Raw genomic sequence first — 88,899 nt, 5'->3', positions numbered from 1 at the left:
TCGCCAATTTATATTGCGCTGGCGACTTCTGGGCGCACACATTTTCCAGAAATGGTTTCTGTTGAAGGCGGACCATAAGGACCCTGGAGTCAGGAAGCTCGAGAAATTCCATAAAACAGTTCATTGCGCGGATCCTCAAATTTACGGTGTTGGGCTTGTACCTGTCGATGAGATAGCATTTATAGAGCATCAGATTGTCATGTGTGATTTCGGGGTACAGGGAAAGAAAATGCCTGGCAGTATAGAGATAGGAACGGATCGTCTGGTAAGATTTTCCATTCCGGAGCAGCCACGCTTCGAACCTGGAGAGTTTTTGACGGGCCGTTTCAGAAAGACGGTCTGTGGGAAGAGCAGTTTTTCTCATAGTATTATCATACCTTTCTGTTTTTGAAAGTATTTTATCGCAGGAAACAAAAAGAGCAAGAGAAAACTGGAGAAGACGTTGTTGATGGGGAAAGGAAGGAGGAAAAGCAAAAAATCCGTCGGAGACATAGGATATCTCCGACGGACGTTTATATAAGCTGTATATGATTGGAAATGAACAGACAATGCTTTTGGGAAATGTTCGGTGGCATTGCGCTGCCCGGAAGGAAATTGGGTTGCTTAGTTCTGGAAATCTACAATCGCGTTTCCCTTTTTATCATATCGAACAGCATCCTTATCAAGTGTCAGCGCATCAATGGCGTCAAGGTACGCCTTGATGGACGGATACTGCGGCTTGTAGTTGGCGATGATCTCTTTCGCGGTCACGGCATTGTTGGAGAGCAGGGCATCTACGAGGAAAAGCTGAACCTTTGCCGCGTTCACGCACATACGGTTCGGATCGGTGATCTGGAAGTCGATGCCATGGAGAGTGCCGACAGCGCCGCCTGCGTTGATCTGCACGCCCGGCATTACGCAGGTGACATCGCCGAAATCGGAGGAACCGGTGCTCCAGCCGTTGTAGTCGAAGACAACTTTCTTTCTTCCGCAAAGTGCCACGCAGCAGTCCTCAGCCAGCTTCATGAATGTCGGATCATGATACTCCGGAGCGTAACCAGGGCGGTCGCTCAGCTCAACGCCTGCGCCCATAGACAGTGCGGCACCGGTCAGCGCACGGTTTACCTTGATATTCTCGCGTTTGATCGCCTCTAAGGATTTTCCACGGACATAACTCTCGATCTTCATCTCATCCGGGATAATGTTTACGGCGCAGTTTGCGCCCATGAGGATCGGATGGAAGCGGATCGTATCTTTCTCCTGGAATGTCTCACGGAGGTCGTTGCATGCCTGGAGACCCAGCATAGCGGCATACTCCGCGTTGACTCCCATATGAGGAGCTCCGCCTGCATGGGCAGATTTTCCTTTGTAGCGGATATTTTTCGCTATACATCCGTTCATTCCGAGCAGTGCCTGAAAGTCAAGGTCGGTATCTCCGTCCTCGTTAACGCTGGATCCCTTTGTCATGCCGTGAACCATCATGGCCATGTCGACGCCGTCTAAGAGACCACGGTACATGAATTCGGTCTTACCGCCGTTGTACTTGATGATGCCTTTCTGGCGGAGTTCCTCACGGAATGCAAGCTGGATCATCTCCTCGGCCGGAACGACAACGAGGCGGATGGATCCGCAGAGACCGTCGAGGGCGTGGGGCTGTTTCAATGCGGCTGCGATTCCTAAAAGTGCAGCGGACTGGGCGTTATGTCCGCAGCAGTGGGTCATTCCATTTACGGATTCCGGATGGTTCGCGATATCGAGGGCATCCAGTTCACCGAAGATCGCTACCTTTGGTCCCGGTTTTCCTGTCTCAACATCGGTGTAAAAGCCCGGAATGTTTCCGGCTTTGACGAGTGTGTATCCAAGTGCCTCGTATTTCTCTGCGAGATAGTCGTGGGCCTGCCACTCGGTGTAACCGGTCTGCGGATGAGCCCAGATCCAGCGCTCTGCGTCGAGGATGAGCTGTTTTACGGTATCTACGTTGTTTACGATCAGCTGTTGTCTGTCTGTCATGGAAATACCTCCTGAAATATGTAATATTGGACGGAACCAGGCGCTGTACGGGAGCATCAGGTCAAGCCCGGTTCATCTTTAAAAGCTCGATCAGCGCGTCAGTGTGTTCCTTCGTTGTCGCCCAGCTTGTGGCGATCCGGATCACGGTATGGGAGTCATCATATTTTTCCCAGAAGCTGAATTCCGCCTGCTCTTCCAGACGGTGCAGGACTTCGTCCTCCAGAATAATAAAGATCTGGTTTGTCGGAGTCTCAAGGAAGAACTGGTAACCGTTTTCCTTTAACGCGGATTTTATCGCGGCTGCGCAGTCGAGGGCGGATTCCCCGATATGAAGGTACAGATCATCTGTGAACAGGGTATCGAACTGGATCCCCAGGATGCGGCCTTTCGCGAAGAGCGCTCCGTGCTGCTTTATGATCGTGAAAAAGTGCGGGATCAGCGCCGGATCCGGGATTACGACCGCCTCGCCGAAGAGCGCTCCGCATTTCGTTCCGCCGATGTAGAAGACATCGCAGAGTTTCGCAAGATCCTTTAATGTTACGTCATTTTCCGGGGAAGCGAGAGCGTAGGCAAGTCTGGCGCCGTCCGCATAGAGCGGGAGATGGTACTTACGGCATGTCTCGCTGAGGGCGGTCAGTTCTTCCAGGGAATACAGGGTTCCGTATTCCGTCGGCTGGGAGATATAGACCATGCCCGGCATGACCATGTGCTCATGGTTATCATCAGATAAAAAGGTGTCCATATAAGAGGTGACCTGGGCAGCTGTGATCTTTCCATATGTATGGGGCAGCGGGAGCACTTTATGTCCGCCGAATTCGATGGCACCGGCCTCATGGACTGCGATGTGACCGGTCTCCGCACAGAGAACGCCCTGATAGGAGCGGAGAAGTGCGTCGATGACGGTAGCGTTTGTCTGGGTTCCGCCCACGAGGAGATAGACTCCCGCATTTGGAGCACCGCAGGCTTTGCGGATCTTATCCCGGGCAGATTCAGAGAACTCGTCGAGACCGTACCCGGAAGTCTGCATCATATTTGTGGAGAGCAGCTCATTCATGATAGCCGGATGGGCGCCTTCCATGTAATCGCAGACGAATTTCAGTTTTTCATTTGCCATGTTAAAAACCTGACCTTTCGTGTTGTCTGACTCTATTATACAGATGGCATATTGATGTGTCAATGCAGGAAAGTGTATGAAAAAAATCTGAAAACACTGAGGGAAATATAGGGATTCAGCTGATGATGGCGATAAGAGCGGAAGCCAGAATCCAGAACTTTTTTGGATTGAACGGAGACAGGAAAATCCGCACATAAACGGGTCCCCCATGAAATAGAGTATTATGAAGAGCGGATTTTCGGGGAAACAGAGCATGAAGCAGAAAGTGATAGAGCCGGTTCTCGGCATATGCCTGCTCGCCATGGTGGTCATGGCGGTGAAATATGGGAGTATTCGTGTGACGGGGAGCGGTGACGCCTACATAAAAGAGACACCGGTGGTGGTGGTCGATGCCGGACACGGCGGAACAGATCCCGGCAAGGTTGGAGTCGACGGGAGCCTGGAGAAAGATATCAACCTGGCTGTGGCGGAGCGGTTGAAAACGTACCTGGAACAGGATGATGTGAAGGTCATTATGACGCGGGAGACGGACACGGGACTTTATTCCGAAACGGACAGCCGGAAAAAGATGGCGGACATGAAGAAACGGTGTGAGATCATTGAGGAGAGCGGCGCGGACCTTGTGGTCAGCATCCACCAGAACAGCTATCACGAGGAATCCGTCTCTGGCGGACAGGTATTCTATTACCGGGATTCGTCAAAGGGAAAGGCGCTGGCGAAGATCCTGCAGGACCGATTTGACTATGTCCTGGGGGACCAGAACCGGAGACTTCCGAAGGCGAATGCCAATTACTACCTCCTTCTGCATGTGAAATGTCCCATCGTGATCGTGGAGTGCGGATTCTTAAGCAACCGGAAGGAAGCAGCGCTTTTAAACAGCGGGGAGTACCAGGATAAGCTGGCATATACGATTCATATGGGGATCATGGAGTACCTGAATAAGAAGCAATGAGATAGGAAAAATGTACAAATGAAGAGAAATAAGATTGTTATATTATACAAAAAAGGTCCACCTGTTTTTAACGATCCGATATGGCATTTAAAAGTTCAATATGCTATGATTCTTTTACCAATTGGGACGGAAAAACTGCTTTTCCAGGTGGCAGAAGGAAAAAAGAAACGTTCCACACGGTCATCTGGACTGGAAGGATAAAAAATCCACCGGAAACACGAATATTTCCGGCGGATTTTATTATCAGAATTACTCAAGTACAAGCGTACCGTCGCCCTCAGCACGGATCGCGGATTTGAAGAACTCCTCAAATGCTTTCTCCAGGTAGGCCATATCCTTGGAGCCTGCAGTCTCATACGGGGAATGCATAGCTAACTGCGGAAGTCCGACGTCTACAGTGTTTAAGGAAACCTGCGCGTTGGAGATATTTCCGAGAGTGGAGCCGCCGAGGATATCGGAACGGTTTAAGAACTCCTGGTACGGAACACCTGCGCGCTCGCAGAGGCAGCGCATAACAGCTGCGGAAACAGCGTCTGTTGTGTACTTCTGGTTTGCGCTGTGCTTGATTACGAGACCGCCGTTTAAGTAGGTGCGGTTTGTCGGGTCGGTCTTGTCAGCGTAGTTCGGATGTACGGCATGTCCGTTATCCGCGGATACCATGAAGCTGGAAGCGAGGGACGTGAGGTACTCTTCCTCTGTTCTTCCAAGGCTGCGGTTGATGCGGCGGAGAATGTCGTAAAGGAATGTGGAGCCGGCGCCCTGTTTTGTGCCGCTTCCTACTTCCTCGTTGTCAAATACGGCAACGACCGGGATGCAGCGGTCGCTCTCACTGTTTAAGAGAGCCATTGTGGACGTGAATGCGCACTGGAGATCATCAAGACGCGGAGCGGAGATAAACTCGCCGTCGCAGCCCCATACAGTACCTTCCATACGGTTGTAAAGGAAGAGGTCCATTCCTTTGATCTGGTCAACGGAAACGCCTGCCTCCTCAGCGATCATCTCTTTGAATGCCTTTCCGGAATTGCTCATGCGGTATAACGGAAGCATATCTTTCTGGATGTTGTACTTGTAACCGTCGTTTACTTCACGGTTCATGTGGATTGCGAGGTTCGGGATCATGAGAAGATCACGGTCAACGTTGATCAGTTTTGTTGTGAGACGGTTGCCGTCTTTTACGATGATGCGTCCTGCAACGGAGAGAGGTCTGTCGAACCACGGTGCGCAGAGCATTCCGCCGTACTTCTCAACATTTAATTTTACATACTGGTTCTCGATGTTCATCTCAGAAGACTCTTTGATCTTTAAGGTCGGGGAGTCGCTGTGGCTTGCCGCGATATGGAAGCCGGAATAATCCTTGCGGGATACCTTGAATGCGATGATCGCGGACTGGTTGCGGGTTACGAAATACTTTCCGCCCTCAGCGAGATTCCAGGTATTGCCCTCAGCGAGACGCTCGAAGCCTGCCTCGGTCAGGTAGTTTGCCAGTTCATGAACAGCATGGAAACCGGTCGGACTCTTTTTGATAAAAGAAAATAATTCCTCATTCAGATTCTGAATCATGTTTTTGTTACTCCTTTCGATAAATAACCCCTGTAAGTCATACTACATTATATAAAAAAAATGCAGATCAGGCAAGCTCGCGCTATGATGTGCGCAAGTGTTAAAATATGATTTCTGTTATAATTCTGACGTTTTTCTGAAATTTACGAAAAAGGTCTGGAAGAGGTACCTTTATTCTCAGTTTCATGTTAAAATATGGGCATGAGTAGCTGCGAAGGTATGGAACAGTTACAAATACGATCAATATGGTGAGAAGATCACTGGGAAAAGAGGGGAACTTATGGATTGGAAGAAGATCAGACAGGCAGTCCGCACGGTGCTGGCGGCTGTATTGATCTGCGCTGCATCGGTGGGAATCACCGGTGATCCGGCATATGCGGCGGATATGGGCGCAGTTTACGGAATTTATGAGCATGGAACCGGTTGGAGTGGGTATCATGGTGACAGCAAAACAGCGCGTGCTGGAACCGGAAGCTATGTGACGGCGATCCGCGCCAGCCTTCAGGGACAACCTGAGGGAATGAGCGGCACGCTTTCTTACCAGGTGAACTTAAGCGGAAGCGGATGGCTTTCCTGGCAGGAAAATATGACTCCGAATGGAAGCACCGAGACAGATATGCCGTTAGAAGCGGTCCGCATGGCATTTATCGGACAGCTTGCGGAGAATTATGATGTTTATTACTCTGTATATCAGAATGGCTCCTGGACAACTCCGGTGAAGAACGGGGAGACTGCGGGAACCGAAGGACAGGGACTCCGTGTGGATGGTCTCTGGGTAACGGTGACGGGAAAAGGTGCGGAGGTACCGGAAGGCCCGAATGGAAAGAGCGTTGACCCGACAAGACCGATGGTTGCCCTGACCTTTGATGACGGTCCGTCGAAGTATACGCCCCGGATCCTGGATTCCCTGGAAGCGAACGGCGGAAGAGCCACATTCTTCATGGTGGGCAACCGAGTTGCGTCCTATGCGTCTACCGTAAAGCGCATGGCAGATCTCGGATGCGAGACAGACAGCCATACCTGGGCACATACATATCTGACAGGAATGTCTGAGGGAGAGATATTACAGAGCTTAAATCAGACACGCGATGCCATTGTGGCAGCAGGCGGAAACGCGCCGAAAGGTGTCCGCCCGCCGGGAGGAAAGATCAATGATGCCAGTAAGGCGGTTCTCGCAAAGGCTGGAATGCCGTCCATCATCTGGTCCGTGGATACCCTGGACTGGAAGACGAGAAACGCGCAGCACACCATCGACACAGTTCTCAGACAGGTGCAGGATGGAGATATCATCCTGATGCATGACCTCTATGAGCAGAGCGTCATTGCGGCAGAGACGCTGATTCCTGAACTCACGAGAAGAGGTTACCAGCTCGTGACAGTCAGCGAGATGGCAGAGCTCCGCGGTGGTATGGCGGCAGGACAGTCTTATGGACATTTCCGCTAAGAATAAAAAATATTGCAGTATGAAGCAAAATGTGATATTCTGTTAACGAACAAATAAATATCGTTCTTCGGGGCGGGGTGCGATTCCCCACCGGCGGTATAGTCCGCGACCTGCGAAAGCAGCTGATTTGGTGAGATTCCAAAACCGACAGTATAGTCTGGATGAGAGAAGAAATTGTATGACAGGAGTAGTTCATTCAAGCCCCGGACTTTTTCAATGGTCCGGGGTCTTTTTATTTACATGGACAGGGAATCATCCCCCGAGTCCGTGTGAGCCGGCAATCCTGCACAGCAATTCCTTGTAACAGAAGAACAACAAGTACAAGGAGGAACATTATGAACCAGAACAAAGTATTAAGTGTCAGAAATCTCGTGCTGATCGCCATGTTCAGCGCACTCGCAGCCGTATTGGAGACGATCCAGGTGGCGGTTCCGTTTGCACCGCCGTTTTACAAGCTGGACTTCGCGGAGCTCCCGGTACTGATCGGCGGCTTTGCCATGGGACCGGCCCAGGCAGCTCTGATCGCGATCGTTAAGAACCTCTTAAAGCTGCTCTTAAACGGAACAAGCACTTACTATGTCGGCGAGCTCGGAAACATCATTGGAAGCTGCATGTTCTCCGTACCGGCTGCCCTGATCTACCGCAGACATAAAACGAAAAAGACCGCTATGGTCGCTCTCGCTGCCGGTGTCATCTGTGCTATCGTCGGCGCTGTATTCGTAAACTGCGCGATCACACTTCCGTTCTACGCAAAAGTTGCTTTCGGCGGAATCGAGAACATCATCGCAATGGGAACAAAGATCAACCCGGCAGTTACAAACCTGTATACATTCGCGATCTTCATGATCGTTCCGTTCAACCTTGTAAAATGCGGACTGAACGCGATCGTAACAGCACTTGTATATAAGCATGTCAGCGTGATCATCCATGCAGGGGTTCACAGAGAAAAGAAAACTGAAAATACGGCGGCATAACATCTGAAATGGGAGATTCCCCCGGGATAGAGACGGCGAAAGCCGTGTCTGCCTCGGGGGACTTACAATTTATGTGAGAAGTGAGCAAAAGCCTGCGCAGGCACAAAAGTGAGCGCTGGCAGGTGGCAGAAGTACTTGACGGATAACGACCGAAATGAGATAGTGAAGCGGCAATGACTTAAGAAACGGAGAAAATAAAATGGTAAGATATTATAATGAACTGACAAGACTGGAAATGGAACAGGTCGACAAGGACGAGACGGTGGTCATGATCCCGGTGGGAGCGTTGGAACAGCACGGAAACCAGTGTCCGCTGGGTACAGACGAGATCATCGCGGAGGGAACGGCGAGACGGATCAAAGAGGCCTTAGACCGGGAGATCCCGGACTATCCGATGCTGATCTTTCCGCTGATCCCGGTGGGACTCAGCACGGAACATGTGAACTTCTGCGGTTCTGTCACCTTAAAGCCGGATACCTTTTATCATGTTCTCTACGACATCTGCAAAGGCCTGGCGCATCACGGATTCAGGAAGATCGCAATCTTGAACTGCCACGGCGGAAACTCCCCGATCATCCAGGTCTTAAGCAGGGAGGTAAGAAGTGAGCTCGGAATCGCCGTATTTATCATCAACTGTGGCGCATTCTTCGGAAACCAGGCGGTAAAAGACACTGTGACACCTGGAAATATCTGGGATTTCCACGGCGGTGAGATGGAGACATCCATGGTTCTCGCGGAGCGCCCGGAGACAGTAAAGCTGGAGACCTCCGAGGCGGGAATCCCGAGAAAGTTCATGGGAAACAAGACATTCACCGTATATGGCCCGATCACTCTTGGCTGGGTTTCAGAAGAGTGGGAGACCGAGGACGGAAAGCCCATCGGAATCGGCGGCGATCCAAGCGGGGCGACGGCGGAGAAGGGCAGCCAGATCTATGACAGCTTTGTGGAGTCGATCCTTTCAGGGCTGAAAGAGATCAGAAAGTGGAAAGACTAAGGCACTGTTTCAGAAAATAGTGAAAAAGTGCTGAGAAACCGGTGGACAGATCATTATTACAGCAATATTAAGAAGAACAGAAAAATTGAAATGAATGGAAACGATGCCGGAAAAGCCTGTAAATCCGCCGGAAATCTGTTGCAACCATAACTTTCATGTGCTAAACTGAATACGCAATTGAACAAAGTAAGGTGCTGCGGTTTTATGCAGCACCTTTATCATTACGCGGCAGGCCACAGCGATACCGCCGCATGAGCGTAAAAATGGGAAACCGTATAGAAGAAACACAGGTTTTCTGGACATTTGAGTAATAGAATCGAGAGTGCAGAACATGAATACAAAAGTAGTTCGTATCAAAGAGGAAGAGAAGACAAGAGAGACGCTGGAAAAGAATCCAGGGCTTTTAGAGGCGGCTGAGATCTTGAAAAACGGCGGTCTCGTGGCGTTCCCGACGGAGACCGTTTACGGCCTTGGTGCCAACGCGTTGAATGAGGAAGCGGCAAAGAAGATCTACGCGGCAAAAGGACGTCCGTCCGACAACCCGCTGATCGCCCATATTTCCTGTATGGAAGAACTTCCGGCGATCGTGAAGGAGATCCCGGAGGCGGGCCGGAAACTGGCTGAAAAGTACTGGCCGGGTCCGCTGACCATGATCTTCCCGAAAAAGGACATCGTACCTTACGGAACCACCGGCGGTCTTGATACCGTTGCGGTCCGTATGCCGGTGGATCCGGTGGCAAATTGCCTGATCCATCTCGCAGGTGTTCCGATCGCGGCACCGAGTGCCAACACTTCCGGAAGACCGAGCCCGACAAAGGCGGAACATGTCATCGAGGACATGGACGGAAAGATCGAGATGATCATCGACGGCGGCGCTGTGGGAATCGGCGTGGAATCCACTATCGTGGATGTATCCGGCGAGATCCCGACACTTCTCCGCCCGGGCGCGATCACCATTGAGATGCTGCGTGAGACGTTGGGCCAGGTGGATATCGATCCAGTGATCTTAGGACCAGTCAGCGGCGATATCAAGCCGAAGGCGCCGGGAATGAAGTACCGCCATTATGCCCCGAAGGCGGACATGACACTGGTGGAAGGCGACATGGACAAGGTCGTTGCCTACATCAATGAGCAGACAAAGAAAGCGGAAGCAGAGGGAAAGAAAGTCGGCATCATCTGCACCGAGGAGAGTCAGGACATGTACCAGGGCGGAAACCTCGAGGTGATCGGAAGCCGGGAACACGAGGAGACGGTGGCCCACAACTTGTTTGCAGTTCTGCGTGATTTCGATGCCAGAAAGGTTGACTGCATTTTCTCCGAGAGCTTTTCCAAAGACCAGCTCGGCCAGGCGATCATGAACCGCCTGTGCAAGGCAGCCGGATATCATATTGTGAACATATAAAATTGCAGGAAGGCCTGCGCTTGCTGCGGTGGCTGCAGTAAAGGCAAAAGTACGATCAATTAAAATGAGAAATGGATTTTACCCGTAACTGTGAGAGCGTTGGGCAGTTACATATATGAAATGGAGGACGATCTATGTCAGAAAAGAGAAACGGATACATTACCTGGGACGAGTATTTCATGGGAGTTGCAAAGCTTTCTGCCATGCGCTCCAAGGATCCGAACACACAGGTCGGCGCGTGCATCGTGAGCGAGGACAACAAGATCCTGTCCATGGGCTATAACGGATTCCCGAAGGGCTGTTCCGACGACGAGTTCCCGTGGGATAAGATAGACGAGGATCCGTATAATAGAAAATATTTCTATGTGACACATAGTGAGCTGAACGCGATCTTAAACTACCGCGGCGGCAGCCTGGAAGGCAGTAAACTCTATGTAACACTGTTCCCGTGCAACGAGTGCGCGAAGGCGATCATCCAGGCGGGCATCCAGACCATCGTTTACGAGAGCGATAAGTACGCGAACGACGCGTCCACACGGGCATCCAAGAGAATGCTGAATGCGGCGGGTGTGCGCTATTACCAGTACAACCCGACAGGCCGCAAGATCGAGTACCGGGTATAACGGAGGAACGGATGAAATTTTTGCTGGCGGCGATCAACGCCAAATATATCCACTCGAATCCGGGTGTCTACAGCTTGCGCGCCTTTGCACGGACGAAGATTCCGGGGGCGGATATCGAGATCGGAGAATATACCATTAATCACCAGATGGACTTAATTTTACAGGATATCTACAGGAGAAAGCCGGATTTTATCGGCTTTTCCTGTTATATATGGAATATTTCCTACATCATGGAGATCGTCCGTGATGTGAAGAAGGTGCTGCCGGAGGTCGAGATCTGGCTCGGCGGACCGGAAGTATCCTATGACGCGAAAAAGGTGCTGACCAGAGAACCGGATGTCTGCGGCGTTATGCGCGGGGAAGGTGAACTGACATTTACGGAACTCGTGCGGGCGTATCTGAAGAGAGAAGAATTGTGCGCAGCAGCAGGGGATATTGATAGCGGATCAGAGATGCAGCGTCAGGAAAAGACGCTGGTCAGTGATGAAAACACTTGGCAGCCGAAGGCTGTAAAAGCTGAGACTGGCGATCGCAGAGGTTTAGACCTAGATAACATTCCGGGAATTACCTACCGCGCTGAGAGCGGCGAGGTCGTGGAACGTGGTCCCCAGCGCCTTCTGAGCCTGGATGAGATCCCGTTCTACTATGACGATATGGCTGGATTCGAGAACAGGATCGTCTACTACGAGAGCAGCCGCGGCTGCCCGTTCTCCTGCAGCTACTGCCTGTCTTCCATTGATAAAACCGTGCGTTTTCGGAGTCTGGACCTGGTACTCCCGGAACTGCAGTTTTTCCTGGACCACAAGGTTCCACAGGTCAAGTTTGTGGACAGAACCTTCAACTGTAAGCGGGATCACACGTTAGGAATCTGGCGTTATCTCGTGGAACATGACAATGGGATCACAAACTTCCATTTCGAGGTCTCCGCGGATATCTTCGATGAGGAGGAACTGGAACTTATCGGAAAGATGCGCCCGGGGCTGATTCAGCTTGAGATCGGTGTCCAGTCCACAAACCCGGATACGATCAAGGAAATCCACAGACACATGGACCTTGTGAAACTAAAACAGGCGGTGGACCGGGTCTACGATTACCGGAACACCCATCAGCACCTGGATCTGATCGCGGGACTTCCCTATGAGAATTATGAGTCTTTCATGCGCTCCTTCGACGATGTCTACCGGATGCGTCCGGACCAGCTTCAGATGGGATTCTTAAAAGTATTGAAGGGCTCTTACATGGAAGAGCAGGTCGCGGCATATGATCTGAAATACCGGGGAATTCCGCCATACGAAGTCCTTTCCACGAAGTGGCTGCCCTACAGCGATGTGATCCGGCTGAAGGGCGTGGAGGGCATGGTGGAGGTCTACTACAACAGCGGACAGTTCCCGGCAACCATGAAACTGCTGGAAAAGAAATTTGCGCGGCCGTCGGAAATTTTTACGAGTCTGGCGGAATATTATGAGAAGAACGGACTGACAGGGATCAGTCACAGCAGGCTGGCGCGGTATGAGATCCTTTATGGATTTTTAGAGGGAAAAGAAGCTAAAGTGGAACAGAGCACGCCTGCAGCAGAAAACCTGGCAGGAACGGAGCAGAAGATCGGCGTGAAAGCTGCAGAAACAGCAGTAAAACCGACACTAGCTGACTTCCGCGACAGCCTGATGTACGACCTCTATGTCCGCGAAAACATCAAGAGCCGCCCGTCCTTTTCCAGTGACCAGTCCCCATACAAGAAAGAAGTGCGGGAATTCTTCATGGCGGAGGAAGAGAGTCCTCAGTGGCTTACGGACTATGCGGGATTTGATTCGAAGCAGATGGCGAAAATGGCTCATCTGGAACATATGGAAGATGGAACGTTTGTATTGTTTGATTATAAAAATCGGGATCCGTTGTCAGGAAACGCCAGAGCAGTCCGCTTCCGGTATGACCGGAAGGGAAGCCGGATGGTGCCAGCAAAACCAGCACGGATATGAAGAAAATTGTGCAGATATGTGATGATGCAGTGAAAGTAAAGATGGAGAACAGACATGGCAGATGAAATGATAAATTCTTATGTCGCCCTGGATCTTGAGACGACGGGCATCGGTGCCCGTCACGAAAAGATCACGGAGATCGGCATGGTGAAGGTGATCGACGGTGAGACGACGGACACTTACCACACTATGGTAAATCCGCACCGGGAGATCCCGAAGCGGATCGTGGAGCTGACGGGGATCACTGATGATATGGTGAAGGATGCACCGGGAATCGAGGAGATCCTGGATGAGGTCCTGGCCTTCACCGAAGACCTCCCGCTTCTCGGCCACCAGATCATTTTTGACTACGGCTTCCTCGTACAGGCCGCAGTGAACCAGAAACGGAAATTCGAGAAATACGGGGTCGATACACTGAAACTCTGCCGGTATCTGATGCCGGGGGAGGAAAAGAAGAACCTGAGTGCCGCGTGCGCGTACTTTGCGGTTACCCAGGATACGGCACACCGGGCACTTTCCGATGCCTATGCCGCCCACAATCTATACCAGGAACTGAAAAAAAGGTTTGGCAAAGAACGCCCGGAACTCTTCACTGCCAAAATGCTACAATATAAGGCAAAAAAGGAACGGACGGCGTCGAAAAGGCAAAAAGAACACTTGCAGGATTTACTAAAATATCATAGAATAGACATAACTGTCGAGATCGATCACATGTCCGGAAATGAGATATCCCGGATGATCGACAAGATTATTTTCCAGTATGGAAGAATCCCGGAAAATGCGAAAAAACAGGGATAGTTTTCCGGAACCCTGAGAAAATGAATATTAGTGAATATAGTTCGGAATGAGTTACAGCATATGGCAGCCAGGACTTTTTGATCTGGAATGCGGAACATCGGTAAAATCTGATGCAGTTTGCTCAGGGCATGGGCTGTAACCGGAATGGAAAGCAAGAAGAGGTGAATGTTGTGTTTAACATGAATAATAAAAAGACAAGAAAGATTTTCTCTACCATCGTAATCGTATTAGTTGTACTCGCAATGGTAGTGCCGATGGTCCTCGGCTCCCTTCTTTCTATTTTTTAATCGTGACGGGCTGAAGCCCCAAAATCTATCAGGCATCAGGAAGATATCAGTGAGGAGAAAAGAATGAAGAAAAATGTGTGGATCGCAGGCATGACGGCGATTTTAAGCGCCGGACTTGTTTGGCTTGCCCCGGTTTTCACACTGGCAGATGAACGGATCCCGGACGGGGTCTCTGTTGGAGCCGTCAGTCTTTCCGGACTTACGGAAGAGGAAGCCGAAAAGCAGATTGAGAGTTATGTAAATGAAAAATTAAATCAGGATATCACGCTTGTGGTAAACGGCACGGAGGCGAAGTCCGACGCGCAGACCCTTGGCGTCGCCTGGGATAACCAGGATGAGGTAGCTGAGGCCATTCAGGGGACGGAGCTCAAGGGAAACCTTGTAAAGCGGTATATGAAAAAGAAAGACCTGGAGGTAAATCCGGTGAAGATCGAGCTGGATCTCTCCGTGGACCAGGATAAGGTATCTTCCTTTGTATCCGAGAAATGCGGTTCCGCGGTGGCGGGTGCCGTTGACGCGACGATCACAAGAAAAGACGGAAAATTTGAGATCACTCCTTCAAAAGAAGGTCTGGCTGTTGATATGGATGCGACAAAAGCGGCTCTCAACGAGGCGTTAAACAGCGAAAATACGGATGCGATCCGGGTGGAGGCGTCTGTGACCGTTAAAAAGCCGAAGGTGACAGAGGAAGATCTCGCGACGATCAAGGATGTTCTCGGAACATTCTCCACCAGCTTTGCGACAAGCGGTGCGTCCCGTTCCACAAACCTTGCGGTGGGTGCAGGAAAGATCAACGGACATGTGCTGATGCCGGGCGAAGTGCTCTCCGGATATGAGTGCATGCATCCGTTTACACTGGAAAATGGATACAAGACGGCAACTGCTTACGAAAATGGCAAGTCCGTTGACAGCATTGGAGGCGGTGTCTGCCAGATCTCAACGACACTCTACAACGCGTCCTTATACGCGGAGCTTGAGATCGTCCAGAGACAGAACCACTCCATGTCCGTCAGCTATGTAAAGCCGTCCATGGACGCGGCGATCGCCGGAACTTATAAAGACCTTAAGGTAAAGAACCCATATGATACTCCGATCTACGTCGAGGGCTATACCAAGGGAAAGACCCTGACCTTTACGATCTACGGAAAAGAGACGAGACCGTCGAACAGGACTCTGGCATTTGAGTCTGAGACGCTTTCCACGACACCGTCCCCTACCCAGGAGATCCAGGACCCGAGTCTCCCGGCAGGAAAACGCGTGAAAGTGGAGTCAGGACATACGGGATTAAAATCGAAATTGTATAAGTGTGTCTATGTAGGTGGACAGTTACAGGAACGCACTTTATTGAATTCTGACACATACAACGCGTCAAAGACTGTTTACCGCGTAGGTACAGGAGTCGCGGCTCCGGCAGAGACAACACCTGTGGCCCCGGCAGCACCTGCGGAAACGGAAGCTGCGGCCCCGGCAGAGACAGCAGCGCCGGAGACACAGGCGCCTGAAACCGCGGCCCCGGAGACAGCCGGACCGCAGCCGGGCGAGAACTACGGCCCGGGAATGAGTGCCCAGGCGGGAGAGAACGCGGCTTAGGCCGCATAGAAAAGAGACCGGAATCATGAGAAAAATTGAGCGCGAACCCAACGGAGCTGGGATCTTTAAGCCGGGACAGGATCTGGTAGTTGCAGGAACTGTCGGAAAAAACGGTGTGAAGGCGGCTCTGTCGGCAAAAGAAAAAGAGATATCAGCCCGATTCCCGGAGTGGTTTGTCAAACGGATCCGGGAGCAGGCAGATAAAAAATCAGAGCTGACTCCGGAGATGCTGAACGCCTGCGGTGCAGGAGAATGGGAAGAGATTTCGGAGGGCGGCATACTGGCCGCCCTTTGGGCCATATCGGGAGCTTACGAGCAGGGGATTTCCTTTGAACTGAGGAAGATCCCGGTGGCTCAGGAGACGATCGAGATCTGTGAACTCTTTGACCTGAATCCGTACAGACTTTCATCGGGGGAATGTCTCCTGATGGCAGTGGAAAACGGCGGGGATGCCGTGAAGCTCCTGAGTGAAGCCGGAATCCCGTCTGCAGTGATCGGCAAAGTCGAAAAAGGGATCGCCAGAAAAATGGTCGGGATCGGAACGACCGGATTTCTGGAACGACCGGCACCAGATGAGATCCGGAAGCTTACGGATGCAGCTTCTGGAAAAGAATGATAGATGCAATGAGGAGGAACAATTATGCGTGAAAAAATTTTGGCGATCATTGAAAAGAACAGCCGAATTGATTTAAAGGATCTGGCCGCCCTTCTGGGTGAGAGTGAAGCAGCCGTCGCGAATGAGATCGCGGAGATGGAAAAGGAGAACATTATCTGCGGTTATCACACGATGATCAACTGGGATAACACAGGTGATGAGAAAGTGATCGCTCTGATCGAGGTGAAGGTAACCCCGCAGAGAGGAATGGGCTTTGATAAGATCGCGGAGCGCATCTACCAGTACAGTGAGGTGACTTCTGTATATCTGATGTCCGGCGCCTTTGATTTTACCGTGATCATTGAGGGCAAAACGATGAGAGAGGTCGCGCAGTTCGTATCGGAGAAGCTGTCACCGATGGATTCGGTCCTCAGCACAGCGACACACTTTGTCCTCAAGAAGTATAAAGATCATGGAACAGTTATGTGCGGTAAGGCAGAAGATGAAAGGATGATGATTACACCGTGAGAAACCCATTATCAGATAAAATCGTATCGATCCAGCCATCCGGAATCCGTAAATTTTTCGACATTGTGAGCGAGATGAAGGACGCGATCTCCCTTGGTGTCGGTGAGCCGGATTTTGATACTCCGTGGCACATCCGTGACGAGGGAATCTACTCTCTGGAAAAGGGACGGACTTTTTATACCTCAAATGCAGGTTTAAAGGAATTAAAGATCGAGATCTGTAATTATTTAAAGAGACGTTTTGATGTAGAGTATGATTATAATAAGGAAGTTATGGTCACGGTCGGCGGCAGTGAAGCCATTGATATTGCTCTCCGTGCCATGTTAAATCCGGGGGATGAGGTTCTGATCCCTCAGCCGAGCTATGTTTCCTACACTCCGTGTACGGTTCTGGCTGACGGTGTGCCGGTTACGATCCAGCTCGAAGAAAAAGATAAATTCCGTCTTACAAAGGAAAAACTACTCGAGAAGATCACACCGAAAACGAAGGTTCTGATCCTTCCGTTCCCCAATAACCCAACCGGATCCATCATGGAGCCGGAGGATCTGGCGGAGATCGCGAAGATCTGTATCGAAAAAGACCTGTTTGTTATCTCCGACGAGATCTATTCAGAGCTTACTTATAAGGGACAGCACTGTACGATCGCCGCATTCCCGGGAATGAAGGAGCGCACCGTTCTGATCAACGGCTTTTCAAAATCCTACGCGATGACCGGATGGCGTCTTGGATATGCGTGTGCGCCGGAGCTGATCCTGAAGCAGATGTTAAAGATCCACCAGTTTGCGATCATGTGTGCACCGACGACAAGCCAGTATGCTGCGGTCGAGGCATTAAAAAACGGAGACAAAGATGTAGCTGAGATGCGGAGCGCATACGACCAGAGAAGACGTTATCTCGTGAAGGCACTTCGTGATATGGGCTTTGACTGTTATGAACCGCAGGGCGCATTCTATGTGTTCCCGAGCATCAAGAAGTTCGGAATGACCTCTGATGAGTTTGCGTTAAAGCTGCTGGAGGAGGAGAAGGTTGCCGTTGTTCCGGGTACCGCATTCGGTGACTGCGGCGAGGGATATTTAAGAATTTCCTACGCGTATTCCCTGAATGATCTGAAACGTGCTCTTGAGAGGATGGAGCGGTTCGTGAAGAGACATCTGAATGATGCGAAATAAATGGATGCTGTGATTGTGCGCTGAGCGGACGGTCATGTAAAATACAGTTCCCCGGCTTGATCATGAAGGTGGTCGGGCCGGGGTTTTATATGTCTGCACCTCATATTTCGTGAGAAAATCCGGATTGCTGACATTAGTTCTGAGTGATCGTGGAAAGCGGAAAGCGGCAGACATGACAGGAGAAGATCAACAATGAATATCGTATTATACGAGCCGGAAATGCCGGCCAATACAGGAAATATCGGGCGCACCTGTGTGGCGACGAACACGAAGCTGCACCTGATCGAGCCGCTGGGATTTAAGCTCAGCGAGAAGCATTTGGTCCGGGCAGGGCTGGATTACTGGGATAAGCTGGACGTAACGGTTTACAGCGATTACCAGGATTTCTTAAAGAAGAATCCGGGGGAGAAGATATACATGGCGACCACAAAGGGTGAGCATGTATACACGGATATTCCCTATGACCCGGATGCCTACATCATGTTCGGGCCGGAGAGCCGTGGGATCCCGGAGGAGATCCTGGTGGAAAACCGTGAAAACTGTATCCGGATCCCGATGTGGGGCGATATCCGGTCACTGAATCTCTCGAATTCAGTTGCGATCGTGCTCTATGAGGCGTTACGGCAGAACGGATTTGAGAAGATGACGATGGAAGGACATCTGCATCATTTACACTGGAAAGAATAATTGAAAAATGATAGAGCGCTTATTGTATACAAGATACGAAGCAGTTCCGCCATGGATTTCCGGCATGTTTTGGAGACAGCTGGGGAAGAGATAAGCGTTTTATAAAAAGGGGAAAGCGAGAATACAATTATGATGAATGAAAAATGGGAAGAACAGTTCCGTGAACAGATCCATGGATTTGTCGAAACAATCGAGAAGTTCGATAAGGGAGAGATCGACCGCAAGGCATACAAGGGAATCTCCGGTGGATTCGGAAGCTATGCACAGCATGATCCGTCAAAGCACATGCTGCGTCTCAGAATGGCAGGCGGGAACCTGACGGAAAAACGTCTGGAGTTTCTTACCGAGGCAGTGAAAGATTACGGTGTGGAGCTTATGAAGCTCACTACATGTGAGACCGTGCAGCTCCACAACCTGAAAGCAGAGCAGGTTCCGGTTCTCATGGAGAAAGCCATCGCGAGTGAAATTTACAGCAGAGGCGGCGGTGGAGACAATCCGAGAAACATCATGATGAGTCCTCTCTCCGGCGTGCAGAAAGGTGAGGCATTCGATGTAAAACCGTATGCGGAGGCAGCGGCAGAGTATCTGCTCTCTATTGCTGGCGAGATCCACATGCCGAGAAAGTTAAAAGTAGCCTTCAGCAACGGTGCGGATGATTCCGTACACAGCGCCTTCCGTGATATGGGATTTATGGCAAACCCGGATGGAACCTTTACACTTCGCATCGCGGGCGGACTCGGCGGCGGCTATAAGCTGGGAATCCTTGTGGATGAACATGTCGCGGCGACGGAGATCCTTTACTATATCCGTGCCATGATCGAGACATTCTGCCAGCATGGAAATTATGAAAACCGCGCGAAGGCCCGTACCCGCTTTATGCAGGAGACTCTGGGCACTGATGGTTTAAAGGAAGCGTTCCTTGAGAATGTGGCAAAGGTAAAAGAAAAAGGCGGTCTTGACCTTCATGTGGAAGCAAAGCCGGTAACAAAGAAAGGCAGCGGCGAGATTTCCGGAAAGCGTGTAGTCGCACAGAAACAGCCGGGACTCTATGCGGTGGCATACCACCCGATTGGTGGATGTCTTCCGGCAGGAAAACCTGCGGAGCTTCTTACTCTTGTAAGAGAGATCCCGGACGCAGAGTGCCGGATCGCTCCGTATGAGACGATCTACATCATCAACCTCACTGCTGACGAGGCGGAGAAAGTCCTTGAAGCGACAAACGACGGCGCTCAGAGCACTTTTGAGAACAGTGTAGCCTGTATCGGTGCTGCAATCTGCCAGCAGGGTGTAAGAGACAGTCAGGCGGCGCTCAGAGCGGCTGTGGAGGCAGTCCGTGAGGCCGGGATCCCGGACGGAGCGCTTCCGAGGATCTGTATTTCCGGATGCCCGTCCAGCTGTTCCGGACACCAGGCGGCAGCCATCGGTTTCCAGGGAGCGGCAAAGTCTGTTGACGGAAAGCCGGAGTCCGCGTTTAAGATGTTTGTAGGCGGAAGCGATAAGCTGGGTGCCGCAAAGTTCGGCGAGGCCGGAGCTGTGATCTTAGAGCGCGATCTGCCGAAATTCTTCGTGGACCTTGGAAAAGCCGTTGCCAGCCGGAACATGAACTGGGAGACATGGATCGTGGGGCATGAGGATGAATTTAAGGCGATTGTGGAAAAGTACGCTTAAGAGGAAATCATACGTGGAAAAGTGGGAAAATCCGAGAATGAAAGTAAGCAGCAGAGGCAGCGAAAGCTTTCGTTCAGAGCCCGAATTCATATAAGTAAAAGAGGGCTTTTTAAGAAAGTACGTAACTATTCAGTACCTTCATAGTTACGTGCAAAAATCCATTCCAGATCAGCTTCGCTGATGGGATTTTTGCTTTCCAGCCTATGTTTTCTTACGGTCAGCGCAGCAAGTGCGCAGACCTACTGAACAGTTACGAAAGTACTTCATATTTGAATAACAACATAAAAACGGTCGACAGCGAAAAAACTGTCGGCCGTTTTTTTACATCTCAATCAACTGAAACTCCACCTGTCTGGCCCGCAGCATCTGTGCTTCCCGGCGATGGCATGTGAAAATAATGATCTGGCCGCCATAGGCGGAGGCGAGCCATTCCAGTGCCGTCTTCAGGCGCTCATCATCATACTGTGTAAAGCTGTCATCGAAGATCAGCGGGAAGCCGGAGCCGGATCCCTGGAGAAGCTTTGCGGCGGCGAGACGCAGGGCGAGATAGACCTGGTCCATGGTTCCGCTGCTGACGTTCTCGAGGGGAACCAGCTTTGTCTTCGTGTTTAAGAAGACATTCAGATTCTCGTCGATGCTCATGCTGTCATAGATCCCGCCGGTGATTCCGGTAATGTACTGGGACGCTTCTTTATTCAGGTAGAGTCCGAAGGAATCTCGGATTGAGGAGGAGAGATCTGCCATAGTCTCCTGGGCAAGATCGATGGCGACGATCTCATCGTGGATCCTGTCGTTTTCCGCCAGTGTCCGCTTCAATGCCTTCGCCTTATTTTTACAGTTGCTCAAATGCTCTAATTTCTTCTCAAGCTCCCACTGGGTCCGCTGCTGTTTCTCGATCATCTCGCTGCAGCCGGCCTGTTTCGTCTGGAGATTGCTTAAATCTTCTAAGAACTTCCTGATCTCCGTCTCAGACTGGGCAACCATATCGCAGAGTTTTGAGAACTCGCCCATTCTTGCCCGGAATGCGTTCATGGCGTCCTCAGACACCGCGGAATCGCCGAGATGTCTCGCGAGAAGCGCGCCAAGTTCGGAGGAGGTATTGTCAAACATTCTGTGGTACTCTTTATCTTTCTGGCGGATGACCAGGGAGATGATAAAAAAGATTACAGCCGCCGCGGCTGCCGCACCGCAGACCGGAAGATAGGCAGTGAGGTTGAAATATCCAAGTGCTGCCGCAGCCCCCAGTCCTGCGATTCCGAGAACCGCTGTGAGGCCGGAAAGAACCTTCCTGAACTTCTTGTTACACTCCCCATTCAGAGTATTATATTCGCTGTAAAGTCTCTCCGCGTCGGAAGACACGGCATCCACGGACGTCCGGTCTGTAAAGCCGTTGTCAGACAGCACCTTTTTTCCATTCGCCAGCTTCTCGTCCAGATCCTTTTTCTGCGCCTGGGTATTGTCGATCAGGCCCTTGACCTGGGTCCGCATATTCTGGTAGGCGGCGAGCTGGTTTTCGTATTCCGGCCCGGCGATCTCCGCCTCCACATTCCGGATCTCCGCGAGAAGAGCAGTAAACTCCCGGCTCGCCTCCGGGATCAGACCCGCCTCGAGGGAACGTTTCTGGTTTCTCAAAAACGCAGTCGCTTTTGTGATATTTAAGGAAATATTGCCGGTGGTGTTCATGTTGGCAATATAATTCTTTAATTCCGTCACCATCCCGTCCTCGGTGGCACTCTTTAACTGACCAATACTGATGGTGTTGTTGTACATGGTTTCGGTGAGACCGTCAAGCAGGCTGGAGACAAATGCAGGTGTCGCCTCTTCCTCCAGTCCTTTCGTCTCATTGATGATCTTTAAAGACTTATTTTCCTTCCGGAACCGGCGCTCGATGCGGTAGATGGTTCCGTCCTTTTCCAGTCTCAGCCATCCCTCATATGTTCCGCTGTTCTCCCAGGGCTCGTACTTTGTATACAGATCATTCTTTGCCGCCCGTCCGCGCCCGCGCTCGATGCCGAAGAGCATGCCGCGGATGAAGGTGTGAAGCGTGGATTTTCCGGCTTCGTTCTTTCCGTAGATAATGTTGATCCCGTCGTTGAAGGAGATGGTCCGGTCATGAAATTTTCCGAAACCGTCGATATGTAATTCGAGTAATCTCATGGCTGGCTCCTTTCATCTTTTGTCATAAGCAGGGCATGAATTCCATAGTACAGGGCTTTCTTCTCCACCGGACTCATATCATCCTTCATGAGTGCCTGGATATAAAAGCCGATCATGTCGCTTGGATGTTCCGCGAACAGTGCGTGGAAATCATACTGTGGCTCCGACTCGTCCAGGATCTCGATAATATTCCACTGACCGGAGAGAAAATCCAGGTCAAAGCTGATATCCGGGTCCCGCATACCGCGGATCCGGAAGCGGTAGATATTGTTGGCACCGCGCTTGCGGATCTCGTCGGCGATGATCTGGGAAAGCTCGGTGTTTGTCGTCTGGGGCGTCACATTGACCACGAGCGGGATATACTGGGCCTGGCAGACTTCCTTAAACTGCAGGGAGGTCACATGTCCGCTGGTGGTGTCGATCTCGCCGATAAAATATCCGTGAGGTCCGGTCTCCGTCATGTCAAGCGGTTCCGGGGAACCGGCGTACGCCATGCGGTTTTCCAGAAGAATCTCCGGTTTGTGGATATGTCCCAGGGCGATGTAGGAGAACGGGGATGCTGCCAGCGCATTCCGATCAAATGGGACATGTTTCGCGTCACCGCCGTGGAGCATGAGAATTCTGGTGCGTCTCGAGGCCGGCAGGGAAATATTGTCGGCTTTCGCCTCGGTGATCTCGGCCGTGTGGTAGCTGAAGCCGTAGACCTCCGTGTTCAGTTCCTCGAAATAGACGGAAGAGAGGTTCTCGTCCATCAGAAATGTGACGTTCGGCGCCCAGGTGAAGCTCAAGAGGGCGGAACTCTTCCGGATCCGGTCATGGTTCCCGGCGATGATGACAACGCGGGTTCCCGGAATCGTGGAGAACAGGTAGTTGACCTCTTTCAGATCCCGCGCTAAGGGCTGGCGGTGGAATAAGTCACCGGAGATCAGAAGAAGGTCCGCGCGGGAGTCCCTGGCGTCCTCGATGATCCCCTGGAACGTCAGACGGATCGCCTGTTCCCGCTTTTTGCCCCAGGGCTTATCGCTGTCCGGGATCATGCCCCAGTGGATATCGGCGGTGTGAATAAATTTCATACATTCCTCCATGGTGTATGGATTGCAGATACACTGCGATCCAGTATCAAGGTAGTGGACTATGAAAGTCCGCAAAAACGTGTTTCTCAGGTTACCGCGGCAGTTCGGTCACCAGGGGATCGCCGCCGCGTAAAAGTGAAAAGGAGCGCAACAGATCTCTGTGCGCTCCCTTGCGGCTGCCTTGCATCGAAAGGACGCGGCGGGCTGCTGTTTTCATTATAATTCGCAGTTATTAACGGTACGCGGGAATGGAACTACGTCGCGGATATTGCCCATTCCTGTAAGGTACATTACGCAGCGCTCGAAGCCGAGACCGAAACCGGAGTGGCGGACACTGCCGTATTTTCTCAGATCGAGGTAGAAATCGTAGTCTTCCGGCTTTAATCCGAGCTCGTTCATGCGGGCAAGGAGCTTCTCGTAATCGTCCTCACGCTGGCTTCCGCCGATGATCTCGCCGATACCCGGAACGAGACAGTCCACAGCGGCAACGGTCTTTCCGTCCGGATTTAATTTCATGTAGAACGCCTTGATCTCCTTCGGGTAGTCGGTAACAAATACCGGTCTCTTGAAGATCTTTTCTGTCAGATAGCGCTCATGTTCTGTCTGGAGATCGCAGCCCCAGAATACCTTGTAATCGAACTCATCGTTGTGCTCTTCAAGGAGCTTTACAGCCTCTGTGTAGGTAACGTGGCCGAATTCGGAATTTAATACGTTGTTTAAGCGGTCGAGAAGTCCCTTGTCGACGAACTGGTTGAAGAAGTTCATCTCGGATGGAGCGTTCTCGAGAACGTAACGGATGACATACTTTAACATGCCTTCAGCGACAGCCATATTGTCATCGAGATCTGCGAATGCCATCTCCGGCTCGATCATCCAGAACTCGGCAGCATGACGGGTCGTGTTGGAATTCTCAGCACGGAAGGTCGGTCCGAAGGTATAAACATTGCGGAATGCCATTGCGTAGGTCTCAGCGTTTAACTGTCCGCTTACGGTAAGGCTTGTATGCTTTCCGAAAAAGTCCTCGCTGTAATCAACTGCGCCGTCCTCAGTCTTCGGAATGTTATCGAGATCGAGAGTTGTTACCTGGAACATCTCACCGGCACCCTCACAGTCACTGGAGGTGATTAACGGAGTGTGGACATAGACGAAGCCCTGCTCCTGGAAGTACTGATGGATCGCGTAAGCGATCAGGGAACGCACGCGGAATACAGCCTGGAAGGTATTGGTACGCGCGCGGAGGTGCGGGATCGTACGAAGATATTCGAAGGTGTGGCGTTTTTTCTGGAGCGGGTAGTCTGCGCTGGAAGCACCCTCAACGGTAACTTCTGTTGCCTGGATCTCAAACGGCTGCTTTGCCTCCGGTGTTGCCACAAGAGTACCTTTAACGATGATGGAAGCGCCGACGTTTAATTTGGAGACCTCAGCGAAGTTTGCCATTGTGTCATGGTAAACGATCTGTAAGGTGTCGAAGCTTGTACCGTCGTTTAATACGATAAAGCCGAATGCCTTGGAGTCACGAATGCTGCGGATCCATCCGCCGACAGTGATCTCCTTATCTAAATATTTCTCACGCTCTTTAAAGAGCTCTTTGACTGTTGTCAACTGCATGATTCTTCCTTCTCCTTATATCTCTCTTCTTAGCTTAGATAAATGTGCAATCTGGTATTAGTATAGCGTATTTTTTATGGGGATTCAAGGTGAAATGGGCATAACACGGGGGTTTTCGGGAGTTTTTTAAAGGCTTCCCGAGCAGAAATTACAGAGTCCATCAAGATTTGTAAGTAAAATAGAAATAGAAAAATAAGTTTTTATAGAAAAATCCCGAAATATCGACTATAATAATAATAAAATAGCACACGGGAGGGCAAACGAATGAATATTTACGATCGGATCAAGACCATGAGCGATGAGATGGCAGGTGACCTTACAGCGCAGAGACGTGACTTTCATAAGTACGCGGAGCCGGGCTGGTTTGAGATGAGGACATCGTCCATTATTGCGCGGAAACTGACAGAGCTCGGATATGAAGTGCTTGTCGGAGATCAGGTCTGCAAAAAGGATTCCAGAATGGGCGTTCCGTCTGAGGAAAAGTTAGAGGAACAGTATGAGCGTGCCGTTGCCCAGGGAGCGGATCCGGAGTTTGTTAAGTACACAAAGGGAGGAATGACCGGTGTGATCGGAATCCTGCGCTGCGGCGAGGGCCCGACGGTTGCCATGCGGTTTGATATCGATGCCCTCGGCGTATTCGAGGAACATGATCCGAGCCACAGACCGGCGAAGGAGGGATTTAACTCCGTAAATGAAGGCTTCATGCATGCCTGCGGACATGATGGACATGCCACCATCGGTCTCGGTGTGGCGAAAGTTCTGATGTCTATAAAGGACCAGCTTCACGGAACAGTAAAGCTGATCTTCCAGCCGGCGGAAGAGGGCGTCCGCGGCGCGAAATCCATCGTTGATAACGGACACCTTGACGGTGTGGATTACATGATCGGCTCTCATGTGACAAATAAGAAAGAGGACGATCCGGCAGTGGTAATTCCGGGAAGCTATGGCTCTCTCGCAACGACAAAATATGATGTGATCTTCCACGGAAAATCTGCCCATGCGGGCGGATCACCGGAGGTTGGACGGAATGTCATGCTGGCAGTCGGAACGGCGATCTTAAACCTTTATGCGATCCCGCGTCACTCCGGCGGTGTGTCCAGAGTAAATGTGGGAACCGTTGTCGCCGGAAGCGGACGGAATGTTATCGCGGACGAGGCGAAGATGGAGATCGAGGTCCGCGGTGAGACCACCGAGATCAACGAGTACATGAAAAATTACGCAGTGAACATTATCGAGAGCGCGGCAAAAATGCACGGATGCACCTGTGAGATGAAGCTTATGGGCGCGGCAAACTCTCTGGCGAGCAGTGAGGCGCTGATGGAGCGGGTGAAGAGAGTCTGCGAGGAAGATCTCCATCTGCCGGTTGCGAAGGAAATGAGCAGCAAAAACGGCGGCAGCGAGGATGTCTCCTATATGATGAACCGCGTCCAGGAACAGGGCGGACAGGCGACCTTCATGCGCGTCCTCACCCACGAAGCCGGCCCGGGTCACAGCCGTATCTTCGATATCGACGAGCAGGTTCTTCCGAATGCGGTGAAGATCTTCTGCGGTGTGGTTTATGACATTATGCACTAATGGGTGAGAAGTGCATGCGATAAAAAGTGACAGATAAAAAGAGCTCCGGCCAATTTGCCGGAGCTCTTTTCATAAATGCGAGAAGGCACTTTTATGCCATGATCTTACGGAACAGGTCTTTCAGGTCCTCTACGCTGGCATCCTTCGGGTTGCCCGGCGCGCAGGCATCTGCATATGCGGACTCTGCAAGGAACGGAAGGTCTTCCTCTTTGATCGCCTCAAGGACAGACGGAATTCCGACATCCGCGGAAAGCTTCTTGACAGCGTCAACAGCAGCTTTCCGGTATTCGTCCTGAGACATGGAATCAACATTTGCAACGCCCATTGCACGCGCGATCTCACGATATTTTTCGCCGGTGCATTCCTGATTATATTCCATAACGATCGGAAGCATCATTGCGCAGGCAACACCGTGCGGGGTATCATAGACAGCACCGAGTGTGTGTGCCATGGAGTGGGCGATGCCAAGACCAACGTTGGAGAAGCCCATACCGGCAATGTACTGACCGAGAGCCATTCCCTCGCGGCCTTCCTTTGTGTTTGCCACAGCACCGCGCAGGGATTTTGAGATGATCTCGATGGCTTTCAGATGGAACATATCGGTCATTTCCCAGGCAGCTTTTGTTGTGTAGCCTTCGATGGCATGGGTCAGGGCATCCATACCGGTGGAAGCGGTAAGTCCCTTTGGCATGGAGGACATCATATCCGGGTCAACAACAGCAATGATCGGCATGTCATGCGGGTCAACGCATACAAATTTACGCTTTCTTTCGATATCGGTGATAACATAGTTGATCGTAACCTCGGCAGCAGTACCGGCTGTTGTCGGAACGGCGATGATCGGAACACACGGTTTTTTCGTCGGTGCAACACCCTCAAGACTTCTTACATCCTCAAATTCCGGGTTTGCGATGATGATGCCGATCGCTTTGGAGGTATCCATGGAGGAGCCGCCGCCGATGGCGATCAGGTAGTCAGCGCCGGATGCCTTAAATGCTTCAACACCGTGCTGGACATTCTGGATCGTCGGGTTTGCTTTAATATCGGAGTAGAGCTCGTAGTCAAGACCGTTTGCGGTCAGAATGTCGGTTACTTTGGCGGTAACCTTGAATTTTACGAGATCCGGGTCGGAACATACGAACGCCTTTTTAAAGCCGTGGGCTTTCGCCTCGTTCGCGATCTCCTGAATCGCGCCTGCTCCGTGATAAGATGTCTGATTTAACATAATACGATTTGCCATGATAAAAAACTCCTTCCATGAATACTTGAACTCAAAAGCTTTCTGTGCCTTTGTTATTATATTAACAAATTCGAAGGGCAAAAAGAAAGTTACAGAAAAGGCCAAGTGTAACACTTCAAGGAAAATCGACATATTGCAAAAGAAACGCACGAAAAAATTGTGCAAAATAACAATAGATCAGGACAGCAGATGAAGCTCAAGAAACAGATCCCGCAATGCTGCCGGCATCGCGCGGACGAGAAGACCGGCAAACTGGGACGGGGTCAGGTCCATGCCACCGAGAACCCACTTTACGGTCATGGTGATCGAGCCCTGACAGTACATTTCCAGAAGAAAATGGATCTCAGGGCTGGCCGGTCTGCCGCTTTTTTCCCGGATCAGATTTTCATAAAAGGCGAGGATCAGCTTAAAATCATGCTCCCGCAGGGAATTCTGCCTGTCATAGCGGAAGGCGGCGGCAAAAAACGTCTTTTCCTCCTGAATATATGTAAATTTTTTCTCCAGACTGTCAAGGACCGTCGTCCCACGGCCCATATGTTCAAAGGAGCGGGCGAGGAGCTTGTCGAAATACCAGTTGATCAGGTCATATTTATCAAGAAAATTCCGGTAAAAGGTCTGGCGGGTGACGCCGCAGCGCTCTGTGATCTGGCGGACAGTGATCGCATCGACCGGAGTTGTCTTCATGCATTCCTTCATGGCTGCGGCGAGACGGTATTTTGTTTTTTCCCCCTTCATGGCAGGCGTGCTGGATTCGATCATTAAAAGCTCCTTTCTACGGTATCGCGACCGGTGCTATTGTATTCAGTAAATTCTATCATATTTTTCCCAAGGGAGAAAGTCTTTTTGCTCCGGTTAGCTCCCTCTTCAGATATCATCGGGAAGCGTTCAAAAAAACCCCGTATTATCCGCGATCGAGTCACGCGGATGATACGGAGTTTTTGTTATACCTGAATGAGCTTCAGATGGCTGAGCCCAAAGGCAGACCGGTTTTTATGAGAGACCGATCACAACGGCAAGGATCACAGCGATGGATCCGAATGCAAACAGGACAGCCTGGAATTTGATCTGGAATTTTGCCCATTTGCCCCAGTCGAGCTTTGCTGCGGCCAGCGCGCCTAAGAGACAGCCGGAGGTCGGAACGATGAAGTTTGTGAAGGCGTCACCAAGCTGGTACGCAACAACAGCAACCTGTCTCTCGACACCGACAAGATCGGCGAGAGGAGCCATGATCGGCATGGTAAGGGCAGCCTGTCCGGAACCGGATACAACGAAGAAGTTGAACACGGACTGGAAGATATACATAAACCATGCGGAGATCACCGGCGGGAAATTCTGCATTCCGTCGCTGATGCTGTGAAGGATCGTATTTAAGACTGTACCGTCGGTTGCACTTGTGCCACCGAGGATGATGATAATACCCTGCGCCATTCCGACACACATTGCAGCGCCTAAAAGATCGGCAGCACCGTGGTCGAAGGATTTTGCGATATCATTTACTTTCATGTCATTCAGCTTGAATACAACGCCGATGATACCGGAAACGAGACCCATCACGAAGAACTGGGAAGCGATCTCCGGGATATAGTAGCCCTCGCTTATAACACCCCAGATCGTCCATACCATGCAGGCAGCGACCGTGAGGAGAACAAGCTTGTGGCCGAGAGTGAACGGCGGCATCTCTTTGCCGTTCTTTGCGAATTCTTTTCTGTATTCCTCATCAGACTCATATGCAACGGAGAGCTTCGGATCTTTCTTGATCTTTACCGCGTAGCGCATCGTGAAGACGATCGTAAGTCCTGTGAAGAAGATCCATAACGGGATACGGAACCATGCGCCGGACATGACCGGAATACCGGCAACACCCTGGGCAACAGCCAGTCCGAACGGATTCTGCCAGGAAGAACCGAAGCCGATCTGTGTAGATACATAGGAGCACATAATTCCGACAACTGCGTCATATCCCATTGCGATAAACATTGGTACGAGGATCATAACGAACGGGATTGCCTCCTCACCCATACCGAAGACCGCGCCTCCGAGGGAGAACAGGACTACGAGGATCGGGATCAGAAGGATCTCGCGTCCGTTTGTCAAAGCGATGACCCGCATAATGCCGCTTTCTATCGCGCCTGTCCGGAGAACGATACCGAAGGCACCGCCTACGACCAGAATGAAGGCGATGATTCCGACAGCGGTACCATTCTTATCGCCGACGGTCATACCCTCGAATACATAGTTTAAAATTCCCTGACCGCCAAAGTCCTCGGTTCCGAAGAGCGGAGCTGCTTTGGTCACTTTGTTTCCGTTTTCATCCAGAATATACTGGAAGCTTTCCGGATCCAGAACGGTTCTTGTTTTTTCCACGCCGTTCTGCATATACGTGATTTCTTTTGTGTCGTATTTACCCAACGGGATAAATACGGTGAGCAGAGCCGCGAACAGAATGACACCAAAAATGATGATGTAAGTGTGCGGCATCTGGAAGCCCTTTTTTTTCTCCATGGCTTATCCCCCCATAATTGTATTCTCTGCCTGTGAAATCCCCCGCACAGGTAGTGTATCTACTATATTAACATAAATTCTGTGATACGTCATTACTCTTTTCCTTTAATCCTACATATTAATAGTTGCTGTACAGGGGTAGGAATTTTCTGAACTGAAAATTCCGTACAATACAGTGGTGGCAGTGGATTTTGCCGATTCGGAATGCGAAGCATCGGCAAAATCAGTTACTGTTTGCGCAAGGCGTGAACAGTAACTATTAATAGGTTTATACAATTTCGAATCAGCATTTTTGGTACTTATGTAACCAATCAGGAACATAGGTATTGTATTGCGTATCATACAAAAAGAAAAAAATGTCAGAATATACACAAAATTGGGATTGAAAGGATGAAAAGTTTGTTCACATCTTCTAAAAAGTATGTTATAATAGAGTCACCATCTAAGAAACTAATGTATGGGACAAAAAGAGCAGCAAGAGGTGATATCATGGTAAAAAAAGAGATGATAGCGATGCTGTTGGCAGGAGGACAGGGAAGCCGCCTCGGTGTATTAACACAGAAAGTGGCAAAACCGGCCGTCTCCTTCGGCGGAAAGTACAGAATTATTGATTTCCCGCTCAGCAACTGCATCAACTCTGGTGTTGATACTGTGGGAGTATTGACCCAGTACCAGCCCTTACGTTTAAACGCGCACATTGGAATCGGTATTCCGTGGGACTTAGACCGCAACGTCGGCGGCGTTACGATCCTGCCCCCTTACGAGAGAAGTAAAGGCAGCGACTGGTATACAGGAACCGCGAACGCAATTTACCAGAATCTGGAGTACATGGAGTCCTACAATCCGGAATACGTTCTGATCCTTTCCGGCGACCACATCTACAAAATGGATTATGAGGTCATGCTGGAATATCACAAAGCGAATAATGCGGATGTCACGATTGCCGCTATGCCGGTGCCGATCGAGGAAGCAAGCCGTTTCGGAATCCTGATCACGGATGACAACAATAAGATCACGGAATTTGAGGAAAAACCGGCGAACCCGAGAAGCAACCTCGCTTCCATGGGTATCTATATCTTCAGCTGGAAGGCACTGAAGGAAGCGCTCATCAAGCTTTCCGAGGAGCCGGGCTGTGATTTCGGAAAACATGTGATCCCGTATTGCTTCGAGCAGGGCAAACGGATCTTTGCATATGAGTACAATGGTTACTGGAAAGATGTCGGAACTCTCGGCTCCTACTGGGAAGCAAATATGGAGCTCATCGACATTATTCCGGAATTCAACCTGTATGAGGAATACTGGAAGATCTATACAAAGAGCGACCGGATCCCGCCGCAGTATATTTCCGCGGACGCGAAGATCACAAAGTGTATCATCGGCGAAGGTTCCGAGATCTACGGAGAGGTAACGAACTCTGTGATCGGATCCGGCGTAACGATCGAGAAAGGCGCTGTAGTCAAAGACTCCATCATCATGCAGGACAGCGTGATCGGTGAAGGCGCGGTGATAGAAAAAGCGATCGTGGCCGAGGACGTAAAGGTCGGCGCCGGGGCGCACCTTGGTGTTGGTGAATATGCGCCGAGCAAATATGACCAGAAAGTATACCAGTTTGATCTTGTGACGATCGGCGAACACTCTGTGATCCCGGAGAACGTAAAGATCGGAAAGAATACAGCAATTTCAGGTGTGACGACCGCGGAGGATTATCCGGACGGAGCGCTTGAGAGCGGCGGTTACATTGTAAAGGCAGGTGGAATCGTATGAGAGCAATCGGTATTGTTTTAGCAGGCGGAAACAGCAAGCGGATGCGCGAACTTTCCAATAAGAGAGCGATCGCGGCGATGCCGATCGCGGGCAGTTTCCGAAGCGTGGATTTTGCGTTAAGCAATATGAGCAACTCTCATATCCAGAGCGTTGCCGTACTGACACAGTATAACTCCCGCTCCTTAAATGAACATTTAAGCTCTTCCAAATGGTGGGATTTCGGAAGAAAACAGGGCGGAATGTATGTATTTACTCCGACGATCACGGCGGAGCACAGCGACTGGTACCGCGGAACAGCAGACGCGCTCTACCAGAATCTGGACTTTTTAAAGAAAAGCCACGAACCATATGTAGTGATCGCTGCCGGAGACGGTATCTATAAGCTGGACTACAATAAGGTCCTGGAATATCATATCGAAAAGAAAGCCGATATCACGGTTGTCTGCAAGGACATGCCGGGTGATGTGGATGTGACACGTTTCGGTATGGTGAAGACGAATGCCGACGGACGGATCGTTGAGTTTGAGGAGAAGCCGATGGTGGCTGATTCCCACACGATCTCCTGCGGTATCTATGTTGTCCGCCGCCGTCAGCTGATCGAACTTATCGAGCGCTGCGCGAACGAGGACAGATATGACTTCGTACAGGACATTCTGGTGCGCTACAAAGGTCTCAAGCGGGTCTATGCGTACAAGTTAAATACATACTGGAGCAACATCGCTTCTGTCGATGCTTACTACCAGACAAATATGGACTTCTTAAAACCGGAAGTGCGCAATTACTTCTTCAAAGAGTATCCGGATATCTACTCCAAGGTGGATGACCTTCCGCCGGCAAAATACAATCCGGGCGCAGTTGTGAAGAACAGCTTGGTATCCAGCGGCTGTATCTTAAACGGAACGGTAGAGAATTCAGTTCTGTTTAAGAAGGTCTATATCGGAAACAACTGTATCATCAAGAATTCGATCATCTTAAATGACGTGTATATTGGGGATAATACCGTTATCGAGAACTGCATCGTTGAGAGCCGTGATACGATCCGGGCGAATACGACGTATATCGGAAAGCCGGACGATGTGAAGATCGTGATCGAGAAGAACGAGAGATATACCCTGTAAAAAGGGTGCCGCAGTTCGGAGACGGGATATTCCGGACGGTGCGGCAAAGGCTGAAAGACAGGCATTCAAATATTGACTGGCCGGTGATTACATAAAATCTGCGGGGAGCGCAGATGGGGGAGGTTATTATGCAGGTAACAGATGTACGTGTGAGAAGAATTGAGAAAGAGGGAAAAATGAAGGCGATCGTGTCCATCACACTGGACAACGAGTTCGTGATCCACGATATCAAGGTCATTGAAGGGGAGAAAGGCCTGTTTATCGCGATGCCGAGCAGAAAAGCTGCTGATGGCGAATACCGCGATATCGCCCATCCGATCAATTCCGGAACACGGGACATGATCCAGAGAGTGATCCTCGACAAGTACGAGACAACCACACTGGAGGAAGCGCAGGCAGTTTAGTTTTCCGGGAAACTTGTCCGGAGTGACAGCCTGACGCAGGTCCTGCAAAAAGATATAGCCGCAGAGAGCGGCTTGTGAATGGGGAAATAGAAAGTCCGCCGAATCGTGAAAAGATTCGGCGGACTTTTTTCGCGTATTATGATCTCTTATACGATTACATAAGTCCCGGGATCAGAAGCGGAACATATACGATCATGAAGAATACGATGATCAGTCCGATCAGGTACGGGATAACAGATTTGGAGATCCGCTCGATCGGAAGTCCCGTGATACCGGAAGCAACGAACAGGTTGATGGCAACCGGCGGTGTGATCATACCGATGGCGATACCAACTACGAAGAGGATTCCAAAATGTACGGTGCTGATGCCCATGGCCTTGACAAGCGGCAGGAACACCGGAGAAAGAATGATGATCGCGGAGGAGGTCTCCATGAAGACTCCTGCGAGCAGGATGATCAGGGAGATCAGGAACATGATCACATACTTGTTTGTGGAGATTCCCAATACTCCGGACGCAATGGCCTCCGGGATCTTGTAGTTTGCGAGAACCCAGCCGAACGGACCGCTGCATGCGATGATGATCATGATAACGGCAGATGTCTTTGCACTTCCCTTCATGATCTCAACGAGACCCTTGAAATCAAGGTCGCGGTAGATAAAGAAGGAGACGAAGATCGCGTAGATGACTGCTACGGCAGCCGCCTCAGACGGTGTGAAGTAACCGGAGAAGATTCCGCCGAGAATGATCAGCGGCATTAAGATTCCCCAGATCGCTTCCTTGAAGGTGTGGAGCACGTTTCCGACAGAGAACGCTTTTCCCTTCGGGTAGTTGAACTTGCGCGCCTGATAGAGGGAGATCGCAACGAGGATCACGCCCATTAAAATTCCCGGGACAAATCCGTTTTTGAAAAGAGTGTTTACGCTGTCCTCAGAGATAACGGCGTATAATACCATCGGAACGGACGGCGGGATAACGACACCGATGGTTCCGGCAGCTGCGATCAGGGCAGCGGCGGAATCTTCACGGTATCCACGTTTCTTTAACTCCGGGATCAGTGTTGCACCGACAGCGGCTGTTGTGGCGGCACCGGAACCGGAGATCGCCGCGAAGAACATGCCGGCGAGGACGGATACGATGGAAAGACCACCCTTTAACATACCAAGTAAGGACTCGGCGAACTCAACGAGCACCTTGGAAACTTTTCCCTTTGCGAGAAGGTCGCCGGCAAAGATGAAGAAGGGGACTGCGATCAGGGAGAAAGAGTCGGTGCTGGCGAACATACGCTGCACGAGGATCAGGAGCTTTACATCGCCTTTTAAGAGGACGAGGAGAGCTGCCGCCGCGATCGCGAATGCGACCGGAACGCCGATCAGAAGCAGAACGATAAAGGAAATGAATAATAATGCTGCCATGTTATGCCTCCTCCTTTCCAAATAAAAGTCCAAGAACCGCGTCAACCGCGTGTACGAGCATGAATCCGCATCCTACCGGAATGCAGAGGTAAATATATTTCATGGGAAGACGCATCGCTGCAGACAGCTGGTTTCCCTGTTTTCCGAAGTATTTCATACCATAGATGATCACGACAACAAAAAGAACTGTGCAGACCACATGGACGAGAAGTTTTAAGACTTTGCTTAATGCGGCCGGAACCATATCCTGAACGAAGGTGATGGAGATATGGCCGCTGTGCTTGTATACACAGCTTGCGCCTAAAAATGATGACCAGACTAAAAGGTAACGGGTCGCTTCCTCACTCCAGGAGAGGGCGGTGAATGCCATACGGCAGACGATCTGTGCGCCGGTGATAACGACCATGGCGCCGAGCATGACAACGATGATGTAGGAACAGATGGTGTCCAGAACATCGCTGAGTTTGTGAAATCCCTTAACGAAAGCCAACGGTGTTTCCTCCTTTGAAAACCGAAACAATTACATGGAAAGTGCTAAAGCGGTTCTGATTTACAGTACGCGAGTAGGAATTTTCTGAACTGAAAATTCCATACAATACATCAGTGGTAACAGTTCCGGCTGCCCGGGTTTCCCTGGGCAGCCGAAGAACCTGCTTTAAAAATCCCATTGCCGGGGCAATGTTAACGGATTTTAGCACCGAACTTTAAAATCAAACAGCTGCGAAATTACTTTAATGCGTCCTGGATTCTTTTGATGTAATCAGCGTAATCCGGGTAAGCGTCATATACGCTCTGAACAGCTGCACGGAAGCTGTCTACATCCGGGTTCTCGACGACTTCCATACCATGATCCTTGATCTCCTGGAGCTGGTCAGCTTCCTGATCTGCAACCCACTGGCGCTCGTACTCAGCAGCTTCCTGTGCGGATTCCTCGAAGATCTTCTGAACATCTTCCGGTAAGGACTTGAAGAGGTCGTTGCTCATTGTGATGATCGCTGTGGAGTAGGAATGACGGTCAAGGGTTACATACTTCTGGGACTCCCAGAGCTTGTAGGAGTAGATAACGTTGATCGGGTTCTCCTCGCCATCGATGGTGCCCTGCTGAAGAGCTGTTAAAGCGTCGGACCATGCCATCGGAACCGCGTTTACATCAAGAGCCTTGAAGGTAGCTGTGTAAACGTCGTTCTCCATGACACGGAGCTTTAAGCCTGCAACGTCAGCCGCGTTTGTGATCGGCTTCTTGCTGTTTGTGATGTTACGGAAACCACGCTCTGCGTATGCGAGACCCTTTAAGTCAGCATCCTCAAGTGTTCCAAGGAGCTCTTTACCGATCTCACCGTCGAGGACTTTGTAAGCTTCCTCGTTGTTTGCGAACAGGAACGGCATATCGAGAACACCCATAGCGCTGGAGAAGTTTACGAACGGACCGCTTGTGATGATACCCATATCAAGAGTACCCATCTGCATGCTCTCAAGCATGGTACGCTCGTCGCCGAGAGCTCCGTTCGGATGGATCTCGATCTCGTAGGCGCCGTTTGTGCGCTCTTTTACGAGCTCAGCGAATTTCTCAGCGCATACCTGGAAACTATCCTGCTCGTTTACGGTCGTACCAAGCTTTATTACGGTTGCGTCTGTGTTTGAAGTCGCTTCCTTGCTCTCAGCAGCGGAAGAATCAGCGGCAGCGGCTGTTGTCTCAGCGGCAGCAGCAGTTGTCTCTGCGGAATTGCTGGAAGAGCCACAGCCTGCCATGGAAAGAACCATAGCGCCTGCCATAACGGCGGATAATAATTTTGCACTTTTTTTCATAATGACCTCCTAAAGTCTTTTAAGAATAGATGGATTATAAGTATATATCTTAACTGCCCCTCGCAGATAAGAAACTAAGGAATTGATGGTGGTGTTGGCAAAGTGTGCGAAAGGAGATTGCTCCGCACTGCGTGCTCCCGCAATCTCCGCCGGCATTCGTAATCCGGGCTTTCGCCCTGCTTACTCATGCTGGCTTGGTTGTCAGATGTACAGATAGCCCTGCGTGCAAGCACGCGGTCTGTCTGTCCGCCTGACAACACTTTCGGGGCAAAAAAAAACTCCTGTCTCTTATTTTTTAAGAGACAGAAGCGAAACTTCTGCGGTACCACTCTTATTGCTGTCAAAAAACAGCCTCTCGATCCCGTCGTTTTTCAAATATGAAAAATTAACAGGCAACACGTTAACGGGTGTAAACCGAACCAGCCTACTTGGAACACTTTCAGTGGTTAGCTCCGGGAGGATTGTCTGTAACGCGGTGTCTGCAGCTTTTCACCAGCCAGCTGCTCTCTGAAAGACCTTCGTTAAGAGCGTTCCCATCATCGCAAGGAATATTTAAAACTGCCCTTTATTATAGTCACAGATTTTCAAAAGTCAAGAGAATTTAAAAAAATAAATCGCGTATTGTGAGAAAAATGTGCTATGATAGATCGTATAGTAAATTTATTTCATAGGAGATATTCCAACAGGTTATTATAGAGAATGGAGGAGGAGAATGAAACCGACCGTCAGTATAATTGTTCCTGTCTACAATGCGGAAAAATTTCTGAACCGCTGTGTGGACAGTATTCTCGGACAGGAATATAGAGATTTTGAACTGATCCTCGTAGATGATGGGAGCAGAGATATGTCAGGCTCGATCTGTGATGCGTATGCGAAGACGGATGAGCGTGTGGTGGTGATCCACAAAGAAAATTCCGGGGTTTCAGACACGAGAAATCAGGGAATTGAAAGGGCAAAGGGAACATATCTCCAGTTTGTGGACAGTGATGACTGGCTGACGCCGGATGCGACAAAGCTTATGGTCCGGGCGGCAGAGGAACATGGCTGTGATATGGTGATCTCCGATTTTTACCGCGTCGTTGGGGATATGGTATCCAGAAAAGGGGACATCGAGTCAGACTGCGTGATCGACCGGGAGGAATTCGCGTCGTTTATGATGGAGAATCCGGCGGATTATTACTATGGAGTGCTGTGGAATAAGCTGTACCGGCGCGATCTCGTAAACCGCTTCGGGATCCGGATGGATGCGGAGATCAGCTGGTGTGAGGATTTTATGTTCAATCTGGAGTATGTCCGCTATGCAGAGACATTCTATGCGCTGAGGACACCGGTGTATTATTATGTAAAGACAAAAGGTTCGCTGGTGAACCAGAAGATCAGCATCACGAAGACTGTGAAAATGAAGCTTATGATGTTTGAGTACTACAACAACTTTTATAAGCATGTGCTGGACGAAGAGGATTATGAGAAAAACCGGCTTCAGGTGTACCATTTTCTGGTGGATGCAGCGAAGGACGGCTTTGTTTTCCCGGCATCGATCCCCGGAAACCGGAAGCTGGGAGAGGAGCGGAGCAGTGCGCTGCAGGAGGTGATTTCCGATGATGGGATCATTGTGGATAAATACCGGGACCGGAAACTTCTGGAGAGATATCTGGAGTCGGCGGCATTGAAGCATGATATGACAATGGAGGAACTTTCTCTGCTTTTATATCTGAAGGATGCAAGCCATGAACTGAGCAGAAAGAATCTTGCGGATCTTATGGATCTTAGCCGCGGAGACCTCGCGGTGGCGGTTCAGCGGCTGTCCGCGAAAAAGATGGTTGAGGTAACGGAGCTTCCGAGAAGGCGGGGAACAGAACGAAAGATCCGGCTGGAACTTCTTCCGGCATCAGAAGTTGTGATCCCGGATCTTGAGGCGGCGGAGAACGATTACTATCAGGCGAAGTTTGGAAATTTTACAGAGGAAGAGATCAGACAGTATACGCTGCTGGCACGGAAAGTGCGGGAGAACGAGATGAGTATTTTGCAGCGGGGATAGGAGAAGGCGCATTCGCGCGAAGCTGCGGACTGCGTCAGGCAGTCGTACTGGTGTGGAAATACAACGGATAAACATCAAAAATATGGAGATAAAGATGAAAAAAGAAAAAGCTTGCAAAATCGTATTCAGTGACATCGACGGCACGCTGCTGACGTCGGACGGACAGATCACGGAGGGGACGAAGGAGATGATCCTGAATCTTGAGAATAAGGGAATCCCGTTTATCCTGACTTCCGCGCGGTCACCGGAAGGCGTGCGGGTCATTAAGAGAATGCTGGGGAACCATGCACCGATCATTGCGTTCTGCGGTGGACTGATCCTCGATAACGACGGACATGAGATCTACAGTAAGACGATTCCGTTAAAACGGGCACTGGAACTGAAGGCGATGCTGGATAAGGATTTTCCGGCTGTTGCCTGTAATACCTTCGGCGGCGAGAAGTGGATCGTGGATGACCGGGACGATTGGAGAGAGCAGCGGGAAGAGAAAATCGTGGGATTTCCGGCTGAAATTGGATCTATTAAAGATACATTTGAAACAGAAGGCGGAATTCATAAATTTCTCCTCATGGGAGATCCGGACGTGATGACAAAGCTGGCGGCGGTTCTGGCGAGAGATTTCTCTGATCTTCAGTCCGCGGCATCCAACCCGGAATATCTGGAGATCACGGCAGCGGGCGTGGAAAAGTCGGAAGGTTTGAAGACGCTCTGTGGAAAACTCGGAATTTCCCCGGAAGAGGCAGCGGCCTTCGGTGACGGCGAGAGCGATCTTTCCATGATGCGTGCGGCAGGATTTGGCGCGGCGATGGGAAATGCGCCGGAGAATGTGCGGAGACGGGCACCGATGGTGATCGGGAAGAATGATGAGGAAGGGCTGCTGAAGAGGCTGAAGGAGATATTTAAGGACTGAGAAAAATTGAGATTTCGAGACGGATGAATTCTGCCAGGCACTAACGTGCCAATGATGCGCACTCGCGCGAAGATGTAGATTGTCGCAAGTGACCGCACGAGGCGCGAGAATGTGCCAAGGTACATCCTTTTTTAGAGTTCTTGCAGAACAGAAAAACAATACAATTGAAAAAAACACAGACAGCATATGCAATATGGAAGACAGGATGGTAAGGCTATGAAAGGGAAGATTTTAACAGGCGCGGGGCTGCTGCTGATCGCGGCGGCTCTTCTTCTTACTGTTTATAATATAAGAGAATCAGACCGGGCCGGAGCAGAGTCAGAGGAGATGGTGGTCCGGATGGAGTCACTGACAGCAGCTCTGCCGGAGCGGCTGGAGACGGAGAAAAAGGAACTGGTGCCGGAATATAAGAAGAATCCGGAGATGGAAATGCCGACAGTGGAGGTAAATGGACAGGAATGTGTGGGGATGATCGAGATTCCGGCGCTGGGGCTCAAGCTTCCGGTTATCAGCGAGTGGAGCGACGCGAAGCTCAAAAAAGCGCCGTGCCGCTACAGTGGTTCTGCGTACTTAAAGAATATGATCATCGCCGGACACAATTACCGCACCCATTTTTCTGGCATCAAGCGCCTGAATCCAGGTGATTCCGTGGTGTTTACGGATGCGGATGGAAATGTGTTTTCCTATGAAGTGACGGAAATTGAGACGGTCGGCGGCTATGACATCGAAAAGATGGAGGACGGGGACTGGGATCTGACGCTGTTTACCTGCACGAATAAGGGGAAAGCGCGGGCGGCGGTGAGATGCAGGGAGATCGAAGAATAGAGAGGAGTGAGAGAAATGTGTAAGGCGATGGAAGACCTGAGAAATGAGAGCTATGCGGGAGGGCGTGAAAGCCAAGCTAAGGATACGGCGGTTCGAATGAGCGAAAAGGGAATTTCGGTTGAAGAGATTGCCGAAATCGTTGGATTCAGTACAGACGGGGTTAAGAAATGGATTGTAACAGAAGTGTAGGAGAGTGGTGTTGATTTTTAAGAAGAGCATTTTTAGTTGAAGCGTTATTAAAGGAAATGGGGTATGTGTACGGAAACAGGGAAAGCACCTTCGGAGAAGGTAGGCTTTCCCTGTTTTTTTGCTGCAATGCATCTGAAAGAAGCTGCCGATGGCAGGTCTTGCAGATAAAATATTATTTTTTGTAGAAACAGTTCCCGCCAACGATCTTGTAGGAAGAGTAGCTGCCTGTTGAGGCGTGTTTGGCGGATTTGAAGTAGAGATAGTCGCCGATATTGTTGGAACCTGACAGAGCATCTTTGGTGGCTTTGATGCAGGACTTGGACGGACCCTTTGCCAGGTATTTGTCCAACAGGCCGGAGGACGCGCCGGGGAACTGGCCATCGGCGTAGATCACGTCGGAGATCGTTTTGCCCCATTTTCCGGATTTTACACGGTTTACAATACAGCTTGCTACAGCGAGCTTATCTTCATAGGAATCGTCACCGGCCTCCATGGCCACGCAGGCTGCCATCAGGTAGATCTCATCTTCGGTGGCGGAGATTACATAGGACGGTGCCGCAGAGGTTCCGTTTCCGGATGCGCTCAGCGCCGCGGACTCTTCCTTTGCGTCAACAGCGGCAGCAGGAACCGGGCCGATGGAGGCATATTTACTGGAAATATAGCCGTTTGTGTCGGCGGAGAGCTGGACCTTTGTCCAGCCGTCGGATTCACTTAAGACAGGGAAGGAATCCCCTTCGGCCGCCTGTTTTAAGATTGCGGAATCTGTGGACGGAATCTCGCGGACGTTCAAGGTCGTCGCGGTGATCTTCGCGGATAGAAGACCGAGTTCCTTCGCCAATGGCTCGATATCTGTCCCAAAGAGCAGATATTTGTCACACATCCATCCCTCAATTTTTCCGGAACGGACCTTCGTCCAGCCATCTTTCTTCTCTAATACGGTTCCGCCCGCTCCACGGTAGCACTTTCCGACGATCTCTCCGTCCGTGGACGGTTTCGTCCGCATATTTAACGGTTCACTTGTCACATTTGCCACGGCAAGATTGTCGTAGGCGGATGCGGCGAAAGATGGAAGAGTTAAAAGTGCAGTGGAAAGGAACAGGACAGACGCGGCAGCGGCCGCTTTTAAAAGAAACTTCTTTGAAAAGTCAGAAATCAGATTCTGTAATTTTCTCATGCCAAATCTCCTCATATCAGTTGAATGTCCCGGTTATATTGCGGGAATTATTTCAAATATTACAAAACTATTACGAAGAAATTATAGCAAAAATGGAGAAATTTGTCAAATCAGCATTCCCATTGATATTTCTTGAGATCCACATGTATCGCGTCCTTCAGCTCTACGCCTTCCTGCCGTAGCAGAAATGCCTGTTCCGGCCAGCCGGGGACGAGGCGGCCGGAGTGGTTTACGACACGGTGGCAGGGGAAGTCTCCGTAGTTTGAGGCGTGGGAGAGGACCCGGGCCACGAGGCGGGAGTTTTTGTCCCTGCCGATGAGGCGGGCGATCTGGCCGTAGGTGGCGACGGTTCCCTCGGGAATCTCCCCGACTACGGACAGGACCTCGTATGCGAAATCTTCAGTAAAACGGGCGGATGGTGCCATGTTACTGCACCTCCTTCTGCTCCTCCCACATCTTCACCGGCATGCCGTTGACTTCCACGTTGTCCTCAACGGCAATTACAAGACAGCGGCGTCCACCGATGAACTTGGTTTCTACGAGATCGAGACGGTCCGGGTTGACCTTAATATCCACATCCGGTGTCTTCACGGCAAATTTTCCGGTTCCGGTGATCGCCGGAACGAGGATCGCGGTGTTCTCCCCAGCGGCTTCCTCGTAGACTTTATCGAAGTGCTCCAGGCGCTCCGGCTCCACGCCGCTCTTTTCCAAAAGATCTTTGACTTCCGGCTTTGTGAGCGTTAACGGAATCTCATCCTCTTTATGTTCCTCCGCAAGCTCCGTGAGATTCTCATGGATCTGGCGGACAATCTCATAGTCGCACTCTTCGCCGAGAGTATCCGTCAGGATCTCCTGGAACGCTTCTTTCTGGGACTTGAAGGAGATCGGCGTCGGCGCGCCGAGGCAGGCATCAATGAACTCAGAGTGGAGCTCCTCCGGATTTTTTGAGAAATACAGGATGCTGTGAATATCGCTGCTGCGGTCATTAAATGCAGGAAACAGGAATCCGGTCATCGGAGTCTGTACCCACCAGTCCCGCGGGCGCTCTTCAATTGCGTTGGTCGCTTCATTATAAGAAAGACCGGGCTCGGAAAGCTTTACCGGGCAGATGCAGCAGAGGATATGGTTGTAGACCTCCTCAGATGCGTCGAACATTTCCTCATTGTCGGACGCTTTCCCCGGAACATCGTAGGCGCTGTGGATCAGGATAATATAGTAGTTTTCGCCGTACTCGTAATTTTCGATTATCTTATTATAAAAGGTATCCACGGTCTCATCGTCGGCGAGCTTCTCATCGCGGAGTTTCATGAGAAGCTCGTGGGCGCTGTCCGGACCTTCGTCGTGAATAGAGTACTCCAGGTTGTGGAGATTCTTTCCGATTCCGCCGGAGAGGGCTTTTTTGAAGATCTCGTAGTATTTAAAGATCTCCTCCTCGGACAGGGCGAAGAACGCCTCCTTTAAGGTCGTCTTGATCTGCTTTTCGGCATCGACGTAGCATCCGCAGATGCGGGTGATGGCGTTGTTATCCTTCTTAAACTGTTTCTTGATTTCTGAAATTTCACGTTTATTCATAATATGTATCCTTTTCAAATAAATCTCCAGCTATAAACGACGTTCTGTTTAATTGTAAAAGTAATAAAAATGAAAGTATGGCTGGAGAGAAAATCATTGATGATCGATGGATCCTCTGATTGACAGCGTCGTGCAGCTGTTGCGCTGAGCACAGGGGAACGAAAGGCAGCTGAAAATAAATAGCTGTAGAGATATCTACTTATTTAATATCTTCTCCGCATAATACATCGCCGCCACATGCACCGCCTGCACGAGTCCGCCTTCCGTCATCAGCTTTCGCGTCTCCCCGGCGGACATCACAACGATCTCCAGATCCTCGGTGGCATCGAGATGCTGCCCGCTGACCCTCTTACAGTCTGTGATCAGATAACAGTGGGCAAAATTGCTGATACACGCCGCGTTCGGCGCGACCTTGCAGAGAAATACCGGCTCACTTCCGGCATAGCCGGTCTCCTCGAAGAGTTCCCTTGCAGCCCCGGCTGCGGGATTCGCATCTGTCGGCTCCATGCATCCGGCAGGAAGCTCCAAAAGGATCTGTCTCGTTCCATGGCGGTACTGGCGCACGAAAACGAAGTCCCCGTCAACGGTGACGGCGACCACGACAACAAAATCCGGCACATCATTTACATAAAACGGAGAGATCTTCGTGCCATCCGGCAGTGCGCAGTCATCGGCGTGAAGATCGATCCAGCGGTCCTTTACGATCGTCCTGGATCCGTTGCAGATCCACGGTTTAATAGACATAACCTTTTCCTCCTAAATCAGGACAAATATAACCTAAAATCCAGCCTGCGCAAGAGGACAGACCAATTTAACGAATTGCCGAACCGGCAAAATGCCCAGGCAGACAAAAGATGACGGAGAACAGAGTACCATACTGCGATCAGTCTCACTATAAAGCGATTAAACTTTCATCATCCGGCACATAAATATTTCCGCTGTAATAGCGTTTTCCCTCACTCTTATAAAGCCGTTCCCGACCGGCAACATTGCTGTCCTCCGTGTGCCAGAGTACGAGGTTCGGGATCCCCAGGGACTCCGCCAGTTCACAGGCATCCTTCACGGTGCTGTGGTGCTTCTCGTACGGCTTCCAGATATCCCGCTCCGCATAGAGGCAGAATGCCTCGTGGAGCAGCCAGTCGCTACCGCGGACATACTTCTCACAGACCGGATTGTACGGTTCATCCCCGGCACAGGTGAGCTTTCTTCCATTATTTAATGTCAGCGTGAATCCGAACTGTTTTAACTTCGTGGAGTGGATATCGAAGAATGTCACGTCGTAGCTTAAAATATGGCGGGTCTCGCCGTCCTTCACTTCCTCTAAATGGATCCGGTTGCCGATCATGTTGTAAAATTTATCCTGGATCGTCAGGCGGCAGAGCGTCCTGATCGTCTCGATAAGTTCTGAATGGCAGTAGATATAGGTATCTCCGACATACTGGTCCTTTTTCATCTTTGTGGCGATCATGCGGACCATCCAGACGATGCCTAAAACATGGTCCGTGTGGGCGTGGGTCACAAAAATATGGTGGATGTGCTCTAACGGAACCTGCATGTTGTCCAGGATCTTTAAGATCCCGTTTCCGCCGCCGGCATCCACCATGAAATATTCATCCCCGTCTCTGAGGGCGAAGCATGTATTGTAAAGATTTGTGACCGTCGCGTTTCCGGTCCCAAAAACGTAGAGAAGTTCGCTGTTCATAAGAAAAATCTCCCTTCTGAAGAGTACATTGACTGCGCAGAATCTGCTTCCTGGGCAATCCAAAGTGGGTTACTGTACACGGGTAGGAATTTTCTGAACTGAAAATTCCGTACAATACAGTGGTGGTAGTGGATTTTGCCGATTCGGAATGCGAAGCATCGGCAAAATCAGTTACTGTTTGCGCAAAGCGTGAACAGTAACCAAAGTGAAGGTCCGGTCCCCGGTGTCATCCATTCTTTTGTTGAGTTTTGAATATGAATATGTTACTATAAAATAAATGGAAAAGCAATTCCCAGGCGGTTAAATTTTTAACCGGCAAGGCGGAAAGATCCGGCGAAAAACCCAGCAAAAATGCGGGAAAAACGGGACCAGGAACGGCAGGAGAAAATTTACGCGCCTGGAAAAACGCAGGGAGGAAAACAAAGACAATGAGAGATTTGGACTACTTGAAGCTGCTTGCAAAAGAGTATCCGACAGTGAAAGCGGCATCCAGTGAGATCATCAATCTGATGGCGATCCGCGGACTTCCGAAGGGAACCGAGTATTTCTTCAGTGACCTGCACGGCGAGTACGAAGCATTTATCCATCTGCTTCGCAGCGCATCCGGTATTATCCGTGAAAAAATATCGGAGACCTTCGGCTATGTGATCTCGGACGAGGAGGAGATCGCCTTAGCGAATCTGATCTACTATCCGGAACGGAACATCCGCCAGATCCAGAAAGAGGGAAAATTCACAGAGGACTGGCAGAGGATCACGATCTACCGCCTGGTGCGCATCTGTAAAGAAGTATCCTCGAAGTTTACACGATCGAAGGTGCGTAAAAAAATGCCACCGGCATTCGCATATATCATCGACGAACTTCTTCATGTGGACTACAACGATGACAACAAGAAAGTTTACTACGATGAGATCATTCACTCCATCATCGACATCGAGATGGGGGACCAGTTCATCAGGGCGCTCTGCAACCTGATCCAGAACCTGACTGTGGACAGTCTGCATATCATCGGCGATATCTTCGACCGTGGACCGCGCGCGGACATTATCATGGACGAGCTCATGCACTTCCACGATGTAGATATCCAGTGGGGCAACCACGATATCTCCTGGATGGGCGCAGCCACAGGCAATCTGGCCTGCATCTGTAATGTGCTCCGGATTGCGATCCGCTACAACGGATTTGACGTTCTTGAGGACGGTTACGGAATCAATCTCCGCCCGCTGTCCATGTTTGCGGCGAAGGTCTACCGGGATGACCCGTGTGAGCGGTTCCTTCCGAAGATCCTGGATGAAAATATCTATGATGCGGTAGACCCGGGACTTGCGGCGAAGATGCACAAGGCGATCACAGTGATCCAGTTCAAGGTGGAAGGTCAGATCACGAAGCGCCACCCGGATTACCAGATCAACGACCGGATCCATCTGGAACATATCAACTTTGAAAAAGGAACCGTAAATATCCACGGGAAAGACTATAAGATGCTGGATATGAACTTCCCGACGATCGATCCGCAGGACCCGTTAAAGCTCACGAAGGAAGAGCAGGAACTGATCAACAGCCTGGCACTTTCCTTCCATCACAGCGAGACGCTTCACCGCCATATCCGTTTCGTGTATTCCCACGGCGCGATGTACAAGCGGTGCAACTCGAACCTTTTATATCACGGCTGTATCCCGATGAAAGAGGATGGAACCTTCGAGGAGCTGAAGCTCAAGGGGATCATCTACTCCGGAAAACGTCTGCTTGACTATATCGAGGATGCGGTGAAGATGGCATACTTCCTGCCGGATGATGATCCGACGAAGGACTGGTACCGTGATTTTATGTGGTATTTATGGTGCGGTCCGAAGTCTCCGGTATACGGAAAAGACAATATGGCGACCTTTGAGAATTACTTTGTCGCTGACAAGGCAGCCGCGAAAGAAAACATGAACCCGTATTATAAATTGTGCGAAAAAGAGGAATTCTGTAATAAGATCCTCAAGGAATTCGGACTCCCGATCGAAGGCTCCCACATTATCAACGGCCATGTCCCGGTAAAATTAAAGGACGGCGAGAGTCCGATCAAGGGAAATGGAAAGCTCTTCGTTATTGACGGCGGACTTTCGAAGTCTTACCAGCCTAAGACGGGAATTGCGGGCTACACCCTGATCTTCAATTCCCACCACCTTGCCCTGGCGGAGCACAAGCCTTTTGACCGGAACCATGAAAACACGCCGAAAGTCATGATCGTAGAGAAGATGAAAAAGCGTGTGATGGTTGCGGACACGGATACAGGAAAAGAGCTTGCGGCGAAGATCGCGGACCTCAAGGAGCTCGTGGCAGTGTACCGCGGCGGCATCATTAAAGAAAAACTGGAGTAAAATTACATGAACAAGGACGAATTTTTAAGACGCCTGGAGGAAGCACTCTCGGGTGAGGTCCCGGCGTCGGTCATCCGCGACAACCTGAATTATTACGCGGATTATCTTTCACAGGAGTTGGGAAAAGGCCGTACCATGGATGAAATTATTGAGGAGATCGGCGAGCCGAATATCGTGGCCCGAACGATCATCGATTCCGCTGAGGCGGCGGGAGAGACCGGAGACGGTTATGGAAGTTTTGAGGACGCGTCCCCGCGGGGCGATGACAGAAGAAGCACTTACAGCCAGGAAAGTTATCAGAACGGCTCCGCGCCGAATATCCATTATTTCGATCTGAATAAGTGGTACTGGAAATTAGCCCTTGTTGTGATCCTGTTCCTTGTGATCTCTGTTGTGTTCAGCATTATGGGCGGCGTGTTCTATCTTCTGATCCGGTTCTCTGGACCGATCTTAATGTGCCTTATTATTTATTGGCTTGTTAAGAACTTCCGTGGCAGGTAATAAAACAGATATTAAGAAGAAATGAACAGGCGACCGTGAATGCGAGCTGCAGATACAGGCACAGAAAATGGCGGATCAGTTCATGGATTTAAAGACGAAAATGTCCGAAAAACCCTGATTTTACTGAAAAAATCAACAGATTACAGGATGTTACAATTGAAATAAGTTATGTAAACATGTGCGGCGCTCTCTGCGGGGGAACGCCGCATTTTTGGCGGTTTTTGCCTAAATTATTAAGAGTTTATGAATTCCTTCATATGTATTGACAAAAGTGGCTGTGAGAAATATAATTTGTTCGTAACAAGATTTAACATATTTGTAACAAACATTACAAATCATTAAAGTTTAAGATAAGAGGACATCAATGACAAAAAAACTTTTCAGAACTTTAAAAATCACCTGCTTATGTATGGCCTTAACGGCAGCCCTTCCGATCGTTTCCTTCGCGGACGAGACAACAGCAGCTGTAAAAGAGGACAAGATGGTCGTAAGAATCATCCACCTCGATGAAAACGGAAACCTGTTGGAAGAGGACAAGCAGACAGCGACAGAAGAAACAGAGAGTTCTGAAGAGACGACAGATAAAGAAGAAGCAAATGCTGATGAGGCAGACTCCGATGAGGAGGAAGCGGCTGAGGCAGAAGCCGACGAGGCAGAGGCAGAACTTGAGGCAGCTATCGAAGTTGAGAATGATCTCCGTTCCGAAATTGTTACATATGCGCTCCAGTTCGTAGGAAACCGCTACAAATACGGCGGAACAAACCCGAATACTGGTGTTGACTGTTCTGGATTTACCTCCTATGTAATGCGTCACGCAGCAGAAGTTGAACTTCCGCATTCTTCCGGCGGACAGTCTCGTATGGGCCGCCAGGTAAGCAGCTCCGAGATGCGCCCGGGCGATATTATCTGCTACGGATCCGGAAAGAGGATCAACCATGTTGCTCTCTACATCGGAAACGGACAGATCGTACATGCCTCCACAGAGAGAACCGGAATCAAGGTTTCCAGATGGAACTACCGCACACCGGTGAGAATCGTAAATGTACTTGGCGATTAACCTGAAAATTGGATAAAGGATAAAAAGGATTAAAAAAGTGCTCTTTACAGCAGATCGTTAGGATTGCTGCAGAGAGCATTTTTTTACTGCGATGCATTCGAAAGAGGTCGTCAGCAGCAGATTTATACTATCTTCTCTGACGGTTCCCAGCATGAAGAATAAGCTTAAACACTCCTGCCTGTTCCAAGGTTTTCGCCACGAGGAAGAAGATCAGGGAGTCCACCGGCCACTGGATCAGGTTCTTGATGGCGCGGGCTGGCAGAATTGCTAAAAATCCCTTTCCGTTTAAGAGCGTCAACCAGTAAGTGCCGAGGACGATGTTGCAGAGAACGATCACCACGAGCTTTGCCGTGAGGATCCGCGGCAGGGAAAGGTTCTTTTTATAGAAGAACAGGCCGTAGATAAACGCCGCAAGCATCGCGTTGAACGTAAAGCCCGGCATAAATCCGCCGTCCGGCTTCAGCATAAACTTGATCACATCCATAGCGCCGCCGAATAATCCGCCGACGACCGGGCCGAACAGATAATCCACCAGCATATTTGGGATCGAACCAAAGCCGATCTTTAAGTTTGGTGTGATCTTAAAGGAGTAGTATCCAAGTACAACGGACAGCGCGCCGAACATGGCGCAGGTAGTGATGGTGGTGACCTTCTTGAATTCACGGGATGATTCAAAAATCCTGGAAAAGAGGTCGTTCGAGCTTTTTTGCATAAAAAATACCTCCTTTGCAGATTCTCGGACCACAACAGGAGATAATAGACGGAGCTATCTTCTGATGCAGCGGGATGCGATATGTGCACCGCGGGAAATTCCCTTCGTCCTGCCAGCAACTCCCTGTCTGGCGGGCACTTGACGCGCACACGTCTACTCTGCATGTTTGTTTGATTTTCAGGGCGGTCAGCGCCCCTGATGCAATTACAGTATCATGAATGGTGCGGAATGTAAAGGGTGAAATAAGGAAAAAACGGCAGAAAGGCGAAAATCAGACGGAACATGTACCCGGAAAACGCAGGTGGGTCGAAACGATACGGCCGAAAAGCTTTTTTGACGAAAGAATGTGGAAAAAATTTACGTAATTTCGGTGTTTTGATATATATACTTTTTGAAAACACTGATTTATAATACAGCAAGTTCGTTTGAAACATGTAGACCATGGGAAACGTATGTCAGAGAGTCAGGAAGATTCAACCGGAACCATGATTTACAGAACATAAAAACTGAGTAAAATGACACAGGAGAGTTACATATGCAGAAAAGTGAGGTAAAGGATCTGACAGTCGGATCGCCAATGAAGCTGATCTTAAGCTTTGCAGTTCCGATGCTGCTGGGATTTCTTTTTCAGCAGTTTTATAACATGGTAGACACGATCATTGTCGGAAAATGTCTGGGGGTATCGTCCCTGGCGGCAGTTGGTTCGACGGGTTCTATCAACTTTATGATCATCGGTTTCTGTACCGGTGCCTGCAGCGGATTTGCGATCCCGGTGGCGCAGAAGTTCGGCGCGGGTGATTATACGGGAATGAGGAAGTTCGTGGCGAACGCCGGATGGCTCTCAGCGGTGTTTGCGGTGGTCATGACGACGATCGTCGGACTGCTCTGCATGAACATTTTACAGTGGATGAATACGCCGGAGGACATTATCCAGGGCGCCTATGATTACATTTTTGTGATCTTCCTTGGAATCCCGGTCACATACCTCTATAACATGCTGGCGGGCATCATCCGAAGTCTGGGCGACAGCAAGACACCGGTCTACTTCCTGCTCCTGTCCTCCCTCATGAACATCGGTCTCGACTTTTTTACGATCCTGGTCCTTGGCATGGGCGTTGGCGGACCGGCTCTGGCGACGGTCATCTCCCAGGGAATCTCCGCGGTACTGTGCCTGATCTACATGATCAGGCATTACCCGATCCTTCATATGAAAAACGGCGAGTGGAAGCCAGACGGAAGAATGCTCGGCACCCTCTGCAGTATGGGAATCCCTATGGGACTCCAGTATTCCATCACGGCCATCGGCAGCGTTGTGCTCCAGACGGCGGTAAACTCCTTAGGTTCCATGGCGGTTGCGGCGGTATCCACAGGAAGCAAGGTCAGCATGTTCTTCTGCTGTCCGTTTGACGCACTGGGCGGAACCATGGCGACCTACGCGGGACAGAACGTGGGAGCGAAGAAGCTGGACCGCGTGAAAGAGGGACTGAAGGCGGCGAGTCTGATCGGAATCATTTACTCCGTGATCGCATTTGTGATCCTGTTCTTCGGTGGAAAGTATATCGCGCTGCTCTTCATGGACGCGGACCAGACGGAGATCATCGGGCGCGTGGCGATGTTCCTTATCGGAAACAGCATGTTCTACATACCGCTTACCTTTGTGAATGTGGTGCGTTTTACGATCCAGGGAATGGGATTCTCCACATTCGCGATCCTCGCGGGTGTCTGCGAGATGGCGGCGCGATCTCTCGTGGGCTTCTGCCTCGTTCCGGTATTCGGCTTCCTTCCGGCATGCTTTGCAAGCCCGTTAGCGTGGATCTTCGCGGATGCTTTCCTGATCCCGGCGTTCTTCCACTGTATGAAAAAATTAAAAGTTCTTTTCGGGGAAGCTGCATAATCGTTCGGGAACGGACCATACTAGAGGATGCAGCGGCGGAAAATGTCCGCGGCTTGAAAACCACTCTAGGAGGTACGAAAAAATGGCAAGAAACAGCTATGATATGGACGACAACATGAAGAGCAGCGAGTCTGAGACCTACGATAAGACAAAGAATCAGAGCAGAAACAGCCAGAACCGTTCTGAAAACAGCAGCCAGAATCGCACAAGAAACAGTTCCAGGGACTCTATGGATAATGGCAGAAACTGCAAGAGATAAAAAGATGTGGATGTGAAGACAGCACACATTCGCAGAATATGATGAAAGCGGCGGCAGGAGCAGAACCTGCCGCTGTTTTTATGTAACAGGGAATTCCTGGGAAATCCCTGTTACATAAAAAGGCACTAACACGCCAAAGATGCGCACTCGCGCGAGGATGCAGATTGTCGCAAGCGACCGCGCGAGGTGCGAGAATGTGCCAAGGCACATTTTTTGTGTGTAATAGTGTACATAGAACCTGTCCGGACCGCCCGGCATACCTTACATTAAGGATATGTTTCAGGAGAAGGTATATGTTTCGGACGATTTCGGTGCAGCAGTTGGAGTATCTTCTGGACGGGGAGCGGACATTCACCTTGTTGGATGTGCGGGAGCAGAGGGAATATGAGGCAGGACATCTCCTGGGGGCTGTGAACCTGCCTTATGAGCGGCTGGATGAAGTGGAGGCGGAGATTCCGAAAGACCGCCCTGTGGTCATCTACTGCGCCTACGGGGGCCAGAGCCTGCTTGCGGCGAGGAAGCTTGCAGGGTGCGGGTATGACGCGGTGAATGCACTTGGGGGACTTCATTATTATAGAGGGAAGTATTATGTGAGATGTAAAGAGTAGCACATTCTTGCACCGAACGCGGTTATCAGTGATAAGCTGCATCCGGGAGCCAGGCTTATTGTATAAGCAGTTCGGAAAAAATGCGGAATGTAAGTCTGCTTTGAGGTTCGGCAGGGATTGACAGAGACGCTGCAAACCCTTAAAATTAAATGGAATATGACCATTTGGCGTAAGTCGTGGATGGCGCGAAACTATGAAAATACAGTAACTGCTAAGATACCAGGCAGTTACATGACACATCAGAACGGAGAAAATCAGATTGAATACATTTGAATTGATCGTCCCATGCCATTTCGGCCTGGAGGCAGTGATGAAAAAGGAGATCCTGGACCTTGGATATGAGGTCAGCCAGGTGGAAGACGGGCGTGTGACGTTTATCGGTGATGCGGAGGCGATCTGCCGCGCCAATATTTTCCTCAGAACAACGGAGCGCGTGCTCTTAAAGGTCGGAAGCTTCCACGCAGAGACCTTCGAGGACCTGTTCCAGGGAACCCGCGCGATCCCGTGGGAGGAATATCTCCCGAAGGATGCGAAATTCTGGGTTGCGAAAGCTTCCTCGATCAAGAGTAAGCTTTTCAGCCCGTCTGACATCCAGTCCATCATGAAAAAAGCCATGGTAGAGCGTATGAGAAAGGCGTACGGGATCGAGTGGTTCCCGGAGAACGGCGCGAGCTTCCCGCTCCGTGTCTTCCTTCACAAGGACACGGTGACAGTGGCTCTCGACACCACCGGCGAGTCCCTGCATAAGCGCGGCTACCGCACACTGACGAGTAAAGCACCGATCACGGAGACGCTGGCGGCGGCTCTCATCATGCTGACCCCGTGGAAGAGCGACCGGATCCTCGTGGACCCGTTCTGCGGAAGCGGCACCTTCCCCATCGAGGCGGCGATGATCGCGGCAAATATGGCACCGGGAATGAATCGTGAGTTCCTGTCCGAGGACTGGAAGCACCTGATCCCCAGAAAATGCTGGTATGACGCCATGGACGAGGCGAACGATCTCGTGGACCTCTCCGTCCAGACGGATATTCAAGGATATGATATCGACGGTGATATCGTCCGTGCGGCGAGAGCGAACGCGAAGGCAGCAGGAGTGGATGAGCTGATCCATTTCCAGCAGAGATCCGTCAGCGACCTGAGCCACCCGAAAAAGTACGGCTTCCTGATCACGAACCCGCCGTACGGTGAGCGAATTGAAGATAAAAAGAACCTGCCGGAGTTATATAAGACCATCGGCGAGCGCTTCGCGGCGCTGGATTCCTGGTCTGCCTATATCATTACGGCTTACGAAGACACCGAGCGGTATTTCGGTCGCAAGGCGGATAAGAATCGGAAGATCTACAATGGTATGATGAAGACCTACTTCTACCAGTTCTTAGGACCGAAACCGCCGAGAAAGCGTGAGGACAGAAGAGAAGAGAGATAACAGACCGGCAGCAGACACATAGAGATGACAAAAAAGCCGATTGCAGGCAGAAACGCAGGTAAGCGGATATGAGAAGTCGAAGAAGAAAAGGGCGCAGAAACAGAGACGGCCTGTGGATCTGTGGGATCGCGGTGCTGGCAGCCGGGGCTGTCTTTACAGCGAGGACAGAGATCCTGGATCTGGTAACCACAGAGATCGCCTTTGTGCTGGATCCGAAACAGGAAGGCGGAGAGAAAGAATCTGACCAGGATATTGCGGAGCGTGTGGAAAGCACGGACGGGGGTAAGGAAACGCTGACAGATGGCGGCGTGGATCTGGCAGAAACAGATGAAGCGGGAGCTGATCCTGACCAGAAGAATACAGATGCAGGAACGGAGGCTTCCGGCAGCGGAAATTCGGATCCGGAAGCCATAGAACTCCCCTCATCCTATGACATCCGTGAGCATCGGACCGTCTCCGTCTCCGACCAGGGAGATCTTGGCACATGCTGGGCGTTCGCGGCGTTAAAGGCGGTGGAGACCTCTATGCCGGAGTCCATGGCGGTGCCGCTCTCGGCGGACCACATGTCGATCCACAACAGTTTTGGGATCAGTCAGAATTCCGGCGGCGATTACAGTATGGCGATGGCGTATCTTTTAGCCTGGCAGGGACCTGTCTCCGAGGAGGATGATCCCTATGGGGACAGCACTTCGCCGGACGGCCTTGCACCTGTCTGCCACGTCCAGGAGATCCGGATCCTGCCGGAACGGAATTACGACGCGGTAAAACGGGCGGTGTATTTATATGGCGGTGTCCAGACGTCCCTCTACCTCCCGTCAGAAAACCGGGTGAGTGATGAGGATGTCTGCTACAAAGGCAGCGAAGAACCGAACCATGACGCGGTGATCATCGGATGGGATGACAACTATCCGAAAGAAAAATTTGCATCGAACCCGGAATCGGACGGAGCGTTCCTCTGCGTGAACAGCTGGGGAGAGAACTTCGGAGACGGCGGCTTTTTCCATGTGTCCTACGAGGACAGCTGGATCGCGGAGAGCGGAATCTCCTACTGCGGCATCGGACCGGCGGACAATTTCGACAGGAATTACCAGAGCGACCTCTGCGGCTGGACCGGGCAGATGGGATTCGGCGAGCCGGAGGCCTGGATGGCGAACGCGTATACAGCGGAGTCAGACGAGATGCTGGAGGCGGTGGGCTTCTACGCTACGGCACCGGACACGGAGTATGAAGTGTATGTGTTTGACGGGGACAGCTTCCGTGAACATGTGGAAAATAATGTGAAATTCCAGACGGACAGTGGAAAAGTCCTGGCATCCGGGACACTGCCGGATACGGGATTTTATACGGTGAATCTGGCAAAGTCCCAGGAACTGGATGCAGGCGAAATGTTCGTTGTGGCGGTAAGGATCCGCACGCCTGGGACGACGCAGCCGGTGGCGGTGGAGTATGCTGGGGGCGGACGGACCGGAAATATTGACATAGGCGACGGCGAGGGGTATATTAGTTTCGACGGCTCTTTGTGGGAACGGACGGAGACATCCAAGAGATGCAACGTGTGCCTGAAGGCCTACAGCCGGAAAATTGGAAAGTGAGAGATACATGGAACATAAAATTGTTTTTGCAACATCAAATGCCGGAAAAATGCGGGAGATCCGCGAGATTTTAAAAGACCTCGGGGCGGAGATCCTGTCCATGAAGGAAGCCGGTGTGGATATTGATATTGTTGAGGATGGAGATACATTCGCGGCAAATGCGTTAATTAAGGCAAAAGCCGTGTGGGAGAAGACAGGCGGGATCGTTCTGGCAGATGACTCCGGTCTTGTGATCGATGCGTTGAACGGGGAGCCGGGCGTTTACTCCGCGCGCTACATGGGAGAGAAGACTTCCTATGAAATTAAAAACTGGAACCTGATCCACCGCCTTGATGGTGTTCCGGAGAAAAAGCGCACGGCGCGTTTCGTCTGCGTGATCGCGGCAGTTCTCCCGGATGGAAGAACCCTGACAGCGGAGGGAACCATGGAGGGTGTGATCGCCCATGAACCGGCTGGCGCAGGCGGATTCGGCTATGACCCGATCCTGATGCTGCCGGAGTACGGAAAGACATCGGCGGAGATCACCATGGATGAGAAGAATGCCATCAGTCACCGCGGAAAAGCGCTTCGGGCGATGAAGAAACGTCTTGCAGAAGAGATCGGAGAATAAAGTATGAAAATTCTGATCGTGAGCGATACCCACAGAAGAGATGGAAATCTCAGGGAAATTATTGAGAAACAGTCCCCGTTCGATATGCTGATCCACCTGGGCGATACCGAGGGCAGCGAGGCATATTTTAAGGAATGGGTAAATAATGATAACTGCGTGATCCGCGTGGTGCGCGGAAATAATGACTTCTTCTCCCAGACAGACAGGGAGAAGGAGATCTCGATCGGAAAATACCGGGCATTTCTGACCCATGGCCATATGTACGGCGTATCTTTCGAGCTGGAGACGATCAAGGAAGAGGCGAGAGCCAGAAAAGCCGATATCGTCATGTTCGGACATACCCACAAGCCGCATCTGGAGTACTGTCAGGACGGGCTTGTTGTATTGAACCCGGGAAGTCTCTCCTATCCGAGACAGGACGGAAGAAAGCCGTCCTACATGCTGATGGAGCTTGATCGGAACGGTGAGGCACATTATACGGTCTGTTATGTGGATCAGGACAGGGATATTCCGTCGGGACTTTACTAGGCGGGACCGGAAATAATTGGCACAAAACAGATAAAATCAGAAAGCAGTTTTCGAAGAATAAGTTCGGAACTGCTTTTTGTATGAAATCAGATAGCTGCCTGCGCAGAAAGTGCGTATGCAGCCAATTGTAGAAGAAATGCCGCCGGAACAGAGATAGTGGAGGATTCAGCCTCGAATAAAGCCTCGAATAAATAAAAAAAGTGGTTGACAATCCAACCTATCTACGGTATAATTTTAAACGCATTTAGTGAACTTTTGTTTTTAAATGCTTTACGAAATCCCCGGGGTGTGGCTCAGCTTGGCTAGAGCGCCTGGTTTGGGACCAGGAAGTCGCAGGTTCGAATCCTGTCACCCCGATTTTTATCGAAAAAAGATAAAAAACTTGTTGACAAATGAGTGGATATGAGATATAATCTACTGGTCAGCGAAAAAAGAAAAATTTTCCTGCGGGTGTAGTTCAATGGTAGAACACCAGCCTTCCAAGCTGGATACGTGGGTTCGATTCCCATCACCCGCTTTGCTTTTGCGAAAAAGCATAATGAGTCTGTAGCTCAGTTGGATAGAGCAACGGCCTTCTAAGCCGTGGGTCGGGGGTTCGAATCCCTTCAGGCTCATTTGAAATCAAGTGTGATTTCGAATTTTATATTATGGTGGGTATAGCGCAGCTGGTTAGCGCGCCAGATTGTGGCTCTGGAGGCCCAGGGTTCGAATCCCTGTATCCACCCGTATTTCCCTGGGAAGCAGTTCCCGGGGCTTTTTTGTATTTTATGAAAGGTTAGATTTGAAGGAAGATCTGGACGTATGTGCGGATGCAGTGGAACATTGTCGGGAAAGCATTCTGAAGATGATTCAGGAAATAGAAAATGAACTCAATGAAAATGAAAAAAGCTGAATTTCCATAATAGAAATTCAGCCTTTTCCGCTGGGCCAGCGGGATTCGAACCCTCGAGTGCAGGAGTCAAAGTCCTGTGCCTTACCGCTTGGCGATGGCCCATTGCCATAACATTAGTATTCTATCATAAGACTGAAAAAAAAACAAGCAGAGGATTGGCAACTTGCCATCTGGTTTGCCATATGCTGATCTGGATGAGAAAGCGCATGGCAGAACTGTAACTATGGTTTGACAGGAAAGGAATATAGCAATGACAGAGGAAAAAACAGCAAAGGTTGTGGAAAACACAGAAAAAAACGGATCAGTCTGTTTAAAATCGAGAGGTGAGCTGGCGAGAGAATTGTTCCGGGAAGGTTACAACTGCTCTCAGGCGGTGACACTGGCGTTTGCGGATGAACTGGAGACGCGCGGAATCAGCAGAGAGATGGCGGCAGGCCTGGCGTCCTCGTTTGGCGGCGGCCTCGGAAGACTTCGGGAGGTATGTGGCTGTGTCAGCGGAATGGCACTGGTCTGTGGGGCTCTGGAAGGCTATACAGACCCGAAAGCGGCGGCGGAGAAGCAGGATCACTATAAAAGGATTCAGAAGCTTGTAACGACGTTTAAGGACGAGAACGGCAGCTATATCTGCAGGGAACTTTTATCGGGGATCAATTCGGATACAACTCCGGTTCCGGAGGCGAGAACGGAGAGCTACTATAAAAAGCGCCCATGTGCAGAGCTTGCAGCCTGTGCAGCGGATATTCTGGAGAGACACTTGGAAGAACTACAGAAATAGAATTGAATTTCCGATCTTGAGAAGAAAAGAACTCATCTCTGAGGTATCATTATGGCAACAAAAAATGACCCGCCGCAAAAGCGACGGGTCATTCTGCCGTTATATTTTACACAATAAGCTTTGTAAGCTGCTATACTCTGAATTAGAGGATTCCAGCCGGAAGAGCAACGCCTACGCCCGGTCCGAACGGAAGTCCGATCATCATCCAGATAACAACTACGATGATCCATGCGATCTGAAGAACGATGGACATCGGGATCATATTGGAGATCAGAGTACCGATCTTGAGATCCGGAACGTACTTTGTCTGAGCAACACTTAAGATCATCCAGATATATGCGGACATCGGTGTCCAGCAGTTGAACGGGGAGTCACCAATTCTGTAAAGTAACTGTGTGAAGCCCGGATGATAACCGAGGAGCATGAACATCGGAACGAAGATCGGAGCGAAAATAGCCCACTTCGCGGAACCGGAGGATACGAAGATGTTGACGAAGGAGCAGAGAAGGATGAAAGCTACACAGAGCGGAATGCCTGTGAAGCCAGCAGCCTCGAGTCCGTCAGCACCTGCGATCGCAAGGAGTGTACCAAGCTTTGTCCAGTTGAATAAGCCCTGGAACTGTCCACAGAAGAAGCAGAACAGAACGTAGGAACCCATACCGGCCATCTGCTTTGACATTGCCTTGTTGACATCAACAGCGTTCTTGAATGTGCCTGCAGTGAAGCCGTATGCAAGACCGCAGAGGCAGAACAGAACGAACAGGATCGGGATCAGGCCCTTTAAGAGCGGGGATCCGATAAACGCACCGTTCTCGCCGGAAAGAAGACCGGTGAAGAATCCGATTGCAATGATGATGATGTAGATAATCGCGGTAAGAGCTGCAGCATTAAGACCTTTCTTCTGCTGCGGAGTAACTTCTTCAAGTTTTGCTTCTCCGGCACCCTCGTATTTTCCGAAACGCGGCTCGATCATATGTACGGAACAGAATCCGATAACTGCTGCACAGAGGAAGGTGGAGAAGATCATGAAGAACCAGTTACAGGTCGGGTCAACCTGGAATGTTGTATCCGGGATGAATGCCTTGATCGCATCGTTTGTAAGACCCTGTAACAGAGTATCAGTACCGGCAACCATCAGGTTTGCTGTGAAACCGGCCTGAGCACCTGCGTAACCAACCATCATACCAACTACCGGGTGCTTGCCTACGCCCATGTAAACGATGGCAGCCATCGGCGGGATAACGACCATAGCGGTATCGGAAGCGATGTTACCAACGGTACCAACGAATGCGATTACGTACGGGATCATAGCTGCAGGAACGTTCTTTAAGGAACTGTTCAGCATGGAGATCAGCATTCCGGACTCCTCACAGAGACCAATACCGAGTGTCATGGTGATAACCAGACCTAACGGAGCGAAGCCTGTAAAGTTCTTTACCATGTTGCCTAAGATCCAGTCAACGCCGTCTTTGGAGAACAGGTTCGCAGATGTTACGACCTCTCCGGAAGCCGGGTTTGTAAGGGCAACGCCCATTACACTGAAGATGCAGCCGATGATGGCTGTGATAAGGAAAAGCCAGCAGAACAGAATCGCTGGCGGCGGCAATTTGTTACAAACTTTTTCGATACCATCAATCAGTTTGTCCACGCCGGTTTTCTTAGCGGTAGTGTTTTCACTCATTTGAAAAACCTCCTGTAAACTTAATTTACGGGATCTAAACCCCCGAGATCCCGCTTGCATGGATATTATACTATAAATGGTTCGAAAAAGCTATATGTTTTTTATAAAGTGTTTATAATTTTTATTTTTAGATTAGAAAACTGAAAAAAAAGCCGGAGATTTCGCCAAATGGAATGATAAATATTTGGTAAAAATGCACAAATCAGGAAATGGCGATTATGAGAAGATTATTGCGTTTATAGTGGTTTCATGTTAAGATAAAGTATCGTGCATGAAACGTGATGACAGATAATAAAGGAATCCTGCCTGACGGATTCAAAAAAGACTGTCAGTGGCAGCAAGTGCCAATGTGCGGTTAATTGAATACCTGGGAGGATATAATATGTTTGGTGGAAACTTTCAGACATGGAAACTTCATTCGGCGCAGGACTATTTTATGTTCTTTGCCTACATTTTGGCCGGTGTGATGGTGTTTTGGCTGATCGCGAAACACATGAACAAACAGCGGAATCACGAAAAGGCTGTAGAAAAGGTCTCCGCGCGGCTGAAAAAGATCTGCGGAAAGCCCGGTGAGGTTTTAAAGAACGCGACTTTAAATCTGCCGGAAGGAAAAATGACGTTTGACGCGGTCCTTATGGATAAGAGAGGCGTTTACCTTGTAAGAACTTACGGCTGGGGAATTAAGATATACGGAACTCCGGACGGAGCAATGTGGCGGCGAGAAGACGCAAAGAGAAAAGAGGAGTTTGAAAATCCGCTTCTGGAGCTGAAAAAAGGCGCGGCGGAGATCACAAAGGTGATGGAAGAAAACGGAGTTCAGAACCTGAAGGTGATGCCGATGGTCGTATTTGCGGACAACTTCCAGACTCCGGAGCTGTATCTCGGATATGGTTCTTTCTCCACAACGTATCAGGAATTAAAGAACTGGTATAAAAAACAGTCGGGCGTAAAAGAAGTCCAGTACGATTACGATAAGGTTTCTTCTATTATAAAAGAACTTGCAAAATAAGAAAACGGAAGATGAAGAAAACGGGCAGTTCCGGAATGGAGCTGCCCGTTTTTTGATAAATCTGTTATGTACTGCCGAAAGTTTTAAATGATACCAACCGGAAGAGCAGAACCAACACCCGGTCCGATCGGAAGACCGATAAGATACCAGATGATGAAGAAGATCACCCAGATCACTTCAAGGATAACAGCGATCGGAAGAAGGTTGGAAATAAGAGTACCGATCTTTATATCCTTCATGTACTTTGTCTGTGCGGTTGCAAGAATCATCCAGATATACGCAGACATCGGAGTAACTGCGTTTGTCGGGGAATCGCCAAGTCTGTAAAGTAACTGTGTAAAGCCCGGATGGTAGCCAAGGAGCATGAACATCGGAACGAAGATCGGTGCGAAGATCGCCCATTTTGCGGAACCGGAGGACATGAAAATGTTTACACAGGTTACAACAAGGATAAAACAGATAAATAATGGGATTCCAGTAAAGCCTGCGGACTGAATAAGATCAGCACCGCCGATCGCAAGGAGTGTACCAAGCTTTGTCCAGTTGAATAAGCCCTGGAACTGTCCGCAGAAGAAACAGAAGGAAACGTAGGAGCCCATTGCTGCCATCTGCTTGTTCATTGCTTTACTGATGTCGCCGGATTTTTTGAATTTACCGGAAGCGAAGCCATATGCGATCGCACAAACGGAGAAGAATACAAACAGGATCGGGATCAGACCCTTTAAGAGCGGAGATCCAACGAAGGCACCGTTCTCAGCGGCTAACGGACCGGTAAAGAAGCCGATTACGAGGAGAATGATATACACGATGGCTGTGATTGCAGCGGCACGGAGTCCTTTGCTTTCTTCGCTTGTCAGCTTTTCAATCTTTTCATCAGTATTGCCTTCGTATTTTCCGAAACGCGGCTCTACAACCTTTGTACAAACAAAACCGATCACGATTGAGCAGAGGAATGTAGAAGCAATCATGAAGAACCAGTTACAGGTAACATCTACCTGGAAAGTTGTATCCGGTAAAAAGCCCTTGATTGCATCGTTTGTAAGCCCCTGAAGCAGGGAGTCGGTACCGGCAACCATCAAGTTTGCGGTAAAGCCGGCGTTCGCGCCTGCGTATCCACAGATCATACCAACGACCGGATGTTTTCCTGCACCGATATAGAGGAGTGCAGCAAGCGGAGGAACGATGATGTTTGCGGTATCGGAAGCAATATTTCCAATCGTACCGACGAATGCGATGAGGTACGGAATAAGAGCCGGAGGAACATCGCTCAGACATCCCTTTAAGAGGGACATTATCAGTCCGGACTCCTCACAGAGACCGATACCGAGTGTCATGGTGATTACCAGACCAAGCGGTGCGAAACCAGTAAAGTTCTTTACCATATTATTAAGGAACCAGTCAAGTCCGTCTGCCGAGAAGAAGTTCTGGGAAACAACGGCCTCTCCGGATGCCGGGTTGATCAGGCTTACACCGGCTACGGTTGCGATCGTACCGATGATCGCTGTGAAAAGGAAGAGCCAGCAGAACAGGATTACCGGATCGGGAAGTTTGTTACATACGTTTTCGACTACGGTCAATGCCTTGTCGAGCCAGGTCTGCTTTGTTGCAGTATTGGTGTTTTCGCTCATACAGAAACCTCCTGTGATAGTAAAAGTACGAAATAACTGAAAAAACAGGAAGATTTCCAGCAATTTCGCCGATGAAGTAAAAAGTTAATTCTTTGCTAAGAATGAAAAATATTAACTTTTTATAAAACGATTATATATCTTTTGTAAATAACTGTCCATACCTTTTTTTGTTTAGTCAAATGTTTTTACAGCTCATATTATTAATACAATTCAAATAAATTAGAAAATTCAGACAAAAACAAAATGGATCCAGAGAGATCCGGTCAGGAAACCGGATAAAGCTGAGGTATTTTCTTGCGGAGATGGCAGATCCATGTTAAGATGATTGAGTAAGATTTGCGATGCAGGGCCCGGAAAAGAGGTCTTTGCAGCAGGAAAAACAGGAGGGGTTAGCAGATGATTAACGAAAAGAGACTGCTCGACACATTCATTGGCTACGCGATGATCGACAGCGAGACAAAGAATGAGAAAGCGATGGGGGAAAAGTTAGTTGAGGATCTGAAGACACTCGGTCTGGAAGTAAAGACCGATAAGGCCGGAGAGGGGTTCGGATCCAACGGATTTAACGTATGCGCATATCTTCCGGGAACGATTCCGGGTGAGCCGACGATTATGTGTGCGCACATGGATACCGTGACTCCGGGTAACGGGATCAAACCGTTGATCGATGACGGAATTATCCATACAGACGGATCTACGATCCTTTCCGGTGATGACAAGTCCGGAATCGCGGCGATCATGGAGGCTGTCAAGGTGATCAAAGAGCAGAATCTTCCGTGCCGCAACACAGAGATCTTATTCACCATCGGTGAAGAGGGCGGAATGAACGGCGTTAAAAATATGGATCTGTCCATGATCAAAGGCAAAGAGGCAATGGTATTCGATGCCAGCGGTGATGTTGGAAAGATCTTAACCTGCGGACCTGGCCAGATCAAGATCTTCGCGACGATCATCGGACGTTCCTCCCATGCAGGACTTGCTCCGGAAGAGGGAATCAGTGCGATTCAGGTAGCGGCAAAGGGAATCGCAAAGATGAACCTGCTCCGCATTGATGAGGAGACGACCTGCAATATCGGTACCTTAAAGGCTGAGTACGCAACCAATATCGTTCCGGAAAAGGCTGAGTTCGTGGCAGAGGTGAGAAGCCGCAACCTCGATAAATTAAACGCGCAGGCTGCCCATATGCAGAAATGTTTACAGGATGCCTGTGACGAGATGGGCGCAAAGCTTGAGATCGAGTTAAAGACAAACTATGTAAGCTTCAATGTTGCGAACGACGATCCGATGGTACAGAGAGTGTTCGAGTCCTGCAAGCGCATCGGCTGCGAACCGATGACTGCAAAGGGCGGCGGCGGAAGCGACGCGAACGTAATGGCCCTTCACGGAATCAAGCCGATCGTTCTCTCTACCGGTATGACGAAGGTACATACTACGGGCGAGACGCTGAAGATCGAGAACCTCAATAGGTGCGCGGAGCTTGTTCTGGATCTGATGACACACTAATGAATAATAGAATAAGATTTGCGGAATATATAAAAAGAAGGCAAATAGATTACAGGGCAGCCGATAAAAGGGCTGCTCTGTTTTTAGGTTTAACAGGAGATTACGATGGAACGACCAGATAAAAAAGGCACTAACGTGCCCTAAGATGCGCATTCGCGTGAAGATGCAGATTGTAGCAAATACCTGTGCTGGGTGAGAGGACACGTCGATTGATTTTCAGACATGAAAAAACTCCGGTTCTGGCATACCGGAGTTTTTTCACACAAATACTAAAAAAGGGGGATGTATGAGTATCGAATATATGTCAATTCCGGATCCTTGTGGATCCGAGAATTATGTTTAGTCGAGTCCGGCATAAATGTGCGCGCATTTCATTTACCTGCCGGCCCCATTTTTATATATACCTGATCAGGCGCTACACGCCTCGTCTTTCGTTTTTATAAAACGCTTCGTGATGTTTTTGCTGATTGGTATCTTTTATGATACAAAGTATACAGGAAGAATGTGACGGAAGTATGGAGAAACTCTAAAAGGAAAATAAAATAAGTGGAGATTTTCTAACGAAAAAATAACCATTTCTTTAGAATTTGTTTATTGTCATGAAAAAGGAGCCGTGGTATAGTTCTGATGCAGTATAACAGGTGGCTGTATGCCGGAAAATCCCCTGAGTACCCGGGGAGATGTCTGCGGGGCAGATACCGGAAAAGCAGATGATTCCTGGAGCACATATAAAAGAAGAATCCGGGAGCACATATAAGATCAGAGGAGGAACTTTTAATCATGAAGAAACACGTTTTACTGTCGGCGGCGCTCTGCATGACAGCGGTGATGGCGACCGCATGCGGATCAAAACATACACAGACACAGGAAAACGCAGCAAAGACAACGACAGAAGCTGCCGATGCGGAAACGAAAGCGGCGGACACGACAAAACCGGATCTTTCCAATGTGGATCCGAAGATGGCGGAAGGTCCGGGAGCGTTCGAGACAGATGAGAGCTCTGAAGGTGTACAGGTGGAGGAGATCTCCGGTGAGGAGCTGGCGAAGCTCCAGAGTGAGGTGGCTGCAAAGCTTGAAAAAACGGATTACAAGTCTTACGCAAAGGAGCTTGTCGAGATCGTGAAGAATAAGGATATGGAAGGCCTTGCGGACCATATTGATTTTCCGGCGTTTATCTCCTGTGTGAAGACAAACGGCGGAATGGTGGATACAAAGGAAGATTTCATGAAACTGGACCCGGCGGAGATCTTTTCCGATGAGATGGAGGCAGCGATCGGAAAGGTGGATGTTGATACCCTTGAACCGGTTATGGCAGGAATCGTTCTGGGCGACGGTGTTCCGAATATCATCCTCGGCATTACCGTGGACGGAGAACTTGCGATCACAGGAATGAATTACTGAAAATCATGGGCGGACCGATGGATCCTCTACATAAGAAAATAAAGTCTGAAGAAAAAATGAAGGGACATGGAAGTAACTGTGTCTCTTTTTTCTATATATAAATATAGAAGAAATATGAATCAGATCTGGATTTACCCGGAAAATCATTCGGCGATTTTTGGACAATCATCCAACTGTGTCCAAATATAGCAAATTATTGACAAAAGAATTCATGAAATATCTGTAAAGTCGATGCGTAGAAATGGACAAATCCGCAAATATTTAGTATAATGGCGGTATGCGTTACGCGGTAAGTGAGGTGGGAGAAAATGCGTCAGAAAAAAAACGGACTTGAAAACCTGGTGCTGATCACCCAGCTCGGACTCAATGTTGTGACACCGGTCCTTATCTGTGTGCTTCTCGGAAGCTGGATCGATAAAAAGACCGGACTTCATACCGTTCTGATCTTCCTGATCCTGGGTGTTCTCTCGGGTGGCCTGAGTGCATATAAGATGGCGAAGCATATCATAGACAGAGAGAAAGAAGACGAAGACAGGGAAAAGAAAGGGCAGGTAAAGCAGTGGGAGAGCCGTTTCGGAACCGGAGACGGGACCGATAAGCCGAGAAGATGGCGGTGAACGCCCGGATCGATCAAAGACCCGGCGGCGATGAAGGGCTGGACGGACCGAAAGCCGGGATTCCCTGAACGAAAGCGAAGCATGAGACAGCAGGTGGCTGTCTCTCGAAGCGGACAGCTATGACAGCAGAAAGGGTGAAGCAGCAGTGAGTGATAAGACAAAGAGACAGGTAGTGGGAATGAGCATCGGGATTCTGATCCATAATATGATCTTGCTTCTCATCTGCCTTATTTTTTTCCGAACCGTTCCGGTGATCGCCGGAGTGCTGATCGGAGCCGCGGCGGCGGAGGTACTGCTCATCAGTATCGCGAGATCCACGGAACTCTGTGTGGAATCGGCTGATGGGGCGTACAGCAGCAAAAAGATGGTGATCCATTCGCTGATCCGCAGCCTGTGCGCGGTAATACTGGTGTGCCTTTTATGGAAATTTACGACGATCAACCTTTTAGCAGTCGTTCTCGGCGCACTGGGCTTGAAGACCGGAGCTTATGTGTATCCGGTACTTCAGAAACGAACCGACCGTATGGCCTGAGCTTCAGGCCTGACGGATAGAGCCTTATACGCTGCTGTTTTGGAACAGACAGCAGTCTTTCAAGAGTCTTAAGGAAAGGAGGAAAAAGAATGAGTGGTGGCAGTGGTGCTGATTTCATGATCCACGGGATCGTGAAATACCATCTCTTCGGTCATGAACTCTGGCTGACGACAACAACGGTCGGAATGACGATCGTTACGATCGTTCTGCTGATTCTGGTGATAGCCGCGAACCGTGCATTAAAACATGCGACGGATGTACCTGGAACATTCCAGAATATCATCGAATTCGGTATGGAAATGCTGGAAAATATGACCACAGGGATTCTTGGCAGTTCAGCGAACCGGTTTGCGAACTATATCGGAACAATTTTTCTGTTTATTCTGTTCTGCAACCTGAGTGGTCTGTTCGGCCTGAGAACGGTTACTGCCGACTTTGGTGTTACGTTCCTTCTTGGTCTGGTTACGTTTGCGATCGTACAGTACCAGGGAATCAAAAATCATGGTGTCGGACACTTTACGGGACTGTTTCAACCTCTCCCGGTGCTGTTCCCGATCAATCTGATCGGTGAATTTGCGAATCCGATCTCGATCTCCCTTCGTCTGTTCGCGAACATGCTGTCCGGAGTTATTATCATGGGTCTCTGGTACGGAATGATGCCGGTCTTATTAAAAATCGGTATTCCGGCCGCACTTCATGTGTATTGCGACCTGTTTTCCGGGTGCATCCAGACATACGTATTCTGCATGCTGACTATGGTCTATGTAAATGATAAACTGTAGGAACGCAGGGCGGAACAGGGAAGGCAGGACCCCATCGACGCAGTCGATCGGAAAGGATTTTGCCTGTAGCTGCGAATGACAGCTATAAAATTTTTTTACAGGAGGTTTTATCTATGAATATTACAGGACAGGATTTGATCCATGCTTGCTCAGCAATCGGCGCCGGTATCGCGATGATCGCCGGTATCGGACCTGGTGTTGGACAGGGTATCGCCGCTGGTTTCGGCGCATCTGCAGTCGGCCGCAACCCGGGCGCGAAATCTGATATTACATCGACCATGCTTCTTGGACAGGCCGTTGCTGAGACGACCGGTCTTTATGGTCTTGTTGTTGCCATTATCCTTATGTTCGTTAAGCCGTTCGGTTGATCCGGATATGGGAACAGAAAAAAACTTCCGGGTATGCGCGGAAGTTTGTAAAGGAGGCGAGATGAGACCTTGGAACGGTTAATAAATTTTGACCCTCAATGGATCAACGACATTGTGATCACGGGAATCAATATTTTTATCCTGTTCTTTGTAATGTCGTATTTCCTCTTTAATCCGGCGCGTGAAGTACTGGAAAAAAGAAGAAAGCGGATCGCAGGCGATCTGGAAACGGCAAAGACGAGCCGCGAAGACGCGCTCGCGCTGAAAGCAGAGTATGAGGATAAAATAAAGTCCATCGACAAAGAGGCGCAGGAAATTCTCGACGCAGCGAGGAAAAAAGCGAAAAAGCAGGAAGCTGATATCTTATCGGAAGCGAGAGAGGAAGCAAACCGCATCGTTGACCGGGCAAACCGGGAGATCGAGCTGGAGAAGAAGAAAGCGCTTGAGGACATGAAGACGGAGATCGTTTCCATTGCGTCCCTGATGGCAGAGAAGGCAGTTGCCGCTTCCATGGATGTAAAGATCCAGGATTCCCTGATCGAGGAGACTTTAAAGGAAATGGGTGAGAGCACATGGCAAAGTTAGTGTCAAAGGTCTACGGCGACGCGCTGTTTGAAGCTGCCATGGAGCGGGATATGCTGTCGCCCGTATATGAGGAAGTACAGTCACTGCAGACGATCCTCATGGAGAATGCAGACCTTGTACAATTTTTGAACCATCCGCAGATCATAAAAGAAGAGAAGTTAAAGGTTGTGGAAAATATCTTTAAAGGAAGAGTTTCTGATGACCTGATGGGATTTCTTGAGACCGTGATCGAAAAGGGACGGCAGAAGGAGCTCCCGAAGATCCTCGACTATTTTGTGAATCGTGTAAAGGAATATAAAAAGATCGGTATCGTAACTGTCACAAGCGCGGTAGAACTCTCCGTGGAGCAGAAGGCCCATACGGAGGCGAAGCTTTTGGAGACCACAGCTTTTGTGAGTCTGGAAGTTACCTATAGCGTCGAGCCTGCGATCCTCGGCGGACTCGTGATCAGGATCGGTGACCGCGTGGTGGACAACAGCATCAGGACAAGACTCGGGGAGATCCGGAGAGACTTAATGAAGCTGCAGCTGGCGTGATCCCGGCGGATCCAGGACTGGAAACAGCAGTCCGGCAGCAGAAATAATACTGAACAGTTACGTGATGAAATGGAAAAGAAAGAAGGTGCAGACCTCAAATGAATTTAAAACCAGAAGAGATCAGCTCGGTCATCAAAGAGCAGATCGAAAGATATTCGACGAAGCTGGAAGTCTCTGACGTGGGTACTGTCATCCAGGTAGCGGACGGCATTACACGAATCCACGGTCTTGAGAATGCCATGCAGGGAGAACTTCTGGAATTTCCGGGAGAGGTTTACGGCATGGTGTTAAACCTTGAGGAGGACAACGTCGGAGCGGTTCTGCTCGGTGATTCCTCAAGCATCAGTGAGGGAGACACCGTAAAGACGACAGGACGTGTCGTTGAGGTTCCTGTGGGCGATGCCATGACAGGACGTGTCGTGAATGCCTTAGGACAGCCTATCGATGGAAAAGGTCCGATCCTTACGGATAAATTCAGAAAGATCGAGCGTGTTGCCCACGGTGTTATCGAGAGAAAATCCGTAGATACCCCGCTTCAGACAGGTATCAAGGCGATCGATGCCATGGTTCCGATCGGACGCGGACAGCGTGAGCTTATTATCGGCGACCGTCAGACTGGTAAGACGGCGATCGCGATCGATACAATTATCAATCAGAAGGGACAGGGAGTTCACTGCATTTATGTTGCAATTGGACAGAAAGCATCAACCGTTGCGACAATCGTGAAAACTCTTGAGGAGTTCGGCGCGATGGATTACACGACGCTTGTCGTATCCACAGCTTCTGACCTTGCCCCGTTACAGTATATTGCCCCGTATTCCGGCTGCGCAATCGGTGAAGAGTGGATGGAGAACGGCGAGGATGTTCTTGTCGTTTACGATGACTTAAGTAAGCATGCGGCGGCATACCGTACCCTGTCCCTGCTTCTTAAGAGACCGCCGGGACGTGAGGCATATCCGGGCGATGTTTTCTATCTGCATTCCAGACTGTTAGAGCGTGCGTCCAGACTTTCCGATGACCTTGGCGGCGGTTCTCTTACCGCACTTCCAATTATCGAGACGCAGGCGGGTGACGTATCGGCCTACATTCCGACAAACGTCATCTCCATCACAGACGGACAGATCTACTTAGAGACCGAGATGTTCAACTCCGGTTTCCGCCCGGCGATCAATGCGGGTCTTTCTGTATCCCGAGTTGGCGGCGCGGCACAGATCAAGGCGATGAAGAAGATCGCTGCCCCGATCCGTGTGGAGCTTGCCCAGTACCGCGAGCTCGCTTCCTTCGCCCAGTTCGGTTCCGAACTTGATGCCAGCACGAAGGAACAGCTAGCCCAGGGCGAACGCATCCGTGAAGTTTTAAAGCAGCCGCAGTATCAGCCGATGCCGGTCGAGTATCAGGTCATCATTATCTATGCGGCGACAAAGAAATATCTCCTCGATATTCCGACAAATCAGGTTCTTGATTTCGAGAAGGAACTGTTTAAGTTTATCGATACAAAGTATCCGGAGATCCCGGCAAGCATCCGCGAGGCGAAGCAGCTGATACCGGAGACTGAAGAATTGCTGAAAAAAGCTATTGAAGAGTGCAAGGCAGCAAGATAAGGCAGGTGATGTATCATGGCAACCATGAGAGATATTAAACGAAGGAAATCCAGTATTGAGAGTACCGAGCAGATTACCAAAGCCATGAAACTTGTTGCCACTGTAAAACTCCAGAAATCCAGAACGAAGGCGGAAAATTCGAGACTGTACTTCAATCTGATGTACCAGACGATCCAGGAGATGCTGAAGAAATCCACCGGGATCCGGCACCGCTATTTAAAGAGCGGCGATTCGAAGAAAAAGGCAGTTATCGTCGTTTCTTCCAATCGCGGACTTGCCGGCGGATATAACTCCAACATCATCCGTCTCGTGACGGAGAGCGGGATCCCGAAAGAGGATGCCCTCATCTTCGCGATCGGGCGGAAAGGACGCGACGGACTCGCAAGGAAAGGCTATGAGATCAAAGCGGATTACTCCGATGTGATCGACGAGCCGCTCTACTCCGACGCGCAGCAGATCTCAAAAGAGCTTTTAGCCATGTTTGAGAAGAATGAGATCGGAGAGATCTATCTGGCGTACACGGCGTTCAAAAATACCGTAAGCCAGATCCCGACGTTCTTAAAGCTTCTGCCGGTGGATCTTGCGGCAGCAGGGCCAAAGGGCGAAGTAAAAGAAGAAAAGCCGGATCTTCTCATTATGAACTATGAGCCGGACGAGGACGAAGTTCTGGATGCAATTATTCCGAAGTATGTGAGCAGCCTGATCTACGGGGCATTCCTAGAGGCCGTTGCCAGTGAGAACGGCGCGCGAATGACTGCAATGGATTCGGCGACGAACAACGCGGAAGAGATGATCGGAAAACTGTCGCTGCAGTACAACCGTGCGCGTCAGGGATCTATCACTCAGGAGTTGACAGAGATCATCGCGGGCGCGAATGCCATCGATGGTTAAAAAGAAATATGAGTAATTATTTGGCAAACTTGTGTACTTGCGGTGTTGGAGGTAAAAGACAGCATACAGGAGACAGAAATCAGTCGGCATGATGTGCTGGAATGGATTTTTACCGCTGGCTTGAGTGGCTGAATAGTTATGATAGAGACAAGGAGAAGTGAGATGGCAGAGAAAAACATTGGTAAAATTACTCAGGTCATCAGTGCCGTCCTGGATATCAAATTTCCCCAGGGCGGGCTGCCTGAGATCAATGACGCCATTGAGATCACCACAAAGGATGGCGGGATCCTCACGGTTGAGGTTGCCCAGCATCTCGGTGACGATACGGTAAGATGCATCGCTCTCGGTCCCACCGACGGTCTTGTCCGCGGCATGGATGCCGTAGCGACCGGTGGACCGATCATGGTGCCGGTCGGTGAGCAGACACTTGGAAGAATTTTCAATGTTCTGGGACAGCCGATCGACAATAAAGAAGCTCCGAAGACGGAGAAAAAGCTCCCGATCCACCGCAAAGCCCCGAGCTTTGAGGAACAGTCCACAGAGACAGAGATCCTTGAGACAGGTATCAAGGTCGTTGATCTCCTCTGCCCGTACCAGAAAGGTGGAAAGATCGGTCTGTTTGGCGGTGCCGGTGTAGGTAAGACAGTTCTGATTCAGGAGCTGATCCGAAATATTGCGACAGAGCACGGCGGATATTCCGTATTTACAGGCGTTGGTGAGCGTACCCGTGAGGGAAATGACCTTTACTATGAGATGTCCGATTCGGGCGTTATCAATAAGACGACCATGGTGTTCGGCCAGATGAACGAACCGCCGGGATCCCGTATGCGTGTGGGCCTTACCGGTCTTACCATGGCAGAGTATTTCCGTGACGAAGGCGGAAAAGATGTGCTGTTATTCATCGACAATATCTTCCGTTTCAGTCAGGCCGGTTCCGAGGTATCAGCGCTGCTCGGACGTATGCCGTCAGCCGTAGGTTACCAGCCGACCTTACAGACGGAGATGGGCGCCCTTCAGGAGCGGATCACCTCCACAAAGAACGGTTCCATCACATCTGTACAGGCAGTTTACGTTCCGGCTGATGACTTAACAGACCCGGCTCCGGCAAATACCTTTACCCATCTGGACGCGACGACCGTACTCAGCCGTTCTATCGTAGAGCTTGGTATTTACCCGGCTGTAGATCCGCTTGAGTCTACGTCCCGTATCCTTGATCCGCGTATTGTTGGTGAGGAACATTACAAGGTTGCCCGCGGCGTACAGGAAGTGCTGCAGAGATATAAGGAGCTTCAGGATATTATCGCAATGCTCGGTATGGATGAGCTTTCTGAGGAAGATAAGCTTACCGTATCCCGTGCGAGAAAGATCCAGAGATTCTTATCCCAGCCGTTCTTTGTAGCCGGACAGTTTACCGGTCTGGAAGGCCGATATGTTCCGCTTTCCGAGACGATCCAGGGCTTCAAGGAGATCCTCGAAGGCAAACATGACGATATTCCGGAGAATCTGTTCCTCAACGCAGGAAATATTGATGATGTTCTCGCCCGCGTGAAATAGGGGGTGTGGACATGGCGGAAATGATGAGACTTCAGATCGTTACGCCGGATGAGGCGTTTTTCGACGGAGAGGTTTCGATGGTGGAGCTCAACACGGCAGACGGGGAAACCGGAATCTATCCGAAGCATATCCCGATGGTCGTCGCGGTTGCGCCGGGCGTTCTTAAGATCCACGGGGCAGACGGCGTGAAAAAAGCGGCGCTGCTTTCCGGATTTTTACAGATCCTGCCAGAGAAGGTGACGATCCTCGCAGAAGCCTGCGAGTGGCCGGAGAATATTGATGGAAAGAGAGCCAACGAGGCCAGAATCCGTGCAGAGAGACGTCTGGCGGAAAAGAATCCACAGACCGATATTGATCGCGCTGAAGCCGCTTTGAAGCGGGCGCTGGTGAGACTGTCGCTGGTGGATGGAAACTAAAGATAGAACTGTGAAACGCAGTGGAAAATAAAACAGCATGTCGGGAAGAACGCTTGTAAGCAGGACTTACAGGAGACTTTCCGGCATGCTGTTTTATATTATGATGTTGGAGACAAAAGGTATTTTGGCGCGGAGCTTATTTTTTCCGCCTGGAAAGCAGCGGCTCACTTACCCCATCAAGTCCCACAAGCGCGAAGATCGCCGCAAGGACTCTCTGAGATCCCTTATAGGCGTCTTTGCTGTCATACCACTCGTCAACGGAATGGCAGGCACCGCCTTTTCCGCCTCCGCCGACGCAGATCGCAGGGATTCCAAGGCTGATCGGGATATTTGCATCCGTACTTCCTGCGCTTTCATATTCTACAGTCTCATTGCATGCCTCAAAAGCTGCTGCCGCCGCGCTCACGATCTCACAGTCCTTCGGCTGGCTTCCCGCCGGACGGTTTCCGATCTGTTTTACTTCCACAGTGATACGTCCGTTGTGATCAAAGCTGTCCTTAGATTCTTCGTAGGAACGCTCGGTTTCCCAACGGTTATTTTCATCCTTGACCGCACGTTTGATACAGTCCTGAAGCTTTGCATCAAGCTCTTCAAGCTCCTTTAAGCCATTGGAACGGATATCGACAAGCATGGAACATTCATATGCGATGGCATTGATAGAGGTTCCGCCGTTTACGACACCGACGGAGAAGGTAGTCTTCGGTTCTCTCGGGGTGCGGAGCTCAGAGATATAGGAGATAGCACGCCCCATGGCAAAGATTGGATTGACAAGACCGAAGGCACCGAAGGAATGTCCACCCGGTCCGCGGAAGGTTACCTCGTAGCGGTGGCTTCCGGTGCCGCCGTGGCAGATCAGACAGCCTGCTCCATCAACGGAGATAAAACCGTCAACCTTGTCGGCATTTTGTGAGAAGAAGTGGCGCATGCCGCGGAGGTCTCCGAGACCTTCCTCGCCGACGTTGCCTCCGATGATGATATCACCGACCGGTTTTAAGCCGGATTCTTTGATGGCTCTTGCCAGCGTAAGGATCTCAGCCAGTCCGCGGGTATCATCGCCGATTCCGGGTGCGTAGATCTTTGTTCCTTCGCGTTTCACCGGGAGCGGAGTTTCCGGCGGGAATACAGTGTCCAGATGAGCGGAGACATAGAGAGTCGGACCATTACCGGTTCCATGGATATGGGCGTATACGTTGTGGACCTCATCCATCACCGGATCGAGATCTGCCTCGGTCAGAAGCTCTTTAAAACGGATCGCGCGCTTCTCCTCAAATGGGCTGAAGGAGGAGATCTGAACAAGCTCGATCTGCTGGTCGATGGTGTGCGCTTCATCCTGTTTCAGGTATTCGAAGGCGTGAGCCATCTTGTCGGACGTTATAAGTGTCTGAATCGCTTCTTTCATGTGGGAACCATCCTTTCGATTTGTATATGATAGAAATATCATAGCGCGGAAAAGAAAATTTGTAAATAAAACAGAGAAAACTAATAATTCTGTAAATATAGTTTATATAGGAAATATCGTCAGAGAACAAAAGGAAAAAGAGGGCAGGAAAAAAGTATCGGTTTGAATGAGCCGGGAGTAAAAAATAAAAAGGACGGGGAAATGTGTGCGGGACAGGCTGTAGAAAAAATAAAAAGCAGGTTCTGAAACGATAGCGGAGATGAACCGCATACCAGAGCAGAACCTGCAAGTTTACGTTTTATTCCAGATGGTTACACTTAGTTACTTTTACTGATCATTTGTAAACTTCATCTTATCAAAAATATAGAAAATCAGGCTTAAGATCATGCCGACAACACATGCAAGGACCATACCTGTGAGCTGCACATTGCCGAAATTCACCTTGATCCCGGAGAGGCCGGTTACAAAGATCACGGCAGTCAGGGCCTGGTTTCTGTTTTTGCCGTAGTCGACCTTGGAGTCGACCAGAATACGGAGACCGGAGGTTCCGATCATACCGTAGAGCAGGAAGGAGATTCCGCCGATGACCGGTCCCGGGATCGTCTGGATCAGGGTCGATAATTTCCCGATAAAGGAGCAGATGATGGAGATCACGGCTGCTCCGGCGATGACCTGAACACTGTAAACCTTTGTGACAGCCATAACGCCGATGTTCTCACCGTAGGTGGTCGTCGGTACGGAACCGATGAGTCCGGAGACCATGGTGGAGAAGTTGTCACCGAAGATGCTGCGGTGAAGTCCCGGATCCTTTAAGAGGTCGCGGCCGACGATCTTACTTGTTACAACTTGATGTCCGATATGCTCGGAGGTGATGACCAGGATGACCGGCATGATGATCATGATCGCTTCCATATTAAATTTTGGAGCGGTGAAGTTCGGGATCGCAAAGATCGGGGCAGCGGCAACCGCAGAGAAATCAACAATCCCACATGCAACGGCAGCGACATATCCGGCAATCACGGCGATCAGGATCGGGATAACAGATAAAAATCCCCGGAACAGGACAGAACCGAAAACGGCAAAGCCAAGTGTTACGAGGAACACGATCAGATTCTTCGGATCAATGGTCTCGTCCAAGAGTCCCGCATTGCTTGCCGCGCTGGAAGAGAGCTCCAATCCGATCAGGGCTACGACCGGCCCCATGGCAGCAGGCGGGAGAACGACGTCGATCCATTTATATCCGATCTTATAAATGATGAATGCGAGGATACATCCGACGAAACCGACGGCAACGAATCCGCCGAGGGCATATTCATAACCGAATTTTGCGATCACGATGCCGGCCGGGGCGAGAAATGCGAAACTGGAACCGAGATAGGCGGGAGCTTTTCCCTTTGTGATAAAGATAAACATGAGAGTTCCGACACCGTTCATGAAAAGAACGATCGCGGGATTGATTCCGAATAAGAACGGAACGAGAACGGATGCGCCGAACATGGCGAACATGTGCTGGATGCTCAGGGGGATCAGAAGGTTAAAGGGAACCTTTTCGTCCACCTGAATGATCTTATGGCTTTCCATACGGGACCTCCTTGAGAATAATTGGTTTTTTAGTACTTGCGCCTGCGCCGGACGTTCCCGGTTTTAGGCATTTTTTCTATTCTATCACATTCCTGTTATTTGTCCAGAAAAAATCAGGGGGAAATTGCAGGAAAGGATATGAAGTTAACGAATTTCTGGGCTTCCGCTCTTGACAAAGCTTTGGAATCTCCATATAATGACCCATATAGCCGCGTTAAAGCATGCGGTATATAATGGAAAAGCGATGAAGGGAACAAGTAGGGAAATGACCTGCTCCGCACAGAAAGCTGCCGGTGGATGAGAGGCGCGCGGACTTCTTTTTCTGAATACATCCCGGAGCTGCACACCGAAAGCGTGAACGGAGATATCCGGAGAATGTGAGTAGGCTGTGACGGAACTGGCACCCGTTAGAAATGCCGGGGTCTTTTATGATGAGGACTCCATGAGCCGGAGCGTGTGAGCGTTTCGGGAACATCAGGTGGTAACACGAGCGTATGCCTCGTCCTTTTGGGAAACAAGGGACGGGGCTTTTTTGTACCTGCAAGGAGAATGTTCAGTGCCGGAGTTGCCGGACTGGACTGAGACTGAAAGAGTCAGGCAGCAGGAGAAAGAACGCTTCGTCCGGATAGCAGGTCTTCATATAAAGACCAACACAGGCGGAAGAAACGAACATCCGCAGAAAATTACAGAAAAGGAGTAGACAAAATGGGAGTTTACGAAGAGTTACAGGCCCGTGGATTAATCGCGCAGGTCACAAACGAAGAAGAGATCCGTAAAATGGTAAACGAGGGAAGGGCCGTATTCTATATCGGCTTTGACCCGACTGCGGACAGCCTTCATGTTGGACATTTCATGGCACTCTGCTTAATGAAACGTTTACAGATGGCTGGAAACAAGCCGATCGCGCTGATCGGCGGCGGCACCGGAATGGTCGGAGATCCGTCCGGACGTACCGATATGAGAACTATGATGACGGTTGAGACAATTCAGCACAACTGTGACTGCTTTAAGAAGCAGATGAGCCGTTTCATCGACTTCTCCGAAGGAAAAGCCATGATGGTAAACAACGCTGAATGGCTTATGAACTTAAATTACATTGATTTCTTAAGAGAGATCGGACCGCACTTCTCCGTCAACAACATGCTCCGCGCGGAGTGCTATAAGCAGAGAATGGAGAAGGGCTTAAGCTTCTTAGAGTTTAACTACATGCTGATGCAGAGCTACGACTTCTACGAGCTGTTCCAGAGATACGGCTGCAACATGCAGTTCGGCGGCGATGACCAGTGGAGCAACATGCTCGGCGGTACAGAGCTGATCAGAAGAAAACTCGGCAAGGACGCGCACGCAATGACGATCACACTGCTCTTAAACTCTGAGGGCAAGAAGATGGGTAAGACCCAGTCCGGCGCTGTATGGCTTGATCCGAATAAGACAACTCCGTTTGAGTTCTACCAGTACTGGAGAAACGTCGGTGACGCAGACGTATTAAAGTGCCTGCGCATGCTCACATTCCTTCCGCTTGAGCAGATCGATGAGATGGACAAATGGGAAGGCAGCCAGTTAAATCAGGCGAAGGAGATCCTTGCATACGAGCTTACAAGCCTTGTTCACGGCGAGGAGGAAGCAAAGAAAGCACAGGAGAGCGCACGTGCATTATTCGCAGGCGGCGCTGCGGCAGAAATGCCGACAGCAGAACTTTCCGACGCAGATCTTTCTGATGGTTCGATCGACCTCCTTTCCATCGTACAGAAATCCGGCCTCTGCGCGTCACGTTCTGAGGCGAGAAGAAACGTAGAGCAGGGCGGCGTTTCCGTAGACGGTGAGATCGTGAAGGATATTAAGGCTGTATACACGAAAGAGCAGCTTTCCGGTGAAGGAATCGTTGTAAAGCGCGGTAAGAAGAACTTCAGACGCGTTGTAGTCAAATAGTTACTTTTCATGGGAGGAATTTTCTGAACTGAAAATTCCGTATGATATCGTTATGACCGCGGATTTTGCCGATTCGGAATGCGAAGTATCAGCAAAATCCTGTTACAGTGCGCGGGCATGGAGTGCCCGTGTACTGTAACGTTAAATAAAAAAACTCCCTTTTTACAAAAGTGTGTCTGATGCATACTAACTCATAATTATACGAAACACCACACTTTTATTCATTTTCTATTCATTTCCGGCTAATGGGTATTCATTTTTACTCTAAGTTATCATGCAATTTATTAGAATGGAATTTTTGAAAGAGCCAGCACCTTGAATGGGCTGACTCTTTCAATGTCACTTGTAATTGACAAACTGGAATTTTCAAATTAGTCTTTGCAAATAACCTTTGAATCTTCACCATCAATTACAATTCCCTGACGGTTGTTAATTGGGCATAGATTCAAATCCGAAAACTCAGTCATTATTTTCTCGGTAACTTTCTTAAATGGTGCTGTAAGATAATGCGGAAGAACATAGAAATCAATCAAATCAATCCCTGCATCATCTTCTTGTGAGTAGTCCTCCGGCTTTTCATCCATTTGCTCGATATATTGAATGCTTGGAGCGCATATAATTGCGCCTGCCGACTCGCCGATCATCAATTTTCCATTTGCCAATTCCTTTTTCAGCAGTCCATCAGTTCCCGTTTTACGGAGCTGGTCCATAAGAAAGAAAGAATTTCCGCCAGTAAAATATATCACATCTGCTTCTTCAAAAACAGACTGTATCGTTGAATAAGCCTCCGTTGAAATATCAATTTCAGTTACGATCGCTCCCAACTTTTTGAATAATTTTCGAGCCGAGCCGACATAACCGGTGTAGCCTTCACGCAGTGAAGCTGTTGGAATAAATGCGACTTTCTTATTTTCAATTTCTTCCTTTATCAGACTTCCTACACTTGAAAAGTGCGAACATAAAAATAATTTCATCAATATTCTCCTTTATAAATTTCGATTTGTATAACAGTAGTCTAACACACGTTGTTTAAAAATACTACAGCCAAGTTAATGTCTGTAATTTGCCCTAAAATCTCATTTTATGGAATTTGGACTACTTGATTTTCTAATTGCATATGCAATTCGTGAAATGTATCATTATACTGTTGATACATCAGACACACAAATGTAAATAGGGACTAAAAAAATAAGCTGCGCAGGGGACTGGATTTAGTTCCCTGCGCGTGTTAATATAGAGACATCTGGAAACGGATATTTTCAGATCATGACTGTGAAGATATCAGCAGTTATTGAAAATCCAAAACTGAAGAGACGGACAAACTGCGCTGTCGGTAAATGGCGAAGCGGTTCCGCCGGAATGGAGAAAATATGGATATTTTAAACGAAGCGAAGAAAAATTTCGACTACATGGTAAGGATCAGAAGACATATGCACGAGTATCCGGAAAACAGCGGTGTTGAGTACGAGACAGTAAAATATATTGCCTCTGAGCTTGATGCGCTGGGAATCGAGCATGTAGTTGTTCCGGAAGGTGGTATTATCGGACAGATCCACGGCGGAAAACCTGGAAAAACCGTTCTTCTTCGTGCCGATATGGACGCACTTCCGATCAAGGAGAGCAAGACAAACCTCACAAAGGAAAAGGTCTGCATCTCTAAGAACGATGGAATCTCCCATGCCTGCGGACATGACGCCCACACAGCGATGCTTCTCGCTGAGGCAAAGATCTTAAACGAGAATAAGGAAGACTTAAACGGCAATATCGTCCTCCTCTTTGAGCGCGGCGAGGAAGCCGGCGGAAATATCAGAAATCTACTTCCGTATGCCGTTGAGACAATGAAATTAAAGATCGATACCTGTATGGCAACACATGTAAAATGGGATGTTCCGACAGGAACGATCTCCGCGGAGCCGGGCGCGGTATTCTCCGGTGCATACGGATTTATCATCAAGCTTCACGGCCAGGCCGGTCACGGATCCCGTCCGGATCTTGCCCACAGTGTTTTAGACTGCTTCAACAATATCTATAACCATATCAATATGATCCGCATGAAATATGTGGCTCCGACGGATATCCTGACCTGCTCCGTTGGTTTCGTAAACTGCGGAACCGTCCGCAACATTATTCCGGACGAGCTGACCTTCGGCGGTACGATCCGTACCTTCAATGTTGACGGTGCAGGAACTCCGTTTGTAAAACAGATGATGGATGTAGTCGAGAAAGAGTGCGAGCTCTGCCAGTGTACATATGAAATTCTTCATATGCCGGATCCACTGTTCGAATGCCAGAACAACGCAGTCTGCAGCGAGATCGCGAAGAACGCAGTAAGAAAATATATCGGTGAGGATGCTGTTACGGTTGCACAGCCGTGGATGGCATCTGAGAGCATGCAGGCATGCTTAAAGCTCTGGCCGGGTATCATCACCTTCACAGGTATCCAGAGCGAGGAGGCCGGAACCGGTGCAAACCATCACACACCGGAATTCGATGTGGATGAGCGCGGCATGATCTACGGTGTTGCAGCAGCACTTGGATATGTGAAAGATTTCTTAAACTACGACAAGGAGATTCCGTTCAAGCCGTTCGAGGGAACCTTAAAGAATCTGGTTGAGAGAAACCTGTAGAAGTTGCAGAAATAGTAAAAAATTATCCATTAATGGATAAAAAGGCCGAATAGCAATAAAAAGACCGGTTTATCAAGAAGAAATTTGATATGCCGGTCTTTTTGCGTACATACGTGGGTACTGAGTTAAAGCCTGTGTTTGTACGAGAGATTGGCAATTGTCAAGCGGATATTCGCAATCCGCTTTGCTGCTTGCTCATAACCGAATAACTGCTCCGCAGTTTATCAGAAGGAGCTTGCACTCCTCCTGATACAAGCAAGTCCCCACCCACTGCTTATTGCTTTTCGCAATTGAAGCTAGGACTTACTTGATTCGGTTAAAAAGACAGGGGCAATAAAAGCTGATAATAAGCCCCGTGTTCCGGCACAGCGCGGTTTCCGGCGGTAATGGATCCGCCAAGATAGTGGATGCCGGTCCATACAATCGAAAGACCAATTCCATTTTTTCCACCATCACCCTTATAAAAACGTTCAAAAATATGAGGGAGATCTTTTTCCAGGAATCCTGGACCATCATCCTGTATCAGAAGGATCAGCGAGTTACCATCTGTACTCATACGGATCAGAATCTCGTGATCGGCATATCGCAGACAGTTTGAAAGAATATTTTGTATCACCCGCTTCAACAATTCCGGATCCGTGTGGATCATTAGTGGGCGTGCAGCTTCAAGATGTATCACGCAGTCCCTTCGGATCGTACTCATGATATCCACACACTCATCAAGAAATTCCATGACTTCCAGATCTGTCGGATGCAGGTCAAATGTGTGACTGTCCATTTTTGAGAGAGAAAGAATGCTTTCTACAAGGTCAGTCATGCGCAGACTTTCAGAAAGAATGATATTGGCAGCTTTCTGATGATCCTTTATGACATTGGAAACGATCCCCTGGGAATACCCGGTGATAGACGCAAGCGGCGTTTTCAGATCATGGGAAGCGTTTTGAAAAAACTGTCTTTTTTCTTCCTCAGATCTTCGAATCATTTCTTCCATCTGGTTATAGGAGCGTTTTAAAGCTTCCAGTTCATTTAAAGAATAGGAATCCTGGATCTGTGCGTCTGTTTCTCCATTGATCCTCTGGATCTGGAGACAAAGATGCTGGATCGGGACAGAGATGGTTCTTGCAATTCCCCATACTAAAAAAGATGATAAAAACACAGAAGCGAGTAAAATCGCAAGATACAATTTCCATGTATAATTCCAGAAAACAGATGAATCCGGAATTTGGACAACAGAAACAAAATACTTTGCCCGTACAGGTGTACTGGACGGAAACACATACATACTGATGTACCAGAAGTCTTCAGAAAGTAAAATCCGGGACGTTTTTCCGGAAATCAGTTCACCTGACTGGATCATCCGGCGGCACTGTTCCTCCAAAGCAGATATCGGATAAATATTCCGGTCATTACTGGATTTAGGGAAGACAAGTTTTTGCTTGGAATTAAAAACCAGAAATATACCATTATAAGGTTGATCTCTGAGCTGTAGCCGGACAGAACGAAGCAAAGCTTTTGAAAATGCGCGCGTATTTTCCTTAGAATCTGAAGAAGTGTAAGCCGGGTCAGTGCTCAAACGATCCGACTCCGACTGAACCATCCTGATCAGATGCTCTGTTTCTTTTCTGGCAGTGTACTGTACATACCAACGGGAAGAAAGGAAAAAGGTGATTCCGACTCCGAAAGTCATCATAAAAATCACAAGAAAAGCTGCCGAAAATAAACGTGTCTGGATACTCTTTCCAATCATATTGATTCGATCCCTTCTGGCCTTCGTTCGCTCATTCGATAACCAAAGCCCCATACCGTCTCGATCAGGGCAGTAGATCCGAACGAAAGTAGTTTTTTTCGAAGCCGTTTAATAAAATCCTCCGGTATATCTGCTTCCGGATCAGGACCTTGAAAATGCCAGATCTGTTCGGCTAATTCTTTTTTAGAAACAGCGTTATCTGCCCGTTGTATCATATACAGCAGAAAATCAAATTCTGTCGGCGTTACATTGAGATCATGTTCCTGAATTGTGACTCTGTGGCTGACAGGAAAAAGAACCAGATTTCCACATACAAACCGGGTGACAGGATCGGTCATGCCGGCATCGTAAAAGTGTGGATCAGACCGGCGGAATAATGCCTTTACCCGCGCAACGAACTCTAATGGAAGAAAGGGCTTTGTAATATAGTCATCGCTCCCGAGAGTGATTCCCATAACACGGTCGAGCGGCGTATCTTTGGCAGATACAAAAATAATGGGAACGTGGCTTTGACGACGGAAATAGGTACATAGACTGAGACCGTCGATTCCGGGCATCATGATGTCGAGGATCAGCATATCGGGTTCTTTTGCGGAAAAGGCCTGACAGGCTTCCTGACCATCTTTAAACGTCTCTACTGTAAAGCCTTCATTTTCAAGAAATAGCTGCATCATTGTACGGATATTTGACTCATCATCTACTACATAGATTAGTTTTGACATGATAAATTACCTCATTTGTATTTATGTTTTCATATTAACAGGAAAGTTTAAAACCGTAAATGATTGCCGCATTTTTGCCACACAGGTGAACTGGTAATGCACACAGGGATAGCGGTATGATAAACACATAAAATAATTTAACCGAATCAAGTAAGTCCCCTGATTTAATTGCGAAAAGCAATAAGCAGTGGGTGAGGACTTGCTTGTATCAGGAGGAGTGCAAGCTCCTTCTGATAAACTGCGGAGCAGTTATTCGGTTATGAGCAAGTAGCGAAGCGGATTGCGAATATCCGCTTGACTGATGGAGGTAACAAGATGAAGAAAGGTTTAAAAATTTTATGCGCGGCGTTATCGCTTACTGCAATCATGTCCTTCTCTGCGTTTGCGGCTGAGACAAGAAAAGAATATAGGGCGGAAGCGGAACCGATCCGTACTGAGATGAAAGCGATGGAGGAGCAGATGGATGCTCTCAGGGAATCCAATAAAAATTCCATGGAACATTTCAAGAATATTCATCTGAACAAAAAGGAGACAGGAGAGCTTCCGGTTGATAAGAGTGTGTGGAAAGAGGCAAAAACACTTCGTGGGAAAATAAAAATGATCCGTGAGGAAAACGGGGATTCCCAGGTAAAAAATCTTCGCGCAGAAGCGAAGGCGGCTGCCGAGAACAAAGATTTTGACACAGCAATTCTAAAATTAAAAGAAGCAGAAAAAGAAAAGGAAAAACGTCTGGAAATGCTGAAAGAGATCAATAGCATTTGGAAACAGATTGATGATCTTCTTTCTTCCGGGCAATAAGTGGAGAAAACAAGAGTGAAAAGAATTTATTTGGGTCTGGCAGCTTCTGTGCTTCTGGCGGTCAGCAGTTTCCCCTCATATGCCGGACAGTGGAAGCAGGACACGGCAGGATGGAAATATGAGAACGATGATCATACATTTCTTCAAAATCAGTGGTTTCGGGACGATGACGGTAAATGGTATTACTTTGAATCAGATGGTTACATGAGCGCAAACTGCATGACGCCGGATGGATATGTCACGGGCGCAGATGGTGCCTGGATCGAAGGACTCGGGCAGAGCAAAGATCAGGCGGTACTTCCGTGGCAGTACCAGACTTTTTTGGGAAAAGGTCTGGATGTCACATGGTCAGAATTTCAGAAGCGGACCAGAACATACAGCATTAAGCAGGTACAGGAATTTAAGAAAGCCGGGGTCAGCCATGTCAGAATTCGGGTACAGGATGATATCAGCACCGAGCTTCTGGTATTGCTGGATATGCAGATCACTGATTGCCTGAAAAACGGAATTATTCCTGTTATTGCATACCAGGCGCATGAGTTTAAAACAGATCCAACAAAGGAAAATATGGATCATGTGACGGAATGGTGGAGCCAGATCGCAGAGCATTTTAAAGATGCTTCACATCTGTTGGCCTTTGATCTGATGATTGAATCTTCGGATGCGATCAATAAATTGCCGGATACGTTGAATGAAATGTATGAACAGACGGTTGCGGAAATCAGAAAAACAAATCCAGACAGAATCATTATGATCTCTCCACGCCTGCGGTCAGACCCTAATTATTTGTCAGAGCTGAAAATTCCAAGTGCACACAATGGATATATTATGGCAGAATGGCACTTTTATGCATCCGGTCCGGATAAGACAAATGAAAAGAAGCTGTGGACTACGGGAACGGATGCTGAGAAAAAGCTGATTACAGATAAGATCCAGACGGCGCTTGCATGGCAGCAGCAGACGGGGATTCCGACATGGGTTGGAGCCTGGATGCCGGGAAACTATAATAAAGGAAATACATACAGTGTAGAAGAGCAGACAGTATTTGCAGGATTTATGACGAAAGCATTGAGTGATGCAGGAATTCCGTTTGCGGTAAATGCAGATACAAAGTATTATAATGCGGCAGAGAATACATGGATCTCGTCCATGCAGCCGGTTTTTAAAACAATATTTCAATAAAGGAAGAAACTGTTACGAGCAGCGGAACGCGATCCGCTGCTCGTAGTAAATGCGATGCAATAGATAGTTTATAAAAAAGTATTATTTTACAAATCTAAAGAGTGTTTTTTGTGAAAAATCATGCATAATTTCATTTGTCTAAAAAAGATATATTCACCAAAACATTAATCTAACATTAATCTTTTCGTAAATGAATCATCCCACGATCCAGTGATTTCAAGATAGGCCTGCAGATATTCGACATTTTCGCCATTGATCTTGCAGTTCAGGAGGTGACGAGTAATTAAATAACCGGTAGTGGTATGGCGCTGTACTTCACCTACGATCTTTGGCGCTTCAAGTCCGGAATAATCATTTTCAATCATGGCTTTGACGGGAAAGCTGATGTAGCGGCTGCCGGGTCTGTTTTCCCATATAAGATCCGAGCGGGAATAAGAACTGTTTTCAGATACAATGAGTCCTTTACGTCCAGAAATTTCTGAGTTGGTATCTTTACACCAGACGTAGTATGAAGGATCGGATACGTATTGCCGGATCCGTTCTTTTTCACGGAAATCCCACGAGATGACGTGATGAAAGTCCGGAGTCTCAAGGATAAAGGGATTGACGAGCAGTCTCAGCAACCGATAATAGTTCCTCTTCAGACTTTGCGATCTTAGCAGCATCTGTTGATATTCTTCAATCTTTTTGTTGAGTTCCCGTTCCTGATTTTCCAGAAACTGATCATATTCAGATAATTCCAGAGAAGAAAATGCACGGATGTCTTTAACCGGTACTCCAAGATTCCGATAATACAGGATATCAGCTATGTCGATTAAATCCGTATTGGTATAGGTTCGGTAGTGATTACTCTTTTTGCTGACATGAAAGAGGTTCTCCTTTTCCCAAAAACGAAGAGTTGAAGGGGTAATGTTCAATATTTCGGATATTTCTCCGATGGTAAGATTTTTTTTGCCCATTTTTAGAACTCCGGTGAATGTGGATAATGATCAAAAAGCAACTGTTATTATTATAACAATTTCACACTTGACATTCAAGTAACTTTAAGGATTTAAATATAAGAAAAGCAATGCTGAAGGGGCTGGATGTGTATTATAGTGTGGTGCTGCAAGGTGATGGATAAGCATTCAGAAAACATGCAGTGTTGCTACAAAGATTATAAACTAAGGAGGTACTTATGAGAACTTTAAAGGAAAGGATCAAAAACTTTAAGATGCCGCATACATATGTGATACTTGTCACTATTATGTTCATCGTGCTGATTCTTACACACATCATTCCTGCCGGATCTTATGAGCGTGTAGAGGATGCGGTTACAGGAAAGATGGTCGTTGTGCCTGACTCTTACGCGTATGTAGATGCTGAGGCGCCGGGGCTGTTTGGTCTGTTTCAGGCTCTGGAAGCTGGTTATGTGGACGCTGCTGATATTATGTTCCTCATTATTTTTGCGTATGGTTTTGTTTATGTTTTAACCAAAAATGGAACGATGGATGCTGCGCTGGGAACTTTAGTACGGAAGATTGGCAATTGTGTCCAGCTATTGATTCCGATCACAATGCTGATTCTTGGTTTAATGGCATCTACCATGGGTATTTATGAGGAAGTCTATGGACTGTTTCCGGTTTTCGTAGGAATCTTTGTTGCCCTGGGTTATGATGCTGTCGTAGGCGGCGCAGTTATCTTTTTAGGCGTATCGATCGGATATGCCGCAGGCACCACGAATCCTTATACCATCGCTATTGCACAGGATATTGCAGGTGTTGAACTTTACTCAGGAATGGGATTCCGTTGGCTTATTTTTGTTGTCACAGAGATCATTGCCATTGCTTATGTGATGTACTATGCCCGCAAAGTCAAAAAAAATCCGACAAAGTCTGTGGTTTATGGCACTGAGCTGGATGCAGTCAAGGCAAAATCCCTGGATGAATTACAGACTGCATCCATGAATATCCGTCAGGGGCTATGTTTAGTACTTTTCTTTGGAGTCATTATATTTTTATTCTATGCTATTTTGAACCTGGGCTGGTATGTAGATGAAATATCAGCATTTTTCTTAATGGCAATGGTGGTTGCAGGTATTATCAGCGGTTATTCTGCAACTGAGATCTGTAAGACATTTATTGAGTCTACTAAGAGCATGGTTTCTTCTATGTTAATTGTCGGATTTACCAGAGGAATCTTGATTTTAATGAAAGAGGGCATGATCACAGATACGATCGTATACGGCCTGGTGAGCCTGCTTAAAAATACAAGTACATACCTCTCTGCCTACGGAATGATCATAATTGAGAACATTGTAAAACTCTTTATCAATGGTTCAACAAGTGCGGCAACGATCACAATGCCGATTTTGGCACCAACAGCCGAGCTGGTTGGTATGAGCCGTTCAATTGCCGTATTGGCATACCAGTTGGGACACAGCTTCGCAGATATATTCTGGCCGACTTCCTGCGCTCTTTGTTGTGGTCTGATGGGAGTGCCGATTAACAAATGGTATAAATTTATTACTCCGTTGTTTGGCATCCTGTTTATTATGGAGTTTGTATTTATGACGGCGGCTGTAATGATTGGTTATTAACAGATCCCATATATAGGAATAAAAAATATTATATTTAGAGGTAGCACTGATGCTTATTAAAAACGGATATTTGTTTACTACTTGTACAAATGATTTTGAAAAATTGGATATTCGTATCGAAAATACGAAAATAACGGAAGTGGATTTCAATATTTCTCCAAAAGAAAATGAAGAAGTGATAGATGCGGCGGGAAAATATATAACGCCAGGTTTCATTGATGCTCACAGTCATATTTGTATCAGCGAAGAAGGTATGGGAGAAGTGGGTGATGATTGTTGCGATTACTCGGATGCGATTACCCCTCAGTTAGAAGTGCTGGACGGTCTGTATCCTTTTGACAGAGCGGTGGAACGATCTGTCCGGGCAGGAGTGACCTGTGCCTGTGTTTGTCCGGGCAGTGATGGTGTTATCGGAGGTGTTGCTTCGGTTATCCGGTTAACGGGTAAGATTGCAGATGAGATGATCGTGACCCGCAAGGCTGCTGTGAAAGGCAGCCTTGGAGAAAACCCGAAGGCAGCTAAGCATGGATTCGCCTCACGCATGGGTACTGCTTATCACTTACGTAAGTGTCTGGAAGATACGAAGGAATA

At 49.2% G+C, this 88,899-nt stretch carries 81 protein-coding genes, 5 tRNA genes, 2 riboswitches and 1 other annotated feature (1 of these 89 cut by a window edge); of the genes, 59 read left to right on the top strand and 27 right to left on the bottom strand.

The genetic code is table 11. The features are described from left to right. Positions 1-391 (top strand): hypothetical protein (locus DW677_RS19165; RefSeq protein WP_347473063.1); only part of this gene is annotated, 391 nt, incomplete at its 5' end. A gap of 212 nt (positions 392-603) precedes the next feature. On the opposite strand, the gene DW677_RS07050 is transcribed toward DW677_RS19165, so the two are convergent. Next, positions 604-1,989, bottom strand: a complete 1,386-nt coding sequence (locus tag DW677_RS07050; protein WP_181968319.1) for an amidohydrolase — start codon at positions 1,987-1,989, stop codon at positions 604-606. A 61-nt stretch (positions 1,990-2,050) separates the two neighbouring features. After that, positions 2,051-3,103, bottom strand: coding sequence for a beta-eliminating lyase-related protein (locus DW677_RS07045; RefSeq protein ID WP_117469004.1), 1,053 nt, complete (start codon positions 3,101-3,103; stop codon positions 2,051-2,053). Between the two features lie 253 nt (positions 3,104-3,356). Between DW677_RS07045 and DW677_RS07040 the strand changes: the two genes are divergently transcribed. Further along, positions 3,357-4,055: an N-acetylmuramoyl-L-alanine amidase gene (locus tag DW677_RS07040; RefSeq protein ID WP_117469291.1), complete on the top strand. Its 699-nt coding sequence runs from the start codon at positions 3,357-3,359 to the stop codon at positions 4,053-4,055. A gap of 18 nt (positions 4,056-4,073) precedes the next feature. Then, a complete protein-coding gene (locus DW677_RS07035; RefSeq protein WP_117566745.1) occupies positions 4,074-4,256 on the top strand; it encodes a hypothetical protein in 183 nt (60 codons plus the stop codon). Positions 4,257-4,304: 48 nt separating this feature from the next. On the opposite strand, the gene DW677_RS07030 is transcribed toward DW677_RS07035, so the two are convergent. Beyond that, positions 4,305-5,615 (bottom strand): M18 family aminopeptidase, encoded by a 1,311-nt coding sequence (locus tag DW677_RS07030; protein WP_015553000.1) that lies wholly within the window; start codon positions 5,613-5,615, stop codon positions 4,305-4,307. Between the two features lie 280 nt (positions 5,616-5,895). Between DW677_RS07030 and DW677_RS07025 the strand changes: the two genes are divergently transcribed. The 13 genes from DW677_RS07025 to DW677_RS06965 all read left to right on the top strand — a co-directional run bounded on the left by DW677_RS07025 (position 5,896) and on the right by DW677_RS06965 (position 20,350). Continuing rightward, entirely contained in the window at positions 5,896-7,059 is a 1,164-nt protein-coding gene (locus DW677_RS07025) for a polysaccharide deacetylase family protein (protein ID WP_117566744.1), read from the top strand. Between the two features lie 59 nt (positions 7,060-7,118). Then, a riboswitch (FMN riboswitch) is annotated at positions 7,119-7,236 on the top strand. 158 nt (positions 7,237-7,394) lie between these two features. Further along, positions 7,395-8,033, top strand: a complete 639-nt coding sequence (locus tag DW677_RS07020; protein ID WP_117566743.1) for an ECF transporter S component — start codon at positions 7,395-7,397, stop codon at positions 8,031-8,033. A gap of 199 nt (positions 8,034-8,232) precedes the next feature. Next, positions 8,233-9,027, top strand: a complete 795-nt coding sequence (locus DW677_RS07015) for a creatininase family protein (protein WP_015553003.1) — start codon at positions 8,233-8,235, stop codon at positions 9,025-9,027. Positions 9,028-9,358: 331 nt separating this feature from the next. Continuing rightward, entirely contained in the window at positions 9,359-10,429 is a 1,071-nt protein-coding gene (locus DW677_RS07010) for an L-threonylcarbamoyladenylate synthase (RefSeq protein WP_015553004.1), read from the top strand. Between the two features lie 134 nt (positions 10,430-10,563). Then, complete coding sequence (locus DW677_RS07005; protein ID WP_117469010.1) at positions 10,564-11,052, top strand: dCMP deaminase family protein; 489 nt, start codon at positions 10,564-10,566, stop codon at positions 11,050-11,052. Positions 11,053-11,063: 11 nt separating this feature from the next. Then, entirely contained in the window at positions 11,064-13,028 is a 1,965-nt protein-coding gene (locus DW677_RS07000; protein ID WP_117566742.1) for a B12-binding domain-containing radical SAM protein, read from the top strand. A gap of 54 nt (positions 13,029-13,082) precedes the next feature. Beyond that, positions 13,083-13,826 carry a 3'-5' exonuclease gene (locus tag DW677_RS06995; RefSeq protein ID WP_347473060.1) on the top strand — a complete coding sequence of 248 codons (744 nt, stop codon included), beginning with the start codon at positions 13,083-13,085 and terminating at the stop codon, positions 13,824-13,826. Positions 13,827-14,176: 350 nt separating this feature from the next. Then, complete coding sequence (locus DW677_RS06990) at positions 14,177-15,703, top strand: VanW family protein (protein ID WP_117566741.1); 1,527 nt, start codon at positions 14,177-14,179, stop codon at positions 15,701-15,703. 25 nt (positions 15,704-15,728) lie between these two features. Further along, positions 15,729-16,319: an AIR synthase-related protein gene (locus tag DW677_RS06985; protein WP_117483522.1), complete on the top strand. Its 591-nt coding sequence runs from the start codon at positions 15,729-15,731 to the stop codon at positions 16,317-16,319. A 24-nt stretch (positions 16,320-16,343) separates the two neighbouring features. Continuing rightward, entirely contained in the window at positions 16,344-16,826 is a 483-nt protein-coding gene (locus DW677_RS06980; protein WP_015553011.1) for an Lrp/AsnC family transcriptional regulator, read from the top strand. Next, a complete protein-coding gene (locus DW677_RS06975) occupies positions 16,823-17,995 on the top strand; it encodes an aminotransferase class I/II-fold pyridoxal phosphate-dependent enzyme (RefSeq protein ID WP_117469014.1) in 1,173 nt (390 codons plus the stop codon). Before DW677_RS06980 ends, DW677_RS06975 begins: the two co-directional genes overlap by 4 nt. A 192-nt stretch (positions 17,996-18,187) precedes the next feature. Next, a complete protein-coding gene (trmL, locus tag DW677_RS06970) occupies positions 18,188-18,682 on the top strand; it encodes a tRNA (uridine(34)/cytosine(34)/5-carboxymethylaminomethyluridine(34)-2'-O)-methyltransferase TrmL (RefSeq protein ID WP_117566740.1) in 495 nt (164 codons plus the stop codon). A gap of 129 nt (positions 18,683-18,811) precedes the next feature. After that, positions 18,812-20,350: a nitrite/sulfite reductase gene (locus tag DW677_RS06965; RefSeq protein ID WP_117566739.1), complete on the top strand. Its 1,539-nt coding sequence runs from the start codon at positions 18,812-18,814 to the stop codon at positions 20,348-20,350. 321 nt (positions 20,351-20,671) lie between these two features. On the opposite strand, the gene DW677_RS06960 is transcribed toward DW677_RS06965, so the two are convergent. The 3 genes from DW677_RS06960 to asnS form a co-directional block, all read right to left on the bottom strand. Then, positions 20,672-22,507 (bottom strand): AAA family ATPase, encoded by a 1,836-nt coding sequence (locus tag DW677_RS06960; RefSeq protein WP_117566738.1) that lies wholly within the window; start codon positions 22,505-22,507, stop codon positions 20,672-20,674. After that, on the bottom strand, positions 22,504-23,580 hold the full coding sequence (locus tag DW677_RS06955) for a DNA repair exonuclease (RefSeq protein WP_117469018.1): 1,077 nt from the start codon (positions 23,578-23,580) through the stop codon (positions 22,504-22,506). Before DW677_RS06955 ends, DW677_RS06960 begins: the two co-directional genes overlap by 4 nt. A 216-nt stretch (positions 23,581-23,796) precedes the next feature. After that, positions 23,797-25,188 (bottom strand): asparagine--tRNA ligase, encoded by a 1,392-nt coding sequence (gene asnS, locus DW677_RS06950; protein WP_117566737.1) that lies wholly within the window; start codon positions 25,186-25,188, stop codon positions 23,797-23,799. Positions 25,189-25,452: 264 nt separating this feature from the next. Here asnS and DW677_RS06945 point away from each other — a divergent pair, with 264 nt between their 5' ends. Continuing rightward, positions 25,453-26,763 carry an amidohydrolase gene (locus DW677_RS06945; protein ID WP_117566736.1) on the top strand — a complete coding sequence of 437 codons (1,311 nt, stop codon included), beginning with the start codon at positions 25,453-25,455 and terminating at the stop codon, positions 26,761-26,763. 91 nt (positions 26,764-26,854) lie between these two features. Here DW677_RS06945 and fucO read toward each other — a convergent pair whose 3' ends face one another. From fucO to yfcC, 3 genes are all read right to left on the bottom strand, one after another. Then, positions 26,855-28,003, bottom strand: coding sequence for a lactaldehyde reductase (gene fucO / locus DW677_RS06940; RefSeq protein ID WP_117469020.1), 1,149 nt, complete (start codon positions 28,001-28,003; stop codon positions 26,855-26,857). A 177-nt stretch (positions 28,004-28,180) separates the two neighbouring features. After that, positions 28,181-28,762 carry a TetR/AcrR family transcriptional regulator C-terminal domain-containing protein gene (locus DW677_RS06935; protein ID WP_117469021.1) on the bottom strand — a complete coding sequence of 194 codons (582 nt, stop codon included), beginning with the start codon at positions 28,760-28,762 and terminating at the stop codon, positions 28,181-28,183. Positions 28,763-28,993: 231 nt separating this feature from the next. After that, entirely contained in the window at positions 28,994-30,505 is a 1,512-nt protein-coding gene (yfcC, locus tag DW677_RS06930; RefSeq protein ID WP_117469022.1) for a putative basic amino acid antiporter YfcC, read from the bottom strand. Between the two features lie 489 nt (positions 30,506-30,994). On the opposite strand from yfcC, the gene DW677_RS06925 reads away from it, so the two are divergent. From DW677_RS06925 to spoVG, 3 genes are all read left to right on the top strand, one after another. Next, positions 30,995-32,269 (top strand): glucose-1-phosphate adenylyltransferase, encoded by a 1,275-nt coding sequence (locus DW677_RS06925; RefSeq protein WP_117503103.1) that lies wholly within the window; start codon positions 30,995-30,997, stop codon positions 32,267-32,269. Beyond that, the gene (glgD, locus tag DW677_RS06920; RefSeq protein ID WP_117469024.1) at positions 32,266-33,387 is read left to right on the top strand and encodes a glucose-1-phosphate adenylyltransferase subunit GlgD; all 1,122 of its coding nucleotides are present in this window, start codon (positions 32,266-32,268) and stop codon (positions 33,385-33,387) included. The genes DW677_RS06925 and glgD overlap by 4 nt, the downstream gene beginning before the upstream one ends. Positions 33,388-33,515: 128 nt before the next feature. After that, positions 33,516-33,791 carry a septation regulator SpoVG gene (spoVG, locus tag DW677_RS06915; RefSeq protein WP_015553023.1) on the top strand — a complete coding sequence of 92 codons (276 nt, stop codon included), beginning with the start codon at positions 33,516-33,518 and terminating at the stop codon, positions 33,789-33,791. 154 nt (positions 33,792-33,945) lie between these two features. Here the strand turns inward: spoVG and DW677_RS06910 are convergent, their stop codons facing one another. The 3 genes from DW677_RS06910 to DW677_RS06900 form a co-directional block, all read right to left on the bottom strand. Continuing rightward, complete coding sequence (locus DW677_RS06910; protein WP_015553024.1) at positions 33,946-35,205, bottom strand: TRAP transporter large permease; 1,260 nt, start codon at positions 35,203-35,205, stop codon at positions 33,946-33,948. A 1-nt stretch (position 35,206) separates the two neighbouring features. Next, complete coding sequence (locus DW677_RS06905; protein ID WP_117483514.1) at positions 35,207-35,695, bottom strand: TRAP transporter small permease; 489 nt, start codon at positions 35,693-35,695, stop codon at positions 35,207-35,209. 236 nt (positions 35,696-35,931) lie between these two features. Then, complete coding sequence (locus DW677_RS06900; RefSeq protein WP_117566735.1) at positions 35,932-37,011, bottom strand: TRAP transporter substrate-binding protein; 1,080 nt, start codon at positions 37,009-37,011, stop codon at positions 35,932-35,934. A gap of 295 nt (positions 37,012-37,306) precedes the next feature. Beyond that, positions 37,307-37,560, bottom strand: a binding site (T-box leader). Between the two features lie 163 nt (positions 37,561-37,723). Between DW677_RS06900 and DW677_RS06895 the strand changes: the two genes are divergently transcribed. The 4 genes from DW677_RS06895 (at position 37,724) to DW677_RS18285 (ending at position 40,973) form a co-directional block, all read left to right on the top strand. Continuing rightward, a complete protein-coding gene (locus DW677_RS06895) occupies positions 37,724-39,049 on the top strand; it encodes a glycosyltransferase (protein WP_117483513.1) in 1,326 nt (441 codons plus the stop codon). A gap of 94 nt (positions 39,050-39,143) precedes the next feature. Beyond that, on the top strand, positions 39,144-39,959 hold the full coding sequence (locus DW677_RS06890) for a Cof-type HAD-IIB family hydrolase (protein WP_242992121.1): 816 nt from the start codon (positions 39,144-39,146) through the stop codon (positions 39,957-39,959). Between the two features lie 216 nt (positions 39,960-40,175). Continuing rightward, positions 40,176-40,784 (top strand): sortase, encoded by a 609-nt coding sequence (locus DW677_RS06885; RefSeq protein WP_181968318.1) that lies wholly within the window; start codon positions 40,176-40,178, stop codon positions 40,782-40,784. A gap of 15 nt (positions 40,785-40,799) precedes the next feature. Beyond that, positions 40,800-40,973: a helix-turn-helix domain-containing protein gene (locus DW677_RS18285; protein ID WP_158552993.1), complete on the top strand. Its 174-nt coding sequence runs from the start codon at positions 40,800-40,802 to the stop codon at positions 40,971-40,973. Between the two features lie 172 nt (positions 40,974-41,145). On the opposite strand, the gene DW677_RS06880 is transcribed toward DW677_RS18285, so the two are convergent. The 5 genes from DW677_RS06880 to DW677_RS06860 form a co-directional block, all read right to left on the bottom strand. Further along, entirely contained in the window at positions 41,146-42,147 is a 1,002-nt protein-coding gene (locus DW677_RS06880; protein ID WP_117469032.1) for an SH3 domain-containing protein, read from the bottom strand. 110 nt (positions 42,148-42,257) lie between these two features. Next, positions 42,258-42,572 (bottom strand): MGMT family protein, encoded by a 315-nt coding sequence (locus DW677_RS06875; protein ID WP_117566732.1) that lies wholly within the window; start codon positions 42,570-42,572, stop codon positions 42,258-42,260. Between the two features lies 1 nt (position 42,573). Then, complete coding sequence (locus tag DW677_RS06870; protein ID WP_117566731.1) at positions 42,574-43,719, bottom strand: DUF4317 domain-containing protein; 1,146 nt, start codon at positions 43,717-43,719, stop codon at positions 42,574-42,576. A 195-nt stretch (positions 43,720-43,914) separates the two neighbouring features. After that, positions 43,915-44,463: an NUDIX hydrolase gene (locus DW677_RS06865; RefSeq protein WP_117469035.1), complete on the bottom strand. Its 549-nt coding sequence runs from the start codon at positions 44,461-44,463 to the stop codon at positions 43,915-43,917. 148 nt (positions 44,464-44,611) lie between these two features. Beyond that, the gene (locus tag DW677_RS06860; protein ID WP_117566730.1) at positions 44,612-45,421 is read right to left on the bottom strand and encodes an MBL fold metallo-hydrolase; all 810 of its coding nucleotides are present in this window, start codon (positions 45,419-45,421) and stop codon (positions 44,612-44,614) included. A 428-nt stretch (positions 45,422-45,849) separates the two neighbouring features. Here DW677_RS06860 and DW677_RS06855 point away from each other — a divergent pair, with 428 nt between their 5' ends. The 3 genes from DW677_RS06855 (at position 45,850) to DW677_RS06845 (ending at position 49,345) form a co-directional block, all read left to right on the top strand. After that, positions 45,850-47,787: a fructose-1,6-bisphosphatase gene (locus DW677_RS06855; protein ID WP_117566729.1), complete on the top strand. Its 1,938-nt coding sequence runs from the start codon at positions 45,850-45,852 to the stop codon at positions 47,785-47,787. Positions 47,788-47,793: 6 nt separating this feature from the next. Further along, the gene (locus DW677_RS06850; RefSeq protein WP_015553036.1) at positions 47,794-48,288 is read left to right on the top strand and encodes a DUF1700 domain-containing protein; all 495 of its coding nucleotides are present in this window, start codon (positions 47,794-47,796) and stop codon (positions 48,286-48,288) included. Between the two features lie 364 nt (positions 48,289-48,652). Continuing rightward, the gene (locus DW677_RS06845; protein WP_117483502.1) at positions 48,653-49,345 is read left to right on the top strand and encodes a C40 family peptidase; all 693 of its coding nucleotides are present in this window, start codon (positions 48,653-48,655) and stop codon (positions 49,343-49,345) included. A 127-nt stretch (positions 49,346-49,472) separates the two neighbouring features. Here the strand turns inward: DW677_RS06845 and DW677_RS06840 are convergent, their stop codons facing one another. Continuing rightward, the gene (locus tag DW677_RS06840) at positions 49,473-50,057 is read right to left on the bottom strand and encodes a folate family ECF transporter S component (RefSeq protein WP_117483501.1); all 585 of its coding nucleotides are present in this window, start codon (positions 50,055-50,057) and stop codon (positions 49,473-49,475) included. Between the two features lie 65 nt (positions 50,058-50,122). Beyond that, positions 50,123-50,220: riboswitch (THF riboswitch) on the bottom strand. Positions 50,221-50,592: 372 nt separating this feature from the next. On the opposite strand from DW677_RS06840, the gene DW677_RS06835 reads away from it, so the two are divergent. The 11 genes from DW677_RS06835 (at position 50,593) to DW677_RS06790 (ending at position 57,698) form a co-directional block, all read left to right on the top strand. Further along, positions 50,593-51,951, top strand: coding sequence for an MATE family efflux transporter (locus DW677_RS06835; protein ID WP_015553039.1), 1,359 nt, complete (start codon positions 50,593-50,595; stop codon positions 51,949-51,951). A gap of 82 nt (positions 51,952-52,033) precedes the next feature. Continuing rightward, positions 52,034-52,210, top strand: coding sequence for a hypothetical protein (locus DW677_RS18280; protein WP_015553040.1), 177 nt, complete (start codon positions 52,034-52,036; stop codon positions 52,208-52,210). A 293-nt stretch (positions 52,211-52,503) separates the two neighbouring features. Further along, positions 52,504-52,818, top strand: coding sequence for a rhodanese-like domain-containing protein (locus DW677_RS06830; RefSeq protein WP_015553041.1), 315 nt, complete (start codon positions 52,504-52,506; stop codon positions 52,816-52,818). A gap of 259 nt (positions 52,819-53,077) precedes the next feature. Beyond that, positions 53,078-54,244 carry a class I SAM-dependent RNA methyltransferase gene (locus tag DW677_RS06825; RefSeq protein ID WP_117566728.1) on the top strand — a complete coding sequence of 389 codons (1,167 nt, stop codon included), beginning with the start codon at positions 53,078-53,080 and terminating at the stop codon, positions 54,242-54,244. Positions 54,245-54,312: 68 nt separating this feature from the next. Next, complete coding sequence (locus DW677_RS06820; protein WP_117566727.1) at positions 54,313-55,836, top strand: lectin like domain-containing protein; 1,524 nt, start codon at positions 54,313-54,315, stop codon at positions 55,834-55,836. A gap of 7 nt (positions 55,837-55,843) precedes the next feature. Beyond that, entirely contained in the window at positions 55,844-56,446 is a 603-nt protein-coding gene (locus DW677_RS06815; RefSeq protein ID WP_015553043.1) for an XTP/dITP diphosphatase, read from the top strand. A 3-nt stretch (positions 56,447-56,449) separates the two neighbouring features. Next, complete coding sequence (locus tag DW677_RS06810; RefSeq protein WP_117566726.1) at positions 56,450-56,974, top strand: metallophosphoesterase; 525 nt, start codon at positions 56,450-56,452, stop codon at positions 56,972-56,974. A gap of 282 nt (positions 56,975-57,256) precedes the next feature. Then, a tRNA-Pro gene (locus DW677_RS06805) sits at positions 57,257-57,331 on the top strand. Between the two features lie 89 nt (positions 57,332-57,420). Further along, a tRNA-Gly gene (locus DW677_RS06800) sits at positions 57,421-57,491 on the top strand. A 23-nt stretch (positions 57,492-57,514) separates the two neighbouring features. After that, a tRNA-Arg gene (locus DW677_RS06795) sits at positions 57,515-57,588 on the top strand. 36 nt (positions 57,589-57,624) lie between these two features. Next, positions 57,625-57,698 (top strand) — tRNA-His (locus tag DW677_RS06790). Positions 57,699-57,896: 198 nt separating this feature from the next. Here DW677_RS06790 and DW677_RS06785 read toward each other — a convergent pair. Next, positions 57,897-57,968: transfer RNA gene (locus DW677_RS06785), tRNA-Gln, on the bottom strand. 148 nt (positions 57,969-58,116) lie between these two features. On the opposite strand from DW677_RS06785, the gene DW677_RS06780 reads away from it, so the two are divergent. Further along, positions 58,117-58,641, top strand: coding sequence for a C-GCAxxG-C-C family protein (locus DW677_RS06780; RefSeq protein WP_015553045.1), 525 nt, complete (start codon positions 58,117-58,119; stop codon positions 58,639-58,641). A gap of 142 nt (positions 58,642-58,783) precedes the next feature. Here DW677_RS06780 and DW677_RS06775 read toward each other — a convergent pair whose 3' ends face one another. Continuing rightward, the gene (locus DW677_RS06775; RefSeq protein WP_015553046.1) at positions 58,784-60,322 is read right to left on the bottom strand and encodes an AbgT family transporter; all 1,539 of its coding nucleotides are present in this window, start codon (positions 60,320-60,322) and stop codon (positions 58,784-58,786) included. Positions 60,323-60,704: 382 nt separating this feature from the next. Here DW677_RS06775 and DW677_RS06770 point away from each other — a divergent pair, with 382 nt between their 5' ends. After that, complete coding sequence (locus DW677_RS06770; RefSeq protein WP_117551829.1) at positions 60,705-61,331, top strand: nuclease-related domain-containing protein; 627 nt, start codon at positions 60,705-60,707, stop codon at positions 61,329-61,331. An 83-nt stretch (positions 61,332-61,414) separates the two neighbouring features. On the opposite strand, the gene DW677_RS06765 is transcribed toward DW677_RS06770, so the two are convergent. Then, a complete protein-coding gene (locus DW677_RS06765) occupies positions 61,415-62,959 on the bottom strand; it encodes an AbgT family transporter (protein ID WP_117483495.1) in 1,545 nt (514 codons plus the stop codon). 396 nt (positions 62,960-63,355) lie between these two features. On the opposite strand from DW677_RS06765, the gene DW677_RS06760 reads away from it, so the two are divergent. The 12 genes from DW677_RS06760 to atpC all read left to right on the top strand — a co-directional run bounded on the left by DW677_RS06760 (position 63,356) and on the right by atpC (position 73,745). Continuing rightward, complete coding sequence (locus DW677_RS06760) at positions 63,356-64,462, top strand: M20/M25/M40 family metallo-hydrolase (protein ID WP_117566725.1); 1,107 nt, start codon at positions 63,356-63,358, stop codon at positions 64,460-64,462. 780 nt (positions 64,463-65,242) lie between these two features. Continuing rightward, entirely contained in the window at positions 65,243-65,863 is a 621-nt protein-coding gene (locus tag DW677_RS06755) for a hypothetical protein (RefSeq protein ID WP_117483494.1), read from the top strand. A 308-nt stretch (positions 65,864-66,171) separates the two neighbouring features. After that, positions 66,172-66,480, top strand: a complete 309-nt coding sequence (locus DW677_RS06750; RefSeq protein ID WP_117566724.1) for an AtpZ/AtpI family protein — start codon at positions 66,172-66,174, stop codon at positions 66,478-66,480. Positions 66,481-66,625: 145 nt separating this feature from the next. After that, positions 66,626-67,012, top strand: coding sequence for a hypothetical protein (locus DW677_RS06745; RefSeq protein WP_021904589.1), 387 nt, complete (start codon positions 66,626-66,628; stop codon positions 67,010-67,012). Between the two features lie 89 nt (positions 67,013-67,101). Next, positions 67,102-67,794, top strand: coding sequence for a F0F1 ATP synthase subunit A (gene atpB / locus DW677_RS06740; protein ID WP_015553053.1), 693 nt, complete (start codon positions 67,102-67,104; stop codon positions 67,792-67,794). Between the two features lie 113 nt (positions 67,795-67,907). Further along, on the top strand, positions 67,908-68,162 hold the full coding sequence (gene atpE / locus DW677_RS06735) for an ATP synthase F0 subunit C (RefSeq protein WP_015553054.1): 255 nt from the start codon (positions 67,908-67,910) through the stop codon (positions 68,160-68,162). A 69-nt stretch (positions 68,163-68,231) separates the two neighbouring features. Next, positions 68,232-68,747 (top strand): F0F1 ATP synthase subunit B, encoded by a 516-nt coding sequence (gene atpF, locus DW677_RS06730; protein ID WP_117483491.1) that lies wholly within the window; start codon positions 68,232-68,234, stop codon positions 68,745-68,747. Further along, positions 68,735-69,283 (top strand): ATP synthase F1 subunit delta, encoded by a 549-nt coding sequence (atpH, locus tag DW677_RS06725; RefSeq protein WP_117566723.1) that lies wholly within the window; start codon positions 68,735-68,737, stop codon positions 69,281-69,283. The genes atpF and atpH overlap by 13 nt, the downstream gene beginning before the upstream one ends. A 98-nt stretch (positions 69,284-69,381) precedes the next feature. Continuing rightward, positions 69,382-70,884 carry a F0F1 ATP synthase subunit alpha gene (gene atpA / locus DW677_RS06720; RefSeq protein WP_117566722.1) on the top strand — a complete coding sequence of 501 codons (1,503 nt, stop codon included), beginning with the start codon at positions 69,382-69,384 and terminating at the stop codon, positions 70,882-70,884. 15 nt (positions 70,885-70,899) lie between these two features. Continuing rightward, positions 70,900-71,775 carry an ATP synthase F1 subunit gamma gene (gene atpG, locus DW677_RS06715; RefSeq protein ID WP_021904593.1) on the top strand — a complete coding sequence of 292 codons (876 nt, stop codon included), beginning with the start codon at positions 70,900-70,902 and terminating at the stop codon, positions 71,773-71,775. A 162-nt stretch (positions 71,776-71,937) separates the two neighbouring features. After that, a complete protein-coding gene (gene atpD / locus DW677_RS06710; RefSeq protein WP_117469054.1) occupies positions 71,938-73,329 on the top strand; it encodes a F0F1 ATP synthase subunit beta in 1,392 nt (463 codons plus the stop codon). Between the two features lie 11 nt (positions 73,330-73,340). After that, entirely contained in the window at positions 73,341-73,745 is a 405-nt protein-coding gene (gene atpC, locus DW677_RS06705) for an ATP synthase F1 subunit epsilon (protein WP_117503119.1), read from the top strand. A gap of 136 nt (positions 73,746-73,881) precedes the next feature. Here the strand turns inward: atpC and DW677_RS06700 are convergent, their stop codons facing one another. Both DW677_RS06700 and uraA read right to left on the bottom strand, forming a co-directional pair. Then, on the bottom strand, positions 73,882-75,144 hold the full coding sequence (locus tag DW677_RS06700; RefSeq protein WP_181968317.1) for a M20/M25/M40 family metallo-hydrolase: 1,263 nt from the start codon (positions 75,142-75,144) through the stop codon (positions 73,882-73,884). Between the two features lie 327 nt (positions 75,145-75,471). Further along, positions 75,472-76,725: a uracil permease gene (uraA, locus tag DW677_RS06695; RefSeq protein ID WP_117503121.1), complete on the bottom strand. Its 1,254-nt coding sequence runs from the start codon at positions 76,723-76,725 to the stop codon at positions 75,472-75,474. A 556-nt stretch (positions 76,726-77,281) separates the two neighbouring features. On the opposite strand from uraA, the gene DW677_RS18275 reads away from it, so the two are divergent. Both DW677_RS18275 and tyrS read left to right on the top strand, forming a co-directional pair. Further along, positions 77,282-77,425, top strand: coding sequence for a hypothetical protein (locus tag DW677_RS18275; protein WP_181968316.1), 144 nt, complete (start codon positions 77,282-77,284; stop codon positions 77,423-77,425). 5 nt (positions 77,426-77,430) lie between these two features. Beyond that, positions 77,431-78,654 carry a tyrosine--tRNA ligase gene (tyrS, locus tag DW677_RS06690; protein WP_015553064.1) on the top strand — a complete coding sequence of 408 codons (1,224 nt, stop codon included), beginning with the start codon at positions 77,431-77,433 and terminating at the stop codon, positions 78,652-78,654. Between the two features lie 371 nt (positions 78,655-79,025). Here the strand turns inward: tyrS and DW677_RS06685 are convergent, their stop codons facing one another. Continuing rightward, positions 79,026-79,628 (bottom strand): Type 1 glutamine amidotransferase-like domain-containing protein, encoded by a 603-nt coding sequence (locus tag DW677_RS06685; protein WP_007888235.1) that lies wholly within the window; start codon positions 79,626-79,628, stop codon positions 79,026-79,028. Between the two features lie 396 nt (positions 79,629-80,024). Here DW677_RS06685 and DW677_RS06680 point away from each other — a divergent pair, with 396 nt between their 5' ends. Next, positions 80,025-81,281 carry an amidohydrolase gene (locus DW677_RS06680; RefSeq protein ID WP_242992120.1) on the top strand — a complete coding sequence of 419 codons (1,257 nt, stop codon included), beginning with the start codon at positions 80,025-80,027 and terminating at the stop codon, positions 81,279-81,281. Between the two features lie 316 nt (positions 81,282-81,597). On the opposite strand, the gene DW677_RS06675 is transcribed toward DW677_RS06680, so the two are convergent. Together DW677_RS06675 and DW677_RS06670 are read right to left on the bottom strand one after the other, a co-directional pair. Next, positions 81,598-82,638 (bottom strand): HAMP domain-containing sensor histidine kinase, encoded by a 1,041-nt coding sequence (locus DW677_RS06675; protein WP_181968315.1) that lies wholly within the window; start codon positions 82,636-82,638, stop codon positions 81,598-81,600. 386 nt (positions 82,639-83,024) lie between these two features. After that, the gene (locus DW677_RS06670; RefSeq protein WP_117566718.1) at positions 83,025-83,750 is read right to left on the bottom strand and encodes a response regulator transcription factor; all 726 of its coding nucleotides are present in this window, start codon (positions 83,748-83,750) and stop codon (positions 83,025-83,027) included. Between the two features lie 315 nt (positions 83,751-84,065). Here DW677_RS06670 and DW677_RS06665 point away from each other — a divergent pair, with 315 nt between their 5' ends. Together DW677_RS06665 and DW677_RS06660 are read left to right on the top strand one after the other, a co-directional pair. Continuing rightward, positions 84,066-84,548: a hypothetical protein gene (locus tag DW677_RS06665; protein ID WP_117566717.1), complete on the top strand. Its 483-nt coding sequence runs from the start codon at positions 84,066-84,068 to the stop codon at positions 84,546-84,548. A gap of 15 nt (positions 84,549-84,563) precedes the next feature. Continuing rightward, positions 84,564-85,730 (top strand): cellulase family glycosylhydrolase, encoded by a 1,167-nt coding sequence (locus tag DW677_RS06660; protein WP_117566716.1) that lies wholly within the window; start codon positions 84,564-84,566, stop codon positions 85,728-85,730. Between the two features lie 164 nt (positions 85,731-85,894). Here the strand turns inward: DW677_RS06660 and DW677_RS06655 are convergent, their stop codons facing one another. Continuing rightward, complete coding sequence (locus DW677_RS06655; RefSeq protein WP_117566715.1) at positions 85,895-86,689, bottom strand: MerR family transcriptional regulator; 795 nt, start codon at positions 86,687-86,689, stop codon at positions 85,895-85,897. A gap of 218 nt (positions 86,690-86,907) precedes the next feature. Here DW677_RS06655 and DW677_RS06650 point away from each other — a divergent pair, with 218 nt between their 5' ends. Both DW677_RS06650 and DW677_RS06645 read left to right on the top strand, forming a co-directional pair. Further along, positions 86,908-88,308 carry an AbgT family transporter gene (locus DW677_RS06650; RefSeq protein WP_117484033.1) on the top strand — a complete coding sequence of 467 codons (1,401 nt, stop codon included), beginning with the start codon at positions 86,908-86,910 and terminating at the stop codon, positions 88,306-88,308. 49 nt (positions 88,309-88,357) lie between these two features. After that, positions 88,358-88,899, top strand: the 5' portion of a protein-coding gene (locus DW677_RS06645; RefSeq protein WP_117484032.1) for an amidohydrolase. It continues 592 nt past the right edge of the window; the window shows 542 of its 1,134 coding nt (coding positions 1-542); the start codon lies at positions 88,358-88,360; the stop codon falls past the right edge of the window.

The organism is Clostridium sp. AM25-23AC (assembly GCF_003435125.1).
GTDB classification, from domain to species: Bacteria; Bacillota; Clostridia; order Lachnospirales; family Lachnospiraceae; genus Pilosibacter; species Pilosibacter fragilis.
Note: the sequence above shows the minus strand (reverse complement) of the source record. Positions and strands in the feature narration are given on the sequence as shown.

Bases quoted from the DNA above. Each gene is read 5' to 3' on its own strand.
- DW677_RS07050 (WP_181968319.1), bottom strand. From the start codon at position 1,989: ATGACAGACAGACAACAGCTGATCGTAAACAACGTAGATACCGTAAAA.
- DW677_RS07045 (WP_117469004.1), bottom strand. From the start codon at position 3,103: ATGGCAAATGAAAAACTGAAATTCGTCTGCGATTACATGGAAGGCGCC.
- DW677_RS07040 (WP_117469291.1), top strand. From the start codon at position 3,357: ATGAAGCAGAAAGTGATAGAGCCGGTTCTCGGCATATGCCTGCTCGCC.
- DW677_RS07035 (WP_117566745.1), top strand. From the start codon at position 4,074: ATGAAGAGAAATAAGATTGTTATATTATACAAAAAAGGTCCACCTGTT.
- DW677_RS07030 (WP_015553000.1), bottom strand. From the start codon at position 5,615: ATGATTCAGAATCTGAATGAGGAATTATTTTCTTTTATCAAAAAGAGT.
- DW677_RS07025 (WP_117566744.1), top strand. From the start codon at position 5,896: ATGGATTGGAAGAAGATCAGACAGGCAGTCCGCACGGTGCTGGCGGCT.
- DW677_RS07020 (WP_117566743.1), top strand. From the start codon at position 7,395: ATGAACCAGAACAAAGTATTAAGTGTCAGAAATCTCGTGCTGATCGCC.
- DW677_RS07015 (WP_015553003.1), top strand. From the start codon at position 8,233: ATGGTAAGATATTATAATGAACTGACAAGACTGGAAATGGAACAGGTC.
- DW677_RS07010 (WP_015553004.1), top strand. From the start codon at position 9,359: ATGAATACAAAAGTAGTTCGTATCAAAGAGGAAGAGAAGACAAGAGAG.
- DW677_RS07005 (WP_117469010.1), top strand. From the start codon at position 10,564: ATGTCAGAAAAGAGAAACGGATACATTACCTGGGACGAGTATTTCATG.
- DW677_RS07000 (WP_117566742.1), top strand. From the start codon at position 11,064: ATGAAATTTTTGCTGGCGGCGATCAACGCCAAATATATCCACTCGAAT.
- DW677_RS06995 (WP_347473060.1), top strand. From the start codon at position 13,083: ATGGCAGATGAAATGATAAATTCTTATGTCGCCCTGGATCTTGAGACG.
- DW677_RS06990 (WP_117566741.1), top strand. From the start codon at position 14,177: ATGAAGAAAAATGTGTGGATCGCAGGCATGACGGCGATTTTAAGCGCC.
- DW677_RS06985 (WP_117483522.1), top strand. From the start codon at position 15,729: ATGAGAAAAATTGAGCGCGAACCCAACGGAGCTGGGATCTTTAAGCCG.
- DW677_RS06980 (WP_015553011.1), top strand. From the start codon at position 16,344: ATGCGTGAAAAAATTTTGGCGATCATTGAAAAGAACAGCCGAATTGAT.
- trmL (WP_117566740.1), top strand. From the start codon at position 18,188: ATGAATATCGTATTATACGAGCCGGAAATGCCGGCCAATACAGGAAAT.
- DW677_RS06965 (WP_117566739.1), top strand. From the start codon at position 18,812: ATGATGAATGAAAAATGGGAAGAACAGTTCCGTGAACAGATCCATGGA.
- DW677_RS06960 (WP_117566738.1), bottom strand. From the start codon at position 22,507: ATGAGATTACTCGAATTACATATCGACGGTTTCGGAAAATTTCATGAC.
- DW677_RS06955 (WP_117469018.1), bottom strand. From the start codon at position 23,580: ATGAAATTTATTCACACCGCCGATATCCACTGGGGCATGATCCCGGAC.
- asnS (WP_117566737.1), bottom strand. From the start codon at position 25,188: ATGCAGTTGACAACAGTCAAAGAGCTCTTTAAAGAGCGTGAGAAATAT.
- DW677_RS06945 (WP_117566736.1), top strand. From the start codon at position 25,453: ATGAATATTTACGATCGGATCAAGACCATGAGCGATGAGATGGCAGGT.
- fucO (WP_117469020.1), bottom strand. From the start codon at position 28,003: ATGGCAAATCGTATTATGTTAAATCAGACATCTTATCACGGAGCAGGC.
- DW677_RS06935 (WP_117469021.1), bottom strand. From the start codon at position 28,762: ATGATCGAATCCAGCACGCCTGCCATGAAGGGGGAAAAAACAAAATAC.
- yfcC (WP_117469022.1), bottom strand. From the start codon at position 30,505: ATGGAGAAAAAAAAGGGCTTCCAGATGCCGCACACTTACATCATCATT.
- DW677_RS06925 (WP_117503103.1), top strand. From the start codon at position 30,995: ATGGTAAAAAAAGAGATGATAGCGATGCTGTTGGCAGGAGGACAGGGA.
- glgD (WP_117469024.1), top strand. From the start codon at position 32,266: ATGAGAGCAATCGGTATTGTTTTAGCAGGCGGAAACAGCAAGCGGATG.
- spoVG (WP_015553023.1), top strand. From the start codon at position 33,516: ATGCAGGTAACAGATGTACGTGTGAGAAGAATTGAGAAAGAGGGAAAA.
- DW677_RS06910 (WP_015553024.1), bottom strand. From the start codon at position 35,205: ATGGCAGCATTATTATTCATTTCCTTTATCGTTCTGCTTCTGATCGGC.
- DW677_RS06900 (WP_117566735.1), bottom strand. From the start codon at position 37,011: ATGAAAAAAAGTGCAAAATTATTATCCGCCGTTATGGCAGGCGCTATG.
- DW677_RS06895 (WP_117483513.1), top strand. From the start codon at position 37,724: ATGAAACCGACCGTCAGTATAATTGTTCCTGTCTACAATGCGGAAAAA.
- DW677_RS06890 (WP_242992121.1), top strand. From the start codon at position 39,144: ATGAAAAAAGAAAAAGCTTGCAAAATCGTATTCAGTGACATCGACGGC.
- DW677_RS06885 (WP_181968318.1), top strand. From the start codon at position 40,176: ATGAAAGGGAAGATTTTAACAGGCGCGGGGCTGCTGCTGATCGCGGCG.
- DW677_RS18285 (WP_158552993.1), top strand. From the start codon at position 40,800: ATGTGTAAGGCGATGGAAGACCTGAGAAATGAGAGCTATGCGGGAGGG.
- DW677_RS06880 (WP_117469032.1), bottom strand. From the start codon at position 42,147: ATGAGAAAATTACAGAATCTGATTTCTGACTTTTCAAAGAAGTTTCTT.
- DW677_RS06875 (WP_117566732.1), bottom strand. From the start codon at position 42,572: ATGGCACCATCCGCCCGTTTTACTGAAGATTTCGCATACGAGGTCCTG.
- DW677_RS06870 (WP_117566731.1), bottom strand. From the start codon at position 43,719: ATGAATAAACGTGAAATTTCAGAAATCAAGAAACAGTTTAAGAAGGAT.
- DW677_RS06865 (WP_117469035.1), bottom strand. From the start codon at position 44,463: ATGTCTATTAAACCGTGGATCTGCAACGGATCCAGGACGATCGTAAAG.
- DW677_RS06860 (WP_117566730.1), bottom strand. From the start codon at position 45,421: ATGAACAGCGAACTTCTCTACGTTTTTGGGACCGGAAACGCGACGGTC.
- DW677_RS06855 (WP_117566729.1), top strand. From the start codon at position 45,850: ATGAGAGATTTGGACTACTTGAAGCTGCTTGCAAAAGAGTATCCGACA.
- DW677_RS06850 (WP_015553036.1), top strand. From the start codon at position 47,794: ATGAACAAGGACGAATTTTTAAGACGCCTGGAGGAAGCACTCTCGGGT.
- DW677_RS06845 (WP_117483502.1), top strand. From the start codon at position 48,653: ATGACAAAAAAACTTTTCAGAACTTTAAAAATCACCTGCTTATGTATG.
- DW677_RS06840 (WP_117483501.1), bottom strand. From the start codon at position 50,057: ATGCAAAAAAGCTCGAACGACCTCTTTTCCAGGATTTTTGAATCATCC.
- DW677_RS06835 (WP_015553039.1), top strand. From the start codon at position 50,593: ATGCAGAAAAGTGAGGTAAAGGATCTGACAGTCGGATCGCCAATGAAG.
- DW677_RS18280 (WP_015553040.1), top strand. From the start codon at position 52,034: ATGGCAAGAAACAGCTATGATATGGACGACAACATGAAGAGCAGCGAG.
- DW677_RS06830 (WP_015553041.1), top strand. From the start codon at position 52,504: ATGTTTCGGACGATTTCGGTGCAGCAGTTGGAGTATCTTCTGGACGGG.
- DW677_RS06820 (WP_117566727.1), top strand. From the start codon at position 54,313: ATGAGAAGTCGAAGAAGAAAAGGGCGCAGAAACAGAGACGGCCTGTGG.
- DW677_RS06815 (WP_015553043.1), top strand. From the start codon at position 55,844: ATGGAACATAAAATTGTTTTTGCAACATCAAATGCCGGAAAAATGCGG.
- DW677_RS06810 (WP_117566726.1), top strand. From the start codon at position 56,450: ATGAAAATTCTGATCGTGAGCGATACCCACAGAAGAGATGGAAATCTC.
- DW677_RS06780 (WP_015553045.1), top strand. From the start codon at position 58,117: ATGACAGAGGAAAAAACAGCAAAGGTTGTGGAAAACACAGAAAAAAAC.
- DW677_RS06775 (WP_015553046.1), bottom strand. From the start codon at position 60,322: ATGAGTGAAAACACTACCGCTAAGAAAACCGGCGTGGACAAACTGATT.
- DW677_RS06770 (WP_117551829.1), top strand. From the start codon at position 60,705: ATGTTTGGTGGAAACTTTCAGACATGGAAACTTCATTCGGCGCAGGAC.
- DW677_RS06765 (WP_117483495.1), bottom strand. From the start codon at position 62,959: ATGAGCGAAAACACCAATACTGCAACAAAGCAGACCTGGCTCGACAAG.
- DW677_RS06760 (WP_117566725.1), top strand. From the start codon at position 63,356: ATGATTAACGAAAAGAGACTGCTCGACACATTCATTGGCTACGCGATG.
- DW677_RS06755 (WP_117483494.1), top strand. From the start codon at position 65,243: ATGAAGAAACACGTTTTACTGTCGGCGGCGCTCTGCATGACAGCGGTG.
- DW677_RS06750 (WP_117566724.1), top strand. From the start codon at position 66,172: ATGCGTCAGAAAAAAAACGGACTTGAAAACCTGGTGCTGATCACCCAG.
- atpB (WP_015553053.1), top strand. From the start codon at position 67,102: ATGAGTGGTGGCAGTGGTGCTGATTTCATGATCCACGGGATCGTGAAA.
- atpE (WP_015553054.1), top strand. From the start codon at position 67,908: ATGAATATTACAGGACAGGATTTGATCCATGCTTGCTCAGCAATCGGC.
- atpH (WP_117566723.1), top strand. From the start codon at position 68,735: ATGGCAAAGTTAGTGTCAAAGGTCTACGGCGACGCGCTGTTTGAAGCT.
- atpA (WP_117566722.1), top strand. From the start codon at position 69,382: ATGAATTTAAAACCAGAAGAGATCAGCTCGGTCATCAAAGAGCAGATC.
- atpG (WP_021904593.1), top strand. From the start codon at position 70,900: ATGGCAACCATGAGAGATATTAAACGAAGGAAATCCAGTATTGAGAGT.
- atpD (WP_117469054.1), top strand. From the start codon at position 71,938: ATGGCAGAGAAAAACATTGGTAAAATTACTCAGGTCATCAGTGCCGTC.
- atpC (WP_117503119.1), top strand. From the start codon at position 73,341: ATGGCGGAAATGATGAGACTTCAGATCGTTACGCCGGATGAGGCGTTT.
- DW677_RS06700 (WP_181968317.1), bottom strand. From the start codon at position 75,144: ATGAAAGAAGCGATTCAGACACTTATAACGTCCGACAAGATGGCTCAC.
- uraA (WP_117503121.1), bottom strand. From the start codon at position 76,725: ATGGAAAGCCATAAGATCATTCAGGTGGACGAAAAGGTTCCCTTTAAC.
- tyrS (WP_015553064.1), top strand. From the start codon at position 77,431: ATGGGAGTTTACGAAGAGTTACAGGCCCGTGGATTAATCGCGCAGGTC.
- DW677_RS06685 (WP_007888235.1), bottom strand. From the start codon at position 79,628: ATGAAATTATTTTTATGTTCGCACTTTTCAAGTGTAGGAAGTCTGATA.
- DW677_RS06680 (WP_242992120.1), top strand. From the start codon at position 80,025: ATGGATATTTTAAACGAAGCGAAGAAAAATTTCGACTACATGGTAAGG.
- DW677_RS06675 (WP_181968315.1), bottom strand. From the start codon at position 82,638: ATGATCCAGTCAGGTGAACTGATTTCCGGAAAAACGTCCCGGATTTTA.
- DW677_RS06670 (WP_117566718.1), bottom strand. From the start codon at position 83,750: ATGTCAAAACTAATCTATGTAGTAGATGATGAGTCAAATATCCGTACA.
- DW677_RS06665 (WP_117566717.1), top strand. From the start codon at position 84,066: ATGAAGAAAGGTTTAAAAATTTTATGCGCGGCGTTATCGCTTACTGCA.
- DW677_RS06655 (WP_117566715.1), bottom strand. From the start codon at position 86,689: ATGGGCAAAAAAAATCTTACCATCGGAGAAATATCCGAAATATTGAAC.
- DW677_RS06650 (WP_117484033.1), top strand. From the start codon at position 86,908: ATGAGAACTTTAAAGGAAAGGATCAAAAACTTTAAGATGCCGCATACA.